Genomic DNA, 109,521 nt, shown 5'->3' with positions numbered 1-109,521 from the left:
CTGATCTGCTGTGGTATGGTTTATTGTGAGGACATGGGAGCGCTGGGAGACCTCACCCTCCCGATTCGGCGGCAGCGTCAGATGTGTATAGGGGACAGGGGCGGCGATGGTGGAGGCGAGCAGGTGCGGCTTCGGAAGCATGGGGGGAAACTCCGGGCTTGGAACGGGATTGCGGTCCGGCCGGGGCGGGGGAGTGGCGGATCCGCCGTGTTGCTGTAGCCCCGCCCCCGGCGCGATGTCAAGTATTCGTTAAAGGTAGAATGCCGTCGCAGGATGCCTCGGCATCTGCTGATTCCCGATTCTTCTTAGCCCCTCCCCACGATGATCTCACTGCGCAATTTCGCCCTGCGCCGCGGCGAACGCCTGCTCCTGTCCAACGTCGACCTGGCCCTGCACGCCGGCTACCGGGTGGGCGTGGTCGGCCGCAACGGCACCGGCAAGTCCAGCCTGTTCGCCGCGATCAAGGGCGAACTGGAAGCCGACAAGGGCGACGTCGACCTGCCCGGCAAGGTCCGGATCGCCTCGGTCGCGCAGGAGACGCCCTCTTTGCCGGACCCGGCGCTGGACTTCGTGCTCGGCGGCGACGAGGTGATCGCGCAGGTCATCCGCGAGGAAGCCGACGCCAACGCCCGCGAGGACTGGGAGGCGGTGGCCGCCGCCCACCAGAAGCTGGCCGAGCTCAACGGCTACGACGCCGAGGCCCGCGCCGGACGGCTGCTGCACGGACTGGGCTTCCCGGCCGAGACCCACCGCCGGCCGGTGTCCTCGTTCTCCGGCGGCTGGCGGGTGCGGCTGAACCTGGCCCGGGCGCTGATGATGCCCAGCGACCTTTTGCTGCTGGACGAACCGACCAACCACCTGGACCTGGACGCGGTCTACTGGCTGGAGCAGTGGCTGCTGAAGTACCCCGGCACCCTGCTGCTGATCTCGCACGACCGCGAGTTCCTGGACAACGTCGCCACCCACACCCTGCACCTGCACGGCGGCGGGGCGAAGCTGTACGTGGGCGGCTACACCGACTTCGAGCGCCAGCGCGCCGAGCACCTGCGCCAACAGCAGATCGCCCACGACAAGGAACAGGCCGAGCGCGCCCACCTGCAGAGCTTCATCGACCGCTTCAAGGCCAAGGCCAGCAAGGCCGCGCAGGCGCAGAGCCGGATCAAGCGCCTGGCCAAGCTGGCCGGCACCGAGGCGGTGCGCGTGGAGCGCGAGTTCCGGATCGAGTTCGCGCCGCCGGCGAAACTGCCGTTCTCGCTGATCCGGCTCAACGACGTGGAGGCCGGCTACGGCCGGGACGCGGTGATCCTGCACCAGGTCGGCTTCGGCCTGGAGGCCGGCGACCGGATCGGCCTGCTCGGCCCCAACGGCGCCGGCAAGACCACCCTGGTGCGGACCCTGGTCGGCGACCTGGCGCCGGTGGCCGGCGAGCGTTCGGCCCACCCGGACCTGCGGATCGGCTACTTCGCCCAGCACACGGTGGAGTCGCTGCACGAAGGGCAGTCGCCGATCGACCACTTCCGCGAGCTCTCGCCGGATTCGCCGACCCAGGCCTTCCGCGACTTCCTCGGCAAGTGGAACTTCCCCGGCGACCGCGCCTTCGAGACCGTGGACGGCTTCTCCGGCGGCGAGCGCGCGCGCCTGGCCCTCGCCCTGATCGCCTGGCAGCAGCCCAACGTTTTGCTGCTGGACGAGCCGACCAACCACCTGGACCTGGAGATGCGCGAGGCCCTGGCCGAGGCGCTATCCGACTTCGATGGCGCGATCGTGATGGTCTCCCACGACCGCCATCTGATCGGCCTGGTCTGCGACACCTTCTGGCGGGTGGCCGACGGCGTGGTCGAGCCGTTCTCCGGCGATCTCGACGACTACGCGTCCTGGCTGCGCAGCCGCCCGGCGGCGCAGGGCACAAAGCAGCGCATGGCCGAGGCCACGCCGGCCGCAGCGGCGCCGATCCCTGCCCCGCCGGCCGCGGCGAAGAAGCCGGTCAACCCGGTCAAGCTGGCCGCGGCCGAGAAGAAGGTCGGCGAGCTGGAGGCCGAGGTGGCCGACCTGGACCGGCAACTGGCCGATCCCAAGCACCTGGCCGACGCCGCGCGCCTGGCCGAACTGGGCCGCGCCCGCGAAGCGGCGGCCCAGCGCCTGGAGCAGGCCGAGCAGGCCTGGCTGGAGATGATGGATGGGGCCTGAGCCGGTCGCCCGCCGCCCTTGAATCGGCCGCCTATGCCCTAAGATTCCCTGCCGCCGGGCCGTCCCGGCGGTCTCCCCGAACATCGCAACGCCACCGCCATGCCGATCTATGCCTTCCAGTGCGCCGAATGCGGCCACAGTTTCGACCGCCTGCAGAAGCTTTCCGACGCCGATCCGGAGACCTGCCCGTCCTGCGGGACGCAGGGCCAGGTCCGCCGCCAGCTGACCGCGCCGTCCTTCCGCCTGGCCGGCGGCGGCTGGTACGAGACCGACTTCAAGAAGGACGGCGACAAGAAACGCAACCTGGCCGACGGCGGCGAAGGCGCGGCCAAGCCGGCCGCCGCCGCCGACAGCGCGCCCAAGGCCGAACCCAAGGCCGAGTCCAAGCCGGCCGCCGCGACGGGCGGCACCGGCAGCTGAGGCGCCTACAGGCTGCCGGCCGCCAATGCCGTAGCCAGCCGCCGCATCGGCGCGGCCAGCTGCAGCCGTGCCAGCCAGGGCAGGGCGCGCAGGGCCGCCTCCGGATCCGGCACCGCCGCCAGCGGGTCGCGCCAGGCGAACACCACCCGGTTGTCCACCCCGGGTTCCTGCAGGGTCTTCAGCCGCGGTCCGAACACCCGGCGCATCCGCCCGAGGTGCGCGCGCACGTCGGTGGCGTAGAGGTTGGAGGCCAACGCCCCGCCCGGCGCCAGCGCCGCGGCGCAGTCGCGATGGAAGCCCACCGCCGACAGCGCCGGCGGGATGCCGTCGACGTCGTAGGCATCGACCAGCAGCAGGTCGTAGCGGCCGGCGCGTTCGCGCAGCCAGGCCGCGCCGTCGCCCAGCTCCACCGCCAGCCGGGCGTCGTCGGCCGGGACCTTGAACGCATCGCGCAGGGCCAGCACCCCCGGGTCGTACTCGATCACCTCGATCCGGCTGTGGCGCAGGTGGCGATGGCAGAACTTGGCCTGGGCGCCGCCGCCGAGGCCGACGATCCCGATCCGCGCCGGCCGCGGTCGCAGCAGCAGCGCGGCCAGCATCGTCCGGGTGTAGCCGACCTGCAGCCAATCCGGCGCCCAGCGCAACATCCGGGTCTGGGCCACGCCGCCGCGGAACTGCAGCTCCAGATAGCGCCAACTGCGGTACAGGTAGGGTGTGCCGGGCGGCCGCGCCGGCCCGGTGGCGCTCATGGGGCCATGTCCCGGGGCGCGGGGGCGCGGGGACCGAATTGGCGGGACGGGGACGGAGGGCGACCGGGCATCGGCCGATTATCCGGCAACGCAGCGCTCCGCCGCGGGGACCAACGGGCGTTGCGGCGGGCGCGACCGCGCCGGTAGGGTGGGGCCATGTTCTCGACCCTTCGCATCCTCCCGCTCGCCGTGCTGCTGCTCGGCGCCTGTACCCCCCAGGCCGAGCCCGCCGCCAGCGCTACTCCCGCCGGGACGGTGGCACCCCCGACGCAGGCCCCGGCCGACGCCTTCCTCGCCGCCATCGCCGGCCACTGCGGCCATGCCTACGCCGGCCGGGTCGTGGCCGACGTGCCGGCGGCCTCCGGCCCGGACCCGTTCGCCGGCAAGGCGCTGGTCGCGCACGTGCGCGGCTGCGAGGCCCCGGAGCGGGAGATCCGGATCCCGTTCCATGTCGGCGAGGACCGTTCCCGTACCTGGGTACTCACCCGCACCGCCGGCGGCCTGCGCCTGAAGCACGACCATCGCCACGTCGACGGCACGCCCGATGCGGTGACCCTGTACGGCGGCGACAGCACGGAGGCCGGCAGCGCCCGGCGCCAGGCGTTCCCGGTGGACGCCGAGTCGGTGGCGATGTTCCGGCGCGAAGGGCTGGCCGCCTCGGTGGACAACACCTGGGCGATGGAGATCGAGCCGGGGCGGCGCCTGGTCTACGAGCTTTCGCGCCCGGGCGGGCGGCTGTTCCGGGTCGAGTTCGACCTGACGGCGCCGGTGCCGCCCCCGCCTGCGCCGTGGGGCGCGCAGGAGGGCTGAGCCTTCCTGCCCGGTGCCGGCGGCGCCTCAGCGCGTCCCGAAGCGCGCCCGGCAGCCGCCGTCGACCCAGATCGTGCCGCTGCCGTCCCAGCCCCAGTTGCGGTTTTCCTGGCAGCGGGTGCTGGAGATGTTCTCGATCACCTGCGGCCGGCCCTGGCGGCGGTCCCAGGCGCAGCTGCGCTGGCGGTTGTCCTCGCTGCTGCAGGTGACCGAATAGCCGGAATTGCCGCCGCCCCAGTTGCCGCCGCCCCAGCCGCCGCGGCCTTCGCCGAACTCGCCGCGGCAGCCGCCGCTGACCCAGATCGCATTGCCGCGCTGGCCCCAGTTGCGGCCCTCCACGCAGGTGGTGCCGGACAGCTGGCGGACCAGCACCGCGCGGCCGCGGAAATTCGTGGCGCAGGTGCGCTCGCGGCGGTTGTCGCTCTCGCAGCGCACGGTCTGGCCGGTGCTGCCGCCGCCCCAGCCGCCGCGGCCCTCGGCGAAGCGCCCGCGGCAGCCGCCGTCCACCCACATCACGCCATTGCCGCCGCCGAAGTTCTGGCCTTCCACGCAGCGGGTGCCGGAGACGTTCTCCACCAGCATCGGGCGGCCGTTGAACGGGGTGCGGCACTCGCGCCGGCGGCGGTCGTTGCTGGAGCAGATCAGGGTCTGGCCGGTCCAGCTGGAGCCGTTCCAGCCGCCCCAGCCCGAGCCCGGCCGGCCGCCCTGGCTGCCGCGCAGGGAGGTGGCGATGTCCTGCTTGATCCGGCTGAAGCCCCATCCCGAATCGATCTGGTCCAGGTAGAACTCGAGCTGGTCGTCGGGGATCTGGCGGCCCCGGGACTGGTCGGCGTATTCGCGCTCGACCACCCGCACCCGGTCGGAGAACGAGAGCTGGCGCAGGTTCTCCGGGGCGTAGGCGCGGGTGGACTGGGCCGCGGCGGGGGCGGGGAGGACGGCGGCCGCGAAGGCCAGGCCGAGGACGAGACAGACGGCGGACAACGGACGGACCATGACCAACTCCCTGGAAGGCGCCTTGCGGGACCGCGGCGTTGGCTGGATTCGGCCATGCGCCGGCTTAATGCCGGCCTACCGCCACACGGCGCCGGCGGGGCGGAAAGAGCGGTATCCGGGGCCGGTTTGCCCGGACCGGTCCCGGGCCGCAAAATATCGCGTTTTCCGGTGCCGCTGGCGCCGGCCCCCTGCGGAGTTCCCATGCGTACCCATTACTGCGGCCTGGTCGACGAGACCCTGATCGGCCAGACCCTCACCCTCGCCGGCTGGACCGACGTGGCCCGCAACCTCGGCGGCGTCTGCTTCATCGACCTGCGCGACCACGAGGGCATCGTCCAGGTGACGGTCGAGCCGGACAATGCCGAAGTGTTCGCGGTGGCCGCCTCGCTGGGCTACGAGGACGTGATCCAGGTCGAAGGCGTGGTCCGCGCCCGACATGCGGTCAACGACAAGATCCGCACCGGCAAGGTCGAGGTGATCGCCACCCGCATCACCATCCTCAACAAGGCCGCGCCGCTACCGTTCCACGCCCACGAGAACCCGGGCGAGGAGACCCGCCTGAAGTACCGCTACCTGGACCTGCGCCGGCCGGAGATGCAGCGCATGCAGCGCACCCGGATCAAGCTGGTGCAGGCGCTGCGCCGGCACCTGGATGCGGACGGCTTCCAGGACATCGAGACCCCGATCCTGACCAAGGCCACGCCCGAGGGCGCGCGCGACTTTCTGGTCCCGGCGCGGATGCACCCGGGCGAGTTCTACGCGCTGCCGCAGTCGCCGCAGCTGTTCAAGCAGATCCTGATGGTGGCCGGCTTCGACCGCTACTACCAGATCGCGCGCTGCTTCCGCGACGAGGCCCTGCGCGCCGACCGCCAGCTGGAGTTCACCCAGCTGGACATGGAGTTCGCCTTCGTCCGCGAGCGCGACGTGCAGGACTACGTCGAAGGCATGATCCGGGCGATCTTCAAGGAAGTGGTCGACGTCGAGCTGGACCCGCAGTTCCCGCGCATGACCTGGGCCGAGGCCATGCGCCGCTACGGCTCGGACAAGCCGGACCTGCGCATCGCGCTGGAGCTGGTGGACGTGGCCGAGCTGGTCAAGGACAGCGGCTTCGCCGTGTTCACCGGTCCGGCCAGCGATCCGGACGGCCGGGTCGCGGCGCTGCGCATTCCCGGCGGCGCGGCGCTGTCGCGCAAGCAGATCGACGAGTACGCCGCGCACGCGGCCAAGTACGGCAGCAAGGGCCTGGCCTACATCAAGATCGACGAGGCCGGTGCGATCAGCTCGCCGATCCAGAAGTTCTTCGGCGAGGAGCAGTTCGCTGCGCTGGTCGCCCACGTGGGCGCCGGAAACGGCGACATCGTGTTCTTCGGCGCCGGTGGCTACAACAAGGTCTCCGACTTCATGGGCGCGGTGCGGCTGAAGGCCGGCAAGGACTTTGGGCTGGTCGCCGAGGGTTGGCGTCCCTTGTGGGTCACCGACTTCCCGATGTTCGAGTGGGACGAGGAGGCGCAGCGCTACGTCGCCCTGCACCATCCGTTCACCGCCCCGGCGGTGGACGACATCGCCGAGCTGCGCGCGCATGCGAAGACTGCGGTCTCGCGCGGCTACGATATGGTCCTCAACGGCAACGAGATCGGCGGCGGCTCGATCCGCATCCACCGCCCGGAGATGCAGAGCGCGGTGTTCGAGCTGCTCGGCATCGGCGCGGAAGAAGCGGCGGCCAAGTTCGGCTTCCTGCTCGACGCGCTCAACTACGGCGCCCCGCCGCACGGCGGCATCGCGTTCGGCATCGACCGCATCGCCGCACTGATGGCCGGCACCGAGTCGATCCGCGACGTGATCCCGTTCCCGAAGACCACCTCGGCCCAGTGCCTGATGACCGGCGCGCCGTCGCCGATCGCCGACGAGCAGTTGGCCGAAGTGCACATAACGGTTCGCGAAGCCTCACTGCCGAGGCAGTGAGGCCTCCCCGGCATTCCGCGGAGCGGAATGCCGGGCCCCGCTCACCTCTTCCACAACCCCCGCGGCTGTCGCCGCGCCCCCCTTGACTCAAGGGGGGCTCTTTGTCTGACGGAGTGCGAGATGACTGGTTCTGCGTTTGCCCTGCAGTGGGAGCGGCTGGACAACGAGGGTTCCGAAGCCGGCCTGGTGACCGAGCGCGCGCGCGTGTTCGGCGGCTGGCTGGTGCGCGTGGGCGGCTCGCCGGCGGCGATGGCCGTGACCTTCGTCCCCGACGGCCAGGGCCGCTGGGACGGCGAGGACTTCGGCGAGGACGACTACGAGTACGACGAGGACGAGGAAGAAGAGGGCGACGAGGACGAAGACGACCTCGACGGGGAAGAGGACGAAGACGAGGACGAATGAGCCTTCGCATCCGCCGCGCCGTGCCCGCCGACGCGGCGACCCTGTCGTCGCTGGCGGCGCGCACCTTCACCGAGACCTTCGGCCACCTGTATCCGGCGCAGGACCTGGACTTCTTCCTGGGCGATGCCTACGCGGTGGAGAAGCAGGCGGTGATCCTCGCCCATCCGGACTATGCGGTGTGGTTGCTGGAGGATGGCGGGACGGCCGTCGGCCACGCCGCCGCCGGCCCCTGCGGGCTGCCGCATCCGGACGTGGCCCGGGGCGATGGCGAGCTCAAGCGCCTGTACGTGCTGGCCAGCCACCAGAACGGTGGCTGGGGCGGCAAGCTGTTCGACGAGGCGCAGCGCTGGTTGCTGCGCGACGGCCCGCGCACGCTGTGGATCGGGGTCTGGTCGCAGAACCTGGGGGCGCAGCGTTTCTACGCCCGCCACGGCTTCACCCAGGTCGGCACCTACGAATTCCCGGTCGGCCGGGTGCGCGACCTGGAGTTCATCCTGCGCCGGCCGGCGGCCTGACGTCCGCGCGGGACGCGGGAGGCCTCCGCTCCTTCCGGCACGACGACGGACGCGGCGGACCTTCCGGCCCGCCGCATCCGCCTCGCCTGCCTCGCGGCCTACCGTGCGGCCGCCTGCGCGGCCTGGTCGACCAGCGCGGCCACGGCCTCCGGCTGCGAGGTCATCACCACGTGCGAGGCGCCCGGGATCACCACCGTGCTGCGCGAGCCGGCGCGGTCGGCCATGTACTGCAGCGCCTGGGCGGGGATGTTCCTGTCGCCGTCGCCGTAGACGAACCACGACGGGACGTCCTTCCAGCGCGGCTGGCCGCTGGCTTCGGTCAGCGCGGCCTTGGCCACCGGGCGCTGGGTCGAGGCCATCACCGCCGCCTCGGCCTCGGGGACGTCGCTGGCGAACTGCTGCCAGAACGCATCCTGGCGGATGTACAGGTCCTCGCCGCCGCCGGCGCGCTGCACCGGCTCGGCCAGGGTGCCGGGCAGGGTGCTGCCGGGGAAACGGCCGGTCAGGTCCAGCACCGTCTCGCCCTGTTCGGGGGCGAAGGCGGCCACGTACACCAGGGCCTTGATCTTCGGATTGGCGCGGACGTTGGAGATCACCGCACCGCCGTAGGAGTGGCCGACCAGGACCACCGGGCCCGGCGCCCGGTCGACCAGGCCATCGACCAGTCCGGCGTCGCCGGCGACGCTGCGCAGCGGATTGGCCGCGGCGACCACGGTATAGCCGCGGGCCGCCAGGCGGGGCACCACGCCGTTCCAGCTGGCCGATTCGGCGAAGGCGCCGTGGACCAGGATGACGGTGGTATTGCGGGCGGCGGCGTCGGCCGCCGAAGCGTCGGCACCGAAGGCGGCGGTGGCGATGGCAGAGGCCAAGGCGATGGACTTGAACGACTTCATGGCGGATCTCCTCGTGGTCTGTAGGGGCTGGCCGGTCGGCCAGTGGGTTCCACGATACGGACCCGCTCCGGACGCCAGGACGCGCGCAGTCCTGGAAACATGATCGTTCGTCCGGATGGCGCGGACCCCCGGAGCCAGGCGCCGTCCTCCCGCCCGTCATCAGCGGACGGCCCCACCCTCCTGTGCCCTGGCGCCGGCGAACGGCGCCCGCGGTGCGCGGCAGGCGATGAACCCGCCGTCGAGCGCGGCGATGGCCGCGTTGACCCGGCGCGGATCCTGCTCCGTGCGCCCGGATGCCGGGGCGATCCCCAGGCGCGCCATCTGCACGTCGTCGAAGTACAGGAAACGGCGGGGCGCCTGCGAGGGGCCGCCGCACAGCGCATCGTCGAGCGATGCCACGTCCAGCCCGTCGAATCCGTGCACGATCCGGGGATCGACCCCGGCCCGGCGGTAGAACGCATCCTGGCGCACCTGCAGCGCGTCCAGCGACTGCCCGATCGCGCGGCGGTTGGCCTCCGGTTCGGGCACCGATGCGCCCTGCGGTCCGGCCACGTGCGCCTCCAGCGCGGCCAGCGCCCGGGCGCGGTTGCCGGCGGAGAAGCCGCCGTGGAAGAGCAGCAGCGACGCCTGCTGGACATGGCGGTCGCGCACGCCGGCATAGAGGTAGCTGGCGCACGCCGACGCGCAGACCCCGACCACGTGCACGCTGGCGCCGCGTTCCTGCAGCTTCTCGGCCAGGCCCAGCGCGGTCTCCGAATCCCCGCCGCGCGAACGCACGACCAGCACCGGCCGCGCGGTCCCGGCGGCGGCATCGATCCAGGCGTGCAGCGCCTCCAGCGCGCCGGCCGCGATGGCCCCGTCGAAACAGGCCGCCCCGGCGGAGACGACCCGGGTCTGCGGATCGTCTTCCTGCGCGCTCCAGGCGCGGCCCTGGATCCATTCGCGGCAGGCCTGGACCGGGTCGGAGGCTTGCGCCGCGTCCTGGGCCGGCGCGGCGGACGCCAGCAGCATCAGCAGGGGGAACAGGGATGGGGGCATCGCACTCGTCCACGGTCGGGGGTGCACAGGATGCGGCCTGTGCCATGCCAGGTCATCCGCCAGGGGGCGGCGTCCGGTGGCGCCTCGCGCGGATCGGTCGAGCCTGTCCCATCGCGGCTGGAACCATGGCTGCCCGGCGATTGCCGGGCTGCTGGCCGGACCTCACCGCACCGCCCGCCCTGTTGGCCGCACCCTTGTGCCGCGGGCGGAAAACCGCCGGCAAGCCGGCGCGGACGGAGGCACAAGGAAACGGCCGCACCTGGGCGCGGCCGTTCCGGTTCGCGGGCGCGGGCCCGCCTACTTGCGCAGGAACGCCAGCAGGTCCTGGTTGACGCGATCCTTGTGGGTGTCGGTCAGGCCGTGCGGCGCGCCCGGGTAGACCAGCAGCTCGGCGCCGTCGACCAGCGCGGCCGAGGCCCTGCCGGAGCTGTCGATCGGCACGATCTGGTCGTCGTCGCCGTGGATCACCAGGGTGGGGACGTCGAACTTCTTCAGGTCCTGGCGGAAGTCGGTGGCCGAGAACGCGGCGATCGAGTCGTAGGTGTTCTTGTGCCCGCCCTGCATGCCCTGCGCCCACCAGCTGTCGATCAGGCCCTGCGAGACCTTGGCGCCGGGGCGGTTGAAGCCGTAGAACGGGCCGGAGGCCAGGTCCAGGTACAGCTGCGAGCGGTTTTCCAGCGAGGCCTTGCGGATGCCGTCGAACACCTCCAGCGGCAGGCCGCCGGGGTTGTCGGCGGTGCGCAGCATCAGCGGCGGCACGGCGCTGACCAGGACCGCCTTCTTCACCCGGCCGGTGCCGTGGCGGCCGATGTAGCGCGCCACTTCGCCGCCGCCGGTGGAGAAGCCGACCAGGGTGACGTCCTTGAGGTCCAGGGCCTGGATCACCGCGGCCAGGTCGTCGGCGTAGTGGTCCATGTCGTTGCCGTCCCACGGCTGGCTGGAGCGGCCGTGGCCGCGGCGGTCGTGGGCGACCACGCGGTAGCCGTGGCCGGCGAGGAAGATCATCTGCGATTCCCAACTGTCCGAACTCAGCGGCCAGCCGTGGCTGAAGGTGACCACCGGGCCGTCCTTCGGGCCCCAGTCCTTGTAGTACAGCCGCACGCCGTCGGCGGTGGCGATGTAGTCGCCCTGCACGGTGGCGCGGGCGGCGGTCCGGGCGGGGGATTCGGCGGCGTGGGCGCCGGTGGCGGCGATGGCCAGCAGGGAGGCGGCGAAGCTGCGGGTGATGGCGTTCATGGTCGGGGTTTCCTTGGCGTGCGGGGAATGGGGGAGGAAGCGGGGAAAGAAGGAGACGGTCAGTCGGCGATCACCAGCGCCACGTCGATGTTGCCGCGGGTGGCGTTGGAGTACGGGCAGACGACGTGGGCCTGTGCGACCAGCGCTTCGAGGGTTTCGCGCGGCACGCCGGGGGCGGCGATCGTCAGTTCGGCCTCGATCCCGAAGCCGGTCGGGATCTGGCCGATGCCGATCCTGGCGCTGACCGTGGCGGTCGTCGGCAGCGCGACCTTCTGCTTGCCGGCGACGAACTTCAGCGCGCCCAGGAAGCAGGCCGAGTAGCCGGCGGCGAACAGCTGCTCCGGGTTGGTGCCCGGGCCGCCGGCGCCGCCCAGCTCGCGCGGGGTGGACAGCTCCAGGTCGAGCACGCGGTCGGAGGTCTGGGCGCGGCCTTCGCGGCCGCCGGTGGCGGTGGCGGTGGCGGCGTAGAGGATCTTCTCGATGGACATGGCGGTTTCCTTGGGTCGGGTGGGTGGTGCCCGGCGGGCAGGAGTTACTTTGCGCGTCCGGCTGCTACGATTCGGTACGCGAAATCCTGAAAACTTGATCGGGAGTACGAAGAGATGGTGGACCGCCTTGCAGCCCTGCTGGAGCGCTTCCCGGTGAGCGCGCAGGTCTTCAATGCCGGCGCTCTGTGCGGGGTCAACCTGCTGGAAGCCGACGACGTGCACGGCCAGCTGCACCTGGTCCGGCGCGGACCGCTGGAGGTGTCCCACGGCGGGGCGCCGGTGCGGATCGAGGCGCCCAGCCTGCTGCTGTACCCGCGCCCCCTGTCGCACCGCTTCAGCAGCGATCCCGAGCGCGGTGCGGACATGGCCTGCGCCAACCTGCGTTTCGAGGGCGGGCCGGGCAATCCGGTGGCCGCGGCCCTGCCGGCGTTCGTGTGCATGCCGCTGACCGCGCTGGAGGGCAGCGGGCCGGTGCTGGAGATGCTGTTCGAGGAAGCCTTCGAGCGGCGCTGCGGGCGCCAGGCCATGATCGACCGGCTGTTCGAGGTGGTGATGATCCAGCTGTTGCGGCAGTTGATGGAACGCGGCGAGGTGACCGGTGGCCTGCTGGCCGGGCTGTCGCATCCGCGGCTGCGGCATGCGCTGGTGGCCATGCACGAGGCGCCGACCCGGGACTGGACGCTGGAGGACCTGGCCGCGGCCTCGGGCATGTCGCGCAGCGTGTTCGCGGCCAGCTTCCGCGAGGCGGTGGGCAGCACGCCCGGCCAGTACCTGCTGGGGTGGCGGGTCGGCCTGGCCCAGCAGGCCCTGCGCCGCGGGCGGCCGCTGAAGGTGGTCGCCAGCGAGGTCGGCTACGGCAGCGAGGCGGCGCTGTCGCGCGCGTTCAAGGCCCATTGCGGGCTTTCGCCGCGGGCATGGAAGCAGCAATACGCGGCCGCCGCGTGAGCCACCGCAGCGGCGGACCGGCCGGAGCGGGCGTGGCATGGCGGACCGCGGCTTGAATCCGCACGACCTCGCCCCTGCGCCCGGCCCGGTCCGCGCCCGCCCGCACGGCTGCAACCGCGTGCTGCTGGTCCACGGCCTGTGGAACGCGGCCTGGTGGCTGGCGCCGCTGGCCTGGCGGCTGCGGCGCCTGGGCTTCGAGGTCGGGACGTTCGGCTACCCGAGCATCGTCGGCGGCCCGGAACCGGCGCTGGAGGCATTGGCCGCGCGCCTGCGCGGCGGACCGCCGCGGCACCTGGTCGGCCACAGCCTCGGTGGCCTGCTGGCGCTGGAGGTGCTGCGCCGCGCGCCGGAGTTGCCGGTGGCGCGGGTGGTCTGCCTGGGTTCGCCCTTGCGCGGCAGCGGCACCGCCCATGCCCTGGCCGCGCATCCGCGCCTGGCCTGGGCGCTGGGACGCAGCAGCGCCCTGCTGCAGGCCGGCTGCGAATCCTGGGACGGGCGGGTGCCGGTGGGCATGGTCGCCGGCGACGTGGCGCGCGGGATCGGCCGCCTGCTGGCGGCGGTGGGCGCCGATTCCGACGGCACCGTGGCCCTGGCCGAGACCCGCCTGCCGGGACTGGCCGCGCATTGCCGGGTGCACGCCAGCCACACCGGCCTGGTGTTCTCGGCCGCGGCCGCGCGCCAGGTCGCCGCGTTCCTGCGCGACGGCGCCTTCCTGGACGCGGACGCCGGACCGGCATAGCCGACCCGGGCGGGCCGGTATAATCGCCGCCTTCGCACACGCAGTCTGGAATTGACCATGGGTCGCGGCCCCTCGATCGAAGCACGCAAGAACGCCACCGACGCCCAGCGCGGCAAGGTCTTCACCAAGCTCATCCGCGAGATCGGCGTGGCCGCGCGCGCCGGCGGCGGCGACCCGGCCAACAACCCGCGCCTGCGCGCGGCGATGGACAAGGCGCTGGCCGCCAACATGTCCAAGGACGTGATGGAACGCGCGGTCAAGAAGGCCACCGGCGAACTGGAAGGCGTGGAGTACGAGGAAGTGCGCTACGAGGGCTACGCCCCCGGCGGCGTCGCGGTGATCGTCGACTGCCTGACCGACAACCGCGTGCGCACCGTGGCCGACGTCCGCCACGCCTTCAGCAAGAACGGCGGCAACATGGGCACCGAAGGCTCGGTGGCCTTCATGTTCAAGCGCCTGGGCGTGCTCAGCTACGAGGGCGGCGACGAAGAGCGGATCACCGAGGCGGCGATCGAGGCCGGCGCCGACGACATCGTGGTCTACCCCGAGGACGGCGCGATCGACGTGGTCGCCGGGCCGGAGAGCTTCGAGGCGGTCAAACAGGCGATGGAGGCCGCCGGCCTGGCCCCGGGCTACGCCGAGGTCACCTACCGCGCCGACAACGACATCGCCGTGTCCGGCGACACCGCCGCGCAGGTGAAGAAGCTACTGGCCATGCTCGAGGACCTGGACGACGTCCAGAACGTCTATTCCAACGCCGACCTGGGCGACGCCGGCTGAGATGTTCCCGTCCGGGGGCGAAGCGGTGGCGGTCGCGGTCCGGGTGCTCCTGCCGGAGGCGAGCGCATGAACGCGCCGCGGCCGGCGCCGGCGGCCACGGTGCGGATCCTGGGCATCGACCCGGGTTCGCAGCGCACCGGCATCGGCATCATCGACGTGGACGCCGGCGGCCGCGTGCGCCACGTCCACCACCAGCCGCTGGTCTTGCTGGGCGAGGGCGAGTTCGCCGACCGGCTCAAGCGCCTGCTGCACGGCCTGGCCGCGCTGATCGAGGAATACCGGCCGCAGGAAGTGGCGATCGAGCAGGTGTTCGTCGGCCGCAGCGCCGACTCGGCGCTCAAGCTCGGCCAGGCCCGCGGCGCGGCGATCAGCGCGGTGGTCCTGCGCGACCTGCCGGTGAGCGAGTACGCCGCGCGCGAGGTCAAGCTGGCCGTGGTCGGCACCGGCGCGGCCGACAAGGCCCAGATCCAGCACATGGTCGCGGCCATGCTCGGCCTGCCCGGCAGGCTGCAGGCCGACGCCGCCGACGCCCTGGCCATCGCCCTGACCCATGCCCACGTGCGCGCCACCGCGCAGAGGCTGGGCGTGAACGCGCGCCTGGCGTGGAGCCGCAAGTGACGAACGCCGGGAGGCAATGATGATTGGACGCCTGCGCGGCATCCTCGCCCTGAAGCAGCCGCCGTGGCTGGTGGTCGACGTCAACGGCGTCGGCTACGAGCTGGAGGCGCCGATGAGCACCTTCTACGACCTGCCCGAGCTGGGCCGCGAGGTCGCGCTGTTCACCCACTACGCGCAGAAGGAGGACAGCGTGTCGCTGTACGGCTTCCTGCGCGAGTCCGAGCGGCGGCTGTTCCGCGACGTGCAGAAGGTCAGCGGGATCGGCGCGAAGATCGCCCTCGCCGTGCTGTCGGGGGTGAGCGTGGACGAGTTCGCGCGGCTGGTGCAGGCCGGCGACGTCACCGCCCTGACCCGGATCCCCGGGATCGGCAAGAAGACCGCCGAGCGCATGGTCGTCGAGCTGCGCGACCGCGCCGCCGACCTGGCCGGCGGCGGCGCCACCGCCGGAATGCCGACCGCGGCCGGCGATCCGCTGGCCGACGCCGCCACCGCCCTGCAGCAGCTGGGCTACAAGCCGGCCGAGGCCGCGCGCATGGCCCGCGACGCCGCCGCGCCCGGCGACGAAGCGGCCGCGATCATCCGCAAGGCGTTGCAGTCGGCCCTGCGCTGACCGCCTCGCACTCCCCTCACGTCCCACGCGCCAACCTCGAGCCGCCATGTCCGCAGCGTCCACCCCCACGCCCGGTTCCGGTCCGCACGGCCAGGACGGCCACGGCCACGGCGGCGCCAGCCGCTTCGCCCTGGTCATCGGCGCGATCGGCGTCGTCTTCGGCGACATCGGCACCAGCCCGCTGTACACGCTCAAGGAGGCGTTCTCGCCGCACTACGGCCTGGACAGCGGCCACGACACCGTCCTGGGCGTGCTGTCGCTGGCGTTCTGGTCGCTGATGATCGTGGTCACGCTCAAGTACGTGACCATCATCATGCGCGCCGACAACGAGGGCGAGGGCGGGATCATGGCGCTGATGGCGCTGGCCCGGCGCACCCTGAGGAACGGCTCGCGTTCGGCCTATGTCGTGGGCATCCTCGGCATCTTCGGCGCCTCGCTGTTCTTCGGCGACGGGGTGATCACCCCGGCGATCTCGGTGCTGGGCGCGATCGAGGGCCTGGAGATCGCCGCGCCCGGCCTGCACCACTTCATCGTCCCGATCACGGTGGCGGTGCTGGTGCTGGTGTTCATGGCCCAGCGCTTCGGCACCGAGAAGGTGGGCAAGGTGTTCGGGCCGATCACCTCGCTGTGGTTCCTGTCGCTGGCCGCGATCGGGGCCTGGAACATCGTCGAGGCGCCGGAGGTGCTGAAGGCGTTCAACCCGTGGTGGGGCGTGCTGTTCTTCATGGAGCACGGCTGGCACGGGGTGTTCATCCTCGGCGCGGTGGTGCTGGCGGTGACCGGCGGCGAGGCCCTGTACGCGGACATGGGCCATTTCGGCGCGCCGCCGATCCGCCACGCCTGGTACTTCTTCGTGCTGCCGTGCCTGGTGCTCAACTACCTCGGCCAGGGCGCGCTGGTGCTGCAGCACCCGGAACTGGTCAGGAACCCGTTCTACGAATCGGTCCCGGACTGGGCCCTGTACCCGATGATCGTGCTGGCCACCCTGGCGGCGGTGATCGCCTCGCAGGCGGTGATCACCGGCGCGTTCTCGGTCTCGCGCCAGGCCATGCAGCTGGGCTACATCCCGCGGATGCGGATCAAGCACACCTCGCACGACACGATCGGCCAGATCTACATCCCCGGGATCAACTGGCTGCTGATGGTGATGGTGCTCGGGCTGGTGCTGGTGTTCCGCAGCTCGACCAACCTGGCGGTGGCCTACGGCATCTCGGTCTCGGCCACGATGCTGATCGACACCCTCCTGCTGGCGCTGGTGGCGCGCGCGCTGTGGCCGCGCTGGCGCAACTGGGTGCTGCCGCTGTGCGTGGTGTTCTTCCTGATCGACCTGGCGTTCGTGGTCGCCAACGGCGCCAAGCTGCTGCAGGGCGCCTGGTTCCCGGTGGTGCTGGGCATCGTCCTGTTCACCCTGATGCGCACCTGGCGCCGCGGCCGCGAGCTGCTGGGCGAGGAGATCCGCAAGGACGGCATCCACACCGACACCTTCCTGCCCGGGCTGATGCTGGCCCCGCCGGTGCGGGTGCCGGGCACCGCGGTGTTCCTGACCGCCGATGCCACCGTGGTCCCGCACGCCCTCCTGCACAACCTCAAGCACAACAAGGTGCTGCACGAGCGCAACGTGTTCCTGACCGTGGAGACCCTGCCGGTGCCGCACGCCCCAGCCGGCCAGCGCCTGCGCATGGACCAGATCGGCGACGACTTCTACCGGCTGGTGGTGCGCTTCGGCTTCATGGAGACCCCGGACGTGCCGCTGGCGCTGATGCGCGCCTGCGACGTGGGCGGGATGTCGTTCGACCCGATGGACACCACCTACTTCGCCAGCCGCGAGACCATCGTCGCCGGCCGCCGCCGCGGCATGCCGATCTGGCGCGACAAGCTGTTCGCGTTCATGCACCGCAACGCGGCCCCGGCCACCGGCTTCTTCCGGATCCCGGGCAACCGGCTGGTGGAGCTGGGGTCGCAGGTGGAGATCTGAGGTCCATAATCGCCCCATGACCGCAGACCGCCTGATCGCTTCCACCTCCACCCGCGAGGACGAGGCCCTGGAAGCCTCGATCCGCCCGAAGCGGCTGGACGAATACCTGGGCCAGCAGCCGGTGCGCGAGCAGCTGGGCATCTACATCGAGGCCGCGCGCGGCCGCGGCGAAGCGCTGGACCACGTGCTGATCTTCGGCCCGCCGGGGCTGGGCAAGACCACGCTCAGCCACGTGATCGCCAACGAGCTGGGGGTGAACCTGCGGGTGACCTCCGGCCCGGTGATCGAGAAGGCCGGCGACCTCGCCGCCCTGCTGACCAACCTGCAGCCGCACGACGTGCTGTTCATCGACGAGATCCACCGGATGTCGCCGGTGGTCGAGGAAGTCCTGTATCCGGCGATGGAGGACTTCCAGATCGACATCATGATCGGCGAGGGCCCGGCCGCGCGCTCGATCAAGCTGGACCTGCCGCCGTTCACCCTGATCGGCGCGACCACCCGCGCCGGCCTGCTGACCGCGCCTTTGCGCGACCGCTTCGGCATCGTCCAGCGGCTGGAGTTCTACACGCCCGAGGAGCTGACCCGGATCGTGCGTCGCTCGGCGCAGATCCTGGGGATCGACTGCGAGGCCGAGGGCGCGGGCGAGATCGCGCGGCGCGCACGCGGCACCCCTCGCATCGCCAACCGCCTGCTGCGGCGGGTGCGCGACTACGCCCAGGTCAGGGCCGGCGGGCGCATCGACAAGGCGGTGGCGGACGCGGCAATGGCGATGCTCAAGGTCGATCCGGAAGGTTTCGACGAGCTGGACCGGCGCATGCTCAACGTCATCATCGGCCACTTCGACGGAGGGCCGGTGGGGGTGGAGTCGCTGGCGGCCTCGCTGTCGGAGGAGCGGGGAACGCTGGAGGACGTGATCGAGCCCTACCTGATCCAGCAGGGCTTCCTGGTCCGCACCGCGCGCGGCCGCATGGCCACCGCCAAGGCCTACCGCCATCTCGGCCTGATCGCCCCCGCGCGCGAGGCCGGCGAGCTGTTCTGAGTCTTCCGCGCTAGAGTTCCGCTCATGCAAACCGACCCGCGTCCGATCGATCGCCTGCTGGCGATCATGGCCCGCCTGCGCGACCCGCAGGGCGGGTGTCCCTGGGACCTGGAGCAGGACTTCTCCAGCATCGCCCCGTACACCATCGAGGAGGCGTACGAAGTCGCCGACGCGATCGACCGCAAGGACCTGGCCGCGCTGAAGGACGAGCTGGGCGACCTGCTGCTGCAGGTGGTGTTCCATGCGCAGATGGCGGCCGAGCAGGGTGCGTTCGGGTTCGACGACGTCGCCAACGCGATCAGCGACAAGATGGTGCGCCGACACCCGCACGTGTTCGGCGAGGCCAGCTTCGCCGATGCCGAGGAGCAGACCCTCAACTGGGAAGCGATCAAGCGCGCCGAACGCGCAGCCGCCGGCGAGCAGGACACCTCCGCCCTGGCCGGCATTTCCCGCGGGCTGCCGGAATGGCAGCGGGCGGTGAAGCTGCAGTCGCGCGCCGCGCGCACCGGCTTCGACTGGCCGGGTCCGGAACCGGTACTGGAAAAGCTGCACGAGGAGATCGCCGAGGTGCGTGCCGAGTTCGCCCGCGGCGACGTGGCTGGAAACCGCGAGCGCCTGGAAGACGAGATCGGCGACCTGCTGTTCGTGGCCGCCAATGTCGCGCGCCACGCCAAGGTCGATCCGGGCGCCGCGCTGCGTCGTGCGAACCACAAGTTCGAACGCCGCTTCCGGGCCATGGAAGCACTCGCCGCCGCACGGGGAACGACGCTGTCCGCGCTGACCCTGGAGCAGCAGGAAACGCTGTGGACCCAGGTGAAGCAGTCGGAGCGCGAGGCCGCGGGGGCGGCGTGACCACCTTCCTGCTGTTCGTGGCCACCGCCATTGCCGAGATCCTCGGCTGCTGGCTGGTGTGGGCATGGCTGCGCAACCACGGCAGCGCCTGGCTGCTGCTGCCGGCGGCCTTGGGCCTGGCGGTGTTCGCCTGGCTGCTGACCCTGCATCCGACCGCCACCGGCCGCGTGTATGCCGCCTACGGCGGCGTCTACATCGCCACCGCGCTGGCCTGGCTGTGGGCGGTGGACGGCGTGCGTCCCACCCGCTGGGACCTGCTCGGCGTGGGCCTGTGTCTGGCCGGGATGGCGGTGATCATGTTCGCGCCCAGGCAGGCCTGAGCGCGTCGCGCGCGGCTCAGTGCGCCGCGGCGCCGGGACCGTCGTAGAACATCAGGAAGGCCGCGCCCACGATCAGGGCGAAGGCCGCGTAGTGGTTCCACTTCAGCGGCTGGCCCAGGTACCAGGCCGAGAAGCCCGCGAACACCACCAGGGTGATGACCTCCTGGATGGTCTTGAGCTGGACCACCGAGTACACCCCGCTGCCCATGCGGTTTGCCGGCACCATCAGGCTGTACTCGAAGAAGGCGATGCCCCAGCTGACCAGGATCGCCATGAACAGCGGCGCGCTCTTGTACTTGAGGTGGCCGTACCAGGCGAAGGTCATGAACACGTTGCTGGCCAGCAGCAACAGCACCGGGACGAGGTAGTTCGACGGGGACAGGGCGGGCATCGTCGGGCCGCAGGTGGGGATGAGGCGCGCAGGATAAGCCACCCCGGGCGAACCGCGCGGCCTCAGGGCACGGGCGCGGCGAAACGGCGGCGGTAGGCCACCGGGCTGGTGCCCAGGTGCTGGCGGAAGTGGTGGCGCAGGGTCATCGCCGTCCCGAAGCCGCTGCGGCTCGCGACCTCGTCCACGCCCAGACCGGTCTGCTCCAGCAGCTGGCAGGCGTGTTCGATCCGGGCCCGGGCGAGCCATTGCCCGGGCGTGGCGCCGGTGGCGGCCTGGAACTTCCGCAGGAAGGTGCGCTCGCTCATGTTCACCCGCGCCGCCAGCGCAGCGACCGTGTGCGGCTGGTCCAGGTGCCTGCGCAGGTGGTCCAGCAGCGGGGACAGTGCATCGCGCCGTTGCGGCGCCACCGGACGCTCCACGTACTGGGCCTGGCCCCCGTCGCGGTGCGGCGGGATGACCAGCCGCCGCGCCACCAGGTTGGCCTTGCCGCTGCCGAAGTCGCGTCGCACCAGGTGCAGGCACAGGTCCAGCCCGGCCGCGCTGCCGGCCGAGGTGAGCACCTGGCCGTTGTCGACGTAGAGCACGTCCGGGTCGACCTCGACCTGCGGATGGCGCTCGCGCAGTGCTGCGGCGTGCCGCCAGTGGGTGGTCGCGCGGCGGCCGTCGAGCAGGCCGGTGGCAGCGAGGACGAATACCCCGGAGCAGATCGACAGCAGCCGGCTGCCACGGCGATGGGCGCTGCGCAGCGCGGCCACCAGCGCGTCCGGGACGGGAGCCTCCGCGCCGCGCCAGCCAGGGACGATGATCGTGCCCGCGGCCTGCAGCAGCTTCAGGTCGCCCTCCGGCTGCATGCGTCCGCCGTACTGGGTGCGCACTGGACGGCCGTCGACCGAGGCGGTGTGGAAGCTGTACCAGCCGGGTCCCGCCTCGGGGCGCTCCAGGCCAAAGACTTCCGCCGCGCATGCGAACTCGAACATGCACAGGCCGTCGTAGAGCAGCACCGCGACCTTGCGGTTGGGGATTGGCGGGATTTGATCGGAGATCGTCATTGCAGCCAATCCTGCACGGGCGGGTGCCCGCACACAATGGCCCTGCCACCACGGAGGACACCATGGGAAATCCCGTCACTGAAACCGCCGCGGCAACGCCCGCGCAGGCGCTGGAGCACTTCGGCGCGCAGTTCGCGTTCGAGACCGATTGCTGGGACGTGCACGAGGCGCTTTCGCGCCCGGATCCCGGATTCGTCCTGCTCGACGTGCGTGGGCCCGAAGCCCATGCCAATGGCCATGTGCCGGGTGCGGTGCACCTGCCACACCGCAAGATCATCGCGTCCACGATCGCGCGCTGGCCGCAGGACACGCTGTTCGTCGTCTACTGCGCCGGGCCGCACTGCAATGGCGCCGCGCGCGCCGCGGTGCGGCTGGCCACGCTTGGACGCCCGGTGAAACTGATGGCGGGCGGCATCACCGGCTGGCTGGACGAGGGCTTCGGACTGGCTACGGGCATGGATGCCAGCTGATGCCGGCGCTTGTCCGCCGCGCCGCACCTGGCGACATGCAGGCGCTGCTGGAGCTTGTCTCCGAGCACGCCGCTTTCGAACAGGCCACGGCACGGCCGGATGCACAGGCCTTGTCGGAAGCCATCTTCGGCCCGCGGCCACGCCTGCTGTGCTGGGTCGCGGCAGTGCAGGGCGCGGTGGCTGGATACATGACCGCAACCTGCGATTTCTCGACCTGGCAGGCGCGCCCGTTCCTGCACATGGATTGCCTGTACCTGCGTGCCACCGCACGCAACCAGGGCCTCGGCGCGCGGCTGCTGGATGCACTGCGCGAGCATGCGCGCGTGTCCGGCATCACCCAGCTGCAGTGGCAGACACCGGAATGGAACCAGGCCGCGGCGCGCTTCTATCGCAGGCAGGGCGCGCGGGAACTCCGCAAGCGACGCTTCGTGCTCGAGCTGGAAGAGGGCGAAGGGTAGGGCCGGGCCGCGCAGGCCCGGCTCCACGCCTCAGGCCTGGCGCAGGGCAAGCATCGGCGGCGTACGCAGGATCGCGCGCGTGCCCGACCATCCAGCCAGCAGGCTCAGCACGATGCCGCCGGCACCACCGGCGAGCAGGGCCGGCCATGGCGGCGACAGCGCCAGTTCGAACAGCTGGCGCGAGACCAGCACGCCAATTACCGCTGCGGCCGATACCGCCAGCGTCGCCGCGACCAGGCCCAGCACGCCGAACTCGACCAGTACCGCGCCACGCAACTGGCCATGGCGCGCGCCCAGGGTGCGCAGTACCGCGCTGTCGTAGCGGCGCTCGCCGGCGGTGGCCTGCAATGCCGCCAGCAGCACCAGCACGCCGGCGGCGAGGCTGAAGCCCATCACCAGCTGCACCGCCTGGGCCACGCGCTCGATCACCTCGCGCACCCGCTCGAGCAGCGCCTCGATCTCCAGTACCGACACGTTCGGGAACTCGCGCACCACCGGTGCCAGCGCCGCGGTATTGCCCGAGGGCAGGTGGAAGCTGGAGATCAGGTTGTACGGCGCGTCGCCCACTGCCCCGGCGTTGAGCAGCACGAAGAAGTTGACCCGGAACGAATCCCAGTCGGCCTTGCGGATGCTGGTGACGGTGAAGCTGCGCTCCTGCTCGCCCAGCTGCAGGGTCACGCTGTCGCCCAGGCCGACGCCGTAGCGTCGCGCCCAGCCTTCCTCGATCGAGGCCTCGGCTGCATCGCTGGCTTCGCTCCAGAACTCGCCCTGCAGCAGGGTGTTGGCGGGCGGGAAGGTATGGCGCCAGGAGAAGTTCAACGGACGGTCGGCGTCGTTGCCGTCGTCCTGGTCGTCCACCGCCATGCGCTGCGGCGGCTCGCCGTTGATCGCCACCAGGCGTCCGGTGCCGAACGGCTGCAGGTCCGGATCGGCCACGCCCATGCCGCGCAGCGCCTGCTCGACGGCCGCGGCCTGGTCGCGCTGCACGTTGAGCAGGAAGTGGTTCGGCGTATCCGGCGGCAGGCGGTCGCGCCACTGGCCGAGCAGGCCGGGGCCGACCACTGCCAGCAGCAACAGCGCGCACAGCGAGAGCGACAGGCCGACCAGCTGCACCACTGCCAGGCCACGGCGACGCGCGAGCGCGGCCAGCCCAAGCCGCCAGGGGCCATGCAGTCGCGCCTGCAGGCGTCCCAGCAGCCACAGCAGGGTGGCGCCCGCGGCGGCCGCGACCAGCGCCAGCACCGCCAGTCCGCCCAGCACCCAGGCGGCCAGCTGCACGTCGCCGGTGGCGTAGACCGCCAGCGCGACGGTGGCGGCCAGCGCCGCGACGTAGCCCAGCAGCGAGGTGGCGGGAAGGGCGGCGAAGCTGCGGTTGAGCACGCGCATCGGCGGCACCCCGCGCAGGCGCAGCAGCGGCGGCAGGCCGAAGCCGAGCAGGATCAGCAGGCCGATACCGGCACCGGCCAGCATCGGCGCGGCCTGGGGCAGCGGCAGGCGTGCCGGCACCAGGCTGCCCAGCGCCTCGACCAGCGCGATCTGGGCCAGCATGCCCAGGCCAATGCCGAGTACGCAGGCGGGGATCGCCAGCAGCACCAGCTGCAGCGCGAGCGAGGCGAGGATGTCGCGTTGGCGCGCGCCGAGGCAGCGCAGGATCGCCACCGTGTCCACCCGGCGCAGGGCGAAGCGGTTGGCGGCCAGCGCGGTGGCCACGCTGGCGAGCAGCACCGCCAACAGCGCGGCCAGGGCGAGGAAGCGGCCGGCACGGTCGAAGGCATTGCGCAGGCCCTGCTGTGCGTCCTCCACGCCGACCAGGCGCTGTCCCGGGGCCAGCCGCGGCTGCAGCCATTCGCGCATGGATTCGATCGCCTGCGGCGGGCCGGCGAACATCATCCGGTAGCCGGCGCGGCTACCCGGGCCGAGCAGGCCCGCGGCTTCGACGTCGTCACGGTGCACCAGCAGCGGCGGCGCCATCTCCATCAGCCCGCCCGAGGCATCGGGCTCGGCCAGCAGCACGCGGGTGATGCGCACCTGGCTGGAACCCAGCTCGATGCTGTCGCCCACGGTCACGCCCAGCCCGGCAAGCACGCGCGGATCGGCATAGGCCTCGCCCGGGGGCGGGCCACCCGCATCGCTGGCCTGCAGCCCGGCGGCATCGCTGGCCACGCGCAGCCGCCCGCGCAGCGGGTGCGCGCCGTCCACGCCCTTGACCGTGGCCATCTGGCTGGATTCGCCGTGGAACAGCACGCTGGGGAAGGTCACCAGCCGCGCCATCGCCAGGCCGCGGTTGCGGGCCTCGTCGGCGAATTCGGCCGGCGGCTCGGCGCGCGCCTGCACGCCAAGGTCGCCGCCGATCACCTCGGCGGCACTGGAGGTCAGGGCCAGGGTCACGCGGTCGACCAGGGTGCCGACCGCGGTCATCGCCGCCACGCCCAGCACCAGCGCGGCGAACAGGGTCAGCAGGTCGCCGGCCAGGAACTCGCGGCGCAGCGAGCGCGCCGCGTGGCGCAGCACGTTCATGCGCCTTCCCCGCCGTCCTCGATCCGCACCAGGCGGCCGCGGTCGAGGCGGTAGACGTGGTGGCAGCGGCGGGCCAGGGCCAGGTCGTGGGTGACCATCACCAGGGTGGTGCCGTTGCTGCGGTTGAGCTCGAACAGCAGCTGGCTGACCTGCTGGCCGGTGGCCTGGTCGAGGTTGCCGGTGGGCTCGTCGGCGAACAGGATCCGCGGCCGGGCGACGAAGGCGCGGGCCAGGGCCACGCGCTGCTGCTCGCCGCCGGACAGTTGGCGCGGATGGTGCCGGCGCCGGTGTTCCAGGCCGACCGCGGCCAGCACCTCGGCGACCCGCGACGGATCCTCGCGCCCGGCCAGCTCCAGCGGCAGGGCCACGTTCTCCTCGGCGGTGAGCGAGGGCAGCAGGTGGAAACTCTGGAACACGAAGCCGACCTCGCGCGCGCGCAGCGCGGCGCGCGCCTCCTCGTCCAACTGCTCTAGGCGCTGGCCGGCCAGGCTGATGCTGCCGGTGGTGGGCAGGTCCAGGCCGGCGAGCAGGCCGAGCAGGGTGGTCTTGCCCGAGCCGGAGGCACCGACAATGGCCACGCTGTCGCCTTCATCCACGGTCAAGTCCACCCCGTCGAGAATCCTGACCTCGCCTTCCGGGCCGGCCGCGGACTTGCCGACGGCGGCCACTTCGATCGCCACCGGGGTGGCTATGCTGGGAGCCGAAGGGTTCGCGGAAGAGGACAGGGCGTCGATGGGAGGCTCCGGAATGCGCGTGGGACGTAAGGGGGACGGCGGAAGGACCGCGGGGCTGGCGCGCTGGCTGGCCGGGATCGTGCTGGCAGCTTCGCTTCTGCTGCCGGCGCTGGCCTGTGCCAAAGGTCCGGTCCTGGTGGTCGGGGACAGCCTCAGCGCCGAACACAACATACCGGCCGGCACGGGCTGGGTCAGCCTGCTGCAAAGGAAGATCGCCCGCGAACTGCCCGGCGGGCCGGCGGTGGTCAACGCCAGCATCAGCGGCGAGACCAGCGCCGGGGCGCTGACCCGGCTGCCCGGCCTGCTGCAGAAGCACCGGCCGGCGGTGCTGGTGATCGAGCTGGGCGGCAATGACGCCCTGCGCGGGCTGACCCCGGCGCAGCTGCGCGCCAACCTGGAGAAGATGGTGGTGCTCGGCCGCCAGTCCGGGGCCAGGGTGCTGCTGCTGGGCATCGACGTGCCGCCCAACTACGGCCCGGCCTACCGCGAGCGCCTGCGCCGGACCTATGCCGAGCTGGCCCGGGCGCAGGACGCGGCCCTGGTGCCGTTCTTCCTCGAGGGCGTGGCCCTGCAGCCGGGGCTGATGCAGGCCGACGGCCTGCACCCGACCGCCGCGGCCCAGCCCAGGCTGCTGGACAACGTCTGGCCGGCGCTGAAGCCGCTGTTGTAGGGCGCCCGGCGCCTTCACATGCCATCCACCCGGCCTCCGGCATGTTTCACAAAGCTGAAAACACCACGGAGCGGGACATGCGTCAAGGCAAAGAGACCTCGGGGCTGGTGCTGGTCGTCGAGGACAACCGCAACATCTCCGAGATGATCGGCGAGTACCTGGAAAGCCGCGGCTTCGAGGTCGACTACGCCGCCGACGGCCTGGACGGCTATCGCCTGGCCGCCGAGAACAGCTACGACGCGGTCGTGCTGGACCTGATGCTGCCGCGCCTGGACGGGATCGAGGTCTGCCGCCGCCTGCGCAGCGACGCCCGCAAGTCCACCCCGGTGCTGATGCTGACCGCGCGCGACACCCTGGACGACAAGCTCACCGGCCTCAGCCACGGCGCCGACGACTACCTGACCAAGCCGTTCGCGATCCAGGAACTGGAGGCGCGCCTGCGCGCCCTGATCCGCCGCGAGCGCCGCCAGGTCGGTTCGGAGGTGCTGACCGTGGCCGACCTGGTGCTGGATCCGGTGAGCATGCGCGTGACCCGCGGCGGCGCCGAGCTGCAGCTCTCGCCGATCGGGCTGAAGCTGCTGACCATCCTGATGCGCGAATCGCCGCGGGTGGTCAGCCGCCAGGAGATCGAGCGCGAGATCTGGGGCAACAGCCTGCCCGATTCCGATACCCTGCGCAGCCACCTGTACAACCTGCGCAAGGTGATCGACAAGCCGTTCGAGCGGCCGCTGCTGCATACCGTGCAGAGCGCCGGCTACCGGGTGGCGGACATCGCCCAGCCGGTCGCCGCATCCTGAGCCAACGGCACCACTTCGGGGGAACGTGCATGGCGGTCTCCGCCGCCGGGGAATCGGGGCAGGGTCGGCGCGCGGTGCTCACGGCACCGCGATGTGCGGCTGTCTACACTCGCCGCCGCTGTCCCCGCTGTCCCCGCTGTCCCCGCTGACCCAGACTGATGCCCCACGGCCTGCCCCGCAAGATCCGGATCGCCTTCATCCTGCAGATGGTGATGGCGAGCCTGGCGATCGTGGTCGCGTTCTACGTGGTCGCCACCCTGTTCAAGTACAGCTTCATCCAGACCACCCTGCAGGAAGAGGCGCAGCACTACTGGCAGCTGCACGAGGCCTCGACGGTGCAGCCGCCGCCCAACACCTACAACCTGCGCGGCTACCTGGTCGAGGCCGGCTATTCCAGCCTGTCCCTGCCGGAGAACCTGCGTACCCTGCAGCCCGGCTTCCATGACCTGGAGGACGCCGGCCAGCTGGTCTGGGTCGACCGCCGCCCGGCCGGCACCCTGTACCTGGTGTTCCTGCGCTCGCAGGCGACCCGGGTCGAGCTGTGGTTCGCGGTGCTGCCGGCGATGCTGGCCCTGTTCGCCATCTACGGCGCGACCTGGCTGACCTACCAGTCGTCCAAGCGCCTGGTCTCGCCGGTGGCCTGGCTGGCGCGCCAGGTCGCGCGCTGGGACCCGCGCCGGCCCGACATCGCCGCCCTGGCGCCCGAGCGCCTGCCGGCCGACGTCCAGGGCGAGGCCCGCCAGTTGGCCGGCGCCCTGCACGCACTGGGCGAGCGGGTCGAGGCGCAGCTGGCGCGCGAGCGCAACTTCACCCGCGACGCCAGCCACGAACTGCGCACGCCGTTGACCGTGATCCGGGTGGCCAGCGACATGGCCTTGGGCGAGGACGGCCTGCCGCCGCGGGTCGGCCGCAGCCTGCAGCGGATCCAGCGCGCGGGCCGCGACCTGGAGGCGGTGGTCGACGCCTTCCTGATCCTGGCGCGCGAGCCGGACGTGTCGCCGCAGAGCGAATGGTTCGAGGTCTGCGAGGTGGTCCACGAAGAGGCCGAGAGTGCGCGCGCCGTGCTCGGCGACAAGCCGGTGACGCTGGAAGTCGAGTGCAGGGCCGAGCCGCGCCTGTTCGCCTCGCCGCGGGTGCTGCACGTGGTCCTCGGCAACCTGCTGCGCAACGCCTGCAGCTACACCGACCGCGGCCAGGTCCGGGTCACCGTCGAGGCCGACCGGGTGGTGGTCAGCGATACCGGCATCGGCATGTCGTCCGAGGCCCTGGGCCGTGCCTTCGACCCGTTCTACCGGGCCACGCCGGAGCGCCCGCAGGGCCTGGGCCTGGGCCTGTCGATCGTGCGCAGGCTGTGCGAGCGCTTCGGCTGGCAAATCCAGCTGGAGAGCACCCTGGATGCCGGAACCACCGCCACCGTGTTCTTCGATGCCGTGGTCCAGGACGCGGATGCGATCGCGCCGCAGGCGGTACCGCTCCGGCCTTAGCCGCGACCGCAGCAGCGAGTCGGGTTTGCCGCCGCTGCACACATCCGATCCGTTGCCGACGTGCCGCGGCATCGCGCGCGACGCGCCGGCCTGTGCTGAATCGTCGCGGCACGGTCGCGGGCGGCGACCTGTCAACCGCTGCGGGGGCCATGCGTTAATGGCCATGAATCCCCCCGCCAGTGCCTCCGCATGAGCCGAACCGCCCGCCCGCCGTCCTCCCCGTTCCGCCGCTGGTTGCCGCGCGTCCTCGCCGCGGTGGCGGTGCTCGTCGTGCTCGGCGGCGGCCTGTGGTACTGGCAGCGGCAGAAGGCCGCCGCGAGCGAAGGCGCCTACCGCACCACCGCGGTCGAACGCGGCAGCATCCGCGTGGCGATCTCCTCCACCGGCACCCTGAGCGCGATCTCCACCGTGACCGTCGGCAGCCAGATCTCCGGCCAGGTGACCGAAATCCTGGTCGACTACAACAGCGAGGTGAAGAAGGGCGACGTGCTGGCGCGGATCGACCCGAAGACCTACGAGGCCCAGATCGAGCAGGGCAACGCCCAGATCGCCAGCGCCCAGGCCAGCCTGCGCCAGGCCCAGGCGACCCTGGCCAACGCCGAGGTCGACTACCGGCGCAAGGCCGCGCTGGTCGAGCGCCAACTGGTCGCGCGCAGCGACGTGGACTTGGCCAGGGCCGCGCTCGACCAGGCCCGGGCCCAGGTCAACTCGGCCCAGGCCAGCATCCGCCAGCAGACCGCCTCCACCCAGACCACCCGGGTCAACCTCGATCGCACCGTGATCCGCTCGCCGGTGGACGGGGTGGTCCTGACCCGCAGCATCGAGCCGGGCCAGACCGTAGCCGCCAGCCTGCAGGCGCCGGAACTGTTCACCATCGCCGAAGACCTGTCGAAGATGAAGATCGAGCTGGCGGTGGACGAGGCCGACATCGGCCAGGTCCGCGAAGGCCAGACGGTGACCTTCACCGCCGACGCCTTCCCCGACCGCCAGTTCCGCGGCGAGGTGGCGCAGGTGCGGCTGTCGGCCACCACCACCAGCAATGTCGTCACCTACCCGGTGGTGGTGAACGTGGACAACGGCGACGGCACCCTGCTGCCGGGCCTGACGGTCAACGCCGAGATCGAGGTCAGCAAGCGCGACGACGTGCTCAAGCTGTCCAACGCCGCCCTGCGCTACAAGCCTTCCAGCGGCGTGCCGGCCGGCGGCTTCGGCGCGCCGCAGGCGCCGGCGGCCAATGCCGGCAGCCAGCCGCGCGCAGGCGGCGGCCTGACCGACGACCTGTCGCGCGCGGTGGCCGGGCTCGGGCTCGATGCCGCCCAGCAGGCGAAGTTCGACGAGGCCCTGGCCGCGCAGCGCCAGCGCCAGGAGGCGCGCCGCAACACCAATACCCAGGCCGGCGGCTTCGGTCCGCCGCCCGGGATGATGGTGGTGGGCGGCGGCAACGCCGCCAACATCGAGTCGCAGGTACGCCAGCGCATGGCACAGCGGATGAAGGAGGACTTCGCCGCCTTCCGCGACAGCCTGTCGGACGCGCAGAAGAAGCAGTGGGACGCGGCCCTGTCGGCCCTGGTCAACGCCAAGCGCAGCACCTTGTACAAGCTGGTGGACGGCAAGCCGCAGCCGGTGATGGTGCGGATCGGCGCCAGCGACGGCAGCTTCACCGAGGTCTCCGGCGGCGGCCTGCAGGAGGGCGACCTGGTGGTCACCGGCGAGCGGGCCCGGGAATGAGCGCCCGCGCCGATGCCGCGCCCGTCCCGGTGATCGAGATCCGGGGGATGAGCAAGATCTACCACCCCGGCAGCGAGGCCGAGGTGGCCGCCTTGAGGAACGTGGACCTGGCGGTGCAGGCGGGCGAGTTCATCGCGATCATGGGGCCGTCCGGCTCGGGTAAGTCCACCCTGATGAACATGATCGGCTGCCTGGACCGGCCGACCACCGGCACCTACCTGTGCGACGGCCAGGACGTGGCGAAGCTGGACGCCGAGGCGCTGGCGCAGCTGCGCCTGGACAAGATCGGCTTCGTCTTCCAGGGCTTCCACCTTTTGCCGCGGATGAACGCGCTGGAGAACGTGGCCATGCCGCTGGGCTACGCCCGGGTGCCGCCGGCCGAGCGGCTGGAACGCGCGCGCCAGGTGCTGGCTGCGGTCGGCTTGGCCGAGCGCGGCACCCACCGGCCCAATGAACTGTCCGGCGGCCAGCAGCAGCGCGTGGCGATCGCCCGGGCGCTGATCAACAACCCGCCGATCCTGCTGGCCGACGAGCCCACCGGCGCGCTGGACAGCCGCACCGGCGAGGAGATCCTGGCCCTGTTCAAGCGCCTGCGCGACGACGGCCACACCGTGGTCCTGATCACTCACGACGCCGACGTGGCCGCGCACGCCGACCGCACCGTGGTCATGCGCGACGGCGAACTGCACGAGGAGGCGGCATGAACTTCTCCGACGTCGTCCGCACCGCGTTCTTCGCCCTGCGCGGCAACTGGATGCGCAGCGCGCTGACCTCGCTGGGCGTGATCATCGGCATCGCCGCGGTGATCGTCATGGTCTCGGTCGGCCAGGGCACCCAGCAGGAGATCGACAAGCTGGTCTCCGGCCTGGGATCGCAAAGGCTGGACATCAGCCCCGGCGGCGGCCGCGGCCCGGGCGGCGGCGGTGCGCGGCAGAGCGCCAGCAGCTTCTTCACCCTCAACGAGGGCGACGCGGCGGCCATCCGCGAGGAGATCCCGGAGGTGCAGTACGTGGCCGGGATGCTCCGCGGCAGCACCCAGGTGGTGTTCGCCGAGAACAACGCCGCCACCAGCTGGCAGGGCGTGCAGCCGGACTTCTTCACCATCAACGGCTGGACGGTCGCCCAGGGCGAAGGCTTCGATGCCCAGGCCTATACCGGCGCCGACAAGGTGGTGATCCTGGGCGAGACGGTGCGCAAGACCCTGTTCGGCGAGGACGACGGCATCGGCCAGACCATCCGCCTGGGGCGGGTGCCGTTCACCGTGGTCGGGACCCTGGCGCCGAAGGGGCAGGGCGGCTTCGGCCAGGACCAGGACGACGTGGTCATGGTCCCGCTGGAGACCGGTCGCCGCCGGCTGCTCGGAGCGATGGGCCTGCCGGCCGGTGCGGTGATGCAGATCGCGCTGACCGTCACCGACGCCCGCGACCTGGACTACGTCCAGGGCGAGGTCGAGTCCCTGCTGCGCCAGCGCCACCGCATCGGCCCCGGTGACAGTGACGATTTCAACGTACGCAACATCAGCGAGATCGTCGCCACCCGCACCGCCACCACCAACCTGATGTCCAAGCTGCTCGGCGCGGTGGCGACCATCTGCCTGGTGATCGGAGGCATCGGCATCATGAACATAATGCTGGTCTCGGTGACCGAGCGGATCAAGGAGATCGGCCTGCGCATGGCGGTGGGCGCCGGCCCCTCGGACGTGCGCCGGCAGTTCCTGGCCGAGGCGATGCTGATCTCCCTGGTCGGCGGCGTGATCGGCATCGCCATCGGCGTGGTCGGCGCCCTGCTGGTCGGGCAGTTCAGCGAGCTGCCGGTGGCGCTCAACGGCAAGGTGGTCGGCCTGGCGGCGGCGTTCTCGATCGCCACCGGCCTGTTCTTCGGCTACTACCCGGCGCGCAAGGCCTCGCAGCTGGATCCGATCGAGGCGCTGCGGCAGTAACGGCAGCGCGGGGCGGATGCTATCCCGGCGTGCGGCGCGGCGCTGGCATGCGCCCGGCGCCGGGTGCTCCCGTATCATCGGCGCATCGCCAGGACGAGCCGCCGCATGACCACGACCCTCCACCTGCTGCAGATGCGGGCCAGCCTGCAGGCCGGCAACCCGGCGCAGGCGCTGCGCGAGGCTGACCTCGGCCTGGCCGCCGAACCGGAGTCGCTGGAGCTGGAGCTGGGTGCGGTGGATAGCCTGATCCTGCTGCAAAGGCACGGCGAGGCGATGGCGCGGCTGGAGCGCCTGCTGCAGACACGGCCGGATTCGGGCGAGGCCTGGTTCCGGCTGGGCATTTGCCGGCTGCGCATGAGCGGCGACGAGCCGGCTCGGGCTGCGTTCGAGCGAAGCACCGAACTGCTGCCGGACGCCTTCCACATCCGCCTGCACCTGGCCGAGGCCCTGCAGGCGCTGGGCCGGCACCCGGAGGCGCTGGTGCAGTTCTTCCGCGCCGTCACCGGCGCCCAGGCCAAGGGCCGCTGGCTGGACGACGGCAGCACCGCGCCGGCGCTGCGCGACCGGGTCAGGCAGGCGATGCGGGTGATCGACGTCGGCCGACCGGAACTGTTCTTCGGCGCGATCGAGCCGCTGATCAAGGAATACGGGCTGGACGAGCTGGTACGGGTGCGCCGCGCGCTGGAGGGCTACCTCGGCCTGGCGCCCTTGCAGAGCCCGGACCCGAGGCAGCGGCCCACCTTCTTCTACGTGCCCGACCTGCAGCCGGAGCCGTACTTCGCCCGCGAACTGTTCCCGTGGTACGAGGCGCTGGAGTCGGCCTTCGATGGCATCCGCGCCGACCTGCAAAGGGTGCTGGGCGAGCGCGAGGGCCTGCAGCCGTTCCTGGATTTCAGCAAGGGCGCGCGCAAGGACGACTACCTCGGCAGTCGCGGCGACCTCGACGCGGCAGCATGGGACGCCTATTTCTTCTACCGCCACGGCCAGGAGTTCGGCGAGCGGCTGCAGGCCTGCCCGGCCACCGCCGCGGCGCTGACGCAGGTGCCGCTGACCCGGATCGACGCGCACGCGCCGGAGGTGCTGTTCTCTCTACTGTCGCCGGGCACGGTGATCAAGCCGCACCACGGCGTGACCAACACCCGGGTGGTGACCCATTTGCCGCTGATCGTGCCGCCGGATTGCGCGCTGGAAGTGGGCGGCGACGTGCACGAATGGCAGGAAGGGCGCTGCGTCACCTTCGACGACTCGTTCCTGCATCAGGCCTGGAACCACAGCGACCGGCTGCGGGTGGTGATGATCCTGGACACCTGGCACCCGCGCCTGCGCCCGGCCGAGGTGCTGGCGATCCGGCGCCTGGTGGAGTCGATCGGCGATTTCAATCGCCAGGCCGGGGTAGACTGAGGCACACCGCCGTGGCCGGCGCGGCGCTCACACGTGCGGGCGGTCCGGATCGGCCTTGCGGTCGAACACCAGGTAGGTCGAGAGGATGTACTTGTCGTTGGACGCAGGTGCGCCGCCCACGTGCTGGAACATCCAGTACGGGGGGAACACCAGCAGCCGGCCGGCCTTGGGCCGTACTTCCACGTCCAGGTCGACGAAGCGGGTGCCGCCGCCCTCGGCCACGTCGTTGAGGTACCACAGGAACACCAGGTAACGGCCGGCGACCTCGTCGATCGAATCGAAGTGCGGCTGGAAGCGGTCGCCGGCGTCCGCGCGATACTTCTTCATCGTCAGCCGGTCGGTACGCGGCCGGAACGGCACCGGGATGGTCAGGCCCAGGCGCTCGTTGTAACGCCCCAGGTACTCCTCGATCCGGGTCAGGAAGAAGCCGAGGAACGCTGGGTCGGCCAGGCGGTTGAGGTTGAGCTCGGTCCAGCGGCTGTCGTCCAGGCCCGGACGGTAGCCGCGGCCGTTAGGCGCCTGGAAACCGCTGGAGCCCTCGAAGCCGTCGATCAGCTTGCGGCAGAAGTCTTCCGGCAGGGCGTCGTCGAAGGTCTGGATGTAGTCGGTCAGGGCTTTCATGGCGCGGGCGGCGAAGACAGGTCGTAGCCCCAATGGTCGGCCACCGGCCGCAGGATCGGCAAGGCCGGTTGCAGCCAGCGCGCATACGGCTGCCAGCGTCCGACCGCGCGGCTGTTGACCGGTTCGACCACCTGCGAGTAGCTGGGCGTGCTGATGTAGCCCTTGGCCGCGGCGTGGCCGCTGAACTCGGCCAGGAATCCGCTGTCGGCGATGCCGAGGAAGTCCGCGATCCTCTGCACCTGGGCCGGGAAGTCGCCGACCGTGTCCTCGTAGCGCAGGACCAGGGTGTCGGGCGCCAGCAGGGCCTGGTGGTGGATCCAGAAGCGCATCGCGTTGACGTAGCTGCGCGCCAGCCGTTCCAGGCTCGAGCACAGCACCATGAACGCCGGCGAGCGGAAGTTCTGCATGTAGCAGCTCAGCAGCACGTCGCAGGGGTGGCGCAGGGCCAGGATGATCTTCGCCCGCGGGAACAGCCGGGCGATCATCGGCAGGCGCAGCATGTTCAGCGGATTCTTGTCGACCAGCACCTGGCCGGGCTGCAACTCGACCACCTTGGCCACCTCGCTCCAGTAGACCTGGCGCAGCTCTTCGACCTGGACGGCGGACAGCGCGTCCAGGCCATACGGGTATTCCACGCCCTGGACCTGCATGCGCTCGATGCAGCGCTGCAGGGTCGCGCGCTCGTCCATCGAGGCGTAGCCGGGATGGGCGTCGAGCATCTGCTCGAGCATGGTGGTGCCCGAGCGCGGGAAGCCGACGATGAACACCGGCGAGCGCTCCGGCCCGGCGTCGGCGGCGAAACCGCACTGGCCCGCTTCCAGCCACTTCGACGCCACCTGCAGGGGCTCGGCATTGGAATGGGCCATCTCCGGCACCACGTCCTCGGCCAGGCGGAACTGGATGGCGTGGGCGCGTTCCAGGTGCGCCATCGCCTTGGCCGGATCCTTCTCCTTGTCGGCGATGGTGGCCAGCATGAACTGGATGTTGGCCTCGGCCTGCACGTGCGGGCGCAGTTCCAGCGCGGCCGTGGCGGAGCGGCGGGCCGCCGCATGATCCTTGGCACGCATGTCCAGGGTGGCCTGCAGCTGCAGCAGGTCGATGCGCAGCTGGCGGTCGGACTCGCCGGCCCGGGCCATGGCCTGTTCGAGCAGGGTCCGCGATTCGCCGGTGCGGTTGGTACGTTCGTACAGCTGGGCCAGATGCAGAAGGCCGGAAGGCGCCTGCTGCATCCCTGGTGCGGCCAGCAGCGACTCGGCCTCTCCGGTGCGGCCGATCTGCATCAGCGCGGTGGCGAGTTCCTCGCGCAAGGCATCGGGCAGTTGCGGCCAGGCGGCAGGCGGAGGAATCAGCGCGGCGGCACGCTGGGCGTCGCCGCACTCGAAGCAGGCCAGCGAGGCGTGGATCCGCGCCTCGAGCGCGCCTGGATCCAGGTCGACCGCGTCGAGGAAGCGGTGGCGGGCGTCGGCGATCCTGCCCATGTCCATCAGCAACAGGCCATAGTCGGTGAGGAAGCCGGTATTGCTTGGCTCCAGCGCCAGCGCCTGGCGGTAGGCGTGCTCGGCCTGGGCGAACTCGCCCAGACGGCGGCGGGACAGGGCAAGGTTGGCCCAGTGGCCGGCGATGGCGGGACGCAGCCGCACGATCGCCTCGTACAGCGAGGCCGCCTCGGCTTCCTGACCCTGCGCCTGCAGCGACATCGCCAGCAGCAGGGTCAGGCTCTCCTCTCCCGGAGCTTCTTGCAGCGCCTGGCGGCAGACCTGCTCGGCCTGCGGGTAACGGCCGGACTGGAACAGCGAGAAGGCGTGCGGGATGGCGTCGGGATTCATTCGATGTCGGACTGGGCGGTGACAGGTGCGCCGGCGGCGCCCGGCGGGGCGCGCATGGGGAATGGCAAGTATCGCCGAACGGCGGCGCGAACCATTGGCCCTGTCCGGAAAAAAAGAAAGGCCGCGCGGGAAACCCGCGCGGCCAAGATACTGCAGTTATCGCGTGTAGCTTAGAAGTTGAAGGTGTAACGCGCCCACAGGTAACGGCCGACCGTATCGAAGGTCTGCACGTCGGTGTTGGCGTTCAGCACGTTGTTCTGGAACAGGATCTGCGGCTGCTTGTCGAAGGCGTTGTCCAGGCCCAGCTCGATCTTCGAGTTGAACCAGGGCAGCGCATAGGCGGCGCTGAAGCTGTGGACCAGGTAATCGTCGAAGCGCTGCTCGTAGCAGTAGGCGTCGTCGTACTGGCAGCCGGCGTCGGCGCTGACGCCCTGGGTCGGGTCGTCACTGCCGATTTCGAAGCCGCTGACGTAGCGCGCACGCCAGTTCAGCGACAGGTCGCCCTTGTTCCAGTTGATGAACACGCGGCCGCGGGTACGCGCGTACATGCCGTACGAGCTGTTGTACGTGCCGGCGATGTGCTTGACCGCATCTTCTTCGCTGAGCGGGTTCACGTCGTTGTCGTACTGGCTGATGTAGGTGGCGTCCAGGCCGAACATCCAGTTGCCCCAGGCGGTGTCGGGCAGGCGGTAGCGCAGCGCCATGTCCCAGCCCTGGGTATCCAGGCGGCCCAGGTTCACCATCGGCTCGCGGATGAAGTCGACCTGGCCGTCCGCGTAGCGGTTGATGAAGTCACAGAACGGGTGGCTGTCATCGGCGTAGCAGGTGTCGACCACGATCTGGGCGTCGGCGCGGGTGATGGTGTCGTTCAGGTACAGGCGCCAGTAGTCGACGCTGACCGACAGGCCCGGGACGAACTCGGGGTCGTAGACGAAGCCGTACGAGAACGACTTGCCCGATTCCGGCTTGAGGTCGAAGCCGGCGGCGACCGAACCGGACCACACGCCGTTGGACTGGCTGGTGGCGGCCGGCGCGATGCCGGTGGTCGGGATCGCGGTGGCACCCGCACCCGCACCGCAGGCGTTCTCGTGGTCGCGCGGGGTACCGGCGGCACCGTAGCCGGTGCACTTGTCCTGCAGCTGCGGGGCGTCGCCCTGCGGGCCGTCATACAGGTTGCCGATGGTCGGGGCGCGGAACACTTCGGCCACCGTGCCGCGCAGCAGCAGGTTGTCGATCGGGCGCCACTCCAGCTGGATCTTGCTGTTGGTGGTGTCGCCGAAGGTGCTGTAGTCGGAGTAGCGCGAGCCGACGGTCAGCGACAGCAGCTGGGCGAACGGCATGTCGGCCAGCAGGGGCACGTACAGTTCGCCGTACACCTCGGACACGTCGTACTTGCCGCCGACCGGCGAGGAGCAGGCTTCCTGCGAGATCATGCAGCGGCCGGACTCGTCGGCGATCGCGATGTAGTCGACCTTGCTGTTCTGGTACTCCTCGCGCCAGGACGCGCCGAACGCGGCCTGGACCGCGCCGGCCGGCAGGCTGAACAGCTCGCCCGAGGCGTTGGCCTCGAAGCTGCGGGTCTGGTACATGGTCGAGTAGACCGGCCGGGCCTCGGCCGCGCTCATGATCTCGATCGAGGTCGGGTCGAAGATGTTGAAGATGTTCAGCGGGGTGCAGCCGGCGATCACGTTGCCGGCGGTGCCGCACTTGACCACGCCATCGGTGTCCATGAACGACGGGCCCAGCGCGTCGGCCAGGCTGTTGTAGTCCACGTAGCCGTAGCTGGTGTTCTCGCTGTAGTAATGGCCGTAGTTGTAGGCCGCGTCCCACTTCCAGGTGTCGCCGACGAAGCCTTCCAGGCCCACGACCACCTGCGAGGTGGTGGTGTCGTAGTAGGAGCGGCGCTGGCCCAGCGAGGTCCAGCGGGTCAGGAAGTTCTGCGGCGTGCCGACTGCAACCGGGCCGAAATCCTGGCCGAACGGGTTGTAGTAGTTGTCGGCGGAGATCGAAACGCCGTCGTTGTTGGCGTCGAACGGCAGCGCGGCGATGGCGAAGTTCGAGGAGGTCTTGTTGTGGTAGACCTCGGCGAACGCGTTCAGGCGGTCGTTGATCTGGTAGTTGGCCAGGAAGAACGCGTTGGTGCGCTCCTGCGGCGTCATGATCAGGTTGGCGGCCTGGTAGTTGTACGAATCGGTGGCGCCGTTGTAGCAGCGGTAGTCGCTCTGCGAGCCGCCGGAGGCGCCCGGGGTCAGAGTCACCGAAGTACAGCCGTACTGGGTGGCCAGCGCACTGCCGGCCGGGAAGTAGATGCGGCCGTTCGGGTTGCGGCTGGAGCCGAACACGGTGACCGCACCGCTGTACAGGTAGGTCGCGTCCTTGGAGTAGTCGCGGTCGGCCGAGGAGATGCCGTCGAACTGGTTGTAGTTCAGGCCGACCATGACGTTGCCGCGGTCGCCCGCCTGGCCGAAGGTCACCGAGCCGCCGGTGCGCTGGCCGTCCTGCTTGCTCGGGGTCATGCCGACGTCGATCGAGCCGGTCAGGCCCTCGAAGTCGCGGCGCAGGATGAAGTTGACCACGCCGGCGACCGCATCCGAGCCGTACACGGCCGAAGCGCCGCTGGTCAGGATTTCGATGCGCTGCACGGCCGAGGCCGGAATCGAGTTGACGTCGCTGTTGACGACGCGGCGGCCATTGACCAGCAGCAGGGTACGCTCGGAGCCGAGGCCGCGCAGGTCGATGGTCGAGGAGCCGTCGCCGCCACCGTTGTTGACCTGCGGGTTGGTCGGGGCGCCGGACATGGCCGGCATTTCCTGGATCAGGTCGCCCAGGGTCAGCTTGCCGGTCTGCTCGATGGCGGCGCGGTCGATGACCACGACCGGGCTGGCCGTTTCGGTTTCGACACGGGCCACGCGCGAACCGGTCACCTGCACGGCGTCCAGGCTCCTCACTTCGCTGTTGGTGTCCTGCGCGAACGCATTGCCTGCCACGCCGATGACACCCGCTGCGAGTGCCAGGCCGATCGCCTCGCGCAGCTTGTTGGTCTTGTGCTTCATTCTCTTCTCCAGGTTGTTCTGGGGACGGTTGAGTCCTTGGATGCCCTGTAGGCACGGCCGGTGCGAGGCCACTGCCCATCTGGGGTGGGCCGATAATAGTTGCGCTTGCCCGGGAATTAAAGTGTTGTTAATTCCTGCCGGCGCAAGTGGAGGAAGAGCGGCCCCACCGAAGTGCTGAATGCGCTGTTTTGGCGCGGCTTTGCATCCTTATGGTGCGCCGCGACATTATCTGAATAGGGAAACTATTTCCCTTGAAACCTTCTCCTGCCAATCCGAGCATTCCCGGTTGAATGCCGCAAACCGGCCGATTGGGTTCGGTAGTGCAAATGTGCATCGGTGGGCCAGGGTGCGATCCGCATCGGCGCGGGGCAGGGCCATCACGCAGCGCGCGCGCTGCCGATCCATCCGGATCCAGCGTGTGATCGATCAGGAAAAAGGGCCGGGGCCGTGCGAAGCGGCACCGCTGCCGGGGTGCTGGCTCTACAGCCCCTGCTCGTACCGCACGTAAGGCACGGTGCCTTCGTCGCCCTCGCCATTGGTCGGCGGTGCGAAGGGATTGCGGCCGCGGGTCACCACGTTCTCGGCACCGACGGTGAGCTGGCCGCTCCACGGCGTGCGCCAGGTCAGGCCCAGGCCCAGGCCTTCCCACTTGCTGGGCTGGCCCGGCACGTCGACCACGCGGCCGATGATGTTGGCGCTGAACGGACCGTAGCCGCCGCCGACGCTCAGGCTCTTGCTGTCCCAGCGCTCGACCAGGCCGGGCGCGGCCTCGGCCAGCGGGACCAGGCGCGCACGGGCGTAGGTGCCGGCGATGGAGACGTAGGCTTCGGTGCCGATGGCGCGCTGGCCGAAGACCTGCAGGTCGTGCTGCTCGATCCGGCCATTGCCGGCGGCCAGTGCGGTGCCGCCTTCGGTGTTGAGCCAGCTCGGCAGGGCGGTGCCCTGGGTAGTGCCGGCACTGAAACCGAAGCGGCCGTTCTGGCGGCTGATGGAGGTGGTTGCGGCCAGGCGCCGACCATTGGCTTCGCCGCGGTCGTCGCCGAGGCTGGCGAGCAGGCAGCGGCTGGCCAGGCTGCTGATGCTGGCGCCGCTGGTGCTGCTGCACAGCAGGCCCAGCGAGTCGCCGGCATCCAGGCCGAAAGCGGCGTCCAGCGAATGGTTGCCGAAGCGCCAGCGCGCGCCGGGGCTGGCTTCGCCGGTGGGTTCCAGCAGCAGCACGGCCTCGACCTTGCCGCTGCCCTTGTTCCACACCGGAAGCACGGTCTGGCCCTGGTTGCCGCCGGCCTTGCTTTGGGCGTGCGCACCCGTGGCCGCGAGCATCGCGGTCAGCAGGCAGGCCAGCAGTGGCAGGCGGCGCAAGGACATGGGCGGGGGTTCAGACCGTCGGGCAGCAGGACAGTTCCCGCCAGGGCGGGAAAGCGATGCTAGGCGATTTACATTTGGTTAACAAGTCGCCGCCCCTCCCCGGAACCGTCGAGCCCGTTACTGATGGAACCGTTTTATTGCAGCCTTTCGGGCGCTTCCGCGTTCGCCGATGGCTGCCCGAACAATACGCCGATCCCGGCCAAAGGGAAGTGATACTCGCGGCCGCAGAACTCGCAGCGGACCTCGACAGCGCCGGTCGCCTCGGCGGCCGCGCGCGCCTCCTCCTCGCCGAGGCTGCGCAGCATCGCCTCGACCCGCTCGCGTGAGCAGGAACAGCCGAAGCGGACCGGCTTCTCCCCCAGCAGGGCCGGCTGCTCCTGGTGGAACAGCCGATGCACCAGCACCTGCGGATCGGTGGCCAGCAGTTCGGCTTCGCCGAGGGTGTCGAACAGGGCGCCGGCGCGGTCCCAGCCGTCGGCATCGCCTTCCTCGCCCGGCAGCTTCTGCAGCATCAGCCCGGCGGCGGTGTCGCCGTCGGCGGCCAGCAGCAGCCGGGTCGGCAACTGTTCGGACTGGCGGAAGTAATCCTCGAAGGCCTGCGCCAGCGAGCCGGCGTCGCCCAGCGCGACCAGGCTCTGGTAGCGCTGCGGCTCGCGCGGGTCCAGGCCCGGGTTCTCGATGGTCACCGCCAGCAGGGCGTCCTCGCCCAGGGCAGAGGGCGCGCGCGGGGTGTCTGTGCCCTCGTCGAGCTGGACGATGCCGCGCACGGTGCCGGCGGCGGTGCACTCGGCGAACAGCGAACGCAGGGGCCCGCCGGCGCGGACCTGCACCGACAGCCGGCCTTCGACCTTGGTGTGGCCGGTGAACAGGGTCGCCGCCGCCAATGCCTCGCCGAGCAGGGCGGTCGCGCCGGGCGGGTAGTGCGCGTGCGAGAGCAGCTCGCGCCAGCTGCCGCGGAGGCGCACGTAGACGCCGCGCACGCCGGCTTCGGGCAGCAGGAAGCGCCCGCAGCGGTCGTCGCCGTCGGCTGCGGTGGCGGGAGAGAGGGAGGCGTTTTCGTTGTCCATGGCCAGCACAATGCGGGCGTCCGCCCGGCTTTCCAAGTGAAGGCGGCCAGCCGCTACCATTCGTCCGCTTGTCCGCCATCCCGGCCGGGCACCGACCGAGGCCCGCGCCATCGACACCGCTCCCGACGCCGTCCGCGCCGTCCCGCTGCCGCGCCGCCGCCGCCACTGGCTGCGGCGGCTGCTGTGGCTGCCGGTCCTGTTCGTCGGCATCACCGCGCTGCAGGTGGCGGTGTTGCGCTTCCTCGATCCGCCGACCTCGGCCTTCATGCTGGCCCGCCAGGCCGAGGCCTGGGGCCAGGGCGAGTGGGGCTTCCGGGTGGTCTACGACTGGCGCGACCTGGAGGCGATCGCACCCTCTCTGCCGCTGTCGGTGATCGCGGCCGAGGACCAGAACTTCGCCACCCATTCCGGCTTCGACCTGGCGGCGATCGAGAAGGCTTTGGACCACAACGCCAAGGGCAAGCGCCTGCGCGGTGGCAGCACCCTCAGCCAGCAGGTGGCCAAGAACCTGTTCCTCTGGCAGGGCCGCAGCTGGCTGCGCAAGGGCCTGGAGGCGTGGTACACGCTGCTGATCGAGGCGATGTGGCCCAAGCGCCGGATCCTGGAGATACACGTCAATGTGGCCGAGTTCGGCGACGGCATCTACGGCGCCCAGGCCGCGGCGCGCAGCTACTGGCGCAAGGACGCCTCGCGCCTGGCCGCGGGCGAGAGCGCGCGCCTGGCCGCGGTGCTGCCGGCGCCGCGCCGCTACAGCGCCGCCCGCCCGGGGCCCTACGTGCAGAAGCGCGCGGCCTGGATCCAGCGCCAGGTGCGCCAGATCGGCGGACAGGACTACCTGCGGCAGCTGGAGTAGCGCGGCCGCTGTCCGCCGCCGTGCGCGCTTGCGTACCATCGGCGCATGGATGTCCGTTCCGACGACCTGCTGACCGTGGTGGTGGCCGCCTGCAACGAGGCCGCGTCGCTGCCCCTGCTGCATCCGCGCCTGCGCGCCGCACTCGACCGCGTGGACGGCGTGCGGACCCGGGTGCTGTACGTGGACGATGGCAGCGCCGACGCGACCTGGGAGGTGCTACAGGCGATCGCCGCCGCCGATCCGGAGGTGGCCCTGCTGCGGCTGTCGCGCAATTTCGGCAAGGAGGCGGCGCTGACCGCCGGCCTGGACCTGGTCGAGCAGGGCGCGGCGATGATCCTCGACGCCGACGGCCAGGACCCACCGGAGCTGATCGGCGAGTTCGTGGCGCTCTGGCGCCAGGGCTACGACGACGTCTACGGCACCCGGATCGCGCGCGAGGGCGAGGGCTGGATCCGGCGCGCCGCCGCGGCCGCGTTCTACCGGCTGATCGGGCGGTTGTCGCGCACTCCGGTGCCGGCCGATACCGGCGACTACCGCCTGCTGTCGCCGCGCGCGCTGGCCGCCTTGCGCCAGTTGCGCGAGCGCCACCGCTTCATGAAAGGACTGTTCGGCTGGGTCGGCTTCCGCCGCATCGCCCTGCCGTACCGGCGCCAGCCGCGCCTGGCCGGGCGCAGCAACTTCGGCCTGTGGCGGCTGTGGAACTTCGCCCTGGAAGGCATCACCAGCTTTTCCACCGCGCCCCTGCGGATCGCGACCTACCTGGGCCTGGCCAGCGCCCTGCTGGCGTTCGCCGGCATGGGCGTGGTCCTGGCCAAGACCCTGCTGTGGGGCGATCCGGTGGCCGGCTGGCCGACGATGATGGTCGTGATCATGTTCCTGGGCGGCGTGCAGCTGATCGCGCTGGGGCTGATCGGCGAATACCTCGGCCGGCTGTACGAGGAAGCCAAGCAGCGCCCCTTGTACCTGGTCGAGACGTGGCAACCCGACGCGGCAGGAGTATCCTCGCCGCCAAGGTTCGCGAACGGAGGTGCTGCCCATGCGCACGGTACGTCAGCTGCTGGCCGACAAGCCGGCTGAGGTGTTCGCGGTGGCGCCCGGGGCGCCGGTGCTGGAGGCCGTCCGGCTGATGGCGCAGAAGTCCGTGGGCGCGGTGCTCGTGCTGCGCGGCGAGGAACTGGCCGGGATCCTGTCCGAGCGCGACTACGCCCGCAAGGTGGTCCTGCAGGGCCGCTCCTCGGCCGACACCCCGGCCAGCGCGATCATGACCGCGCAGGTGGTCACGGTGGAGCCCGATACCTCGGTGCCGGTGTGCATGCAGCTGATGACCGAGCGCCGGATCCGCCACCTGCCGGTGCTGGAGCAGGGCCGCGTGGTCGGCGTCATCTCCATCGGCGACCTGGTCAAGGCGGTGATCGCCGACCAGCAGCTGGAACTGGAGCAGCTGCAGCGCTACATCGCCGGCTGAGCGGCCTCAGCGCGCGTACCGCCCGCCGCAGTCGCTGTCCTCGCCCGGACCGGTCTCGAAGGTCGCCAGCAGGGCCGCCGGCGGGGTGATGCTGCCCAGGGCCAGGGCGATCGCGCCGCGCACGCCCAGGGCGGCCATGTCCGGACGGAACGAAGGATCCTTGAACGTACCGCTCACCCGCAGCGGCGAGCGCAGGGAGAGGATGCTGCGGTCCTTGGGCCTGGGTCGCAGCAGCAGGTCCAGGCTCTCGTCCTTCAGGTTGATCGTGCCCTCGCCGACGATGATGGTGTCGGTGCTGTCGAAGGCCAGCGCGCGCGATGTCATCAGACCGTCGCGCACGCCGAAGTCGGCGAAGGCGCAGCGGATCGGTACCTGCCGATCCTTGGTGATCAGGAATTTCAGCGCCTCGGCGATGTCCAGCCCCGCCAGTTCCATGATCAGGTTGCTGATCCGGCCGCGGCCCATGCCCAGGGCGATGTCGCCATCAGCGCTGCCGAGGATCGCGGCGATCGAGTTGCCGCGCCCGTGCACGACGATGTCGCCGCCGATCCGGCCGGCCGCCCCCTGCGCCAGCTCGGCCTGGGTGAACAGCCTGGGCAGTTCCACCCTGCGCACCGCGATCTGCGCCCGGGTGTCGATCGGCGCCTTGCGCGCGTCCATGCGGATGGTCGAGCGCACGTCGCCGCCGGCCACGCCGAAGTTCAGCGGCTCCAGCCGCAGCAGGCCGCCCTGCAACAAAAGGTGCGCATCCATGTCCTCGATCATCGGCAGCTTCGGGGCGTGGATCTTCTGCGCGCGCCAGCGCACGTCCGCATCCATCGCGTTGAGCTTTTCCAGGTCGTAGGGCGTGTCCGGCAGCAGCCGCGGGCTGGCGGCGCGGCGCGCGGCCAGCGCCTTCTGCTCGGCGTTGGCGGTCTCGTCGCCGCCGGTGGACGGCGGCGCGCCGAGGAAGCCGGCCAGGTCGTCGAAATCGAGCCGGCGCGAAAGCAGCGTGGCGGTGAACACCGGGCGTGCGCCGGACACGTCCACCTGCACGTCGCCGGACAGGTCGCTGTCGCCGACCTCGCCCTGGAAGCCGTCGTAGCGCCACAGGTCGCCATTGCGGCGCAGGCGTCCGTCCAGCGCATAGGGCGGCGAGGGCGGCAGGGCCAGGCCGAGCAGCGGGTACAGGTCCTCCAGGTCCTGCCCGGACAGCTTCATGCGCAGGTCGAAGGTCTGGAAGCGGAACGGATTGGTCAGGGTGCCGGTGGCGCTGGCACGGGTGGCGCCGGCGCGCGCGTCCAGATCGATCCGGTAGGGGGTGTCGCTGTCGGCCAGGTCCAGCGGCGAGGCCGCCTGGCCCTGCAGCCGGAACGCCGCGCCGCGCCAGTGGCCGGTGCCGGTCACCGCCACCGGCGATCCGGCCTGGCGCTCCTGCGGGTTGGCCGGGGCGACGCTGGACAGGGCGATGTCGACGTCGGTCTTTTCCGGAGCGTCGGTGAAGCGCAGCCGCCCGTCCTTGATCCACAGCCGGTCCAGGCGCCAGCGCGGCTCGCCGGACTGCGGCTCGCGCTCGCCGAACTCCCAGTTGCCGCCGCCCTCCGGCGCGGTCTCCAGCCAGATGTCCGGCCGGGTCGCACGGACTTCCTTCATCCGCAGGCGCAAGGCCAGCAGGGGCCAGGGCGCGATGTCGATCTCCACCCGGTCGGCTTGGCCCATCCGCGCCTGCTTCGACCAGTCGGCGTTGGCCAGGCGCAGGCCTTCGGCCGAGACGGTGATGGTGCGGCCCAGGTCCACGTCCAGGTCGCCGTCGATCCGGAACTCGCGGCCGGTGGCGCCGCTCACCGCGCGCTCCAGCGGGCCCTTGAACCAGTTCCAGTCCCACAGCAGCCACAGTGCCAGCAGGGCCGCGGCGATCGCGCCCAGGACGGTGCCGGTGCGGCGCGATGGCCGCGAAGGCCGCCAGCGGCGGAGCCTTGACAGGCGGGAGGGCGATGCGGAGGAGGTCGCATTCATGCGGCCAGTATCGGCAGGCCGCGTGCACGGCATGCGAAACGCGGGCCGCGCAGGTGAACAGGAGTGAAGAGGAGGTTGCGGCTCAGGCCGCGTGCTGCAGCCGCGGCATCAACACCTGGGCGGTGACGGCGACGAAATGGCAGACGCTGCCGGCGATCACGAACATGTGCCAGATCGCGTGCGAGTAGCGGATCGACTCGCGGTGGTAGAAGTAGGTGCCCAGGGTGTAGAAAACGCCACCTGCCAGCAGCCAGCCCAGGGTCCAGCCGTCGAGCGAGACCAGCAGCGGCTTGATCGCCACGACCACCAGCCAGCCCATGGCGATGTAGATCGCGGTGGACAGCAGCTTGAAGCGGCCGGTGTAGAACAGCTTGAACACCACCCCGGCCACGGCCAGGGTCCAGATCGCGGCAAACAGCCCCCAGCCCCATGGGCCGCGCAGACCGATCAGGGTGAACGGGGTGTAGGTGCCGGCGATCAGCAGGTAGATCGCGCAGTGGTCGAACACCTTCAGCCGGCCCTTGGCGACCGGGTGCTGGATGGCGTGGTACAGGGTGGAGGCGAGGTACAGCAGCAGCAGGGCCACGCCGAACACGATCGCGCCAGCCAGCTGCCAGCCGTCGCCGTAGATCGCCGCCAGGGTGATCAGGACCGCACCGCCGGCCAGCGCCAGCACCGCGCCCAGGCCGTGGGTCAGGGCGCTGGCGATCTCGTCGCGGATGTCCAGCAGGTGGTCGGCCCGCTTGCGGGCGCGCAGGGTCTGCAGCCGGGGGGTGTGGATCATGCGGCTAAATTACCGCAACGCAGCAAGGCTCGCACCGTGCCCGCGCCGTCCGTTCAGTCGCCGGCGCGGGCCTCGATACGCAGGGCGGTCGAATCGTCTGGAAGCCGCGTGCGGCCGCCGCAATCGGCCGGGCTTCAGGTCACCGCCACGCTGTGGGCGTGCTCGCGGGTGGCGCTGAAGCGCACGTCGGGCGCGCGCTCCTGGGCCAGCTGCAGGTTGACCCGGGTCGGGGCCAGGTAGACCAGCTCGCCGGCGGCGTCGATCGCCAGGTTCATCGCGTTCTTCTCGCGGAACTCCTCCAGCTTCCTGGCGTCGGCGCAATGGATCCAGCGCGCGGTGGCCACCCCGACCGGCTCGAAGCTGGCGTCCACCCCGTACTCGTCCTTGAGCCGGTAGGCGACCACGTCGAACTGCAACACGCCGACCGCGCCCAGGATCAGGTCGTTGCTCATCAACGGCCGGAAGAACTGGGTCGCGCCTTCCTCCGACAACTGGGCCAGGCCCTTCTGCAGCTGCTTGAGCTTGAGCGGGTCGCGCAGGCGCGCGCGGCGGAACAGTTCCGGGGCGAAGTTGGGGATGCCGGTGAAGCTGAGCGACTCGCCCTCGGTGAAGGTGTCGCCGATGGAGATGGTGCCGTGGTTGTGGATGCCGATCACGTCGCCGGGGAAGGCCTCGGCGGCGATCTCGCGGTCGGAGGCCATGAAGGTCAGCGCATTGGCCAGCTTCACCTCCTTGCCGGTGCGCACGTGGAAGGCCTTCATCCCGGCGGCGAACTGGCCCGAGCACACGCGCATGAAGGCCACCCGGTCGCGGTGCTGCGGATCCATGTTGGCCTGGATCTTGAACACGAAGCCGGTCAGCCTGTTCTCCTGCGGCGCCACCTCGCGCCCGGTGGTGGCGCGCGCCTGCGGCGGCGGTGCGTGCTCGACGAAGAAGTCCAGCAAAGGCTGCACGCCGAAGTTGTTCACGCCCGAGCCGAAGAACACCGGGGTCTGCTCGCCGCGCAGGTAGGCGTCCTTGTCGAACGGGTGGCTGGCGCCCTGCACCAGTTCGAGCTCGTCGCGCAGCTGGGCCAGCATCTGCGTGCCGACCACCTCCTCCAGCCCGGGCGCGTCCAGGGACGGGAAGATGGTGGAGTCCTGGCGGGTGAAGTTGCGGCCCGGCTCGTACAGGTGGACCTCGCCGGTCACCAGGTGGACCACGCCCTTGAGCCGCTGGCCCATGCCGATCGGCCAGGTCACCGGCGCGCACTGGATCCCGAGCACGGTCTCGACCTCGTCGAGCAGGTCGATCGGGTCCTTGCCCTCGCGGTCGAGCTTGTTGACGAAGGTCATGATCGGGGTGTCGCGCAGGCGGCACACCTCCATCAGCTTGATCGTGCGCTCCTCCACGCCCTTGGCCACGTCGATCACCATCAGCGCACTGTCCACCGCGGTGAGCACCCGGTAGGTGTCCTCGCCGAAGTCGGCGTGGCCGGGGGTGTCGAGCAGGTTGACGATCCGGCCCTCGTACGGGAACTGCATCACCGAGGAGGTCACCGAGATGCCGCGCTCCTTCTCCAGCGCCATCCAGTCGGAGGTGGCATGGCGCGCGGCCTTGCGGCCCTTGACCGAGCCGGCCATCTGGATCGCGCCCCCGAACAGCAGCAGCTTCTCGGTCAGGGTGGTCTTGCCGGCGTCGGGGTGCGAGATGATCGCGAACGTGCGCCGGCGCGCGGCTTCGGTGGAGACTTCGGACATGGGGTCGGGCGCCGGAAGGCGCTTGCTCGGAGCGGAAAGCCGGCAATTATACGGGGCAGGCCGACGCTAGTTCTGCAGCCAGGGATGCGGGAGCGCCCGCAGCCGCGCCAGCGCCGCGCCCTGCAGGAGCACCCCCGCGATCAGGACCAGGCTCCAGGCCGTGTGCAGCCAGGACGGCGGGTCGCCGCGCATCGTGGCCAGCATGGTCGCCATCAACCCCAGGATGAGCGCCACCACCAGCGCCGCGCAGGCCCAGCGCCCCGGCCGCGAGCGCAGGGACAGCAGGGTCGCCCCGGACATCAGGAACAGGCTGCCGGCGCAGGTCCACATCAGCATCAGGTAGTACCCGCGCGGCGCGTCCACCGCCAGGCCGAAGCCGGCCATCACCGCCAGCGCCGGCAGGCTGCGCACGATCGCCTGCCGGCCGAGCTGGGCGGCCAGCGACGGCGCCGGACGCGCGGGCAGGCCGGGCAGCAGCGCCAGTTCGTGCAGGCCCAGCGCCGGGCGCCAGAACAGCGTCTGCAGGCGGATCATGGGGGCGAAGGCGGTACTGAGCACCATCAGCGGCGCGAAGGCCAGGCCGATGTGGCCGCGGCCGCCGGTGGTGTTGCCGAGCAGCAGCCAGAACAGCGCCACCGCGACGATCGGGCCCTGGGTGGCCAGCACGTTGCGCAGGGTGCCGCGGCCGAAGCCGGGGCCCAGGGCGATGGCCAGCGCCTGCTGCGGCTCGCGGTGCAGGGCGCTGCCGATCGGCGTGTCCAGCGCGAACAGTGGCGAGTTCCAGTTCGCCTGCTGCGCCTGTTCCAGCGAACCGCGGCCATCGGCCGGCAGCGCCAGGGCCATCGGCGTGGACCAGGTGCCCTGCGGCCGCGGTCGGCGCGCGATCCACCACCAGCAGGACGCGCTGGCGGCGAACAGGAGCGCCGCCAACGCGGCGATGAACAGGGGAGAGCCGAGCCAGGCCCGCGCGGTAGCGTCGTCGAGGCTACCGGGCAGCCAGCGCGCGGCCACGCCCGAAGCGATCAGCACCCACATCATCCACGGCGGCATGCTCACCCAGAACAGGCCCAGCGCGGTGGCGGCCGCCAGCGCGGCCGCGGCCAGGGCGAATCCGCCCCCGGTCGCCATCGTCATGATCAGGGCCGGCACCAGCACGACCAGGACCGCCGCGGCCAGGCCGCATAGCAGGGCCTGGCGGCCGGTGTGGGGCAGCCGCAGCCGCGCGGCGTGTACGGTCAGCGCGATCAGCCGTGCGCCGGCCAGCATGGCCCAGAACATGGTGAACACGGCGGACAGCATCAGTCCGAGATTGGATGCCGTGTCGGGCTGCAAGCCGATCAGCACCAGCAGCGGGCCAGGCCCCATCCCCAGCAGGATCAGCGCATTGGCCCAGCCGCCGGCGGCCAGGATGGTGCGCAGGGGCGCGAGCGACGGATACGACAGGCGTGGACGCTCAGCGATGGCGTTCATCCGGCCACCTCGATGAACAGGTCTTCCAGGCCCAGCCGGTCCACCCGCACGCCCTCGACCAGCAGCAGGTCCTGCCAGCCCTCGCGGCCCGCCAGGACCAGGCTCGCGGTGCCGTCGTCGAGGGCGCGACGCGCCAGTTCGCCGGGGAATGCAGCCGGCAGGCGCGCGGCCGCCGCGGCCGGCACGACGACCCGGACCACGCCGTCCTTCACCTCGTCCAGGGCGCGGTCCAGCAGCAGGCGGCCGTCGTGCAGGAACGCCACCCGCGAGGCCACCCGCTCCAGGTCGCTGACGATGTGGCTGGAGAACAGCACCGTGGTCCCGGTGTCCATGGCCTGTTCGACCAGCTCGCGCAGCAGTTCGCGCCGGGCCACCGGGTCCAGGGCCGAGGCCGGCTCGTCCAGCACCAGCAAAGCCGGCCGCGGCGCCAGCGCGCGGGCCATGGCCAGGCGCTGGGCTTCGCCGGGGGAGAGCTTGCCGATCGCGCGCGCCGGATCGATCTCCCAGCGCCGCAAAAGCGCGGCCGCATGCGCCGGGTCCCAGCCCGGATACAGCTGGCCCAGGTACTGGAACAGCTGGCCGACCTTCATCCAGCCGAAGGCCTGCGGCTGCTGCGGCACGTAGCCGAGCCGGGCCTTGCGCGCGTCGTCCAGGGCCAGGGCCGGCGCGCCCATCAAGCGCGCCTGCCCGCCCTGCGGCCGCAGCAGGCCGAGCAGGCAGCCGATCAGGCTGCTCTTGCCGGCGCCGTTGCGGCCGATCAGGCCCAGTACTTCGCCGCGCGGGACCTCCAGGTCGATGCCGCGCAGCACCTCGCGGCGGCCGTAGGCCAGGCGCAGGCCGGTGGCGGCCAAGGGCAGGTCCAGGTCCAGGTCGTGCCGTGCGACGGCGGTGGCCAGTGCGTTCATGCGTCCTCCTCCTCGAGCAGTTGCCGCAGCCGCGCGAGCACGCGGTCCACGGGAAGTTCCAGTTCGCGGCCGTGGCGCGCGGCCTCGCGCAGCGCCGGTTCCAGCTGCTGCATGCGCGCGGCCACGCTGTCGCTGCGCTGGCGCCGCGCGGCCACCGCCATGCCCTTGCCGCGCAGCCGTTCCAGCACGCCCTCGGCCTCCAGCTGGCTGTAGGCGCGCGACACGGTCATCGGGTTGATCGCGTGCGCGGCGGCGACCTCGCGCACCGACGGCAGGGCGTCGCCGGGGCGCAGCTGGCCGGCGCTGACCAGGCGCCGCAGCTGCTCGGCGATCTGGCGGTAGATCGGCTCGGGCAGCGCAGGGTTGACGTGCAGCAGGCGTGCATCCATGTGTATCAATACAACAATACACTTGGGGCGAAGTCAAGCGCCGGCGTGGTCCGCGGTGGGCTTCAGCGCGAAGGAGTCCCGGTGTCGCGGGCGAACTTCAGCTCGCCCAGGGCGCCGAACATCCGGATCGGGATCGCCTCCAGGCGCATCCCGCGGTTGACCTGGACCACGAAGTGCAGGTGCGGGGCGGTGCTGAAGCCGGTGTTGCCCGACAGGGCGATGCGCTGGCCCTGGCGCACGCGCTGGCCGGGGCGGACCAGCACGCCTTCGGGCTTGAGGTGGGCGTACAGGGCCATGCTGCCGTCCGGATGCAGGATCCGCACGTAGTTGGCGCGGCCGCCATAGCGCTCGCGGTCCAGGCCGGCGCGGGCGAAGTCCGATTCCACCTGCAGCACGGTGCCCTCGCGCGCGGCCAGCACCGGGGTGCCCTCGGGCACGGCGAAATCGATGGCGTAGCGGTTCTGCGCGTCGTTGTGGCTGAAACTGCCACCGAAGCCCTGATCGACCCGGACCAGGGCGTAGTCGAACGGCAGCCGGTAGTCGAAATCCAGCGGCCGCGCGCGCGGGTCGCCGGGCAGATAGTCCAGGGTCAGGTCGAAGTTGCTGGCCAGGCGCGGATCGGACGGATAGACCCGGGCGACCAGGCCCTGGCCGTTGGCCGGCACGGTGGTGCGGGCCGGCAGGTTCGGGGCCAGGGTGACGTTCTCGCCCTGGCGCAGGTTCAGCTGCACCTGCATCGGTCCGGGCAGGCGGTTGTCGGCCCAGGCCTCGTAGTGGCTGCCCTTGTTCACCAGGCGCAGGCTGGCCCCGCTGCCGCTACCGCGCTGGAAGCTGAGGCTTTCGGCCGGCTCGGCGGTGGAACCGGGCGGCGGGGTGTCGCCGTAGTGGGTCACGCCGTTGGCGTCGCGCCAGCGCCAGAAGCGGGCCGCGCCCGCGTCCGCGGGCAGCAGCAGGGCCAGGCCCAAGGCTGCGAGCAGGAAGCGAAACCCGGTACCGCGGTTCATCGCGGGCAGTGCGCGGACAGTCGCAGGGCGCGGGCGATCTCGCGCAGGTCGAACGCGGCCAGGGCGCGGTCCTCGTCCAGCGCGAACAGGGCGCCGCCGGGGAAGCGCGCGCTGGGCGCGGCGAACAGGGCGATGCCGTCGGTCAGCGCGGTGCGCTGGCCGGTGAAGCTGCCGGCCGCCGCCAGGCTGCCGCGCGCATACAGGTGGAAGCGGGTCGGGCGCAGCTGCTCGGCGGCGATCCAGTAGCCGTCGCCGTCGCCGCATTCCCACAAGGCCACGCCCTCGGCATCGCCCTCGAACGGCGGCAGGCTGCGCCCGCGGTAGCGGCCGTCGAGCGCGTACTCGCGCAGGGTGGGGCCGACCCGGTGGTCCTCCTCGGCGATCATCAGCCGCCGGCCCGCGGCATCGCCGGCGATCGATTCGACCATCTGCAGGGCGCCATCGCCGGTATCGCCGAAGGACCCGGCGTAGTCGGCGTGCACGCCGCCGGCATCGACCCGGACCCGGAAGCGCTTGACCCGCTCGGCCAACTGCTCGCGCGGCGGCGGCACGCCCTTGGCGAAGTCCTGCATGAAGCTGTCGGTGACCAGCACCTCCCATCCGCCCGCGTCAGCCGGGTGGACCCACAGGCCGTAGGGCACGCGCAGCTGCTCGCCGCCGAAGCTGCCGAGCGGTTCCAGCGCCGGCAAGGACAGCACCTGCACCCGGTGGTTGTCGCGCTCGACCACGAACAGCAGGTCGCCGCCGATGGCGATCCCGTTGGGCCGGGCGAAGCGGCCGGGCGCGGTGCCCGGCCCCCCGGTCTCGCGCACGCGCTCGCCGTCGGCGGCGTCGAACACCACGATCTTGTCGCTGCGCTTGGCGGTGGCGAACAGCCACAGGCGGCCGGCGCGGTCCTGCCAGGGCGCCAGCGAGTCGAGTTCGTCGTCTTCCACCGCGGGCGAGGTCCAGGCCTCGGCGACGACCGCAGGGGCTGGCAGCGCGGGATCGACCGACAGCGCGACCGGTGGCGGCGGCGCCGGCTCGACCGCGACGAGGGTGGGCCGGGGCGCGGCGGCGCAGGCGGCCAGGCCCAGCAGGCTGGCAGCCAGGACGGTACGGGGCAGGGAGGCGAAGGCAGGCATCGAGGGATTATCGGCAGCGACCCGGGCGGACGGGAAGGGCCGGGGTCGCGATTGTTTCATCGCTGCATCCGGATGGAGCGATTGACAGGCCGCCGGGGCGCTGGCACTCTGTGCCGGCCATCGAGACCGGCGGAGGGACAGGCCCTTTGATGCCGGGGCAGCCCGCGAATCGCGCAAGCGTTCGCGTAGGTGCCAAATCCTGCGGGGGACCACGCGTCCGCCGGAAGATGGTTCGTCGCGTGCGGCATGCACGGCGAACGCGGGCCCCGCGAAGGCTCGATGGCGGTTTTCCCCGGAACCCGCCATGAGCCTCGTGAACACCGCCCCGCATCCCGACTCCGTCGAGCCTTCCTGTAGCGAGCCGCACGCCGGCCGCGCCGCGCCGTCCGCGCAGCGCGGCGAAATCGCGGTGGCCTTGCCGATGCGCCACGCCGGCGTGCGCCAGGTGGTGCTGCGCTACGAACTGCAGGGCCAGGGCGACGGCCCGGTGGTGTTCATCGCCGGCGGCATCTCCGCCCATCGGCACGCCTCGGCCAGCGCGACGTTCCCGGAATCGGGCTGGGCCAATGCCCTGGTCGCCGCCGGCCGCGCGCTGGACCCGGCCGTGGTGCGGGTGCTGGCGTTCGACTACGTCGGCGCCGATGGCCGCCTGGATGCGCCGATCGACACCGCCGACCAGGCCGACGCGATCGCCCTGCTGCTCGATGCACTGGAAATCGAACGGCTGCAGGCCTTCGTCGGCTATTCCTACGGTTCTATGGTCGGCCTGCAGTTCGCCGCCCGCCACCCGGGAAGGCTGCAGAGGCTGGTCGCGGTCAGCGGCGTGCACCGTCCGCATCCCTACGCCAGCGCCTGGCGCGCGCTGCAAAGGCGTGCGGTCGCGCTGGGCCAGATGCAGTGCGCCGACGTGCCGGGCCTGGCCCTGGCGCGGCAGTTCGCGATGCTCAGCTACCGCACCCCGGAGGAGTTCGGCGAACGCTTCGACGCCGCCCCGGAGATCGTCAACGGCCGAGTGCGCTGCGCCGCCGAGGACTACCTGGACGCGGCCGGCGCGCAGTACGTGGCGCGCACCCCGGTCACCGCCTTCCTGCGCCTGTCCGAATCCATCGACCTGCACCGCCTGGACCCGGCCAGCGTGCCGGTGCCGGTGACCGTGGTCGCGGTGGAGGGCGACCGCCTGGTGCCGCTGTCCGACTCGGTGTCGCTGGTGGAGGGCCTGGCCGGGCGCGGCCAGCTGCGCGTGCTGCGCTCACCCTACGGCCATGACGCCTTCCTGAAAGAAACCGACCGCATCGACCTCATTCTCGCCGCCGTCCTGCGCGGCCAAGGAACCGCCGCATGAGCCAGAACGACCCCAAGACCTGCCGCCCCGCCACCGCCGCCGTGCGCGCCGGGATCGACCACGACACCGCATACGGCGCGGTCACCCCGCCGATCGTGCTGTCGAGCAACTTCAGCTTCGACGGCTTCGGCAACAAGCGCCAGTACGACTACACCCGCAGCGGCAACCCGACCCGCGACCTGCTGGGCGAGGCGCTGGCCGAACTGGAAGGGGGCGCCGGCGGCGTGGTCACCGCCACCGGCATGGGCGCGATCAACCTGGTGCTCAACGCCCTGCTGCAGCCGGGCGAGCGCCTGGTGGTGCCGCACGACGCCTACGGCGGCAGCTGGCGGCTGTTCAACGCGCTGGCGGCCAAGGGCCACTTCGAGCTGATCACCGCCGACCTGACCGACCCGCGCTCGCTGGCCGACGCCCTGGGCCGTTCGCCCAAGCTGGTGCTGGTGGAAACCCCGTCCAACCCCCTGCTGCGGGTGACCGACCTGCGCGCGGTGATCGACGCGGCGCACCGCGCCGGTGCGCTGGTGGTGGTGGACAACACCTTCCTGTCGCCGGCCCTGCAGAAGCCGCTGGCGTTCGGCGCCGACCTGGTGGTGCATTCGACCACCAAGTACGTCAACGGCCACAGTGACGTGGTCGGCGGCGCGGTGGTCGCGCGCGACCCGGAGCTGCACCAGCAGCTGACCTGGTGGGCGAACGCGCTGGGCCTGACCGGCTCGCCGTTCGACAGCTTCCTGACCCTGCGCGGCCTGCGCACCCTGGACGCGCGCATGCGCGTGCACCAGGAGAACGCGGCCGCGATCGCCGCCCTGCTCGACGGCCACGCGGCGGTGGAGAAGGTCTACTTCCCCGGCCTGGCCTCGCACCCCGGGCATGCCCTGGCGGCCAGCCAGCAGTCCGGCTTCGGCGCGATGCTCAGCTTCGAGCTCAAGGGCGGGCTGGCGGCGGTGCGCGCCTTCGTCGATACGCTGCGCTGGTTCACCCTGGCCGAGTCGCTGGGCGGGGTGGAGAGCCTGGTCGCGCATCCGGCGACCATGACCCACGCGGCGATGAGTCCGGAGGCGCGGGCCAAGGCCGGCATTTCCGACGGCCTGTTGCGGCTGTCGATCGGGATCGAGGCCAGCGAGGACCTGATCGCCGACGTCGCCGGCGCCCTGCTGGCGGCCGAGCGCGCCGCGGCCGCCGCACCGGAACGGGTGGAGGCGTGAGCGCGGTCGCCGGCTCCGGTCCGCTGGCCGGCCGGCCGCGCATCGAGCGGCCGCGCGCCGCCGGCGCGCGCAAGGCCGGCAATCCGGTGGCGGCGCGGCGGCTGGCCCTGCTGGGCACCGGCACGGTCGGCGCGGCCTTTCTGGCCCGCTACCGGATGCTGCAGGAACGCGGCGTGGCCCTGCCGCGGATCGTGTGGCTGGCCAATTCGCGCACGGTGCTGGGCGACGTGGCCGATCCGCAGGCGGCGCTGGCGCGGGCCAATGCCGCGCCGCGGCGCGAGGCCGAGCTGCAGGGCTGGGCCGAGGCCGAGGCGCTGCGCGCCGGCGGGATCGTAGTCGACGCCACCGCCAGCGAGCTGGTCGCCAACTGGCACCCGGAATGGCTGGCGCGCGGGGTGAACGTGGTGACCGCCAACAAGCTCGGCCATGGCGGGCTGCTGGCACGCTCGCAGGCGATCTGCGAGGCGCAGGCCGACACCGGGGCGCAGTACGGCGACGCCGCCACGGTCGGCGCCGGCCTGCCGGTGCTGCGCAGCCTGCGTGCGCTGGTCGCCGGCGGCGACCGGATCGAGGCGGTGGAAGGCGTGCTCTCCGGTTCGCTGGCCTGGCTGTTCAACCATTACGACGGGGCGCGGCCGTTCTCGGCGCTGGTGGCGCAGGCGCTCGACGCCGGCTACACCGAGCCGGACCCGTGCATCGACCTGTCCGGCGAGGACGTGCGGCGCAAGCTGCTGATCCTGGCGCGGGCGGCGGGCCTGGCCCTGGACGGGCGCCAGGTGCGGGTGGATTCGCTGGTGCCGGAGGCGCTGGCGGCGGCCTCGGCCGGCGCGGTGCGCGAGGCGTTGCCGTTGCTGGATGCGCCGCTGGCGACGCGCCTGGCGGAGGCGCGCGCGGTGGGCGGCAGCCTGCGTTTCGTCGGCCGTTTCGATCCGCAGGGCGCGGAGGTCGGGCTGCGGGTGCTGCCGGCGGGGCATGCGCTCTGCGGTGGCGCAGGCACCGACAACCGGGTGGCGATCCGCAGCGACCGCTACCGTGCGCAGCCGTTGCTGATCCAAGGGCCGGGCGCGGGCGCGGAAGTCACCGCGGCGGCTTTGCTGGACGACGTGCTGAGGATCGCGGCGGGCTGAGTCTGGCGCTGTCCGGTCATTTCGACGGCGGACTCCCTCCGAAGCCGGCGCAACCTCATGCTTTTGCGGTTGCGGCTGTCAGATCGGCTCCTACGAAGCGACGTCCACCGCCCCATCGCGCCCGAACATCTCCAGGCTGCCGCTTTCCACCAGCCACCAGGGGTCGCCATCGAGGACCGGCGCATCGGGTGCGGGTTCGCAGCCAGGGACCGGGCGGTAGGCGAACCAGGCGTTGCGGCCGGAGGCCTTGGCCCGGTACAGGGCGCGGTCGGCGAGGGTGACCAGTTGCTCCCAGCCCAGCAGGTGCGGGGTCCGGCGGAAGACCGGGCATTCGATCAGCCCGATGGAGACGGTCAGGCGGTGGCTCATGCCGTTGCCCAGGTCGAAGGCGTGCGCGGCGATCCGCTCGCACAGGCGCTGTCCGATCGCGGCCAGACCGTTCCGCGGGCAAGGGCGGAACACCAGCAGGAACTCCTCGCCGCCCCAGCGGGCGACGTAATCGCCCTTGCGCACCAGCTCGCCCAGCACCTCGCCGAACTGTTCCAGCACGCGGTCGCCGGCGGCATGGCCGTAGGTGTCGTTGATCGCCTTGAAGTGGTCCACGTCGAGCAGCGCGAACACCACCGCTTCGTCGCCGGCGCGGAAGGCCGGATCGCGCTCGTAGAAGGACAGGTCGGCGGGGACCTGGCGGGCGAGGTAGCGGCGGTTGTGCAGGCCGGTCAGCGGGTCTGTGAAGCTGATCGCCTCCAGCCGGGCGTTGGCGGCCTGCAGGTCGCGGGTGCGCTCCTGCACCAGGCGTTCGAGCCGGTTGCGCTGGCGGGCGTGGCGGCTCTGCAGCCAAAGATAGCCCAGCCAGGGCACGCCGCCGGCCAGGATCAGCAGGAGCAGGCGGAAGCCGGGGGTTTCGTGCAGGCGCGGCGGGATCTCGAGTTCGACCCGGGCGGCGCTGGCCAGAGGCTTGGCGCGGGCGAAGTCGGCCACTTCGAAGGCGTAGCGGCCCGGCGGCAGGTTGGTATAGGTGGCGGTGCGCAGGGCCGGGTCGTCGAGTTCGCGCCAGCCCTGCTCGTAGCCGGTCAGGCGGTAGCGCAGCTGCGGCGCGCGCAGGGGCTGGAAGGCCGGCACGGTGAAGTCGAACTTCAGGTCGCGCGCGCCTAGCGGCACCTGCAGCGGGGCGTCGCGGCGCGGGACCATCCAGCGGCCCTGGGCCTGCAGGCGTTCGATCCGAACATCCGGTGCCGGCGCGGTGGTGTCCGGCAGGGTGGTGTCCACCAGCAGGGCGCCGTCGCGCGTGGGCAGCCACAGCCGGCCGTCGCGCAGCAGGCCTCGGCTGTTGCCGGCGCCGTTGCAGCACTTGTCTAGCTGGCCGCCGGGGCGGTCGGCGCCGGAGTTGATCACCATCGCCGCGGCCACGCGGTGGGAAGGGTCGGCCAGGACCCGGTCCAGCTCGGCCATCGGCAGGCGGTAGACCCCGCGCATGCCGGCCACCCACAGCTCGCCCCCGGTCTGGGCCAGGAAGAAGGCCACGTTCGCCGGCAGGTCCTGGGTGCGGCCGATGCGGTGCCAGCGCTGGCCGTCGTACACGCGCAGGTCCTCGCCGCTGGTGCTGCCGGCCACCCAGCGGCCGTCGTCCAGCTCCAGGAAGGCGCTGATCATGGTGTCGTCGGCCAGGCCGGTCTGCCGGCCCAGGGGCAGGATGCGGCCGTCGCGCCATTCGTACAGGCCGCGGTAGGTGCCCAGTAGCAGGCGGCCGTCGCGGGTCTGGTGGACCAGGCGCACACGCGGATCGGCCAGGCCTTCCCGCTCGGCGTAGCGCACCAGCCCGCCGCTGGGCGGCAGCATGAACAGCCCGGCGGTGGTGGCGAACCACAGCCGTCCCTCGCGGTCGCGGACGATGCCGTTGACCTGGGCCTCGCGCAGCGGGGCGAGGACTTCCGGGATCTCCACCCGGCCCTGGCGCAGCACCGCCACCCCGGAGCGGGTGCCGATCCAGGCCTGGCCGGCTTCGACCAGCAGGCTGTAGGCCTCCGGGTGCGGCAGTTCGGCGCCGCCGACGCGGCGCTGGAAGCGGTCGCCGCTCCAGGCATCGACCCCGTCGCTGCCGCCGACCCAGATGCTGCCGTCCGGCGCCGGGGCGATCGACCACAGCAGCGGATTGCCCAGCCCTTCTGCCTGGCCGAGGCGGCGGGTCCAGCCGTTCCATAGGCGGGTGACGCCGTCGACCATGCTGCCCAGCCACAGGCTGCCGTCGCGGTCCTCGAAGATCGCGCGGATCGCGTTGCTGCCCGGCGCGCCCTGGATGCGCTCGGCCGGCCGGCCCGGGCGCAGGCGTTCGAGGTGCTGCGGGGTGGCCACCCACAGGTTGCCGTCGCGGTCGGCACGCAGGGCCTCGACCGGTGCGCCGGCATCGGGACCGGAACCCGCCATCCGCCATCCGCCGCCTTCACGGTGGAACAGGCCCTGGCTGCTGCCGGCCCACAGGCCGTCGCCGCGTGCGGCCAGGGCGGTGACCTGGGCGGACTCGGCACCGGCCGGCAAGGGGTGGGCGTCCACGCCGGCGGCGCCGGCCCGGAATACCCGGCCGACGCTGCCGATCCACAGGCCATCGGCACGCGGCAACAGGCTCAGGGCGGGGCCGGGCAGCGGATGCAGCGGCCGCAGCCGTCCGCCCTCGGCGACGTACACGCCGTCCGGGCCGGCCGCCAGGATCCGCCCCGCATCCAGGGCCAGGGCGCGGATCGGGAAACCCGCGGCCTGCGCATCGGCGGTGGCGGCCGGCAGGACCCGCTGGAAGCGGCCGTTCTCCAACACCAGCAGGCCCTGCGAGGTGCCCACCCAGAGCCGCCCGGTCGCATCGGTCAGCAGGGCCTGGACATGGCTGCCCAGCTCGCTGGCGTCGTTCTGGGTATAGCGGAAGAAGCGCGCGCCATCGAACCGCGCCAGCCCACCCTGGGTGCCGAACCAGAGGTAGCCGGCCGGGTCCTGGGTGATCGACAGCACGCTGATCTGCGGCAGGCCCTGCTCCACGCCCCAGCTGTCGGCCACGTAGTCGCGGAACGGCTTGTCCGCATCCAGGGCGTGCGCGCCCGGCGCCAGGCCGGCCAGTGCGGCCAGCAGCACGAGGGCCGCGCGTCGTGCGGCACGGCGGATGCCTGGGCCCGCGGCCTCCTGCCGGCGGCGGATGGCGGACGGAGCGTCGATCGAGATCCCCCCGGTTCCCGTTGGTTCTTGCTGAAACCTTCAAGACCGGTAACGGCGGCCGCGGCAGCGACTTGAGCCGGGCAGCCCGGCCTTCAGCACTCGATGACGTTGACGGCCAGTCCTCCGCGGGAGGTTTCCTTGTACTTGTCCTGCATGTCGCGGCCGGTGTCGCGCATGGTGCGGATGACCTTGTCCAGGGAGACCTTGTGCTGTCCGTCGCCGCGCAGGGCCATGCGCACGGCGTTGATGGCCTTGACCGCGCCCATGGCGTTGCGCTCGATGCAGGGGATCTGGACCAGGCCGCCGATGGGATCGCAGGTCAGGCCCAGGTTGTGCTCCATGCCGATCTCGGCGGCGTTCTCGACCTGGGCGGGGGTGCCGCCCAGGGCGGCGGCCAGGCCGGCGGCGGCCATCGAGCAGGCCACCCCGACCTCGCCCTGGCAGCCGACCTCGGCCCCGGAGATGGAGGCGTTCTCCTTGTAGAGGATGCCGATGGCCGCGGCGGTGAGCAGGAAGTCGTGGACGCCGCGTGGGGTGCTGCCGGGGCAGAAGCGGTCGTAGTAGTGCAGGACGGCCGGGATGATCCCGGCCGCGCCGTTGGTGGGGGCGGTGACCACCCGGCCGCCGGCGGCGTTCTCCTCGTTGACGGCCAGGGCGTAGAGGTTGACCCAGTCCAGGGTGGTAAGGGGATCGCGCATGGCCGCCTCGGGCTTGGCGGCCAGCTCGCGGTGCAGGGCCGGGGCGCGCCGGACCACGCGCAGACCGCCGGGCAGGGTGCCGTCGGCGCCGATGCCGCGGGCCACGCAGGCCTGCATGGCGGCCCAGATCCGGTCCAGGCCGGCGTCGATCTCCTCCGGGGTGCGCCAGGCCTGCTCGTTGGCGCGCATGACCTGGGCGATGGACAGGCCGGTGTCCTGGCAGCGGGCCAGCAGTTGCGCGCCGGAGGCGAACGGATGCGGCAAAGGGGTCTGGTCGGGGACGATGCGATCGCCGGCGGCCTCGTCGGTGTTGACCACGAAGCCGCCGCCGACGGAGTAGTAGTCGCGGGTGGCGAGGACCTGGCCTTGGGCATCGAAGGCGGTGAAGCGCATGCCGTTGGTATGGAAGGGCAGCTTCTGGCGCTTGTTCATGGCCAGGTCGTGCTTCTCGTCGAAGGCCACCGTATGGCCGGGGGCCAGCTGCAGGGTCTTCTCGGCGCGGATGCGGGCCAGCCGGGCGGGGATGGCGTCGGGGTCGACGGTGTCGGGCTGGTGGCCTTCCAGGCCCAGGAGCAGGGCGGTGTCGGTGCCGTGGCCGCGCCCGGTCAGGGCCAGGGAGCCGAAGACCTCGGCGCGGACCCGATCCACCTGGGCCAGGCGCCCGGGCTCGATCAGCCAGCGCTGGACGAAGCGGGCGGCCGCGCGCATCGGCCCGACGGTGTGCGAGGAGCTGGGACCGATGCCGATCTTGAACAGGTCGAACGTGCTGACGGGCATCGGCGGTGTTGCGGGGCGGGTGTGCGCGCGATTGTATTGGTTGCGTGCGCAACCGCGCATGACGCGCTGCGGGGCGGGTGTTCGCCGCCGGCGACGGCCGGGCTGCGCGATCGGCGCCCCATGGGCTACCTTCCCGCCGTCCGAAGAATCCCGGGAAACCCGCATGCCGCGATACCTCCTCTACCAGCGCGACGACTGCCACCTCTGCGACCTGGCCCTGGAAGTGCTGGCGCAGGCGCGCCTGCCGGAGCCGGAAAGCGTGTTCATCGACGACGATGCGGCGTTGGAGGCGCGCTACGGCGTGCGCGTGCCGGTGCTGCGCGATGTCCGCAGCGGCGAAGAGCTGGACTGGCCGTTCGCGGCCGAGGCGGTGCGCCAGTGGCTGGCGCGCAGGGAGCCGGCATGAACGGGATCGGCGTGGGTGCCGGCTGGCCTCTGCTGGCGGCGCTGGGCGGCTGGGTCGCCGGGCCTGCCGCTGCCGCGGGCGACGTCGACCTGGCCAAGGCGACGTCGGCCAACGCCGGGCCCGCCTGGGTCGGGCGCACGGTGGGCGAAGTGCTGGACGCGGCCGCGATCGAGCGGGTGGTGCTGCTCAAGGCCTTGACCAGCACCACCGCCGACCGCGACCTGGCCAACATCCGCCGGATCCTGGCCGCGGCGGCGGGCGAGGCCTTCCTCGACGAACCGCCGCCGCCGACGCTGCTGCGCCTGGGTCATGCCGACAGCACCTGGGAGGCGGTGATCGTGGCCGCGGACGGCGCGGTCTTCGGCTTCACCGCCGGGGGCGAGCGCGCCTGCCTGCGCGCCTCCGACGGGCGGACGGGCTGCTTCGTCCTGCCACGCCCGTCGCTGTAGCCAGCCTTGCTTACAGCGGCTTCAGCACCACCCGGGTGCTGATGTTCACCGCGTCCGGAATGGTGTCGGTGTCGGCCCAGTCGCCGCCGCCGACGCCGAAGTCCAGGCGCTTGACCACCGCCTTGCCGGCCAGCACCGGCTGGGCGCCGTCGGTCCAGCTGAAGGTCAGGGTCACCGGCTTGCGCACGCCACGCAGCTCCAGGGTGCCGTCGGCCGCGTACTGGCCGTCGGCCAGCTTGCGGAAACCCTTGGCGCTGTAGCGCGCCTGGGCGTACTTGCCGATGTCGAAGAAGTCGGCGGTCTTCAGGGTCGAGTCGCGGTCGGCATTGCCGGTGACGGCGCTGGCCAGGCCGATGGTCACGTCCAGGGTGCCGGCTTCCGGCTTGGCCGGGTCGAAGCTGAGCCTGGTGTCGAAGCGGTCGAAGCGGCCGGTGAACAGCTCGCCGTCGTAGCGGCTGGCGAAGGCCAGGGTCGAGCCGGCGGCCTGGGCGTAGTCGGCGGCGGCCGCCGGCGCGGCGGTCGCGAGCAAAGCGGCCAGGGAGGCGGCGACGGCCGCGGGCGTGGTCAGCTTGATCGTCACGGGGAATCCTCACGGGGGGAAGGGGACAGCCAGCCGCGCGGCAGCATGCGTGCCAGGGTCGCGTCGCGCTGGACGAAGTGGTGGTAGAGCGCGGCGCCGGCGTGCGCCAGCACCAGCGCGATCAGCAGCCAGAACAGCCATTCGTGGGCGCCGTGGGCGGCGCCGGCGATCGCCTCGTCCGGCGCGGCGAGCTTGGGCACCTCGGCCAGGCCGAACCAGCGGAACGGGCGCAGGCCGCTGGCCGAGTCGTACAGCCAGCCCGACAGCGGCATGGCCAGGATCAGCAGGTAGATCGCGCCGTGGGTGAGCGCGGCGATCCGCTCCTGCCAGCGCGGCGTGCCCGGCACCGGCCGCGGCGCGCCGGCGTACAGGCGCCAGCCGATCCGCACCAGCACCAGCGCCAGCACGGTCAGCCCCAGCGACTTGTGCGCGGTGTAGACCCAGAAGTATTTCGGCGAGCGCGGCAGTTCGCCCATCACCAGGCCGACCGCGCCGATGGACAGGATCAGGGCCGCGATGGTCCAGTGCAGCAGCTGGCTGACGCCGCCCCAGCGGTCGGCGGGATTCTTCAGGCTCATGGCGGGGTGGACTCCTGGCGGTCGGGCTGGGATGCGGGCGTGGATGCGGGATCGGGGATGGCCGCCGCTTCTGGGTCGGCTTCGCCCGGATCCGGGAAATCGTCGTGGGTGCGCACCGCCTCGGCCTCGATCCGCAGCTCGACCTGGTCGCCGATCACCGACGGCCAGGCGTCGATGCCAAAGTCCCGGCGGCTGAGGCTGGCGGTGGCCGAGAACCCGGCGGTGCGCCGGAACGGCGGCAGCGGATGCCGGCGCAGGGCATTGAAGGTCACCTCCAGCGGCAGCTCGCGGGTGATGCCATGCAGGCTCAGCCGGCCATGGACGATGAAGCGGTCCTGGCCCAGCGGTTCGATCCGGCTGGAGACAAAGCGCGCCTGCGGCCAGCGCTCGCCGTCGAGCAGGTTGCGCGCCAGCGCGGCGCGGTTCCAGTCCGCGTCGCCCAGGTCCAGGCGCTGCAGGGGCACGCTCACGTCCAGGCGCGCACCGCTCCAGTCCTGCGGGTCGAACTCCAGGATCCCGGTGCTGCCCGATACCGTGCCCAGCGCCTGCGAATAGCCGGCATGCGAGATCGCGAACAGCACCCGGGTGTGGACCGGGTCGAGTTCGTAGCGCGCCGGTGCGGCGGCCAGCGGCGCCGACGCCAGCAGCGCGGCCAGCACGGCGGGCGCCATCCGCCGGCGCATGCGCGCGGGAGCGGGGGCGGAGCGGGCGGGCGCGGTCGGCATGGCCGGCATTCTAGGCACAGTGCCCGCGGGGCCGCGGCTTGCGCATGCAACGAAGCGTTGCGACGATTCCGGCGGGGAATATCGATAGCGGGGATCGCGATGCGGCGGTGGCTGTGCCTGGGGTTGGCCCTGCTGGTGGCCGGCATGGCCCGTGCGGCGGTGCCGGAGCTGCCGCGCTTCCGCCTGCTCGGGCCGGGCGAAGGCCTGCCGGCGACGACCGTGCCGGCGGTCGCGCGCGACCGCGACGGCTACCTGTGGGCCGCCACCTGGGACGGCCTGGCGCGCTACGACGGCACCGGCTTCCGGGTCTGGCGCCACGATCCGGCCGATCCGGCCTCGCTGGCCGGCAACGTGCTGCAGGCGCTGTACGTGGACCACCGCAACCGGGTCTGGGCCGCGGCCGAGGGCGGCGGCGTCAGCGTGATGGACGCCGGCCGGCGCGGTTTCCGCCACTTCCGCAAGGCCGACCACGCGCAGATGGAAAGCGACGAGGTTTTCGCCATCGCCGGTCGCGGCGAGGAGGTCTGGCTGGGCACCTATGGCGGCGGCCTGTACCGGGTCGACGCCCAGGACCGGGTCGAGCGCCTGCGCGCGCGCGATCCGGAAGTGGATGCGGTGCTGGACAAGGCGATCTTCGCCCTGTCCCTGGACGAGCATGGCGGGGTGCTGGTGGCCACCGTCCAGGGGCTGGTCCACTGCACCGGCGGCGGCGGCCGGGTCCAGCGCCTGCCGTTGCCGGGCGGGCATCCCTGGGCGGCGGTGGCGATGCTCTGGCGCGACGGCGATGCGACCTGGATCGGCAGTGCGCGCGGACTGTTCCGCCTGCGCGACGACGGCCGCTGGGACGCCCCGTCCTGGGGCGGCGGCTTCGCTGCCAACCAGATGGTCACCGCGATGAGCGTGGACGGCGAGGGCGGCTACTGGATCGCCACCCGCAGCGGCCTGTGGCATGCGCCCGAAAGCGGTGAGCCGGTGCAGGTACTGCACGAATCCAAGGCCCTGGGCGTCAGCAACGTGGTCCAGGCCCTGCTGCGCCAGGACGACGGCGGGCTCTGGGTCGGCCTGCCGACGCGCGGCCTGGGCTACCTGCGCCCGGACTGGCGGCGGACCGCGGTGCTGGGCGAGGCTCAGGGCCTGGCCGGCGGCCTGTACCGCGGCGTCGCCCCGGCCCGCCGCGGAGGCGTGTGGCTGGGCGGCAGTTCCGGCACGGTCGAACACCTGGACAGCGCCACCGGCGCGGTGACCGTGCACGAGGCGGCGAGCGCGGCGGTCGCCGGCAGCCGCGTGCGCGCGGTCCTGGAGGACAGCCGCGGCCAGCTGTGGCTGGCTCATCCCAGCGCCCTGCTGCGGGTCGATCCCGACGGCCGCGAGCACCGCTGGGCACGCAACGCCGGCGAGGACCGGATCCTGGACAACGGCACCCTCGACTGGCTGCTCGAGTCGCCCGACGGTTCGCTGTGGGTGGCGTTCGGCGGCGCCGGCCTGCAGCGCCGCGACCTGGCCAGCGGCAAGGTGCTGGAGACCCTGCTGCCGGGCGAAGTGCCCGGCCTGGCCTCGGCCGATTTCTCGACCCTGCGGATCGGTCCGGACGGCGCGCCCTGGCTGGCCGAGGGCGAATGGCTGCTGCGCTGGGATCCGGTCACCCGTGCCTTCGTGCCCTTGCCCGGCATGCGCGCGGCCGGCGCGCCGATCCAGTCGTTCGCGTTCGACGGTCCGCGGCGGCTGTGGCTGCAGTGGCTGGCGGGCATGGAGCTGTGGGAGGAGCGGGACGGGGCCTGGGTCCGGCGCGCGCACCTGGGCACGGCCGACGGCATCCCGGCGACCGAGGGCACCGGCCTGGTGGTCGATCCGCAGCACCGGGCCTGGCTGGCCACCCGCCGCGGCCTGTACCGGGTCGATCCGGGCGACGGCCAGGGGCCGCCGCGGGTGCGCGCCTTCGACGTGCGCGAAGGCCTGCCCAGCCAGGAATTCGTCGCCCGCGCGCTGGCGCTGGACGCCGGCGGCGTGCTGGTGGCCAGCACCGGCGACGGCGCGGTGTTGCTGCTCGATACCCGCCTGCCCGACCCGGTGCGGCCGGTGCCGCGGCTGGTGGTCGACGCGGTGCGCGTGCGCCGCGGCGAGCAGAGGGTGGAGCTGCCGGCCGAAGGCGCCTTCGAACTCGGGCCCGACGACCACGACCTGCAGGTGGTGACCCGTCTGCTGGCGTTCGACGACCCCGGTTCCAACCGCTACCGCAGCCGCCTGCTGGGGTTCGATCCGGACTGGACCTTCTCCCACGACGGCGAACGGGTGTTCTCCCAGCTGCCGCCGGGCGACTACCGGCTGCAGCTGCAGGCCGCCGCATCCGGCGAAGGTTGGAGCCAGGTGCGCGAGCTGGCGTTCCGGGTGCCGCCGCCGTGGTGGCGCAGCGGCTGGGGGCTGGCCGCGTTCGCCGCGCTCGGCCTGCTGCTGCTGGGCGCCGGCGCCTGGGCCTACCGCCGGCGCCTGCGCCGCCGCAGCCAGTGGCAGCTGGCCATGCACAAGCGCGAGCTGGCCGAGCAGGCCTCGCTGGCCAAGAGCCGCTTCCTGGCCACCCTCGGCCACGAGGTGCGCACGCCGATGACCGGCGTGCTGGGCATGAGCGAACTGCTGCTGGACACGACGCTGGACCCGCGCCAGCGCAGCTACATCGAATCCATCCGCCGTGCCGGCGAGCACCTGCTGCGGCTGGTCAACGACGCCCTGGACCTGGCCCGGATCGAGGCCGGCAAGCTGGAGCTGGACGACCAGCCGTTCGAGCTGCGCGCACTGGTGCGCGAGGTCGCCGCGCTGATGGCGCCGGTGGCCGAGCAGCGCGGCCTGGCCTTCCACGTGCGGGTGGCGGCCGACGCGCCCGACGGCCTGCGCGGCGATCCGGTGCGGATTCGCCAGATCCTGCTCAACCTGCTCGGCAACGCGGTCAAGTTCACCGACCGCGGCGAAGTGGCCCTGGACGCGGCCGCCGGCGCGGCGGGCGGGGGAGTGTTCATCGTCCGCGACACCGGCCCGGGCCTGAACGAGGAGCAGAAGCTGCGCCTGTTCCGCCGCTTCGAACAGGCCGACGGCGCGCGCACCACCGCCCGCTACGGCGGCAGCGGCCTGGGCCTGGCGATCTGCCAGGAGCTGGCGGTGGCGATGGGCGGCCACGTCGAGGTCGACAGCCTGCCCGGCCGCGGCACCGCGTTCCGGGTGGAGCTGCCGCTGGCGCCGGCCGCCGCGGTGGCCGCCGTCCCGCCGCGCGACGCGGCCCCGGGCGCGCGCCACCTGGACCTGCTGCTGGTCGAGGACGACCCGACCGTGGCCGAGGTCATCGCCAGCCTGCTGCGCGCCCAGGGCCATCGCGTCGCCCATGCCCCGCACGGCCTGGCCGCGCTCGGCGACGTGGCCGTGGCGCACTTCGACCTGGCCCTGCTCGACCTCGACCTGCCCGGCATGGACGGCCTGGCCCTGGCCCGGCAGCTGCGCCTGCAGGGCTTCGACCCGCCCCTGCTGGCGGTGACCGCGCGCGCCGATGCCGACGCCGAGCAGCAGGCGCGCGCGGCCGGTTTCGACGGCTTCCTGCGCAAGCCGGTCACCGGCGCGATGCTGGCCGCGGCGATCGCCTCGGTGCTGCCCGAACCGGTGACCGAATGAGCGTGCGCCGGGCGACGATGTGCCGCGTGCGCTGCCTCCTCGCGTGTTTGGCGGTTGCGGCCATGCCGGCCGCGGCAGCGGAAGCGACGCCGGAGGTAGGAGCCGTGCCTCCGGTGATCGATGCCGGCACGGATGTGGAACCGGCGCCGTTCCTCGGCGGCGTGCTGAGCCAGTCGCGGATCCTGTATCCGCTGCAGGTGGGACCGTGGACCGCGGTGTCCGAGGAGCGCTACCGGCAACAGGAGGCGGGCGTCTCGGTGCGCTACGCCGACCGCCGCCGGCAGCGCTGGCTCGACCTGTTCTTCTACCCACTGCCGGTGCGCGGCGAGCAGGCGCTGGCGGCGTTGGCCATCAGCGAACGCGAAGGCATCGCGGCCAGCGCACGCCAGAGGGGCGAGAATCTGGACCTGGGCGCGCTGGCGCCGCTGTCCCTGTCCATCGATGGCGGCACGCTGCCGGCCTGGGAGCTGGGCATGCGTTATCGCGGCGGCAACCGCAGCTCGGCGATGCTGCTGTTCGCGCGCGACCTGTACGTGGTCAAGGCGCGGGCCAGCGCCATGCCCGGCGAGCTGCGCAAGACCGCCGAGGACGTGGACAGCCTGCTGGGCGCGTTGCGCGTGTTCATGCAGGAGGTAGCGGCGCGGATGCGGATCGCCAGCACCGGCGGCTGCTGGCTGCCGGCGCGTCCGGTGCCGGCGTTGCCGCCGCCGGATGCGGACGAGGTGCTGGCCAGCCGTACCGCGGCGGGAGGCGCCGTGCTGGCGGTGGCCCTGCGCGACCGGGTGCTGGTCGACGAGACGGAGTCGGCGCGTGCGGCGGCGCTGGCCGCCGAGCTCAGCGCCGCGCTGTATCCGGGCTGCGTGGCGCCGGAAGCGATCGAGCCGGAGGTACCCGAATCCCTGCGCGAACTGCGGATCGAATACCGGGCACCCGATGCCCTCGACCAACCTTTGCGGGGCCCGCCGGTGGGCCGGCCACGGGTGCCCATGTCGGGAACGGGCTGAGCGGAAACCGGACGGGAGCCGGCGACGCGACGCCGCCTCAGGGCAGGCGGACGACTTCGGTCACGCCCAGGAACGGGTCGTAGTAGAACCAGTCGCTGGCGTGGTCGGCGATCCAGTCGATCTTCGCCCGGGCGGTGCCATCGACCACGCACAGCACGCCCTCGCCGTAGTCGTCACCGGTGGTGGACGCGGGCTTGCCGGCCGGCGCTTCGCCGAGCAGGTCGTCCAGGGAAGGCGGGCGCTCGCCCCAGCTCAGGCAGCGCGCCTGCGCCGCGGTGGCGGCCGGCCACTGCATCCGCTCCCAGAAGCGGGTGCGGCCGCTGGCCGACAGTTCGTGCGCGGCCACGGTCTCGCCGTCGCCCTCGCGCACGACCTGCCAGGCCTCGCCCTGCGCCCGTACCGTCCAGACCGCTTCGCCGGGCGCGGCGGTCATGTCATGGCCGTAGCGTCCGGCGAAGCCGTCGGCGGCGAGGGCGGCCGCGGGCGCCAGCGCCAGCAGGGCGGCGGCGAACATGGCGCGGGCAGGGGTGCGGTCCATCGCGGATTCCTTCGGATCGGGGCGTTGCGCGTGGGCGGAAGCCGGCGTCAGCGCGCGCTGTGCCGGTGCACCGCCTCGACCAGCGCGGCGACGTGCTCGGGGTTCATGTCCGGCGACATGCCGTGGCCGAGGTTGAACACGTGGCCCTCGCGCGAGCCGCCGTTGCCGGCGGCGTAGTCGTCCAGCACCCGCGCGGCCTCGGCGGCGATCTTCTCCGGGCCGGCGTACAGGGTGGCCGGGTCGAGGTTGCCCTGCAAAGCGACCTTGCCGCCGGTGCGGCGCGCGGCCTCGCCCAGGCCGACCAGCCAGTCCACCCCGACCGCGTCGGTGCCGCTGGCGGCCAGCTCTTCCAGGTACGGCGCATTGCCCTTGCCGAACAGGATCAAGGGTGCGCGCGCATCGCCTTGGCCACGGTCCAGTTCGCGGGCGATGCGCTGCAGATAGGGCAGCGAGAACTCGCGGTACAGCGCCGGCGACAGCACCCCGCCCCAGGTGTCGAACACCTGCAGCGCCTGCGCGCCGGCGGCGCGCTGCGCGGCCAGGTAGGCGATCACCGCGTCGGTGACCGTGCCGAGCATGCGGTGCAGCAGCTCGGGACGGTCGAAGGCCATTGCCTTGATCCGGCCGTAGTTGTCGCTGCCGCCGCCCTCGACCATGTAGCAGGCCAGGGTCCAGGGGCTGCCGGAGAAACCGATCAGCGGCACTTGGCCGCCCAGCTCGCGGCGGATCGTGCGCACCGCATCCATCACGTAGCGCAGCTCGGTCTCCATGTCCGGCACCGCCAGCCGGGCCACGTCGGCCTCGTCGCGCACCGGGCGCTCGAACTTCGGGCCCTCGCCCTCGGCGAAGTACAGGCCCAGGCCCATCGCGTCGGGCACGGTGAGGATGTCGGAGAACAGGATTGCCGCGTCCAGCGGAAACCGGCGCAGGGGCTGCAGGGTGACCTCGCAGGCCAGCTCGGGGTTCTTGGCCATCGCCAGGAAGCTGCCGGCGGCGGCGCGGCTGGCGCGGTACTCGGGCAGGTAGCGGCCGGCCTGGCGCATCAGCCAGACGGGGGTGCGGTCCACGGGCTGCCGGCGCAGGGCGCGCAGCAGGCGGTCGTTGGCGAGGGTCTCGGACACGGGAAGCCTGTAACGGGAGGAAGAAGGAGCGCGCGGCGGTCAGGCCGGCTTCGGCGCCTCGGCGCCGCTGACGAACATCACCTGGAAGCCACGCTTGAGCTGGCCGTCGCGGGCCTTCTCGAAAGCGGCGACGGCCTCGGCCTGGAGCAGGTACTGCTCGCGCCGCAGCTGCGACTTGCCGCCGACCTGGCCGCTCTCGCGCAGCAGCTCCCAGCCGCCGAACAGGTCCGGCTGCAGGGTCAGCTGCAGGTAGCGGATGGGCTCGCCGGCGGCCGGCGGCTGCTGCAGGAAGATGCGCATGGGGCGCGATTGTACCGGGCTGTCGTAGCGGCCGGCCGCGGCGCTCAGCCGCGGAAGCTGCGCCGGTAGGCCGAGGGCGACAGCCCGAGCGCGGCCTGGAAGCGCTGGCGCAGCGACACCGCGGTCCCGAACCCGGCGCGGGCGGCGATCTGCTCCAGCGGCGCGTCGCCTTCCTCCAGCAGCCTTTGCGCGCGCACCAGGCGCTGGTGCGCCAGCCATTGCGCCGGGCTGGAACCCGTGGCGTCGCGAAAGCGGCGGGTGAAGGTGCGCCGGCTCATCAGCGCGCGCGCGGCCAGCGCGTCCAGGTCCAGGGGCCGGTCCAGCCGCGCCAGCGCCCAGGCCAGGACCTCGCCCAGGCGCGCATCGCCGGCATCGGCCGGCAGCGGCTGCTCCACGTACTGGGCCTGGCCGCCGCGGCGGTGCGGCGCCACCACCAGGCTGCGGGCGATGCGGTTGGCCACCGCCGCGCCGTGTCCTTGCCGGACCACGTGCAGGCAGCAGTCGATCCCGGCGGCGGTCCCGGCCGAGGTCAGCACGTCGCCGTCGTCCACGTAGAGCACGTCTTGGCGCAAGGCCACGTCCGGGTAGCGCCGGGCGAAGGCTTCCATCGCCGCCCAGTGGGTGGTGGCCGGGCGGCCGTCGAGCAGGCCGGCCTCGGCCAGGACGAAGCTGCCCAGGCACAGGCCCACGATCCGCGCGCCGCGGCCGTGGGCCCGGCGCAGGGCCGCGCACAGGTCCGCGGGCACCGGGTCTTCCTCGTGCCAGGACGGCACGACCACGATGCCGGCCGTTTCCAGCGCCTCCAGGCCGCGGTCGACGTGCAGGCCGAAGCCGGCATCGCTGCGCAGCGGACCGGGCACGGGGGCGCAGACCGCCACCTCGAACAGGCGCTCCCGGCGCGCCGCCGGCCCGTCGAACACCGCGCAGGGCACCGACAGGTGGAACGGGCTGATGCCGTCGAAGGCGACCACGGCGATGCGTTCGAGGTTCATGGCCCGATTCTAGCGGTTGTTGTCCTTCGGGCCACTCGTGGCGGCGGCCGTGGCCGCCAACAATCCCTGCACCTTCCACGGAGAACTGCCATGCCCCGCCGCGCCCTGCTGGTGATCGACGTCCAGAACGAGTATTTCGACGGCAAGCTGCCGATCGAGCATCCGCCGGTGGCGGAGTCGCTGCCGCGCATCCTCCAGGCGATGGACGCCGCCCAGGCCGCCGGGGTGCCGGTGGTCGTGGTCCGGCACCTGGGCCCGGAAGGCGCGCCGGTGTTCGCCGCCGGCAGCCACGGCGCCGCCCTGCATCCGCAGGTCGCCGCGCGCCCGCACGCGCTTTCGCTGGAAAAGCGCCAGGCCAGCGCCTTCGCCGGCACCGGCCTGCGCGCCTGGCTGGCGGAGCAGGGCATCGACACCCTGGCCATCGCCGGCTACATGAGCCACAACTGCGATGTCTCCACGGCGCTGGACGCGCGCCAGGCCGGGCTGAAGGTGGAGTTCCTGGCCGACGCCGCCGGCTCGCTGCCCTACGCCAACGCCGCCGGCCAGGCCAGCGCCGAGGAGATCCACCGGGTCATCGGCGTGGTCCTGCACAGCAACTTCGCCGCGGTGACCGGTGCCGCAGGGTGGATCGACGCGCTCGAGGGCGACACCGCGCTGGAGCCGGACAACGTCCTCCTCTCCAGCCTGCGCGCGCGGCAGGCGCGGGGCGAATCGAAGGCATGAACGCTCCTTGAGCGTAGCCGATGGCCTCCTGGCAGGCCCTGAGTGGCGCGCCCCAACACAACCGGTCCGCTACGTCTCCTGCGCACGGTGGGTTCGGGACTCCTATGGCCGTCGTCCCGGCGAACGCCGGGACCCAGCGCCTTTGCCTTGTTCCACCCTGTAGGAGCCGGTCTTGCCGGCGACCGTGGAGGCGGACGCACCCATGGCAGCCGGTTTCACGCAGACGCATCCACCATGGCGGTCGCCGGCAAGACCGGCTCCTACAAGGGAAGCAAAGACACGGGGTCCCGGCGTTCGCCGGGACGACGGTGGTGAGGAAGGTGCAGCAGAAGCTGGAAGAGCGGAAGCACCCGAAGCGGTGAACTCCAGGTTCGCAGAGGCCGCCGTGCCTTGGGTCTGCGGGGCAAGTGGCACAGGGATGTGCCACGGCCGCGAGTTGCGGGCAGGATGCCCGCCCGAGCGGTGCACCGCAGACCCAAGGCACGGCGGCCCCGGCCGAAGCCAGCGCTTTTCACTCCGACCCGAAGCCGGCGCGCTTATCCCGCCTTTGCAGCCACGGTGGCCCTGCCCCAAGCCCAGTGCAGGCCTCAGCCCGCCAGCACCTCGAGCACCCGGGCCTCGTCCACGTCCGGGACCACCTCGGCCTTGCCGATGCCGCGCCACAGGACCAGGCGCAGGCGCCCGGCCAGGTTCTTTTTGTCCAGGCGCATGCGTTCCAGCAAGGCCTGCGGCGCCAGTCCCGCGGGCACGTCCACCGGCAGCCCGTAGGCCAGCAGCAACGCGCGCAGGCGTTCGGTGTCGGCCTCCGGCGCCATCCCCAGCATCGCCGACAGCCGCGCTGCCAGGACCATGCCCACCGCCACCGCCTCGCCGTGCACCAGCGCGTCGCGGCCGGCGCCCGAATAGCCCTGCTCGGCCTCGATCGCGTGGCCGAAGGTATGGCCCAGGTTGAGCAGGGCGCGCTCGCCCTTCTCCAGCGGATCGCGCTCCACGATCCCGGCCTTGTGCTCGCAGCTGCGGGCGATCGCCTCGGTCAGGGCGCGGTCGTCGCCGGCCAGCAGGGCCTCGCGCTCGGCTTCCAGCCACTGGAAGAACAGCGGGTCGCGGATCGCCCCGTACTTGATCACCTCGGCCAGGCCCGCGCGCAGCTCGCGCGCCGGCAGGGTGCGCAGGGCCGCGGTGTCGGCTATCACCGCGCGCGGCGGATGGAACGCGCCGACCAGGTTCTTGCCCTGCGGGATGTCGACCGCGGTCTTGCCGCCGACCGAGGAGTCGACCATCGACAGCAGGGTGGTCGGCAGCTGCACGCAATCGACGCCGCGCATCCAGCAGGCCGCGGCGAAGCCGGCCAGGTCGCCGACCACGCCGCCGCCGAGCGCGTACACGGTGGCGTCGCGGGTCGCGCCCAGCGCCGCCAGCGACTCGATCACCTCACCGAAGCTGGCCAGGGTCTTGTGCGCCTCGCCGGCCGGCATGACGTGGGTGGCGATCTTCAGCTCCGGGCGCGCCGCGCGCAGGGCCGCCTCCACCCGCGCCGCGTACAGCGGGGCGACGTGGCTGTCGCTGAGCAGCAGGACGTGGCGGCCGCGGGCGTGGGCGGCCAGGGCCGCGCCGTCCTCCAGCAGGTCCGGGCCGATGTCGATCCGGTAAGGCGTCGCGCCGCCGACCGCGACCGTGCGCAGGGCGCTCATGCCGCCGCTCCCGTCAGCTGCCAGCGCTCGGCCAGCTGGGTGCCCAGGCGGACCGCGGCCTCGGCCGCGGTGCAGCCGTCGGTATCCATCGACAGGTCGGCGACCTCGCAATAGAGCGGCTCGCGGAACGCGGCCATCTCGCGCAGCACCTGCTCGCGGTCCTCGCGCTGCAGCAGCGGCCGGGTGCGGTCGCGGCCGAGCCGGCGCAGCTGCGACTCGAGCCCGGCGCGCAGGTAGACCACGAAGCCGCGCTCGCGCATCAGCCGGCGGTTGCCGGCGTCCAGCACCGCGCCGCCGCCGGTGGCCAGCAGCTGGCCCTCGCCGGCCAGCAGCTCTGCCAGGGCGCCACGCTCGCGCTCGCGGAAGCCGGCCTCGCCGACGTGCTCGAAGATCGAGGCGATGGTCGCGCCGCTGCGCTGTTCGATGAAGTGGTCGGCGTCGACGAAGGCCAGGCCGAAGCGTTCGGCCACGCGGCGTCCGATCGAGGTCTTGCCGGCGCCCATCGGGCCGACCAGCACGAGGTTGGGGGCGGGATTCATGGCCCGAATGCTAGCACCGGCGCTTTCGTCACCGCTGCAACGAAGCGCCTTGCGCGTGCCTCCGCGGGCGGCCGTGCCGCGGCGTTAACGCGTGCCGGTTCAGGCTGGCGCTCCCGGCGCGCGCCGCCATCCCCAGCAGGAGCATTCCCATGTCGATCGCCAAAGTCATCGAGGTCAGCTCGTCCTCCAAGACCAGCGTCGAGGACGCGGTCCGGTCCGGGCTGAAGAAGGTCGCCGAGACGGTCAAGGGGATCCAGGGCGCCTGGATCAGCGAGACCAAGGTGGAGACCGACGAGCAGGGCAACATCCAGGAGTGGCGGGTCAACCTGCGGGTGACCTTCGTCGTCCAGTAGCGCTTCCGGCGGAGCCTCAGTCCGGCTCGCCGGACAGCTGCTGCAGTTCCAGCGAGATCATCAGGTGCAGTTCGTCCAGGGTGCGCTCGGGACGGCGGCTGCAGTGGTGCAGGTGGATGTCCATCAGGGTGGCGACCAGGTCGCACATCACCTCCGGGTCGCGGCTCCAGGCCATCACCACCGCCTCGTGGGTCAGGCGGTGCCAGGTGTCGGCATCCGCCGGGCGCGGCCCATGCCCTGTCGCCTCGTCCGTGGCGGGCGACGCATGCCCGGGGATCGGCATTGCAAGCATCGTGTCCATGGGCTCGATGCTCGCGCGTGCGCGTGCCCGGCTCCATCGGAATCGTCTGAAAAGCGCCGTTCCTTGACGCGGCGCGCATCGCTTCCGTGGCGGCATGCGCTCAGGGCAGCAGGCCGTGGCGGTGGGCGTAGGCGTAGACCTCCAGGTCGCTGTGCAGGCCGAGCTTGGCCATGGCGTCCATCTTCTGCCGGCTGATGGTCTTGACGCTGCGGCTCAGGCGCCGCGCGATCTCCGACACGGTCAGGCCGGAGGCGAACAGGCGCAGCACCTCGGTCTCGCGCCGCGACAGCGCCTCGCCGGGGCGCAGGCCGCCGGCTTCGGTGGCCGCGCTGTGCAGCAGCTGGCGGATGCCGGTGCCCAGGTAGGAACGCCGGTGCGAGACCGCGGACACCGCCAGGGTCAGTTCGGTCAGCGCGTCGGACTTGTTGAGCAGGCCGAGCACGCCGGTGGCCAGGATCGAGCGCAGCACGTCGGCGTTGGCGGCCACGGTCAGCACCAGCAAGGGCAGCTCCGGCCAGCGCAGGTGCAGGCGGCCGAGCATGCTCAGGCCGTCGGCGGCATCGCCGCCGGGCATGCTGAAGTCGGTGAGCACCAGATCGGCCGGTTCGCGCGCCAGCGCGGCGAACAGCTCGTCGGCGCTGGCGGCTTCGGCCACGACCCGGGCGCGGCCGCTGTATTCCAGCAAGGAGCGCACGCCGCTGCGCACGACCGGATGGTCGTCGGCGAGGATGATCCGCAGTGGCGTGTCCTGGGGCATCAGGGTTCCTTCCCGTGGGTCCGGCCGGCGCGGGGCCGCGCCAGCGTCTGTGCGATCGCGTCCAGCTGCCGCGCCAGGGCGTGGCGGCGCTCGCGGTTGCCGGCGGTGGGCGGGACGTCGTCGCCCTCCCAGCCCAGCACCCGCAGGGCGCCGTCGATCCGGTGCAGCAGTTCGCGCTGGCGGGCGTGGTCGCCGGCGTCCAGGGCACGGTCCAGCAGGTCCAGGTCCCGGCGGCCGGCGGAGAGCAGTTGCCGCAGGGCCCGGCGGGCACGCCGCGCCGAGCCGAAGGCTGTCGCCAGGGCGTCCAGGCGCGCGCTGGAGGCGCTGTCGCCGCCGGCCGCGACGCCGTCCACCGTCATGTCGTGCCGCGGGCCGGCATCGTCGTTGCCGGCCGGGCCGAGGTGGCGCGCCAGCTCGCGCTGCAGGTCGGCCAGGCGCACCGGCTTGCCGAGGAAGCCGTCCATCCCGGATTCGCCGCACTGGCGCACGGGATCGGCGCTGGCGCTCGCCGACAGCGCGACGATCGGCAGGTGCGCATACCCGCCGCGCTCTCCGGCGCGGATCCGGCGGGCCAGGGCGTAGCCGTCGAGCAGGGGCATGTGGCAGTCGGTGAGCAGCAGGTCGTAGTGCCCGTGCGCCAGGGCCTGCAGGGCCTGCTCGCCGTTTTCCACCAGGGCGTGGCGGTAGCCGAGCCGGTGCAGCTGGCGGGAGATCACCGCGCGGTTGATCGGGTGGTCCTCGGCGACCAGGATGCGGCCGGCAGGCGTCCCGACGTGGCTGGCGGTCGCCGGTGGCCGCCGCACTCCGGGGCGCTGCCGCCGGGCGCGCATGCGCCGGGCCAGGATCGCGGCCAGGATCGCCAGCGCCACGCCGGCGAGCAGCCAGTCCACGTCCACCGGCATGGCCGGAATGGCCGCGACCGCCAGCGCGTGCCCGCCTTCCGGCCAGCCCGGCGCGGCGACCGCGCACGGGGATGCGCGCAGGGGCCGCGGCGGCGGATGGGGCGGGTGAACTTGCATGACGGCGGCTCCGGATCATGTCGGACAGGTCACGGCTGTCATGAGACTTCCGTTGCAAAAAGCGCGCCAAGCCCGGCCGGGGCGGGAACCCGGCCGGGCTTGGCGCGCGGAATGACGTCCGGGCACGAAGGCCCGGACGGGCCGCAGCCGTGCATTGCCGGGGGAACGGGGTGGCACGGCGTGGAACGGCCAGGGAGGTGGGTGGACACATGCCTGGCGCGGCCGGAGCGGACAGGCCGGTCGTGCATCTGCAGGCAATGCGTATCCCCCATGGCCGGCACTCTGGGCGGCGGGCGGCGGAGGCGCCAATCAGACCCGTCTGAAAAAATCCGGCGCGCGGCTGACCGGTTTAGCCCCGGCGGTCGCGTGCGATCGGCGCGTGCACCCTGCGCCCGGCATCGAGAGGGACGGTGGCATCGGCCAGGCCCGGCAGGGTGCGCAGGGCCTGGCGGCTGACCCGCTCGTAGTGCTGGACGAAGCGCTCCAGCTGGCCGCGGTCCATGCCGCGGCGGCCGGGTTCGGCGGCCCGTAGCGCCTGTTCCTGCTGCCAGCGCCAGTCGACCACCACCTCGAAGCCCGGCGGCTGCAGGAACCAGAGCACGTCCACCCGCGACCACAAGAGCGGGTAGTCGTGGTCGAGCGCGGCGTTGCACCAGCGCCGCCAGGTACCGTCCGGATCCTCTTCGCGCTCGAGCCGGTTGAGCGGCGCATGCAGCGCTTCGGCCGGTTCGGCCGGAACGCACAGGCACCAGCCTTCCAGCACCAGCAGGTCCAAGGGCCGCGCCGGCCGCGGCCAGTGTTCGCGCGGCAGGCGATCGTCGCCGAGCTTGTCGAAGCGCGGCAAGGGCGGCAGGCCTCCGGCGCGCAGCGCGTCGAGGGTGTCGATCGCCAGCGCCACGTCGTGGGTACCCGGCGGTCCGCGCGTGGCCAGCAAGGGATGCACCTGGCCGGCCAGCGCCCGGCGCTGCGCGGCGGTGAGATAGAAGTCGTCCAGCGACACGCAGGCCGCCGCCAGTCCCGCGGCCTGCGCGGCGGCCACCAACTGCGCGGCCAGGGTGCTCTTGCCGCTGCCTTGCAGGCCGGAGACGCCGAGCACGCGCAGCCCGGCGCCGGCGCGCGCACCGCTCGCGTCCAGGGCCCGGGCGACGAGGGCATCGGGGAAGCCGGTGGGCGGTGGCGCGGGCATCGGTCCACAATACGTCCTCGCCCCTGCCCGTGGAGCCCGCGACATGACCGACCCGCTGTACGCCGAAGCGCTGGACACCTTCGGCCGCCTGCTGCAGGAGGCCACCGCCAGCGGCGTGGTCGATCCGAATGCGATGACCGTGGCCACCGCCGACGCCGGCGGGCGGCCTTCGGCGCGCACGGTCCTGCTGAAGGAGTTCGACCCGCGCGGGTTCGTGTTCTACACCCACCTGGACAGCCCCAAGGGCCGCGACCTGCGCGCGAACCCGCACGCGGCCCTGCTGTTCCTGTGGCGCGGCCTGCGCGAGGCGGGGGTGCAGGCGCGGATCGCCGGCGGCGTGGCCCAGGTGGCCGATGCCGAGGCCGACGCCTATTTCGCCAGCCGGCCGCGGATGAGCCAGATCGGGGCCTGGGCCTCGAGGCAGTCGGCCACCCTGGATTCGCGCGAGGCGTTCGAGCGGGCGATCGCCGAGGCCGAGGCGCGGTTCGCCGGCGGCGAGGTGCCGCGGCCGGCGGGCTGGAGCGGGTTCCGGGTGGTGCCGGACTCGTTCGAGTTCTGGTACGGCGCCGGCTTCCGCCTGCACGAGCGCTGGTGCTACGAGCGCGGCGACGGCGGGCGCTGGTCGAAGCGGATGCTGTATCCGTGAGCGCGCGGGCTGTCTGAGGCATGGGACCGCGCCGGATCGTCTGCCTGACCGAGGAACCGACCGAGACCCTGTACGCACTCGGCGAGCAGGACCGGATCGTCGGCATCAGCGGGTTCACGGTGCGTCCGCCGCAGGCGCGGCGGGACAAGCCGAAGGTCAGCGCGTTCACCAGCGCCAAGACCCAGGCGATCCTGGCGCTGGCGCCGGACCTGGCGATCGGCTTCTCCGACATCCAGGCCGAGATCGCCGCCGAGCTGGTGCGGCGCGGGGTGGAGGTGTGGATCGCCAACCACCGCAGCGTGGAGGGGATCCTGGACTACGTGCGCAGGCTCGGGGCGCTGGTCGGCGCCGGCGCGCGCGCGCAGGCCTACGCCGATGCTTTGCGGCGTGGCCTGGACGCGGCCCAGGCGCGGGCGGCGCGACTGCCGGCGCGGCCGAAGGTGTACTTCGAGGAATGGGACGAGCCGCTCATCACCGGCATCCAGTGGGTGGCCGAGCTGGTGCGGATCGCCGGCGGCGAGGACGTTTTCCCGGAACTGTCGGGCGAACCTTTGGCGCGGGCGCGGATCCTGGCCGACGGCGCGGCGGTGGTGGCGCGGGCGCCGGACATCGTCCTCGGTTCGTGGTGCGGCAAGAAGTTCCGTCCGGAGCAGGTGGCAGCGCGTCCGGGCTGGGACGCGATCCCGGCGGTGCGCGACGGCGAGCTGCACGAGATCAAGTCGCCGCTGATCCTGCAGCCGGGCCCGGCGGCGCTGACCGATGGCGTGGCGGCGATCGAGCGCATCATCCAGGCCTGGTCGCAGCGCCGCACGCTCCTGTAGGAGCCGGTTAGCGCTAGGCGCGCTCCAGCGCCGCGGCGCTGCCGGCCAGCGCCGGGCCGAGCCAGCAGTGCGAGCCGATTGCGGCGAAGCCCTCCGCTTCCAGCCGGCGTCGGTACCACGCCGCCTTGCGCGGCTGGAAGCCGACCGTGTCGCCCTCGAATTCGTCCTCGGCGGCGAAGGTCTCCAGGAAGGCCACGCCGCCGCACAGTTCGGCCAGGCCGGGCAGCCCCCGGGACAGTTCGCGGCTGGGCAGGTAGTGCAGCACGTCGGCGCAGACCAGCAGGTCCACCGGCGCGCAGGGGCGCAGCCAGGCGAAATCGCCGAAGCGGGCGAGGTGCAGGTCGCGCCGGGCGCCGTGGCGGGCGATGGCGTATTCGCTGCTGTCGAAGCCGAGGTAGCGCGCCCTGGGCCGCAGCTTCAGCAAGGGCGCGCGCCAGGCGCCTTCGCCGCAGCCGATGTCGAGCACGCTGCGGACAGGCCGCTCCAGGTAGTACTCGGCGGTGGCCACCGCCAGCGCGACCTTGCGCGCGAGCCGGCGCGGATCCTGGATGTTCTGGCCGCGGTACCAGTGCTCGAAGTAGGCGTGGTCGTAGGTCTTGGTCATCGGGTCGATATCGCCGAGAATCCGCACATCCTAGCCGCAGGCCGCCGCGCATGTACGCCACGTATCTCTGGGTGAAGTCGTTCCACCTGCTGTTCGTCGTCGCCTGGATGTCGAGCGTGTTCTACCTGCCGCGGATCCTGGTCAACCTGGCCGAGGCCGGCGAGGAACCGGCGGTGCGGGCGCGGCTGGCGCTGATGGGGCGGCGGCTGTACCGGTTCGGCCACACCATGTTCGGGTTGGCGGCGTTGCTGGGCGTGGTGCTGTGGCTGGGCTACCGGGTGGTCGACGGGTTCCCGACCATGGTCGGTTCGCCGGCCGGTTGGCTGCACGCCAAGCTCGCCCTGGTGGCGTTGCTGCTGGCGCACTTCATAGTCGCCGGCCGCTGGGTGAAGGGCCTGGACAAGGGCCGCGGCCTGCCTTCGTCGAAGGCGCTGCGGATCTTCAACGAACTGCCGGTGCTGGCCCTGCTGGCGATCGTCTGGCTGGTGCTGGCCAAGCCGTTCTGAGGGCCCGACCGTCGTCCCGGCGAACGCCGGGACCCAGCGCCTTTGCCTTGCTCCACATCTGTAGGAGCCGGGAGACCGGACATTCGTCCGTGGAGAAGCGCCGGCGACCGTGGAGGCGGACGGATCACTGGCACCCGGTTTCACGCAGACGCATCCACCATGGCGGTCGCCGGCAAGACCGGCTCCTACAAGGGAAGCAAAGACACTGGGTCCCGGCGTTCGCCGGGACGACGGGAGTGGGGAAGGCGCACAGAAGCCTGAAGAGCAGAAGCACCAGAAGCGGTGAACTCCAAGTCCGCAGAGGCCGTCGTGCCTTGGGTCTGCGGGGCAAGTGGCACAGGGACGTGCCACGGCCGCGAGTTGCGGGCAGGAGGCCCGCCCGAGCGGTGCACCGCAGGCCCCAGGCACGGCGGCCCAGTCCGAAGCCAGCGCTTTTGCTTCCAACCAACAGAAGCACGCCAGCCCCACCCGAAGCCAGCGCTCCTACTCCAGACACCGGCTCCCGCCTGAGGGTGCGACGATGCTCCCTCAACGCTCCTGCTGGAACTCCACCGGCTGCGGCAGTTCCACCGGCACGCCATTGGTGTCGCAGGTACCGGCCGCGCACAGCCGCGCGCGCAACCGGGGCGTGGCCTGGACGATGAAGTGGTAGATCGTGTTCTGCTCGACCGTGCCGCGCACCGCCTCGCTGCCGGGGCCGCGGGCCCAGATGCCCACGTCCTCGCCGCCGTGCGATTCGGACTTCAGCGGCACCAGGGCTTCCTGCAGGTAATCTGGCGCCTCGGTATCCACGTCGATCAGGTCGGGGCGGCCTTCGGCAGCCTCGGCGCTGCTCGGTGCGTGCAGGTGGCGCTTGGGGCCGGCCGGCTGGCGGTTGCTGGCGCCGGTGTGGCCCGGGCCGTTGGCGTAGCTGAGGGTGGTGTAGGGCAGGCCGGTCAGGTCGCGGGCGTAGTCGGGGCTGCCGCCATCCTCGCCGGCACCGCGGACCTTGCCCAGGATGGGGTTGCCGCGCACCGGGTAGCCGACGAAGTTGAGCGTGTGCGAATGGTCGGCGGTGACCAGGATCAGGGTGTCGTCGGCCGAAGTCATCTCCGCCGCGGTGCGCACCGCCTCGGACAGGGCGATGGTCTCGTCCAGGGCGCGGAAGGCGTTGCCCTCGTGGTTGGCATGGTCGATCCGCCCGCCCTCGACCATCAGCACGAAGCCGTCGGGATCGCGCGACAGGCGCCGGATCGCCTCGGCGGTGAGCTCGGCCAGCGAGGGCTCGGCGGCGTGGTCGCGGTCGTGGTCGTATTGCATGTGGTCGGGCTCGAACAGGCCGAACACCGCCGGCGCATCCTTGGCCGCCTGCAGCTGCTCGCGATTCCAGACGTAGGCGCCGCCGGGATGGGCGGCCTTCCATTCGGCCACCAGGTCATGGCCGTCCAGGCGCTGGCCGACCTTGTCGTCGTATTCCGGGTCGCGCGCTTCCACCGGGGTGAACTCGCCGCGGCCGCCGCCCAGCAGCACCTGCGGGCCGCGGCCGTAGGGCGTGGCCACCATCTGCCGGGCGATGTCGGTGCAGCCGGCAGCCACTGCCTCGGGCGGCAGGTCGGTGTCGTTCTCCCAGTTGCGGTCGGGCGAGTGCGCCCAGGTGGCGGCCGGAGTGGCGTGGGTCAGGCGCGCGGTGCTGACGATGCCGGTGGCCAGGCCGGCGCTGTCGGCCAGCTGCAGCCAGGTCAGGCGCGCCTTGCCGAGGCTGTCGGCGCAGTCGTGGCGGTCGCCGGCCGAGACCCCGATCGCGCCCATGTGGCTCTTCACCCCGGTGGTGATGGCGGTCATGGTGCCGGCCGAGTCGGGAGTCTGCGAATCGGTGTTGTAGGTCTTGCTGAAGGCGGTGGCGGGGAAGCGCTCCCAGCTCAGCAGATTCTCCTCGCCCGGGCCGCCGCGGCGCTGGCCGTCGAGGATGCGCGCGGAGGCCACGGTGGTCAGGCTCATGCCGTCGCCGAGGAACAGGATCACGTTCTTCGCCTTGCCGGCCATCGCGCCGTTGCCGGCGGCCCGGGCCGCACCCTGGCGGTACCACCACTGCGGGGTCTCGCCGCCAGGATGGGCCACGGCCGGGACCGGGACGGCGATCGCAGCGGGTGCGGCCGCAGGTGCGGTGGCGGAAGTGGCGCAGCCGCCGAGCAGGGCGGTGCAGAAGGCGCCGAGGGACAGGACGAGCGGAGTGCGGTTCGGCAGGACGCGGGAACGGGACATCGTGGATCCGGCAGGAGCGCGTGCCGGGCAGCTGCGGGCGCGGAGGCGCCGCGGGCCTGCCTGCGGCCGGCGCGGTGGAGGAAGGCCGGTATTATGCCGTCGCGGCAATGTCGTGCCGATGACACGGGCGCGTTCCAGCGGCGTCGTCGCCAGCGCCGGCGCGCCGGAGTATGGTGCCGGCTCCACGCAACCGCGGATCGACGATGAACCTGGTCAAGGCCTGGCTGGCCATCCCCTTCTGGCAGCGCGTGCTCGCCGGCTTCGTGCTCGGCGCGCTGGCCGGCTGGCTGCTGGGGCCGGCGGCGCAGACCTGGTTCGGGCCCTTGGGCACGGTCTACGTGACCCTGATCCGGATGATCGCGGTGCCGCTGGTGCTGTTCGCGGTGATCCATGCGGTGGCTTCCCTGCACGGACAGAAGTCGGTGGCGGCGCTGGGCGGGCGCACCTTCCTGTGGTTCGCGGCGACCGCCGCGCTGGCGGTGTGCGTGGGCCTGGCGGTGGGCCTGGTGCTCAAGCCCGGCCACGGCCTGAGCGGATTGGAGATGGCCGCCGACTACCAGGTGCGCGAGGTGCCCACGCCGGTGCAGGTGCTGCTGGACGTGGTCCCGTCCAATCCGTTCAAGGCCCTGGCCGAGGGCAAGATCCTGCAGGTGATCTTCTTCGCCGGCCTGCTCGGCTTCGCCCTGGTCAAGCTGGGCGAGCGCACCGCGAAGCTGCGCGCCCTGGCCGGCGAGGCCAGCGAGGCGATGGTCCAGGTCACCCGCTTCGTGCTGGAGATGACCCCCCTGGGCACCTTCGGCCTGATCGCCGGGCTGGTCGGCAGCTACGGCTTCGAGAAGCTGTTGCCGCTGGGCAGCTTCGTGTTCGCCCTGTACCTGGCCTGCGCCCTGCACATCGTGCTGACCTACGGCGGCCTTCTGCTCGCGCACGGGCTGAACCCGCTGAAGTTCTTCCGCGGCGCCGCGCCGGGCATGCAGGTGGCGTTCGTCAGTTCGTCGAGCTTCGCCTCGATGCCGGTGGCCCTGCGCAGCGTCACCCACAACCTGGGCGTGGACCGGGACTACGCCGCGTTCGCCGTGCCGCTGGGCGCGAGCATCAAGATGGACGGCTGCGGCGCGATCTACCCGGCGCTGACCAGCGTGTTCGTGGCCCAGTATTTCGGCCTGGACCTGTCGGTGAACCAGTACTTCGTGATCCTGCTGGCCTCGGTGCTGGGCAGCTTCGGCACCGCCGGGGTGCCGGGCACGGCGATCGTGATGGTAACCCTGGTGCTGAGCGCGGCCGGGCTGCCGCTGGAAGGCATCGGCTATCTGGTCGCGATCGACCGGGTCCTCGACATGATGCGGACCATGACCAACGTCACCGGGCAGATGCTGGTGCCGGTGCTGGTGGCCAAGGAGACCGGCCTGCTCGACCGCGCGACCTACGACCGTGCCTCGAGCAACGTCGGCATCGAGCAGGACGAAGGCGGCGACCCGCAGGCCGGCCGCGCCCGCTCCTGATCCCGGCCGCCCTGATCCCGGCGCGCGCCGCCGCCTTCACTCCGCGCGCTGGCGGCCGGCCTCGAACTCCGCCCGCGGATGGCGCACGCCGCGCTTGACCGTGGCGGTGACGCTGCGCAGCTGGCCGATGTCGCGCGAAGGATCCCCGGCCAGGACCACGAAGTCGGCGAGCTTGCCCGGCTCCAGCGTGCCGCGCTCGGCCTGCTGGCCCAGGGCGCGGGCGGCGGTCGCGGTGGCGGCGCGGATCACCTCCAGCGGCGGCATCCCGACCGGGCCGGCCAGCAGCTCCAGTTCGTCGTGCAGCGAAGGGAACGGCGCTTCGGGCGGGTTGTCGCCGTCGGTGCCGCTGGAGATCGCCACGCCCTGGCGGAAGGCCTGCGCGGTCAGGCGCAAGGTGAGCTTGGCGCTGCAGCGCGGCGGTGGGCCCTGGCGGTCGCGGGCGTACTCTTCGACGTGGCGCAGGTACACCAGGTTGGTGGCGTCGAGGATGATCCCGCGCTCGGCCATCCGCGCGAACAACTCGACCATCTGTGCCGGCATCGCCCCGGCGAACGCCGATTCGTCCACCGGGGTGCGCTCGTGGTAGGTCGCCGGCTTGCGCGGCGAGGCCTGGTAGGCCAGCGGGCAGCTGTGCGAGATCACGTCGACCCCGGCGTCCACGTCGTCGGCCGGCATCGCCGGGAACACCGCCGCGTGCGCCCACACCGGGATGCCCTGGCGGTGGGCCTCGGCGGTGATCGCCGCCAGCCGCGGCCCGGGCATGTCGGCATAGAGCTTGATCCCGCTGGCCGAGGTGCCGCGGGCCAGGGCCACGGCCTGGACCAGGTCGGTGTCGGCGTCGATGGCCTGCATCCACGGTGTCCGGCCGGGCACCCGGCCGCGGGTGACGGCGATCGTGCGCGGATCCTCGAAGAACCCCGGCCCGGCCATCAGCGCGGCGTAGTGGATGTCCGGCGCGGGGATCTCGCCGACCAGCGCCTGCCGCGCCAGCTCGCCGACGTTGCGCACGTCGTCGGCCATGCTGCGCACCGCGGTGACCCCGGAATAGAGCTGTCGCCGCAGCGAAGCCGTGGCCTGGGCGGTATCGGGCGGGGTGGCCAGGTGGACGTGGGTGTCGATCAGGCCGGGGATCACGTACTGGCCGTGCAGGTCGACCACTTCCACGCCGTCGGCCACCGGCGCGGTGTCGGCCTGGATGGCGACGATCCGCTCGCCTTCGACCAGCAGGCCGGTGCCCGGCCGCGCCGGCGCTCCGGTGCCGTCGATCAGGACGGCGTTGCGGTAGAGGGTGCGGTGCGGCGGCGGTGGATCCGCGGCATCGGCCCGTGCCTGGACGGCGGTGGAGGAAAGCAGCAGGCAGCAGGACAGCAGCAGGCGATGGCGCATGGCGGCGATGACAGCGGGGAAGCCGGCAGCATCGCCGGCCCGCCGCGTTCGCGCCAGCCTTCGCCACCCACGGAAAGCGCGAAGGCCGCCCGGAGGCGGCCTTCGTCGGCAGGCGTCGCGGCGGGTGCCGTTACATCGCGACCCGGCGCGCCTGCATGAAGCGGTTGCTCCAGTAGCCGCTGGCCAGGCTGTCCACGCGCACGTCCTTGCCGCGGCTGGGCGCGTGCAGGAACTGGCCGTCGCCGACGTAGATGCCGACGTGGTTGACCCGGCCGCGCAGGCCGAAGAACACCAGGTCGCCCGGGGTGAGCTGGTCGCGGTCGCGGATCAGTTCGGCATCGGCCTTGGCCGCCATCTCGCGCGACACCCGCGGCAGCTCGATGCCCAGCGCGTTGCGGAACACGTAGCCGACCAGGCCGCTGCAGTCGAAGCCGTCGGTCGAGGTGCCGCCCCAGCGGTAGGGGGTGCCGATCAGGGCCGTGGCCGCCTTCAGCACCTGCTGCACGCGGCCCTCGCCGGCGGCGGCCGTGGCCTGCGCCGGCACGCCCTGGGTGAGGTCGTAGGCCGCCAGCAGGCGGCTGATGTCGCCGGCGAACATGGCCGAGCGGTCCAGCAGCGGCAGGCTGTCGCTACCGGCCAGGTGCGGCAGCAAGGCGGCCAGGGTGGCGTTGGCGGCGGCATCGGCCTTCTGGCGCAGGCCGGAGGCGGCCGGTGCGGGGCCAGGCGCGGCGGCACGGGCGGCGACCGTGGGACGGGCGGAAGCGGAAGCCGGTGGTGCCGGCAGGGCGATCACCGCGGCCGGTTCCGGCGACGGGTCGGCGGCCAGCGGCGCGGCGGCGATGGTTTCCGGAACGACCGGGGCCGGTTCGGGCGCGGGGGCGGCCAGCAGTGGCGCCGCCGGCGCGGCCAGCGCCAGGAGAAGGAGGGAGCGCAGCGCCCGGGGCGGGCGGGCTGGGGTGGCGGCAGGCAGGCCTGGGTGCAGGTCTTCGGTCGTCACGCGGCAGTCACAAAAAAAACGATCGGGCGATCATGCCCACTTCACGCTGTCTTGATGTTCAGAAAAAGTTATTTTTTCGTGAATTCAAATGTGAGGCCTGTCCCACTTTCAGCGCAGGACGCGTTTGGCGCCGCTGTAGTGGTCCTTCCAGTAGGCCCCATCCAGGCGGTCCAGGCGGACCGTGCCGCCGCTGCTCGGGGCATGCACGAAACGCCCCTCGCCGACGTAGATCCCGACGTGGCTGACCTCGCCGCGGCTGCCGAAGAACACCAGGTCGCCGCTGGCCAGCCGGTCCGGCCCCAGCTTCGCTCCCTGCACCGCGGCCAGCTCGCGCGAGCTGCGCGGCAGGCGCAGGTCGAGCATGTCCCGGTACACATAATTGACCAGCCCGCTGCAGTCGAAGCCAGAGTCCGGGGTATTGCCGCCGTAGCGGTAGGGGGTGCCGACCAGGCTCAGGGCGCGCAGGGTGACCGCGTTGGCGGCGGCCGGGTCGGCCGGGGCCACCTGCGGCCAGGTCCGGGCGGACGCGGCGGCCGGCCGCACCGCCTCGCGGCCGCAGCCGGCCAGGGCGATCGCCGCCAGCAGGGCCGCCGCGGCGCGGGTGGGCACGGCTGGCATGGCCGGGGGCGGGGCGGGATAATGCCGGTCCGTACTCATGGCGGCCATCATGGCCGCGTCCCCTCGCGGCCGACAAGCCGCCCCTCCGCCGTCCTTCGCTGGCGGCCCGTACCGAGTTGCGCATGAAGATCGAAAAAGACCGCGTCGTCCGTTTCCACTACACCGTCTCCGAAGTCGGCCAGGAGCCGCTGGAGAGCTCCAAGGACCGCGAGCCGATCGCGATCCTGGTCGGCCACGGCAACATCATCCCGGGCCTGGAGGCGGCGATGCAGGACAAGGCCGCCGGCGATAGCTTCAGCGTCGACGTGGCCGCGGCCGAGGCCTACGGCGAGCGCCGCGAGGGCCTGGAGCAGCGCATCCCCAAGAAGCACTTCGGCAACACGAAGCTGCAGCCGGGCATGCAGGTGGTGCTGCAGACCAACTTCGGCCCGCGCGCGGTGACCGTGGTCAAGGTCGGCCACAGCGTGGTCGACGTCGACCTCAACCACCCGATGGCCGGCAAGGACCTGCACTTCGACGTGGAGATCGTCGAGGTCCGCGAGGCCGCGGCCGAGGAGCTGGAGCACGGCCACGTCCACGGCGACGGCGGCCACCACCACTGAGGCCGGCGCACGCGCCGCGCCGCGAAGGCCCGCTCCGGCGGGCCTTCGTCTTTTCCGGGCCGGGAGCGGTGCGGCCGGCCATTGCTTCAGGCATTCCGGCCATACCGTACGGTCTTGCTAGAATCGGGCCGCGACCCGGTCCGCGCGCATGCCGCGGCCAGGACCCCTCACCTCGGAGCTTTCATGGTCTGGAATACCCCCGGCAAGGGCGGCGACTCCCCCGACAACAACCGGCGCAACCCCTGGCCGCCGCGCCGGCCCTCGGGTGGCGGCGGTGGCCTGGGCGGCCTGCCGGACCGCCTGCGCGACCTGTTCGGCGGCAATGGCGGCGGTGGCGGCATCGGCCGCTGGGTGCTGCTGGGCGTGGCCCTACTGGTGGTCCTGACCAGCTTCCAGCTGGTCGGCGAGCAGCAGCGCGGCGTGGTCCTGCGCTTCGGCCAGTTCGCCCGGGTGATGCAGCCCGGCCCGAACCTGAAGTGGCCGTGGCCGATCGAGCGGGTGGTCAAGGTCAACGCCACCCAGATCAAGACTTTCAGCAACACCGTGCCGGTCCTGACCCGCGACGAGAACATCGTCAACGTGGCCATGAACGTGCAGTACCGGGTCGGCGACCCGCGGCTGTACCTGTTCGGCTCGCGCGACGCCGACCGGGTGCTGGAGCAGGTGGCCCAGAGCGTGGTCCGCGAGCAGGTCGGCCGGGCCACCCTGGACACCGTGCTCGGCGCCCGCGGCCCGCTGTCGGTCAGCGCCTCCGAGCAGCTGCAGGCCTCGCTGGACGCCTACCGCACCGGCCTGGTGGTGACCGAGCTGAACCTGCAGGACGCGCGCCCGCCCGAGGAGGTCAAGCCGGCCTTCGACGAGGTCAACAGCGCCCAGCAGATCAAGGACCAGCTGATCAACGAGGCCCGCGCCTACGCGGCCAAGGTCGTGCCCGAGTCGCGCGGCGAGGCGGCCCGCCGCCGGACCGTGGCCGAGGGCTACAAGGCGGCCAAGATCGCGCAGGCCGAGGGCGACGTGGCCCGCTTCGGCCTGCTGCGCGAGCAGTACGCCGCCGCGCCTGAGGTGACCCGCAAGCGCCTGTGGCTGGAGACCGTGCAGGACGTGCTGGCCCGCAACCGCAAGGTGGTCGGCGGCGACAGCCGCCAGCTGATCTACGTGCCGATGGCCGGCGCAAGCAGCGCCGCTCCGGTGCCCGCCGCCCCCGCGGCGGTGGCCGAGTCCCTGCTGCCGGCGATCGAGAGCAGCCCGGAGCCGCTGCGCAGCGGTACCCGTGATCCGCAGCGCACCGGCCGCGAGGAGGCGTCCCGATGAAATATCCCCTCTGGATCGCCCTGGCGGTCACCGCCCTGCTGGGCCTGCTCGGCTCGGTCTACGTGGTCCGCGAGGACCAGGTCGGCCTGGTCCTCAACCTGGGCCGGGTGGCCCGCACCGACATCGGCCCGGGCCTGCACTTCAAGTGGCCGCTGGTGGAGACGGCGCGGGTGTTCGACCGCCGCTTCAGCCTGGTCGACTTCTCGCCCGAGCGCTACCTGACCTCGGAGCGCAAGGACGTCAGCGTGGACTTCGTGGCGATCGGCTACATCGACGACGTGCGCGCGTTCTACCGCGCCACCGGCGGCGACGAGAGCGCGGCCGGCGACCGCCTGGCGCCGATCATCAAGGACTCCCTGCGCAACGAGATCAACGCCCGCACCCTGACCCAGCTGGTGTCCGGCGACCGCAGCGAGGTGATCGCCAAGCAGCTGGAGAGCATCAACCGCGGCGCGATCACCCTGGGCATGCGGATCGTCGACATCCGCCTCAAGCAGATCGACCTGCCGACCGACAGCGACGTGATCAAGCAGGTCTACGACCGCATGCGCGCCGAGCGCAAGCAGGTGGCCAGCGCGCTGCGTGCCGAGGGCGAGGAGCAGGCGCGCACCGTACGGGCGCAGGCCGACCGCGACCAGGCGGTGATCGTGGCCGAGGCCGAGCGCGACGCGCAGCGCCTGCGCGGCGAGGGCGATGCGCAGGCGGCGCGGCTGTACGCGCAGGCCGCGGGCGCGGACCCGGGGTTCTACGCGTTCTACCGCAGCCTGGAGGCCTACCGCGCCTCGTTCGCCGACGGCCAGGGCGTGGTGGTGCTGGACAAGGACGATCCGTTCCTTCAGTACCTGAAGAACGACCGCTGACGCCCGCCGAGCGGGTCCGAGCCCGGTGCCGGGTTACGGCCAGTCGATCTGGCCGCGGACCACGCTGACCACCTGGCCGCCGGACCAGACCTCGCCGTCGGCATCCACGCGCATGTCCAGGCGCGCGTCGTGGCCGACCTCGCGCCCCTGGCTGACCCGGTAGCGGCCGTCGCGGCCGGGCAGGGCACCGCGCAGGGCCAGCCAGGCGGCCAGGGTCGCGTTGGCCGCGCCGGAGGCGGCGTCCTCGAAGATGGCCGGGCCGCCGACGAAGGCGCGCGCGGCGACCTGGTAGTCGCTGCCGTGGCAGCGGGCGAAGGCGAGCACGCCCATGCTCTCGGTCGCGCGGGCCAGCGCGGCGATCGCATCCCAGTCCGGCTGGGCGTTGCGCAGGCTCGCCTCGTCGCGGGCCTCGGCGATCCACCAGCGGCGGCCGCCGTCCATCAGCGCCGGCGGCAGTTCGCCGGTCGGCAGCCAGTCCAGGGCCTCGGCCATGCGCGCGCCGCGGGCGTCGGCGGTCTCGACCAGCTGCGCGCGCGGGGTGCGGATCGCGATCCGGCGCACGCCGCCGGCAGCGTCCACCCGCAGAGGCAGCAGGCCGGCGATGCCTTCCTGCAAAAGGAGGCCGTCGCGCGGCTCGGCCAGGCCGGCCTCGAGTACCACGTGCGCGGTGCCGACGCTGGGGTGGCCGGCGAACGGCACTTCCTTCTTCGGACTGAACATGCGGATGCCATAGCTGGCGCCAGGCCGCGTCGGCGGGAACACGAAGGTGGTCTCCGGCAGCCGGGTCCAGCGCGCGATCGCCTGCATCGCCGCCTCGTCCAGGCCGCGGGCGTCGGGCAGCACCGCCAGCGGATTGCCGGCGCCGGGGCGATCGGCGAACACGTCCACCTGGACGAACGGGCGCAGGGCCATGGCGTGGAATCCTGGTCGGGGGAGGTGGGCGAGGGTACCAGCCCGAAGTGACGGGGATCGTCGCAGCGCGGTGTGCCGGCCTTCGCCAATGGTTGCCGATGTGACCCTCCGCGCGGCGTTCCCCTGCACCGCTTCGGCCTCGCGATTGCGCTTAGAATCGCCGGTTCATGCCCGGTGGTCGGGCGGTCCCCACAACACTCCATGTCCGCAGTTTCGCCTTTGCACAACGCCGCTTCGGGCGGCTGGATCGTCCTCAAGTTCGGCGGCACCTCGGTGTCGCGCCGCCACCGCTGGGACACGATCGGCAAACTGGCCAAACAGCGTGCCGAGCAGACCGGCGGGCGGGTGCTGGTGGTGGTCTCGGCGCTGTCCGGGGTGACCAACGAACTGACCGCGATCGCCGACGGCGCCGCCGACAGTGCCGCGCGTGTGGCCGCGCTCGAGGCGCGCCACCGCGAATTCCTGGCCGAGCTCGAACTGGACGCCGACGCGGTCCTGGGCGAACGCCTGGCCGCCCTGCACGGCCTGCTCGCCGATCCGCGCGCGGCCGCGCGGCCGCTCGACTGGCAGGCCGAAGTGCTGGGCCAGGGCGAACTGCTGTCCTCCACCCTCGGCGCGGCCTACCTGCACGCCTGCGGCCTGGATTTCGGCTGGATGGATGCGCGCGACTGGCTCGACGCGTTGCCGCCGCAGGCCAGCCAGAGCGAGTGGACGCGGCGGCTGTCGGTGAACTGCCAGTGGCAGGCCGACGACGCCTGGCGCGCGCGCTTCGCCGCCCAGCCCGCGCGCATGCTGATCACCCAGGGCTTCATCTCGCGCCACCAGGACGGCGGCACCGCGATCCTCGGCCGCGGCGGCTCGGACACCTCGGCCGCCTACTTCGGCGCCCTGCTGGGCGCCTCGAAGGTGGAGATCTGGACCGACGTGCCGGGCATGTTCAGCGCCAACCCGCGTGAGGTGCCCGACGCGCGCCTGCTCAGCCGCCTGGGCTACGCCGAGGCCCAGGAGATCACCACCACCGGCGCCAAGGTGCTGCACCCGCGCTCGATCAAGCCCTGCCGCGACTCCGGCGTGCCGATGGCGATCCTGGACACCGAGCGTCCCGAGCTGCCGGGCACCACCATCGACCGCAGCGCGGCGACCGTGCCCGGGGTGAAGGCGATCAGTCGCCGCAACGGCGTGGTCCTGGTGTCCGTGGAGGACATCGGCATGTGGCAGCAGGTCGGCTACCTGGCCGACGTGTTCGGGCTGTTCCGCAAGCACGGGCTGTCGGTGGACATGATCGGCACCTCGCAGACCAACGTCACCGTGTCGCTGGACCCGAACGAGAACCTGCTCAGCGAGAACGTGCTGGCGGCCCTGGCCGGCGACCTGGAGAAGATCGGCCGGGTCAAGGTGATCGTGCCCTGCGCGGCGATCACCCTGGTCGGGCGCGGCATGCGCTCGCTGCTGCACAAGCTCTCGGAGGTGTTCTCGAGCTTCGGCCATGAACGCGTCCACATGATCTCGCAGTCGTCCAACGACCTGAACCTGACCTTCGTGATCGACGAGGCCGACGCCGACGGCCTGCTGCCGCAGCTGCACGCGGCGCTGATCGACAGCGGCGCGATGCCGGTGCTGGAGACCGAGGTGTTCGGCCCGCGCTGGCGCGAGCTCAACGGCGCGGTGCGGCCGCGGCCGCAGCCGTGGTGGCAGCACGAGCGCGAGCGCCTGCTGCAGCTGGCCCAGGCCGGCACCCCGCGCTACGTCTACCACCTGCCGACGGTGCGCGGGCGCGCCCGCCAGCTCAAGGCGGTGGCGGCGGTCGACCGCCGCTACTACGCGATCAAGGCCAACCCGCACCCGGCGATCCTGACGGCGCTGGTGGAGGAAGGCTTCGGCCTGGAGTGCGTGTCGCTGGGCGAACTGCGGCACGTGTTCGCCACCCTGCCGCGGCTGGATCCGGCGCGGGTGCTGTTCACCCCCAGCTTCGCTCCGCGCGAGGAATACGAGCAGGCCTTCGCCCTGGGCGTGACCGTCACCATCGACAACGTCGAGCTGCTGCGGAACTGGCCGGAGACCTTCCGCGGCCGCTCGGTCTGGCTGCGGATCGACCTGGGCCACGGCGACGGCCACCATCAGAAGGTCAACACCGGCGGCAAGGACGCCAAGTTCGGCCTGGCGGCGGCGCGGGTGGACGAGTTCACCGACGCCGCACGCGCGCTGGGGGTGACCGTCACCGGCCTGCACGCGCACCTGGGCAGCGGGGTGGACAACATCGGCCACTGGCGGCTGATGTGCGACGAGCTGGCCGGCTTCGCCCGCCGGATCGGCACCGTGGCCACGCTCGACCTCGGCGGCGGCCTGCCGATCCCGTACAGCGCCGACGACGAGCCGTTCGACCTCGAGGCCTGGGCCGCGGGCCTGGCCGAGGTCAGGCAGGTGCATCCGGCGTTCGGGCTGGTGATCGAGCCGGGCCGCTTCCTGGTCGCCGAGGCCGGCGTCCTGCTGGCCCGCTGTACCCAGGTGGTGGAGAAGGACGGCGTGCGCCGGGTCGGCCTGGACGCGGGCATGAACGCGCTGGTGCGCCCGGCCATGTACGACGCCTGGCACGACATCGCCAACCTGCAGCGGCTGGACGCGCCGGCCGGCGGCGTGTTCGATGTGGTCGGCCCGATTTGCGAGTCCAGCGACCTGTTCGGCAAGCACCGCCGCCTGCCGGCGGCCACCGCGCCGGGCGACGTGATGCTGATCGCCGACGCTGGTGCCTACGGTCATTCCATGGCCAGCGGCTACAACCTGCGCGCCCTGCCGGTCGAGGACGTGCTGGACCATGCCGATGGGGCCGCGGGCTGAGCTGTCGCTGGCCGCGGTCCTGTCAGGGGCGGCGGTGACCGTACTCGGACACCTGGCGGCCTCGGCGCTGGTGCTGGACGGCGATCTGCACGCCGGCAACCTGCGCACGGCGCTGGTCTGGAGTCCGAGCGGAGCCCTGGCCGCCGCTGGTGCGGCCTGGCTGCTGGCCGCCTGGCATCGCCGCGCCGCCGCCGCGGGCCGGCGCTGGCGGCCGGCGGGGATGGCCGCGCGCGCGACCGTCCTGGCGCTGGCGCTGTACCCGCTGGCGGTGGCCCTGTGGCTGCCGGCCAGCGCCGGCATCGACCGCTGGCTGGACGCCACCCCGGCCATGTCCTGGCGCGAACTCTGGCGGTGGCTGCCTTCGGTCGTGCTTGGCGCTACGCTGGCGGCCCTGATCGCCGGCAGCGTGCCGGCCTATGCCTCCGCTCTCCCGATCTGCCGCCGCTACCTGCGCCGGCAGGCCTGTTCCACCACGGATCCTGCATGACCTTTTTCGACCGACACGCCATCCAGACCTTCCGCTTCGTCCGCTGCGGCTTCGATCCCGCCACCGGCGTGGCCGAGCTGGCCTACGCCTTCGACGACGGCCCCGAACTGGTGGAGACGGTGACCGTGCCCGGCGCGCCCTTCGCCCTGGAGGGCGTGCGCGCGGCGGCGGTGGGGCGGGCCCTGCGCCTGCTGCACCTGATCGCCGGCGTCAGCTACTACAAGGCCGCGGTGCCGCCGCGGATCCGGATCGACGGCTACGCCATCGACGCGGCCACCGCGCGGCTGCTGGAGCAGGTCTACCTCAACGGCCTGGGCGAGTTCGCCTACCGCAACGGCCTGGACCTGCACGGGCGGATCCGGTTCCCAAGCGAGGGCGGCGAAGGTCTGGCCGCCGCACCGGCGCTGGGGCTGGCGCCGCGCGCGATGGTGGCGATCGGCGGCGGCAAGGATTCGCTGGTCAGCATCGAGGCGCTGCGCGCGGCGGGCGTGGACCAGACCGTGGCCTGGGTCGGCGGCTCGCAGCTGATCCGCACCTGCGCTGAGCGCACCGGCCTGCCGACCCTCAACATCGGCCGCGCGTTGGCGCCGGCGCTGTTCGAGATCAACCGCCAGGGCGCGTACAACGGCCACATCCCGGTGACCGCGGTGAACTCGGCGATCCTGGTCCTGGCCGCGCTGCTCACCGGCGCCGGCCAGGTGGCGTTCTCCAACGAGCGCTCGGCCAGCTACGGCAGCCTGATTCCCGGTACGGGCGAAGTGAACCACCAGTGGTCCAAGGGCTGGGCGTTCGAGCAGGCCTTCGGCGAACACGTCGAGCGCGCGGTAGCGGCCGACCTGCACTACTACTCGCTGCTGCGGCCCTTGTCGGAACTGGCGGTGGCCCGGCAGTTCGCAAAGAACGACCACTACGACGCCCACTTCTCCAGCTGCAACCGCAACTTCCACATCCTCGGCGAGAAGCCGGCGCAACGCTGGTGCGGGCTGTGCCCGAAGTGCCACTTCGTGTTCCTGGCGCTGGCGCCGTTCATGCCCAAGACCCGGCTGGTGCGGATCTTCGGCCGCAACCTGCTCGACGACGCCGGCCAGGCGCCGGGGTTCGACGCCCTGCTGGAGTTCCAGGACCACAAGCCGTTCGAGTGCGTGGGCGAGGGCCGCGAGTCGCGCGCGGCGATGGCGCAGCTGGCCGAGCGCGCCGAGTGGCGCGAGGACGCGCTGGTGGCCCGCTTCGCGCGCGAGATCCGGCCGCAGCTGGACCCGGCGGAACTGGCGCTGGAGCCCCTGCTGGCGCTGGAAGGCGAGCACCGCGTCCCGGCGGCCGTGTGGGAGCGGGTGCGTGCGAATTTCGCAGCTTGAGGGCAGGCGGGTCGCGCTGTGGGGCTGGGGGCGCGAGGGCCGCGCGGCCTGGCGCGCGATCCGCGCGGCGTTGCCGGCGCTGCCGCTGACCCTGTTCTGCAGCCAGGCCGAGGCCGCCGAGGCGGCGACGCTGGGCGATCCGCTGCTGGCCACGCGCACCGTGGCCGATGCCGAGGCGCTGGCCGGCTTCGAGGTGGTGGTGAAGTCGCCGGGCATCAGCCCGTACCGGCCCGAAGCGCAGGCCGCGGCCGCGCGCGGGACGGTGTTCCTGGGCGGCACCGCGCTGTGGTTCGCCGGGCATCCGCAGGCGCGCACGGTGTGCGTCACCGGGACCAAGGGCAAGAGCACCACGACCTCGCTGCTGGCCCACCTGCTGCGCGCAGGCGGCCACCGCACCGCGCTGGCCGGCAACATCGGCCTGCCCCTGCTGGACGTGCCCGAAGCGGCGGCGGACGGCAAGGCGCCGGAGTTCTGGGCGATCGAGCTGTCCAGCTACCAGACCGGCGACGTGGCCGCCGGCGGCGTGCGCCCGGAAGTGGCGGTGGTGCTCAACCTGTTCCCCGAGCACCTGGACTGGCATGGCAGCGAGCAGCGCTACGCCGAGGACAAGCTGGCGCTGGTGACCGCGGCGCGCCCGCGCACGGCGGTGCTCAATGCGGCCGATCCGCGCCTGGCGGCTTTGCGGCTGCCCGACAGCCGGATCGTGTGGTTCAACCGCGCCGACGGCTGGCACCTGCGCGGGGATGCGCTGTACCGCGGCGATGCCCTCGTGTTCGACACCGCCGCGGTGCCCCTGCCGGGACGGCACAACCGCGGCAACCTGTGCGCGGTGCTGGCGGCGATCGAGGCGCTGGGCCTGGACGCGGCGCCGCTGGCGCCGGCGGCGCTGGATTTCCGGCCCCTGCCGCACCGGCTGCAGTGGCTGGGCGAGCGCGACGGGATCGCCTGGGTCAACGATTCGATCAGCACCACGCCGCATGCGAGTCTGGCGGCACTGGACTGCCATCGCGGGTCGCGGGTGGCGATCCTGCTCGGCGGCCACGACCGCGGGCTGGACTGGACGGAGTTCGCGGCGCGGCTGGATGCACGCGACGAGGCGCCTGCGGCGGTGGTGACGATGGGCGGCAACGGGCCGCGGATCCACGCGCTGCTGGCGCCGTTGGCGGCGCAGGGACGGTTCGCGCTGGAGGCGGCGTCCGACCTGGCCGATGCGGTGGCGCGCGCGCGCGGATTGCTGGATGGACAGGGTGTGGTCCTGCTGTCGCCGGGCGCGCCGAGCTTCGGCGCCTACCGCGACTACACCGAGCGCGGCCGCCATTTCGCGACGCTGGCCGGCTTCGATCCGGACGCGATCAGCACGATCCCGGGCCTGGGCATCCTGTAGCAGCCGCCAGACCGGGCAACCGTCCGCGGAAGGGCGCCGGTCCGTGGAAGCGGACGCGGGGTCGGTCCCCGGTTGCACGCAGGCGCATCCACCATGGCGGTCGCCGCCAGGACCGGCGCCTGCCGGTGAGGGCGGCCAGCGAGGTCTAGTGCGTGCGCTCGACCGCGTAGCGGGCCAGGCCGCGCAGTGCGGCCAGCGCCGGCGATTGTGGCAAGCCGGCCAGCGCGGCCTCGGCGGCGGCGGCGTAGTCGATTGCCCGCTGGCGGCTGTATTCCAGCCCGCCGGTGGCGTGGATCGCGGCCAGCACCTCGGGCATGGCCTCATCGTCGCCGTGCTCGACGATCGCGCGCAGACGCTGGCGGACGGCCTCGCCGGAATGGGCGATGGCGTGGATCAGCGGCAGGGTGGCCTTGCCCTCGGCCAGGTCGTCGCCGAGGTTCTTGCCCAGGTCGGCGGCGTCGGCGGTGTAGTCGAGCACGTCGTCGGCGATCTGGAAGGCGTAGCCCAGGGCCATGCCGTAGTCGTACAGCGCCTGCTGGGCGGCCGCATCGGCGCCGGAGGCCAGCGCGCCCAGGCGGGTGCCGGCGGCGAACAGCACCGCGGTCTTGCGCTCGATCACCCGCAGGTAGGCGGCCTCGTCGGTGTCCGGGTTGCGCACGTGCAGCAGCTGCAGCACCTCGCCCTCGGCGATCCGGTTGGTGGTGTCGGCCAGTACCTGCATCACCTCCATCCGGTCCAGCTCGACCATCAGCTGGAAGCTGCGCGAGTACAGGAAGTCGCCGACCAGCACGCTGGCGGCGTTGCCCCAGATCGCGTTGGCGGTGCTGCGGCCGCGGCGCAGGTCGGATTCATCGACCACGTCGTCGTGCAGCAGGGTGGAGGTGTGGATGAACTCGACGATCGCCGCCAGCTGGTGGCGGTCGGCGCCGGGCCCGGCGGCGCCGGCGGCGGCCTGCGCGGCCAGCACCACCAGCATCGGCCGCAGGCGCTTGCCGCCGGCCGAGACGATGTGCTCGGCGATCTGGTTGATCAGCACCACGTCCGAGGCCAGGCGGGTGCGGATCAGGGCATCGACCGCGGCCATGTCGGCGGCCGCGAGGGCCTGGATCTGCGGCAGGGTGGCGTGGGGAAGGACGCTGGAGTGATCTGGCATGCGGGCCGCCTGGAAATGTGGGCGGAATTATAGGGGGCGGCGGCCGGCAAGCTATTCCAGATGAAGATATATATCTGGGAATATTTCATTTGTTTGGAATTGGTGCGCTTCCTACCCTCCTGATCGACGCTGCATCGGCCGGTCATTGTGGACGCGGCCGGAAAAACGGGATCGCGCGGGGGAGAACGCGGCGATCGCCGGGCAACGCCGCCGGCCCTGGATGCCGACCCTCCGCACCGCGACGCCGGTGCGCCGGCGCCGGGGACGGACGCACACCACAACCAATCCGGTTCACGTGTCCCTGGGAGGGAACAAGTCATGCCGTCGAATCACAACCGCCATCCGGCCGGCCGGGTGGGGCCCGGTCCGTCTGTCCGCAACCTGCTCTCCGCCTCGATCGCCCTGGTCCTGCTGGCGCCGCTGGCCGCGGCCGCGCAGGACGCCGCCCCGGCCGCCCAGGACGAGTCCGGCACCACCACCCTGGACAGCGTGGTCGTCACCGGCACCCGCGCCTCGATGCAGAAGTCGATCAACGTCAAGCAGGCCGACGACCACATCGTCGAGGTGATCGCTGCCGACAACATGGGCCAGCTGCCCACGGTGACCATCGCCGAGGCGCTGGTGCGCCTGCCCGGCGTCAACGGCACCCGCGACCGCGGCAACGCCAGCCTGGCCACCGTGCGCGGCCTCGGCCCGCGGATGACCATGGGCACGGTCAACGGCCGCGAGATCGCCTCCTCCGAGCCGACCCGCGCGGTGCGCTGGGAGGTGTTCCCGACCGAGGTCGTGTCCCAGGTGAAGGTCTACAAGACCCAGTCGGCCGACCTGATCGCCGGCGGCATCGCCGCCACCGTGGACGTGGCCACGGTCGATCCGCTCGACTACCGCGGCCCGCAGTTCGTCGGCACCGCCGGCGCGGTCTACTACGACCAAGGCAAGGACGTGGAAGGCTACAGCCCCTGGGGCAACCGCTTCGGCGCCAGCTGGATCCACAAGGTCAACGACAACCTGGCCGTGGCCCTGGGCGCGACCTACCAGAAGCAGAAGAACGCCAACTCGCTGGTCGGCAGCTGGGGCTACACCGACGACAGCAACGCCATGGACGTGGACGGCGACGGCGACCTGGACTACACGCCCTGGGGCGCGGCCGACCAGCTCAAGCTGATCGACCAGACCCGCACCGGCGCGATGGGCGCCCTGCAGTGGAAGTCCGGCGACTTCGAGCTCAAGCTCGACGGCCTGTACTCGCGGATCGAGATCGACGAGCAGCAGGCGCAGAGCTGGTTCAACGACTGGGCCTACAGCATCTGGTCCGGCGCCAACCCGTACACCACGCCGGGCTCCTCGTACACGATCGTCGACAACGACGTGGTCGCCGGCACCCTGGCCAACTCCGGGCTCACCGTGAACCACGTCATGGCCAACTACGGTGAGGTCAAGACCCTGGCCGCCACCGGCCTGAAGACCCGCTGGAGCGGCGAGGACTGGACCGTCACCGGCGACCTGTCCTGGTCGCAGGCCAAGCGCGACAACACCTGGCGCGCGGTGTGGTTCGGCAGCAACCCGGACACGGTGTCCTGGGACTTGCGCAAGGGCGTGGACCCGTACATTGCCATCAGCTCGAACGCGCCGGCCTGGGGCGTGCAGGGCCAGCTGGAACCGGGCAGCCTGCGCGACGAGATCGCCGCCCTGGCCCTGGCCGCCAGCCGCGCGTTCGACGACTCGCCGTTCGCCTCGCTGGACTTCGGCGTGCGGGTGGCCTCGCGGGAGAAGCAGAACCGGCACTTCCTGGGCAGCTACGAGGGCTGGGACCAGGCGATCGGCGCGTACGACGGCCTCTACCGCCCGGTGTCGATGCCGGGCCTGAACGTGCCGGGCCTGTACACCGGCGACATCGGCGCGATCGCCGACCTGGCCTTCGGCGGCTTCGGCGCCACCGCCGAGCAGCTGCTCGACCACTGGAACGTGAAGGAGGACGTGCGCGAGGCCTTCGTCAAGGCGCCGTACTACCTGGGCGACCGCGCCAGCGGCGACATCGGCGTGCGCGTGGTCAAGGTCGACACCACCAGCACCGGCTACGACTCGGTCGGCGGCGCCGTCGTGCCCAGCCGCGCCAGCGAGTCCTACACCGACGTGCTGCCGAGCGCGACCCTGAACTTCCGCCTGGCCGACGACCACATGCTGCGCCTGGCCGCGGCCAAGGTCGTGGCCCGCCCGCCGCTGGACGAGCTGCGCACCGGCCGCGCCCTGGACGACCCCAACACCACCGTCGGCCAGCTCACCGGCAGCGGCGGCAACCCGCACCTGGAGCCGTTCCGCGCCACCCAGCTCGACGCCTCGTACGAGTGGTACTTCCACGAGGAGTCGATGGCGGCGGTGTCGGTGTACCGCAAGTGGGTGGACTCGACCATCGGCTACAAGGTCGGGCACGAGACCATCGACGGCAACGACTACCTCATCAGCGGCCCGTTCAACGGCGGCGGCGGCCATGTCAACGGCGTCGAGCTGACCTTCCAGACCCCGTTCTACTTCATCCCGGGGCTGGAGAACTTCGGCGTGTACTCCAACTACTCGTACGTGGACTCGAACCTGCACGAGTTCTCGCCGGAGAACGACCCGCTGCCGCTCAGCGGCCTGGCCCGCAACACCGGCACCTTCGACCTGTGGTACAGCAACGGCACCTTCGAGGCGCGGCTGGGCTACAAGTACCACAGCCCCTACACGGTGATTTACGGCTGGAACGGCTCGCACCTGACCCGCCTGGAGAGCGAGGACTCGATCGACCTGAGCCTGGCCTGGCAGGCGACCGAGCGCTGGGGCTTCAAGCTGCAGGCCGGCAACCTGACCGACGAGCCGATGCGGGTGTACCTGGACAACAAGGAGAACCGCCTGGCCAACCAGGACGACGGCGGCTACCAGCTGTTCGGCCGGCGCGTGGCGCTGGAGGCGACCTTCAGGTTCTGAAGCGACATCGGCGGGCCCCTCCCCCGGCGGGAGGGGGGGGCGCAAGCCGCAAAAAACACAGGAGCTCCCATGCCCCACCGATCCACGATCCGGCGCGGCGCGCTGGCCTTGGCCCTGGCCCTGCCGGCCGTGGGCGCCTGCGCCGCCGGCCCGTCGCGCGAGCACTTCTACTTCGGCGCCGACCTGTCCTACGTCAACGAGATGGAGGACTGCGGCGTGGTCTACCGCGAAGGCGGCCAGCCGAAGGATCCGTACGCGATCTTCAAAGAGCACGGCGCCAACCTGGTGCGCGTGCGGCTGTGGAACGACGCCCGCTGGACCCGCTACAGCGACCTGGCCGACGTCAAGGAAACCATCCGCCGCGCCCGCGCCCAGGGCATGCAGGTGCTGCTGGACTTCCACTATTCCGACGACTGGGCCGACGGCGACAAGCAGATCGTGCCCAAGGCCTGGGCCGGGATCGCCGACACCGAGGACCTGGCCCGCACCCTGTACAACTACACCTACGACGTGCTGCTCGCGCTCGACCGCGCCGGGCTGATGCCCGAGCAGGTCCAGGTCGGCAACGAGAGCAACTCGGACCTGGCCAGCACCGTGCACTGGGACAAGAAGGCGCCGATCGACTGGGAACGCAACGCGGCGCTGTTCGACGCCGGCATCCGCGCCGTGCGCGACGCCGGCCGCGCCACCGGCACCGCGCCGAAGGTGATGCTGCACATCGCCCAGCCGGAGAACGTGCCCAAGTGGTTCGCCGACGCGGCCGCGCACGGGGTCGTGGACTACGACCTGATCGGCATCAGCTACTACCGCAAGTGGTCGACCCGGACCGAGCAGGGCCTGGCCGACACCATCGCGCTGATGCGCCGCACCTACCCGCAGGCCGAGGTGGTGGTGGTCGAGACCGCCTACCCGTGGACCCGCGATTCGGCCGACAGCCACCACAACCTGCTCGGCGAGGACGCCCTGGTGCCGGGCTATCCGGCCACGCCCGAAGGCCAGCTGCGCTACCTGGTCGACCTGACCCAGACCATCATCGACGCCGGCGGCAGCGGCATCGTCTACTGGGAACCGGCCTGGACCACCAGCGCCTGCAAGACCCGCTGGGGCCAGGGCTCGGCCTGGGAGAACGCGACCTTCTTCGACTTCCGCCGCGGCAACGAACTGCTGCCGGGGATCGGCTACATGCGCCACGACTACCGCTGGCCGCAGCCGTGAGGCCGCGGCGGCGCCCGCACCCGGAGCCACGCCCATGACCGACGCCACCCGCCGCGACCTGCTGCGCGCCATGCTCGCCGGCAGCATCCGCGCCGCCCTGCCGGCCGGTGCGCTGGCCACCAGCCTGCGGGTCGAGGCCGCCCACGCCGATGCCGGGGACGGAGTGGAAGCGCCTTCCGCCACCGCTCCCGCCGCCGGCGGCCCGCGCGAACGCCTGCTGATGGACGCCGGCTGGCGCTTCCACCTCGGCCATGCTGCCGACCCGGCCCGGGACTTCGACTTCGGCACCTACCAGCGCACGTATGCCAAGGCCGGCCACAACACCGCCGCCGCGGCCAGGCTGGACTTCGACGACAGCGGCTGGCGCCTGCTCGACCTGCCGCACGACTGGGCGGTGGAACTGCCGTTCGTGGACAACCCGCTGGCGCCGGCGCATGGCGAGGACCCGGCCGCCGCCCACGGCTACCGCAAGCTCGGCCGCGAACACCCGGAGACCAGCGTGGGCTGGTACCGGCGCGCGCTGGACGTGCCGGCCGGCGACCTCGGCCGGCGGATCGTGCTGGAGTTCGACGGCGCCTTCCGCGACTGCCTGGTGTTCTGCAACGGCCACCTCGTCGCCCGCAACGAGAGCGGCTACTGCGGCTTCGAGGTGGACCTCAGCGACGTGCTCGACTACGGCGCCCGCAACCAGATCGCGGTGCGGGTCGACGCCAGCCTGGGCGAGGGCTGGTTCTACGAGGGCGCGGGCCTGTACCGGCATGTCTGGCTGCGCAAGAGCGATCCGCTGCACGTGCCCGCCGGCGGCCTGTACGTGCGCAGCGAGCTGCGCGACGGCCGCGCCCTTGCCACCGTCGGCACCGAGATCCGCAACGACGGCGCGCGGCCGCGCCGCTGCGCGGTGGTGTCCACGCTGTTCGCCCCGGACGGGCGCCAGGTCGCGCGCGACACCGCGGCGGCGATCGAGGTCGCGCCGGGCGAGGTGCGGGTGGTCGAGCGCGCGCTGGAGATCGCCCGCCCGGCGCTGTGGTCGCTGGACAGCCCGCAGCTTTACCGGGCGACGGTCGAGCTGCGCGAGGAAGGCCGGGTGGCGGACGCGGTCGAGACCGCGTTCGGTCTGCGCACGGTCGCCTTCGACGCCGCGCGCGGCTTCCTGCTCAACGGCGTGCCGGTCAAGCTGCACGGCACCTGCAACCACCAGGACCACGCCGGGGTCGGCGCGGCCATCCCCGACGCGCTGAACGAGTGGCGGATCGTCCAGCTCAAGGCGATGGGCTGCAATGCCTACCGCAGCGCCCACAACCCGGCCACTCCGGAGCTGCTGGAGGCCTGCGACCGCCTGGGCATGCTGGTGATCGAGGAGACCCGGCGGATGGGCTCGGACGCTCAGTCGCTGGACGAACTGGCGCGGATGATCCGCCGCGACCGCAACCATCCCAGCATCGTGCTGTGGTCGCTGGGCAACGAGGAGCCGCAGATGGTGACCGCGCGCGGCGCGCGGATCGTCTCCAGCATGCAGCGCCTGGCGCGGCGCCTGGACCCGACCCGGCCCAGCACCTTCGCCATGGACAAGGGCTGGGACCGGCCCGAGGGCGTGGGCCGGGTGGTGGATGTGGTCGGCTTCAACTACCGCACCAACCAGATGGACGAATTCCACGCCCGCTTCCCGGACGTCCCGGTGTACGGGAGCGAGACCGCGTCCTCGGTCTCGGTGCGCGGCCACTACCTGCGCGATCCGGCCAGCGGCTACACCAGCGGCTACGACGGCAACTACCCGTGGTGGGCGTCCTCGTCCGAGTCGTGGTGGGCGTTCGTGGCCGAGCGGCCATGGGTGGCCGGGGGCTTCATCTGGACCGGCTTCGACTACCGCGGCGAGCCCACGCCCTACAACCGCTGGCCGAACGTGGCCTCGCAGTTCGGCGTGCTCGACAGCTGCGGTTTCCCCAAGGACAACTACTGGTACTACCGCGCGCAGTGGACCGCCGAGCCGGTGCTGCACCTGTTCCCGCACTGGAACGGCGAGGCCCTGGTCGGCCCCGACGACAACGGCATGGTCGATGTGTGGTGCCACAGCAACCTCGATGAGGTCGAGCTGTTCGTCAACGGCGCCAGCCAGGGCCGGCAGCGGGTGCCGCGCCACGGGCATGCCGAGTGGCGGGTGCGCTGGGCGCCCGGCGCGATCGAGGCCCACGGCTACCGCGACGGCGAGCGGATCCTGGTGCAACGGCGCGAGACGGCGGGCGCGGCCGCGGCGATCGTGCTGCGCAGCGACAGCCCCGGGCTGAAGGCCGATGGCGAGGACGTGGCGGTCGTGGCGGTGGAGATCGTCGACGCCCAGGGCCGGCCGGTGCCGACCGCCGACCACCGGGTAGCGTTCGAGGTCCTGGGCCCGGGCCGGCTGATCGGCGTGGGCAACGGCGACCCGCGCAGCCACGAACCCGACCAGGCCGACCACCGCAAGGCCTTCAACGGCCTGTGCATGGCACTGGTCCAGGCCGGCCGCCAGGCCGGCACGGTCCGGGTCGAGGCCAGCAGCCCGGGCCTGCGCGGCGCGGTGCTGGAGATCGCCGCCGCCGCCGCGCCGCAGCGCGCCCGGGTGGCCTGAGGCGGGGTCCGCCGGAGGAGATGCGCGGAGCCGGCGCGCCGCCCCGGCTTCCCGTGCGGACCGCCATTCAGCCCGCTCCGATCGGCCCCGCGCCGCCGCGAATCCGGCGGTCGGCCGGGGCGATTCCTTCGCCGCAGGCAATTCCCACACGTGCACGGGCGATTCAGCGCTTGCGCAGGGGCCCGGCTTATACTCCCCTACCTTTCCCCGGGCCCGGTCGTGGCCTGAACACGGAATCCAAGACTATGGCGCGCGGCATCAACAAGGTCATCCTGGTCGGCAACCTCGGCAACGACCCCGACACCAAGTACACCCAGGGCGGCATGGCGGTCACCCGCATCAGCCTGGCCACCACCAGCGTGCGCAAGGACCGCGAGGGCAACAGCCAGGAGCGCACCGAATGGCACCGGGTGGTGTTCTTCGGCAAGCTCGGCGAGATCGCCGGCGAGTACCTGCGCAAGGGCTCCCAGGTCTATGTCGAGGGCGAGATCCGCTACGACAAGTTCACCGGCCAGGACGGCGTGGAGAAGTACACCACCGACATCGTCGCCAACGAGATGCAGATGCTCGGCGGCCGTGGCGGCGGCGAGGGCGGTGGCGGCTATGCCGACCGCGGCGAGCGCCCGCAGCGCAGCGCCCCGCCGCGCCGCGATTTCGGCGGTGGCGGCCAGCCGCCGCGCAATGCGCCGGCGCCCGCCGCGGCCGCCCCGGCGGCCGGCGGCTTCGACGAATTCGCCGACGACGACATCCCGTTCTGATACCACGGCGCAACCGTCCCTTTCCCGTATTGCTGAGGAGCGACACGTGCCGACCTGGCTCGTCACCGGCGGCGCCGGTTTCATTGGTGGCAACTTCGTGCTGGAGGCGGTCGCGCGCGGCGTGCGCGTGGTCAACCTCGATGCCCTGACCTACGCGGGCAACCTCGACACCCTGGCCTCGCTCGACGGCAACCCGGACCACGTGTTCGTCCACGGCGACATCGGCGACCGCGCCCTGGTGTCGCGGCTGCTGGCCGAGCACCGCCCGGACGCGGTGCTCAACTTCGCCGCCGAAAGCCACGTCGACCGCTCGATCGACGGCCCGGCCGCGTTCGTGCAGACGAATGTGGTGGGCACCCTGGGCCTGCTGGAGGCGGTGCGCGACCACTGGAAGTCCCTCGATGGCGCCGCCAGGGAGGCATTCCGCTTCCTGCACGTGTCCACCGACGAGGTCTACGGCACCCTGGGCGAGACCGGCAAGTTCACCGAGACCACGCCCTACGCTCCCAACTCCCCGTACTCGGCGAGCAAGGCCGCGTCCGACCACCTGGTCCGCGCCTTCCACCACACCTACGGGCTGCCGGTGCTGACCACCAACTGCTCCAACAACTACGGTCCGTACCACTTCCCCGAGAAGCTGATCCCGCTGGTGATCGCCAAGGCCCTGGCCGGCGAACCCCTGCCGGTCTACGGCGACGGCAGGCAGGTGCGCGACTGGCTGTTCGTGGCCGACCACTGCGAGGCGATCCGCACCGTGCTGGCCAAGGGCCGCCCGGGCGAGACCTACAACGTCGGCGGCAACTCGGAGAAGCAGAACATCGAGGTGGTCAAGGCGATCTGCGCCCTGCTGGACCAGCGCCGCCCGCGCGCCGACGGCCAGCCGCGCGAGAGCCAGATCGCCTTCGTCGCCGACCGACCCGGGCACGACCGCCGCTACGCGATCGACGCCTCCAAGCTGAAGGACGAGCTGGGCTGGGAGCCGAAGTACAGCTTCGAGCAGGGCATCGCCACCACCGTGGACTGGTACCTGGAGCACCAGGACTGGGTGAACCGGGTGCTGGACGGCAGCTACCGGCTCGAACGCATCGGCACGGCGTAAAGGCGGTTCCCCCGCAAGAGCCCGCCCATCCGTGCGCGGACTCCCCAAGGAAAAGCGATGACGACACGCAAGGGCATCATCCTCGCCGGCGGTTCCGGCACCCGGCTCTATCCGATCACCCAGGGCGTCAGCAAGCAGCTGCTGCCGGTGTACGACAAGCCGATGATCTACTACCCGCTCAGCGTGCTGATGCTGGCCGGGATCCGCGAGGTGCTGATCATCAACACCCCGCACGAGCAGGCGCTGTTCCAGAACCTGCTCGGCGACGGCTCGCAGTGGGGCATGGACATCCGCTACGCGGTCCAGCCCAGCCCCGACGGCCTGGCCCAGGCCTACCTGATCGGCCGCGATTTCGTCGCCGGCGGGCCCAGCTGCCTGGTGCTGGGCGACAACATCTTCCACGGCCACGGCCTGACCGACACCCTGCAGCGCGCCGGTGCGCGGACCGAGGGCGCGACCGTGTTCGGCTACTGGGTCAACGACCCGGAGCGCTACGGCGTGGCCGAGTTCGACGCTGGCGGCAAGGTGGTCGGAATCGAGGAGAAGCCGGCGCAGCCGCGCTCGCACTACGCGGTCACCGGCCTGTACTTCTACGACGGCCGGGCCAGCGACTACGCCGCGCAGCTCAAGCCCTCGCCGCGCGGCGAGCTGGAGATCACCGACCTCAACAAGCGCTACCTCCAGGACGGGCAGCTGTACCTGGAGCAGCTGGGCCGCGGCTACGCCTGGCTGGACACCGGCACCCACCAGTCGCTGCACGAGGCGGCCAACTTCATCGAGACGATCCAGGCGCGGCAGGGGCTGCAGGTCAGCTGCCCGGAGGAGATCGCCTACGGCCAGGGCTGGATCGACGCCGCGCAGCTGGAGAAGCTGGCCGCGCCGCTAGCCAAGAACGGCTACGGCCAGTACCTGCTGGGCCTGGTCGCGCGCGGGGTGGTGCGTTGAAGATCATCCAGACCTCGCTGCCGGGTTGCGTGGCGATCGAGCCGGCGGTGTTCGGCGACGAGCGCGGGGTGTTCTTCGAGACCTGGAACGCCGAGCGCTTCGGCCAGCACGGGCTGCCGACGAAATTCGTGCAGAGCAACGTCTCCACCTCGGTCAAGGGCGTGCTGCGCGGCCTGCATTACCAGTGGCCGCGGCCACAGGGCAAGCTGGTCAGCGTGCTGGAAGGCGAGGTCTACGACGTGGCGGTGGACATCCGCCGCGGCTCGCCGACCTTCGGCCGCTGGGAGGCGGTGCTGCTGAGCGCGGAGAACCGGCGCCAGTTCTGGATCCCGGAGGGCTTCGCCCACGGTTTCGCGGTGCTGTCCGAGCGCGCGGTGTTCAGCTACCTGTGCACCGACGTCTACGTGAAGGAAGCCGACGCCGGCGTGCGCTGGAACGACGGCGACATCGGCGTGGACTGGCCGATCTCCGATCCGGTGCTGTCGGCCAAGGACCAAGCCGCGCCGTTCCTGGCCGACATCGCGCAGGACCGGCTGCCGGTATTCGTGCCGTGACCCGGCTGCTGGTGGTCGGCGGCAACGGCCAGGTCGGGCGCGAACTGCGCCGCAGCCTGCAGCCGCTGGGCGAGGTGGTCGTCGCCACCCGCGACGGGCGGCTGGACGCGCTGGCCGCGGGCGATGCGCCCGGCGAAGGCGTCGTCGCCGACCTCGCCGATCCTGAAGGTCTGGCCGCGCTGGTCCGCGAACTGGCGCCGGCGGCGGTGCTCAACGCCGCCGCGTACACCGCCGTCGACAAGGCCGAGACCGAGCCGGAGGCCGCGTTCCGGATCAATGCCGACGCCCCCGGCGCGCTGGCCCGCGCCTGCGCCGCGGCCGGCATCCCGTTCGTGCACTACTCGACCGACTACGTGTTCGACGGCCAGGGCACGCGTCCCTACCGCGAGGACGACCCTACGGCGCCACTGGGCGCGTACGGCGCCAGCAAGCTGGCTGGCGAGCAGGCGGTGCATGCCGCCGGCGGCCAGGCGCTGGTGTTCCGCACCGCCTGGGTCTACGCCGCGCATGGCCACAATTTCCTGCGCACCATGCTGCGTCTGGGTGCCGAGCGCGAGGAGCTGCGGGTGGTCGCCGACCAGACCGGTACACCGACCCCGGCGGCGCTGATCGCCGACGTCACCGCGCTCGCGCTGGGCAAGGCCCTGGCCGACGCCGCGGTCGCCGGCACCTGGCACCTGGTCGCCGCCGGGCAGACCAGCTGGCACGGCTTCGCCGAGGCGATCTTCGCCGAGGCGGTGGCCGCCGGCCTTTTGCCGCGCGCGCCGCGGGTGCTGCCGATCGCGACCGCCGACTACCCGACCCCGGCGCAGCGGCCGGCTTACTCATGCCTGGACACCGCGTGTCTGCGCCGCGATTTCGCTCCGGTCCTGCCGGACTGGCGCCAGGGCCTGCACGCGGTGGTCGGGGACATCGCCCGCACGGTCTGAAACTCCGCTAGTCTCCGCCCCGGGGTGCCCGTGGGGGCCAGGGAAGGAGTCGCACATGCAGTGCAGCAGGGTGGTGGTGGCGTGGGTGCTGGGGGCGGTGCTGGCG

At 72.2% G+C, this 109,521-nt stretch carries 100 protein-coding genes and 1 riboswitch; of the genes, 55 read left to right on the top strand and 45 right to left on the bottom strand.

Going from position 1 to position 109,521, the window contains the following annotated elements; translation table 11 throughout:
* Positions 1–321: 321 nt before the first annotated feature.
* Together CSC62_RS10410 and CSC62_RS10405 are read left to right on the top strand one after the other, a co-directional pair.
* Positions 322–2,187 (top strand): ABC-F family ATP-binding cassette domain-containing protein, encoded by a 1,866-nt coding sequence (locus CSC62_RS10410; protein WP_162406117.1) that lies wholly within the window; start codon positions 322–324, stop codon positions 2,185–2,187.
* 99 nt (positions 2,188–2,286) lie between these two features.
* A complete protein-coding gene (locus CSC62_RS10405; protein ID WP_162406116.1) occupies positions 2,287–2,607 on the top strand; it encodes an FmdB family zinc ribbon protein in 321 nt (106 codons plus the stop codon).
* A gap of 5 nt (positions 2,608–2,612) precedes the next feature.
* Here CSC62_RS10405 and CSC62_RS10400 read toward each other — a convergent pair whose 3' ends face one another.
* The gene (locus CSC62_RS10400) at positions 2,613–3,356 is read right to left on the bottom strand and encodes a class I SAM-dependent methyltransferase (protein WP_162406115.1); all 744 of its coding nucleotides are present in this window, start codon (positions 3,354–3,356) and stop codon (positions 2,613–2,615) included.
* Between the two features lie 156 nt (positions 3,357–3,512).
* Between CSC62_RS10400 and CSC62_RS10395 the strand changes: the two genes are divergently transcribed.
* Entirely contained in the window at positions 3,513–4,166 is a 654-nt protein-coding gene (locus CSC62_RS10395; protein ID WP_211368973.1) for a hypothetical protein, read from the top strand.
* Between the two features lie 27 nt (positions 4,167–4,193).
* Here CSC62_RS10395 and CSC62_RS10390 read toward each other — a convergent pair whose 3' ends face one another.
* On the bottom strand, positions 4,194–4,886 hold the full coding sequence (locus CSC62_RS10390) for a DUF3011 domain-containing protein (protein ID WP_425502014.1): 693 nt from the start codon (positions 4,884–4,886) through the stop codon (positions 4,194–4,196).
* Positions 4,887–5,360: 474 nt separating this feature from the next.
* On the opposite strand from CSC62_RS10390, the gene aspS reads away from it, so the two are divergent.
* The 3 genes from aspS to CSC62_RS10375 all read left to right on the top strand — a co-directional run bounded on the left by aspS (position 5,361) and on the right by CSC62_RS10375 (position 8,038).
* Complete coding sequence (aspS, locus tag CSC62_RS10385) at positions 5,361–7,121, top strand: aspartate--tRNA ligase (protein WP_162406113.1); 1,761 nt, start codon at positions 5,361–5,363, stop codon at positions 7,119–7,121.
* Between the two features lie 120 nt (positions 7,122–7,241).
* Positions 7,242–7,523, top strand: coding sequence for a DNA primase (locus CSC62_RS10380; RefSeq protein WP_162406112.1), 282 nt, complete (start codon positions 7,242–7,244; stop codon positions 7,521–7,523).
* Entirely contained in the window at positions 7,520–8,038 is a 519-nt protein-coding gene (locus tag CSC62_RS10375) for a GNAT family N-acetyltransferase (RefSeq protein WP_162406111.1), read from the top strand. The genes CSC62_RS10380 and CSC62_RS10375 overlap by 4 nt, the downstream gene beginning before the upstream one ends.
* Before the next feature lie 98 nt (positions 8,039–8,136).
* On the opposite strand, the gene CSC62_RS10370 is transcribed toward CSC62_RS10375, so the two are convergent.
* From CSC62_RS10370 to CSC62_RS10355, 4 genes are all read right to left on the bottom strand, one after another.
* Complete coding sequence (locus CSC62_RS10370; RefSeq protein ID WP_162406110.1) at positions 8,137–8,931, bottom strand: alpha/beta fold hydrolase; 795 nt, start codon at positions 8,929–8,931, stop codon at positions 8,137–8,139.
* A gap of 159 nt (positions 8,932–9,090) precedes the next feature.
* Positions 9,091–9,969 carry a hypothetical protein gene (locus tag CSC62_RS10365; RefSeq protein ID WP_162406109.1) on the bottom strand — a complete coding sequence of 293 codons (879 nt, stop codon included), beginning with the start codon at positions 9,967–9,969 and terminating at the stop codon, positions 9,091–9,093.
* A 297-nt stretch (positions 9,970–10,266) separates the two neighbouring features.
* A complete protein-coding gene (locus tag CSC62_RS10360; RefSeq protein ID WP_162406108.1) occupies positions 10,267–11,205 on the bottom strand; it encodes an alpha/beta fold hydrolase in 939 nt (312 codons plus the stop codon).
* A 59-nt stretch (positions 11,206–11,264) separates the two neighbouring features.
* Positions 11,265–11,693 (bottom strand): organic hydroperoxide resistance protein, encoded by a 429-nt coding sequence (locus CSC62_RS10355; protein ID WP_162406107.1) that lies wholly within the window; start codon positions 11,691–11,693, stop codon positions 11,265–11,267.
* A gap of 114 nt (positions 11,694–11,807) precedes the next feature.
* Between CSC62_RS10355 and CSC62_RS10350 the strand changes: the two genes are divergently transcribed.
* The 9 genes from CSC62_RS10350 (at position 11,808) to CSC62_RS10310 (ending at position 19,571) form a co-directional block, all read left to right on the top strand.
* On the top strand, positions 11,808–12,638 hold the full coding sequence (locus CSC62_RS10350; RefSeq protein WP_162406106.1) for an AraC family transcriptional regulator: 831 nt from the start codon (positions 11,808–11,810) through the stop codon (positions 12,636–12,638).
* Positions 12,639–12,759: 121 nt separating this feature from the next.
* On the top strand, positions 12,760–13,377 hold the full coding sequence (locus tag CSC62_RS10345) for an esterase/lipase family protein (RefSeq protein WP_246194346.1): 618 nt from the start codon (positions 12,760–12,762) through the stop codon (positions 13,375–13,377).
* A gap of 57 nt (positions 13,378–13,434) precedes the next feature.
* Entirely contained in the window at positions 13,435–14,157 is a 723-nt protein-coding gene (locus CSC62_RS10340) for a YebC/PmpR family DNA-binding transcriptional regulator (RefSeq protein ID WP_162406104.1), read from the top strand.
* Positions 14,158–14,223: 66 nt separating this feature from the next.
* A complete protein-coding gene (gene ruvC, locus CSC62_RS10335; RefSeq protein WP_162406103.1) occupies positions 14,224–14,775 on the top strand; it encodes a crossover junction endodeoxyribonuclease RuvC in 552 nt (183 codons plus the stop codon).
* 19 nt (positions 14,776–14,794) lie between these two features.
* Positions 14,795–15,385 (top strand): Holliday junction branch migration protein RuvA, encoded by a 591-nt coding sequence (gene ruvA / locus CSC62_RS10330; protein ID WP_162406102.1) that lies wholly within the window; start codon positions 14,795–14,797, stop codon positions 15,383–15,385.
* A 46-nt stretch (positions 15,386–15,431) separates the two neighbouring features.
* Entirely contained in the window at positions 15,432–17,360 is a 1,929-nt protein-coding gene (locus CSC62_RS10325) for a potassium transporter Kup (RefSeq protein ID WP_162406101.1), read from the top strand.
* Between the two features lie 16 nt (positions 17,361–17,376).
* Complete coding sequence (gene ruvB, locus CSC62_RS10320) at positions 17,377–18,399, top strand: Holliday junction branch migration DNA helicase RuvB (RefSeq protein ID WP_162406100.1); 1,023 nt, start codon at positions 17,377–17,379, stop codon at positions 18,397–18,399.
* Positions 18,400–18,423: 24 nt separating this feature from the next.
* A complete protein-coding gene (mazG, locus tag CSC62_RS10315) occupies positions 18,424–19,251 on the top strand; it encodes a nucleoside triphosphate pyrophosphohydrolase (RefSeq protein WP_162406099.1) in 828 nt (275 codons plus the stop codon).
* Positions 19,248–19,571: a YnfA family protein gene (locus CSC62_RS10310; protein WP_162406098.1), complete on the top strand. Its 324-nt coding sequence runs from the start codon at positions 19,248–19,250 to the stop codon at positions 19,569–19,571. The genes mazG and CSC62_RS10310 overlap by 4 nt, the downstream gene beginning before the upstream one ends.
* A gap of 16 nt (positions 19,572–19,587) precedes the next feature.
* Here the strand turns inward: CSC62_RS10310 and CSC62_RS10305 are convergent, their stop codons facing one another.
* Positions 19,588–19,962, bottom strand: coding sequence for a DMT family protein (locus tag CSC62_RS10305; protein ID WP_162406097.1), 375 nt, complete (start codon positions 19,960–19,962; stop codon positions 19,588–19,590).
* Between the two features lie 62 nt (positions 19,963–20,024).
* Positions 20,025–21,011, bottom strand: coding sequence for a transcriptional regulator FtrA (ftrA, locus tag CSC62_RS10300; protein ID WP_162406096.1), 987 nt, complete (start codon positions 21,009–21,011; stop codon positions 20,025–20,027).
* A gap of 62 nt (positions 21,012–21,073) precedes the next feature.
* Here ftrA and CSC62_RS10295 point away from each other — a divergent pair, with 62 nt between their 5' ends.
* Both CSC62_RS10295 and CSC62_RS10290 read left to right on the top strand, forming a co-directional pair.
* Positions 21,074–21,481, top strand: coding sequence for a rhodanese-like domain-containing protein (locus CSC62_RS10295; RefSeq protein WP_162406095.1), 408 nt, complete (start codon positions 21,074–21,076; stop codon positions 21,479–21,481).
* Between the two features lie 35 nt (positions 21,482–21,516).
* Positions 21,517–21,939 carry a GNAT family N-acetyltransferase gene (locus CSC62_RS10290; RefSeq protein ID WP_211368972.1) on the top strand — a complete coding sequence of 141 codons (423 nt, stop codon included), beginning with the start codon at positions 21,517–21,519 and terminating at the stop codon, positions 21,937–21,939.
* Between the two features lie 30 nt (positions 21,940–21,969).
* Here the strand turns inward: CSC62_RS10290 and CSC62_RS10285 are convergent, their stop codons facing one another.
* A complete protein-coding gene (locus tag CSC62_RS10285) occupies positions 21,970–24,456 on the bottom strand; it encodes an ABC transporter permease (RefSeq protein WP_162406093.1) in 2,487 nt (828 codons plus the stop codon).
* Entirely contained in the window at positions 24,453–25,136 is a 684-nt protein-coding gene (locus tag CSC62_RS10280) for an ABC transporter ATP-binding protein (protein WP_343039607.1), read from the bottom strand. The genes CSC62_RS10285 and CSC62_RS10280 overlap by 4 nt, the downstream gene beginning before the upstream one ends.
* A gap of 73 nt (positions 25,137–25,209) precedes the next feature.
* Here CSC62_RS10280 and CSC62_RS10275 point away from each other — a divergent pair, with 73 nt between their 5' ends.
* From CSC62_RS10275 to CSC62_RS10245, 7 genes are all read left to right on the top strand, one after another.
* Positions 25,210–25,860, top strand: a complete 651-nt coding sequence (locus CSC62_RS10275) for an arylesterase (RefSeq protein ID WP_425502012.1) — start codon at positions 25,210–25,212, stop codon at positions 25,858–25,860.
* A 77-nt stretch (positions 25,861–25,937) separates the two neighbouring features.
* Positions 25,938–26,657, top strand: a complete 720-nt coding sequence (locus CSC62_RS10270) for a response regulator transcription factor (protein ID WP_162406091.1) — start codon at positions 25,938–25,940, stop codon at positions 26,655–26,657.
* Positions 26,658–26,815: 158 nt separating this feature from the next.
* Positions 26,816–28,141, top strand: a complete 1,326-nt coding sequence (locus tag CSC62_RS10265; protein ID WP_162406090.1) for a sensor histidine kinase — start codon at positions 26,816–26,818, stop codon at positions 28,139–28,141.
* Between the two features lie 189 nt (positions 28,142–28,330).
* Positions 28,331–29,869, top strand: coding sequence for an efflux RND transporter periplasmic adaptor subunit (locus tag CSC62_RS10260; protein ID WP_162406089.1), 1,539 nt, complete (start codon positions 28,331–28,333; stop codon positions 29,867–29,869).
* A complete protein-coding gene (locus CSC62_RS10255) occupies positions 29,866–30,573 on the top strand; it encodes an ABC transporter ATP-binding protein (protein ID WP_162406088.1) in 708 nt (235 codons plus the stop codon). Before CSC62_RS10260 ends, CSC62_RS10255 begins: the two co-directional genes overlap by 4 nt.
* Positions 30,570–31,808, top strand: a complete 1,239-nt coding sequence (locus CSC62_RS10250; protein ID WP_162406087.1) for an ABC transporter permease — start codon at positions 30,570–30,572, stop codon at positions 31,806–31,808. The genes CSC62_RS10255 and CSC62_RS10250 overlap by 4 nt, the downstream gene beginning before the upstream one ends.
* 105 nt (positions 31,809–31,913) lie before the next feature.
* Positions 31,914–33,209: an aspartyl/asparaginyl beta-hydroxylase domain-containing protein gene (locus CSC62_RS10245; RefSeq protein ID WP_162406086.1), complete on the top strand. Its 1,296-nt coding sequence runs from the start codon at positions 31,914–31,916 to the stop codon at positions 33,207–33,209.
* Between the two features lie 27 nt (positions 33,210–33,236).
* Here CSC62_RS10245 and CSC62_RS10240 read toward each other — a convergent pair whose 3' ends face one another.
* The 5 genes from CSC62_RS10240 to hslO form a co-directional block, all read right to left on the bottom strand.
* Entirely contained in the window at positions 33,237–33,830 is a 594-nt protein-coding gene (locus tag CSC62_RS10240) for a 2OG-Fe(II) oxygenase (protein ID WP_162406085.1), read from the bottom strand.
* Positions 33,827–35,656, bottom strand: a complete 1,830-nt coding sequence (locus tag CSC62_RS10235) for a tetratricopeptide repeat-containing sulfotransferase family protein (RefSeq protein WP_162406084.1) — start codon at positions 35,654–35,656, stop codon at positions 33,827–33,829. Before CSC62_RS10235 ends, CSC62_RS10240 begins: the two co-directional genes overlap by 4 nt.
* 170 nt (positions 35,657–35,826) lie before the next feature.
* Positions 35,827–38,709, bottom strand: a complete 2,883-nt coding sequence (locus tag CSC62_RS10230) for a TonB-dependent receptor plug domain-containing protein (protein WP_162406083.1) — start codon at positions 38,707–38,709, stop codon at positions 35,827–35,829.
* Between the two features lie 480 nt (positions 38,710–39,189).
* Entirely contained in the window at positions 39,190–40,038 is an 849-nt protein-coding gene (locus CSC62_RS10225) for an XOO1806 family protein (RefSeq protein WP_211368975.1), read from the bottom strand.
* 170 nt (positions 40,039–40,208) lie between these two features.
* Positions 40,209–41,141 carry an Hsp33 family molecular chaperone HslO gene (gene hslO / locus CSC62_RS10220; protein WP_162406081.1) on the bottom strand — a complete coding sequence of 311 codons (933 nt, stop codon included), beginning with the start codon at positions 41,139–41,141 and terminating at the stop codon, positions 40,209–40,211.
* 145 nt (positions 41,142–41,286) lie between these two features.
* On the opposite strand from hslO, the gene mtgA reads away from it, so the two are divergent.
* The 3 genes from mtgA to CSC62_RS10205 are packed head-to-tail and all read left to right on the top strand — an operon-like array spanning position 41,287 to position 43,459.
* Positions 41,287–41,994: a monofunctional biosynthetic peptidoglycan transglycosylase gene (mtgA, locus tag CSC62_RS10215; protein ID WP_246194344.1), complete on the top strand. Its 708-nt coding sequence runs from the start codon at positions 41,287–41,289 to the stop codon at positions 41,992–41,994.
* Between the two features lie 45 nt (positions 41,995–42,039).
* Positions 42,040–43,071, top strand: a complete 1,032-nt coding sequence (locus CSC62_RS10210; RefSeq protein WP_162406080.1) for a glycosyltransferase family 2 protein — start codon at positions 42,040–42,042, stop codon at positions 43,069–43,071.
* Positions 43,031–43,459, top strand: a complete 429-nt coding sequence (locus CSC62_RS10205; protein WP_162406079.1) for a CBS domain-containing protein — start codon at positions 43,031–43,033, stop codon at positions 43,457–43,459. Before CSC62_RS10210 ends, CSC62_RS10205 begins: the two co-directional genes overlap by 41 nt.
* 6 nt (positions 43,460–43,465) lie before the next feature.
* Here the strand turns inward: CSC62_RS10205 and CSC62_RS10200 are convergent, their stop codons facing one another.
* The 8 genes from CSC62_RS10200 to CSC62_RS10165 form a co-directional block, all read right to left on the bottom strand.
* Entirely contained in the window at positions 43,466–45,454 is a 1,989-nt protein-coding gene (locus tag CSC62_RS10200) for an AsmA family protein (protein ID WP_162406078.1), read from the bottom strand.
* An 82-nt stretch (positions 45,455–45,536) separates the two neighbouring features.
* Complete coding sequence (trhA, locus tag CSC62_RS10195; protein WP_246194336.1) at positions 45,537–46,238, bottom strand: PAQR family membrane homeostasis protein TrhA; 702 nt, start codon at positions 46,236–46,238, stop codon at positions 45,537–45,539.
* 134 nt (positions 46,239–46,372) lie between these two features.
* Positions 46,373–47,977, bottom strand: coding sequence for a peptide chain release factor 3 (locus CSC62_RS10190; RefSeq protein ID WP_162406077.1), 1,605 nt, complete (start codon positions 47,975–47,977; stop codon positions 46,373–46,375).
* 66 nt (positions 47,978–48,043) lie between these two features.
* A complete protein-coding gene (locus CSC62_RS10185) occupies positions 48,044–49,447 on the bottom strand; it encodes a hypothetical protein (protein WP_162406076.1) in 1,404 nt (467 codons plus the stop codon).
* Positions 49,444–50,352: an ABC transporter ATP-binding protein gene (locus tag CSC62_RS10180; protein ID WP_162406075.1), complete on the bottom strand. Its 909-nt coding sequence runs from the start codon at positions 50,350–50,352 to the stop codon at positions 49,444–49,446. The genes CSC62_RS10185 and CSC62_RS10180 overlap by 4 nt, the downstream gene beginning before the upstream one ends.
* Positions 50,349–50,741: a GntR family transcriptional regulator gene (locus CSC62_RS10175; RefSeq protein ID WP_028916347.1), complete on the bottom strand. Its 393-nt coding sequence runs from the start codon at positions 50,739–50,741 to the stop codon at positions 50,349–50,351. The genes CSC62_RS10180 and CSC62_RS10175 overlap by 4 nt, the downstream gene beginning before the upstream one ends.
* 62 nt (positions 50,742–50,803) lie before the next feature.
* Positions 50,804–51,745 (bottom strand): peptidoglycan DD-metalloendopeptidase family protein, encoded by a 942-nt coding sequence (locus CSC62_RS10170; protein WP_162406074.1) that lies wholly within the window; start codon positions 51,743–51,745, stop codon positions 50,804–50,806.
* A complete protein-coding gene (locus CSC62_RS10165; protein WP_162406073.1) occupies positions 51,742–52,869 on the bottom strand; it encodes an NHL repeat-containing protein in 1,128 nt (375 codons plus the stop codon). Before CSC62_RS10165 ends, CSC62_RS10170 begins: the two co-directional genes overlap by 4 nt.
* Positions 52,870–52,983: 114 nt before the next feature.
* Positions 52,984–53,103, top strand: a riboswitch (SAM riboswitch).
* A gap of 70 nt (positions 53,104–53,173) precedes the next feature.
* Between CSC62_RS10165 and metX the strand changes: the two genes are divergently transcribed.
* The 3 genes from metX to CSC62_RS10150 are packed head-to-tail and all read left to right on the top strand — an operon-like array spanning position 53,174 to position 56,543.
* A complete protein-coding gene (gene metX / locus CSC62_RS10160) occupies positions 53,174–54,211 on the top strand; it encodes a homoserine O-succinyltransferase MetX (protein WP_162406072.1) in 1,038 nt (345 codons plus the stop codon).
* Complete coding sequence (locus CSC62_RS10155; protein WP_162406071.1) at positions 54,208–55,416, top strand: O-succinylhomoserine (thiol)-lyase; 1,209 nt, start codon at positions 54,208–54,210, stop codon at positions 55,414–55,416. The genes metX and CSC62_RS10155 overlap by 4 nt, the downstream gene beginning before the upstream one ends.
* Before the next feature lie 41 nt (positions 55,417–55,457).
* On the top strand, positions 55,458–56,543 hold the full coding sequence (locus CSC62_RS10150; RefSeq protein WP_162406120.1) for a homoserine dehydrogenase family protein: 1,086 nt from the start codon (positions 55,458–55,460) through the stop codon (positions 56,541–56,543).
* A 90-nt stretch (positions 56,544–56,633) separates the two neighbouring features.
* On the opposite strand, the gene CSC62_RS10145 is transcribed toward CSC62_RS10150, so the two are convergent.
* Both CSC62_RS10145 and CSC62_RS10140 read right to left on the bottom strand, forming a co-directional pair.
* A complete protein-coding gene (locus CSC62_RS10145; protein WP_162406070.1) occupies positions 56,634–59,660 on the bottom strand; it encodes a ligand-binding sensor domain-containing diguanylate cyclase in 3,027 nt (1,008 codons plus the stop codon).
* A 173-nt stretch (positions 59,661–59,833) separates the two neighbouring features.
* Positions 59,834–61,216, bottom strand: a complete 1,383-nt coding sequence (locus CSC62_RS10140; protein ID WP_162406069.1) for an L-serine ammonia-lyase — start codon at positions 61,214–61,216, stop codon at positions 59,834–59,836.
* Between the two features lie 163 nt (positions 61,217–61,379).
* Here CSC62_RS10140 and CSC62_RS10135 point away from each other — a divergent pair, with 163 nt between their 5' ends.
* Both CSC62_RS10135 and CSC62_RS10130 read left to right on the top strand, forming a co-directional pair.
* Entirely contained in the window at positions 61,380–61,622 is a 243-nt protein-coding gene (locus tag CSC62_RS10135; RefSeq protein ID WP_162406068.1) for a glutaredoxin family protein, read from the top strand.
* Positions 61,619–62,071: a hypothetical protein gene (locus CSC62_RS10130; RefSeq protein ID WP_162406067.1), complete on the top strand. Its 453-nt coding sequence runs from the start codon at positions 61,619–61,621 to the stop codon at positions 62,069–62,071. Before CSC62_RS10135 ends, CSC62_RS10130 begins: the two co-directional genes overlap by 4 nt.
* A 10-nt stretch (positions 62,072–62,081) precedes the next feature.
* Here the strand turns inward: CSC62_RS10130 and CSC62_RS10125 are convergent, their stop codons facing one another.
* From CSC62_RS10125 to CSC62_RS10115, 3 genes are read right to left on the bottom strand one after another with little or no spacing between them, the layout of a single operon-like run.
* Positions 62,082–62,651, bottom strand: a complete 570-nt coding sequence (locus tag CSC62_RS10125) for a YceI family protein (RefSeq protein ID WP_162406066.1) — start codon at positions 62,649–62,651, stop codon at positions 62,082–62,084.
* Positions 62,648–63,229, bottom strand: a complete 582-nt coding sequence (locus CSC62_RS10120) for a cytochrome b (protein WP_162406065.1) — start codon at positions 63,227–63,229, stop codon at positions 62,648–62,650. Before CSC62_RS10120 ends, CSC62_RS10125 begins: the two co-directional genes overlap by 4 nt.
* Positions 63,226–63,900 carry a YceI family protein gene (locus CSC62_RS10115; protein WP_425502013.1) on the bottom strand — a complete coding sequence of 225 codons (675 nt, stop codon included), beginning with the start codon at positions 63,898–63,900 and terminating at the stop codon, positions 63,226–63,228. The genes CSC62_RS10120 and CSC62_RS10115 overlap by 4 nt, the downstream gene beginning before the upstream one ends.
* A gap of 153 nt (positions 63,901–64,053) precedes the next feature.
* On the opposite strand from CSC62_RS10115, the gene CSC62_RS10110 reads away from it, so the two are divergent.
* On the top strand, positions 64,054–67,605 hold the full coding sequence (locus tag CSC62_RS10110; protein ID WP_162406064.1) for a hybrid sensor histidine kinase/response regulator: 3,552 nt from the start codon (positions 64,054–64,056) through the stop codon (positions 67,603–67,605).
* Positions 67,606–67,709: 104 nt separating this feature from the next.
* The gene (locus CSC62_RS10105) at positions 67,710–68,609 is read left to right on the top strand and encodes a hypothetical protein (protein WP_162406063.1); all 900 of its coding nucleotides are present in this window, start codon (positions 67,710–67,712) and stop codon (positions 68,607–68,609) included.
* Between the two features lie 37 nt (positions 68,610–68,646).
* Here the strand turns inward: CSC62_RS10105 and CSC62_RS10100 are convergent, their stop codons facing one another.
* From CSC62_RS10100 to CSC62_RS10085, 4 genes are read right to left on the bottom strand one after another with little or no spacing between them, the layout of a single operon-like run.
* Positions 68,647–69,147: a hypothetical protein gene (locus CSC62_RS10100; protein ID WP_162406062.1), complete on the bottom strand. Its 501-nt coding sequence runs from the start codon at positions 69,145–69,147 to the stop codon at positions 68,647–68,649.
* A gap of 47 nt (positions 69,148–69,194) precedes the next feature.
* Positions 69,195–70,268, bottom strand: coding sequence for a uroporphyrinogen decarboxylase (gene hemE, locus CSC62_RS10095; protein WP_162406061.1), 1,074 nt, complete (start codon positions 70,266–70,268; stop codon positions 69,195–69,197).
* 39 nt (positions 70,269–70,307) lie between these two features.
* Positions 70,308–70,568, bottom strand: a complete 261-nt coding sequence (locus CSC62_RS10090; protein ID WP_162406060.1) for a WGR domain-containing protein — start codon at positions 70,566–70,568, stop codon at positions 70,308–70,310.
* 44 nt (positions 70,569–70,612) lie between these two features.
* Positions 70,613–71,560 carry a GlxA family transcriptional regulator gene (locus tag CSC62_RS10085; RefSeq protein WP_162406059.1) on the bottom strand — a complete coding sequence of 316 codons (948 nt, stop codon included), beginning with the start codon at positions 71,558–71,560 and terminating at the stop codon, positions 70,613–70,615.
* A 90-nt stretch (positions 71,561–71,650) separates the two neighbouring features.
* Between CSC62_RS10085 and CSC62_RS10080 the strand changes: the two genes are divergently transcribed.
* Positions 71,651–72,283: a cysteine hydrolase family protein gene (locus CSC62_RS10080; protein ID WP_162406058.1), complete on the top strand. Its 633-nt coding sequence runs from the start codon at positions 71,651–71,653 to the stop codon at positions 72,281–72,283.
* A gap of 587 nt (positions 72,284–72,870) precedes the next feature.
* On the opposite strand, the gene aroB is transcribed toward CSC62_RS10080, so the two are convergent.
* Positions 72,871–73,974, bottom strand: coding sequence for a 3-dehydroquinate synthase (aroB, locus tag CSC62_RS10075; RefSeq protein WP_162406057.1), 1,104 nt, complete (start codon positions 73,972–73,974; stop codon positions 72,871–72,873).
* Positions 73,971–74,513 carry a shikimate kinase gene (locus tag CSC62_RS10070; protein ID WP_162406056.1) on the bottom strand — a complete coding sequence of 181 codons (543 nt, stop codon included), beginning with the start codon at positions 74,511–74,513 and terminating at the stop codon, positions 73,971–73,973. Before CSC62_RS10070 ends, aroB begins: the two co-directional genes overlap by 4 nt.
* A 149-nt stretch (positions 74,514–74,662) precedes the next feature.
* Between CSC62_RS10070 and CSC62_RS10065 the strand changes: the two genes are divergently transcribed.
* Positions 74,663–74,866 (top strand): dodecin family protein, encoded by a 204-nt coding sequence (locus tag CSC62_RS10065; protein ID WP_162406055.1) that lies wholly within the window; start codon positions 74,663–74,665, stop codon positions 74,864–74,866.
* Between the two features lie 16 nt (positions 74,867–74,882).
* Here the strand turns inward: CSC62_RS10065 and CSC62_RS10060 are convergent, their stop codons facing one another.
* The 4 genes from CSC62_RS10060 to CSC62_RS10045 all read right to left on the bottom strand — a co-directional run bounded on the left by CSC62_RS10060 (position 74,883) and on the right by CSC62_RS10045 (position 78,129).
* Positions 74,883–75,167 (bottom strand): hypothetical protein, encoded by a 285-nt coding sequence (locus CSC62_RS10060; RefSeq protein WP_162406054.1) that lies wholly within the window; start codon positions 75,165–75,167, stop codon positions 74,883–74,885.
* Between the two features lie 100 nt (positions 75,168–75,267).
* Positions 75,268–75,924 carry a response regulator gene (locus CSC62_RS10055; protein ID WP_162406053.1) on the bottom strand — a complete coding sequence of 219 codons (657 nt, stop codon included), beginning with the start codon at positions 75,922–75,924 and terminating at the stop codon, positions 75,268–75,270.
* Positions 75,924–76,943 (bottom strand): response regulator, encoded by a 1,020-nt coding sequence (locus CSC62_RS10050; protein ID WP_162406052.1) that lies wholly within the window; start codon positions 76,941–76,943, stop codon positions 75,924–75,926. Before CSC62_RS10050 ends, CSC62_RS10055 begins: the two co-directional genes overlap by 1 nt.
* Before the next feature lie 349 nt (positions 76,944–77,292).
* On the bottom strand, positions 77,293–78,129 hold the full coding sequence (locus CSC62_RS10045; protein ID WP_162406051.1) for a kinase: 837 nt from the start codon (positions 78,127–78,129) through the stop codon (positions 77,293–77,295).
* Positions 78,130–78,172: 43 nt separating this feature from the next.
* Here CSC62_RS10045 and pdxH point away from each other — a divergent pair, with 43 nt between their 5' ends.
* Together pdxH and CSC62_RS10035 are read left to right on the top strand one after the other, a co-directional pair.
* Complete coding sequence (gene pdxH, locus CSC62_RS10040) at positions 78,173–78,775, top strand: pyridoxamine 5'-phosphate oxidase (protein WP_162406050.1); 603 nt, start codon at positions 78,173–78,175, stop codon at positions 78,773–78,775.
* A 20-nt stretch (positions 78,776–78,795) separates the two neighbouring features.
* Positions 78,796–79,596, top strand: coding sequence for a cobalamin-binding protein (locus CSC62_RS10035; RefSeq protein ID WP_162406049.1), 801 nt, complete (start codon positions 78,796–78,798; stop codon positions 79,594–79,596).
* Between the two features lie 13 nt (positions 79,597–79,609).
* Here the strand turns inward: CSC62_RS10035 and CSC62_RS10030 are convergent, their stop codons facing one another.
* On the bottom strand, positions 79,610–80,200 hold the full coding sequence (locus CSC62_RS10030; RefSeq protein WP_162406048.1) for a class I SAM-dependent DNA methyltransferase: 591 nt from the start codon (positions 80,198–80,200) through the stop codon (positions 79,610–79,612).
* 50 nt (positions 80,201–80,250) lie between these two features.
* Here CSC62_RS10030 and CSC62_RS10025 point away from each other — a divergent pair, with 50 nt between their 5' ends.
* Positions 80,251–80,706 (top strand): CopD family protein, encoded by a 456-nt coding sequence (locus CSC62_RS10025; protein ID WP_162406047.1) that lies wholly within the window; start codon positions 80,251–80,253, stop codon positions 80,704–80,706.
* A 528-nt stretch (positions 80,707–81,234) separates the two neighbouring features.
* Here the strand turns inward: CSC62_RS10025 and CSC62_RS10020 are convergent.
* On the bottom strand, positions 81,235–82,947 hold the full coding sequence (locus CSC62_RS10020; RefSeq protein WP_162406046.1) for an alkaline phosphatase family protein: 1,713 nt from the start codon (positions 82,945–82,947) through the stop codon (positions 81,235–81,237).
* A 203-nt stretch (positions 82,948–83,150) separates the two neighbouring features.
* On the opposite strand from CSC62_RS10020, the gene CSC62_RS10015 reads away from it, so the two are divergent.
* The gene (locus CSC62_RS10015; RefSeq protein ID WP_162406045.1) at positions 83,151–84,449 is read left to right on the top strand and encodes a dicarboxylate/amino acid:cation symporter; all 1,299 of its coding nucleotides are present in this window, start codon (positions 83,151–83,153) and stop codon (positions 84,447–84,449) included.
* Positions 84,450–84,485: 36 nt separating this feature from the next.
* Here CSC62_RS10015 and CSC62_RS10010 read toward each other — a convergent pair whose 3' ends face one another.
* From CSC62_RS10010 to CSC62_RS10000, 3 genes are all read right to left on the bottom strand, one after another.
* The gene (locus CSC62_RS10010) at positions 84,486–85,835 is read right to left on the bottom strand and encodes an amidohydrolase family protein (protein WP_162406044.1); all 1,350 of its coding nucleotides are present in this window, start codon (positions 85,833–85,835) and stop codon (positions 84,486–84,488) included.
* A 130-nt stretch (positions 85,836–85,965) separates the two neighbouring features.
* Positions 85,966–86,832 carry a C40 family peptidase gene (locus CSC62_RS10005; RefSeq protein WP_425502011.1) on the bottom strand — a complete coding sequence of 289 codons (867 nt, stop codon included), beginning with the start codon at positions 86,830–86,832 and terminating at the stop codon, positions 85,966–85,968.
* Positions 86,833–86,940: 108 nt separating this feature from the next.
* The gene (locus CSC62_RS10000) at positions 86,941–87,450 is read right to left on the bottom strand and encodes a C40 family peptidase (RefSeq protein ID WP_162406043.1); all 510 of its coding nucleotides are present in this window, start codon (positions 87,448–87,450) and stop codon (positions 86,941–86,943) included.
* 122 nt (positions 87,451–87,572) lie between these two features.
* Here CSC62_RS10000 and CSC62_RS09995 point away from each other — a divergent pair, with 122 nt between their 5' ends.
* From CSC62_RS09995 to hflC, 3 genes are all read left to right on the top strand, one after another.
* A complete protein-coding gene (locus CSC62_RS09995) occupies positions 87,573–88,052 on the top strand; it encodes an FKBP-type peptidyl-prolyl cis-trans isomerase (RefSeq protein WP_162406042.1) in 480 nt (159 codons plus the stop codon).
* 183 nt (positions 88,053–88,235) lie between these two features.
* Positions 88,236–89,363 (top strand): FtsH protease activity modulator HflK, encoded by a 1,128-nt coding sequence (gene hflK, locus CSC62_RS09990; RefSeq protein ID WP_162406041.1) that lies wholly within the window; start codon positions 88,236–88,238, stop codon positions 89,361–89,363.
* Positions 89,360–90,223, top strand: coding sequence for a protease modulator HflC (gene hflC / locus CSC62_RS09985; RefSeq protein ID WP_162406040.1), 864 nt, complete (start codon positions 89,360–89,362; stop codon positions 90,221–90,223). Before hflK ends, hflC begins: the two co-directional genes overlap by 4 nt.
* 33 nt (positions 90,224–90,256) lie before the next feature.
* On the opposite strand, the gene CSC62_RS09980 is transcribed toward hflC, so the two are convergent.
* The gene (locus CSC62_RS09980; RefSeq protein WP_162406039.1) at positions 90,257–91,135 is read right to left on the bottom strand and encodes a PhzF family phenazine biosynthesis protein; all 879 of its coding nucleotides are present in this window, start codon (positions 91,133–91,135) and stop codon (positions 90,257–90,259) included.
* A 201-nt stretch (positions 91,136–91,336) separates the two neighbouring features.
* Between CSC62_RS09980 and CSC62_RS09975 the strand changes: the two genes are divergently transcribed.
* Genes CSC62_RS09975 through murD form a run of 4 tightly spaced genes read left to right on the top strand, consistent with a single transcriptional unit; the run spans position 91,337 to position 97,196 of the window.
* On the top strand, positions 91,337–93,970 hold the full coding sequence (locus tag CSC62_RS09975) for a bifunctional aspartate kinase/diaminopimelate decarboxylase (RefSeq protein WP_162406038.1): 2,634 nt from the start codon (positions 91,337–91,339) through the stop codon (positions 93,968–93,970).
* Complete coding sequence (locus CSC62_RS09970; protein ID WP_162406037.1) at positions 93,954–94,457, top strand: hypothetical protein; 504 nt, start codon at positions 93,954–93,956, stop codon at positions 94,455–94,457. Before CSC62_RS09975 ends, CSC62_RS09970 begins: the two co-directional genes overlap by 17 nt.
* A complete protein-coding gene (murL, locus tag CSC62_RS09965) occupies positions 94,454–95,812 on the top strand; it encodes a UDP-N-acetyl-alpha-D-muramoyl-L-alanyl-L-glutamate epimerase (protein ID WP_162406036.1) in 1,359 nt (452 codons plus the stop codon). Before CSC62_RS09970 ends, murL begins: the two co-directional genes overlap by 4 nt.
* On the top strand, positions 95,793–97,196 hold the full coding sequence (murD, locus tag CSC62_RS09960; RefSeq protein WP_162406035.1) for a UDP-N-acetylmuramoyl-L-alanine--D-glutamate ligase: 1,404 nt from the start codon (positions 95,793–95,795) through the stop codon (positions 97,194–97,196). The genes murL and murD overlap by 20 nt, the downstream gene beginning before the upstream one ends.
* Before the next feature lie 145 nt (positions 97,197–97,341).
* On the opposite strand, the gene CSC62_RS09955 is transcribed toward murD, so the two are convergent.
* Positions 97,342–98,349: a polyprenyl synthetase family protein gene (locus CSC62_RS09955; RefSeq protein ID WP_162406034.1), complete on the bottom strand. Its 1,008-nt coding sequence runs from the start codon at positions 98,347–98,349 to the stop codon at positions 97,342–97,344.
* Positions 98,350–98,667: 318 nt separating this feature from the next.
* Between CSC62_RS09955 and CSC62_RS09950 the strand changes: the two genes are divergently transcribed.
* The 8 genes from CSC62_RS09950 (at position 98,668) to rfbD (ending at position 109,415) form a co-directional block, all read left to right on the top strand.
* Positions 98,668–101,313: a TonB-dependent receptor gene (locus CSC62_RS09950; protein WP_162406033.1), complete on the top strand. Its 2,646-nt coding sequence runs from the start codon at positions 98,668–98,670 to the stop codon at positions 101,311–101,313.
* Positions 101,314–101,382: 69 nt separating this feature from the next.
* Positions 101,383–102,528 carry a glycoside hydrolase family 53 protein gene (locus tag CSC62_RS09945; RefSeq protein ID WP_162406032.1) on the top strand — a complete coding sequence of 382 codons (1,146 nt, stop codon included), beginning with the start codon at positions 101,383–101,385 and terminating at the stop codon, positions 102,526–102,528.
* Between the two features lie 34 nt (positions 102,529–102,562).
* The gene (gene galA / locus CSC62_RS09940) at positions 102,563–105,130 is read left to right on the top strand and encodes a beta-galactosidase GalA (RefSeq protein WP_162406031.1); all 2,568 of its coding nucleotides are present in this window, start codon (positions 102,563–102,565) and stop codon (positions 105,128–105,130) included.
* 245 nt (positions 105,131–105,375) lie between these two features.
* Positions 105,376–105,888 (top strand): single-stranded DNA-binding protein, encoded by a 513-nt coding sequence (locus CSC62_RS09935; RefSeq protein ID WP_162406030.1) that lies wholly within the window; start codon positions 105,376–105,378, stop codon positions 105,886–105,888.
* Between the two features lie 46 nt (positions 105,889–105,934).
* Positions 105,935–106,987 (top strand): dTDP-glucose 4,6-dehydratase, encoded by a 1,053-nt coding sequence (gene rfbB / locus CSC62_RS09930; protein WP_162406029.1) that lies wholly within the window; start codon positions 105,935–105,937, stop codon positions 106,985–106,987.
* A gap of 57 nt (positions 106,988–107,044) precedes the next feature.
* A complete protein-coding gene (gene rfbA / locus CSC62_RS09925) occupies positions 107,045–107,932 on the top strand; it encodes a glucose-1-phosphate thymidylyltransferase RfbA (RefSeq protein WP_162406028.1) in 888 nt (295 codons plus the stop codon).
* Positions 107,929–108,486: a dTDP-4-dehydrorhamnose 3,5-epimerase gene (gene rfbC, locus CSC62_RS09920; RefSeq protein WP_162406027.1), complete on the top strand. Its 558-nt coding sequence runs from the start codon at positions 107,929–107,931 to the stop codon at positions 108,484–108,486. The genes rfbA and rfbC overlap by 4 nt, the downstream gene beginning before the upstream one ends.
* A complete protein-coding gene (rfbD, locus tag CSC62_RS09915) occupies positions 108,483–109,415 on the top strand; it encodes a dTDP-4-dehydrorhamnose reductase (RefSeq protein WP_162406026.1) in 933 nt (310 codons plus the stop codon). Before rfbC ends, rfbD begins: the two co-directional genes overlap by 4 nt.
* The last annotated feature ends 106 nt before the right edge of the window (positions 109,416–109,521 follow it).

It is taken from the genome of Pseudoxanthomonas jiangsuensis, from assembly GCF_010093185.1.
Classification (GTDB): domain Bacteria; phylum Pseudomonadota; class Gammaproteobacteria; order Xanthomonadales; family Xanthomonadaceae; genus Pseudoxanthomonas; species Pseudoxanthomonas jiangsuensis.
This window is presented reverse-complemented; position numbering and strand designations above follow the sequence as displayed.

What these genes read in the sequence shown, in the direction of transcription:
- CSC62_RS10270 (WP_162406091.1), top strand. Translation starts at nt 25,938, where the DNA reads ATGCGTCAAGGCAAAGAGACCTCGGGGCTGGTGCTGGTCGTCGAGGAC.
- mazG (WP_162406099.1), top strand. Translation starts at nt 18,424, where the DNA reads ATGCAAACCGACCCGCGTCCGATCGATCGCCTGCTGGCGATCATGGCC.
- CSC62_RS09935 (WP_162406030.1), top strand. Translation starts at nt 105,376, where the DNA reads ATGGCGCGCGGCATCAACAAGGTCATCCTGGTCGGCAACCTCGGCAAC.
- CSC62_RS10400 (WP_162406115.1), bottom strand. Translation starts at nt 3,356, where the DNA reads ATGAGCGCCACCGGGCCGGCGCGGCCGCCCGGCACACCCTACCTGTAC.
- aspS (WP_162406113.1), top strand. Translation starts at nt 5,361, where the DNA reads ATGCGTACCCATTACTGCGGCCTGGTCGACGAGACCCTGATCGGCCAG.
- CSC62_RS10205 (WP_162406079.1), top strand. Translation starts at nt 43,031, where the DNA reads ATGCGCACGGTACGTCAGCTGCTGGCCGACAAGCCGGCTGAGGTGTTC.
- CSC62_RS10155 (WP_162406071.1), top strand. Translation starts at nt 54,208, where the DNA reads ATGAGCCAGAACGACCCCAAGACCTGCCGCCCCGCCACCGCCGCCGTG.
- CSC62_RS10130 (WP_162406067.1), top strand. Translation starts at nt 61,619, where the DNA reads ATGAACGGGATCGGCGTGGGTGCCGGCTGGCCTCTGCTGGCGGCGCTG.
- CSC62_RS10085 (WP_162406059.1), bottom strand. Translation starts at nt 71,560, where the DNA reads ATGAACCTCGAACGCATCGCCGTGGTCGCCTTCGACGGCATCAGCCCG.
- CSC62_RS10025 (WP_162406047.1), top strand. Translation starts at nt 80,251, where the DNA reads ATGTACGCCACGTATCTCTGGGTGAAGTCGTTCCACCTGCTGTTCGTC.
- CSC62_RS10405 (WP_162406116.1), top strand. Translation starts at nt 2,287, where the DNA reads ATGCCGATCTATGCCTTCCAGTGCGCCGAATGCGGCCACAGTTTCGAC.
- CSC62_RS10230 (WP_162406083.1), bottom strand. Translation starts at nt 38,709, where the DNA reads ATGAAGCACAAGACCAACAAGCTGCGCGAGGCGATCGGCCTGGCACTC.
- CSC62_RS10290 (WP_211368972.1), top strand. Translation starts at nt 21,517, where the DNA reads ATGCAGGCGCTGCTGGAGCTTGTCTCCGAGCACGCCGCTTTCGAACAG.
- CSC62_RS10255 (WP_162406088.1), top strand. Translation starts at nt 29,866, where the DNA reads ATGAGCGCCCGCGCCGATGCCGCGCCCGTCCCGGTGATCGAGATCCGG.
- CSC62_RS09945 (WP_162406032.1), top strand. Translation starts at nt 101,383, where the DNA reads ATGCCCCACCGATCCACGATCCGGCGCGGCGCGCTGGCCTTGGCCCTG.
- CSC62_RS10245 (WP_162406086.1), top strand. Translation starts at nt 31,914, where the DNA reads ATGACCACGACCCTCCACCTGCTGCAGATGCGGGCCAGCCTGCAGGCC.
- trhA (WP_246194336.1), bottom strand. Translation starts at nt 46,238, where the DNA reads ATGATCCACACCCCCCGGCTGCAGACCCTGCGCGCCCGCAAGCGGGCC.
- CSC62_RS10185 (WP_162406076.1), bottom strand. Translation starts at nt 49,447, where the DNA reads ATGAACGCCATCGCTGAGCGTCCACGCCTGTCGTATCCGTCGCTCGCG.
- CSC62_RS09980 (WP_162406039.1), bottom strand. Translation starts at nt 91,135, where the DNA reads ATGGCCCTGCGCCCGTTCGTCCAGGTGGACGTGTTCGCCGATCGCCCC.
- CSC62_RS10015 (WP_162406045.1), top strand. Translation starts at nt 83,151, where the DNA reads ATGAACCTGGTCAAGGCCTGGCTGGCCATCCCCTTCTGGCAGCGCGTG.
- CSC62_RS10250 (WP_162406087.1), top strand. Translation starts at nt 30,570, where the DNA reads ATGAACTTCTCCGACGTCGTCCGCACCGCGTTCTTCGCCCTGCGCGGC.
- CSC62_RS09975 (WP_162406038.1), top strand. Translation starts at nt 91,337, where the DNA reads ATGTCCGCAGTTTCGCCTTTGCACAACGCCGCTTCGGGCGGCTGGATC.
- CSC62_RS10135 (WP_162406068.1), top strand. Translation starts at nt 61,380, where the DNA reads ATGCCGCGATACCTCCTCTACCAGCGCGACGACTGCCACCTCTGCGAC.
- CSC62_RS10055 (WP_162406053.1), bottom strand. Translation starts at nt 75,924, where the DNA reads ATGCCCCAGGACACGCCACTGCGGATCATCCTCGCCGACGACCATCCG.
- CSC62_RS10340 (WP_162406104.1), top strand. Translation starts at nt 13,435, where the DNA reads ATGGGTCGCGGCCCCTCGATCGAAGCACGCAAGAACGCCACCGACGCC.
- galA (WP_162406031.1), top strand. Translation starts at nt 102,563, where the DNA reads ATGACCGACGCCACCCGCCGCGACCTGCTGCGCGCCATGCTCGCCGGC.
- ftrA (WP_162406096.1), bottom strand. Translation starts at nt 21,011, where the DNA reads ATGACGATCTCCGATCAAATCCCGCCAATCCCCAACCGCAAGGTCGCG.
- metX (WP_162406072.1), top strand. Translation starts at nt 53,174, where the DNA reads ATGAGCCTCGTGAACACCGCCCCGCATCCCGACTCCGTCGAGCCTTCC.
- CSC62_RS10030 (WP_162406048.1), bottom strand. Translation starts at nt 80,200, where the DNA reads ATGACCAAGACCTACGACCACGCCTACTTCGAGCACTGGTACCGCGGC.
- rfbA (WP_162406028.1), top strand. Translation starts at nt 107,045, where the DNA reads ATGACGACACGCAAGGGCATCATCCTCGCCGGCGGTTCCGGCACCCGG.
- CSC62_RS09995 (WP_162406042.1), top strand. Translation starts at nt 87,573, where the DNA reads ATGAAGATCGAAAAAGACCGCGTCGTCCGTTTCCACTACACCGTCTCC.
- CSC62_RS10060 (WP_162406054.1), bottom strand. Translation starts at nt 75,167, where the DNA reads ATGGACACGATGCTTGCAATGCCGATCCCCGGGCATGCGTCGCCCGCC.
- CSC62_RS10370 (WP_162406110.1), bottom strand. Translation starts at nt 8,931, where the DNA reads ATGAAGTCGTTCAAGTCCATCGCCTTGGCCTCTGCCATCGCCACCGCC.
- CSC62_RS10200 (WP_162406078.1), bottom strand. Translation starts at nt 45,454, where the DNA reads ATGAATGCGACCTCCTCCGCATCGCCCTCCCGCCTGTCAAGGCTCCGC.
- CSC62_RS10140 (WP_162406069.1), bottom strand. Translation starts at nt 61,216, where the DNA reads ATGCCCGTCAGCACGTTCGACCTGTTCAAGATCGGCATCGGTCCCAGC.
- CSC62_RS10235 (WP_162406084.1), bottom strand. Translation starts at nt 35,656, where the DNA reads ATGAATCCCGACGCCATCCCGCACGCCTTCTCGCTGTTCCAGTCCGGC.
- CSC62_RS10170 (WP_162406074.1), bottom strand. Translation starts at nt 51,745, where the DNA reads ATGAACCGCGGTACCGGGTTTCGCTTCCTGCTCGCAGCCTTGGGCCTG.
- CSC62_RS10410 (WP_162406117.1), top strand. Translation starts at nt 322, where the DNA reads ATGATCTCACTGCGCAATTTCGCCCTGCGCCGCGGCGAACGCCTGCTC.
- hslO (WP_162406081.1), bottom strand. Translation starts at nt 41,141, where the DNA reads ATGGACAACGAAAACGCCTCCCTCTCTCCCGCCACCGCAGCCGACGGC.
- aroB (WP_162406057.1), bottom strand. Translation starts at nt 73,974, where the DNA reads ATGAGCGCCCTGCGCACGGTCGCGGTCGGCGGCGCGACGCCTTACCGG.
- CSC62_RS10035 (WP_162406049.1), top strand. Translation starts at nt 78,796, where the DNA reads ATGGGACCGCGCCGGATCGTCTGCCTGACCGAGGAACCGACCGAGACC.
- CSC62_RS10175 (WP_028916347.1), bottom strand. Translation starts at nt 50,741, where the DNA reads ATGGATGCACGCCTGCTGCACGTCAACCCTGCGCTGCCCGAGCCGATC.
- CSC62_RS10325 (WP_162406101.1), top strand. Translation starts at nt 15,432, where the DNA reads ATGTCCGCAGCGTCCACCCCCACGCCCGGTTCCGGTCCGCACGGCCAG.
- CSC62_RS10360 (WP_162406108.1), bottom strand. Translation starts at nt 11,205, where the DNA reads ATGAACGCCATCACCCGCAGCTTCGCCGCCTCCCTGCTGGCCATCGCC.
- ruvC (WP_162406103.1), top strand. Translation starts at nt 14,224, where the DNA reads ATGAACGCGCCGCGGCCGGCGCCGGCGGCCACGGTGCGGATCCTGGGC.
- CSC62_RS10240 (WP_162406085.1), bottom strand. Translation starts at nt 33,830, where the DNA reads ATGAAAGCCCTGACCGACTACATCCAGACCTTCGACGACGCCCTGCCG.
- CSC62_RS10285 (WP_162406093.1), bottom strand. Translation starts at nt 24,456, where the DNA reads ATGAACGTGCTGCGCCACGCGGCGCGCTCGCTGCGCCGCGAGTTCCTG.
- CSC62_RS10065 (WP_162406055.1), top strand. Translation starts at nt 74,663, where the DNA reads ATGTCGATCGCCAAAGTCATCGAGGTCAGCTCGTCCTCCAAGACCAGC.
- CSC62_RS10080 (WP_162406058.1), top strand. Translation starts at nt 71,651, where the DNA reads ATGCCCCGCCGCGCCCTGCTGGTGATCGACGTCCAGAACGAGTATTTC.
- ruvB (WP_162406100.1), top strand. Translation starts at nt 17,377, where the DNA reads ATGACCGCAGACCGCCTGATCGCTTCCACCTCCACCCGCGAGGACGAG.
- CSC62_RS10070 (WP_162406056.1), bottom strand. Translation starts at nt 74,513, where the DNA reads ATGAATCCCGCCCCCAACCTCGTGCTGGTCGGCCCGATGGGCGCCGGC.
- CSC62_RS10020 (WP_162406046.1), bottom strand. Translation starts at nt 82,947, where the DNA reads ATGTCCCGTTCCCGCGTCCTGCCGAACCGCACTCCGCTCGTCCTGTCC.
- CSC62_RS10010 (WP_162406044.1), bottom strand. Translation starts at nt 85,835, where the DNA reads ATGCGCCATCGCCTGCTGCTGTCCTGCTGCCTGCTGCTTTCCTCCACC.
- CSC62_RS10120 (WP_162406065.1), bottom strand. Translation starts at nt 63,229, where the DNA reads ATGAGCCTGAAGAATCCCGCCGACCGCTGGGGCGGCGTCAGCCAGCTG.
- CSC62_RS10090 (WP_162406060.1), bottom strand. Translation starts at nt 70,568, where the DNA reads ATGCGCATCTTCCTGCAGCAGCCGCCGGCCGCCGGCGAGCCCATCCGC.
- CSC62_RS10375 (WP_162406111.1), top strand. Translation starts at nt 7,520, where the DNA reads ATGAGCCTTCGCATCCGCCGCGCCGTGCCCGCCGACGCGGCGACCCTG.
- CSC62_RS10305 (WP_162406097.1), bottom strand. Translation starts at nt 19,962, where the DNA reads ATGCCCGCCCTGTCCCCGTCGAACTACCTCGTCCCGGTGCTGTTGCTG.
- CSC62_RS10295 (WP_162406095.1), top strand. Translation starts at nt 21,074, where the DNA reads ATGGGAAATCCCGTCACTGAAACCGCCGCGGCAACGCCCGCGCAGGCG.
- CSC62_RS09955 (WP_162406034.1), bottom strand. Translation starts at nt 98,349, where the DNA reads ATGCCAGATCACTCCAGCGTCCTTCCCCACGCCACCCTGCCGCAGATC.
- pdxH (WP_162406050.1), top strand. Translation starts at nt 78,173, where the DNA reads ATGACCGACCCGCTGTACGCCGAAGCGCTGGACACCTTCGGCCGCCTG.
- hflK (WP_162406041.1), top strand. Translation starts at nt 88,236, where the DNA reads ATGGTCTGGAATACCCCCGGCAAGGGCGGCGACTCCCCCGACAACAAC.
- murL (WP_162406036.1), top strand. Translation starts at nt 94,454, where the DNA reads ATGACCTTTTTCGACCGACACGCCATCCAGACCTTCCGCTTCGTCCGC.
- CSC62_RS10050 (WP_162406052.1), bottom strand. Translation starts at nt 76,943, where the DNA reads ATGCAAGTTCACCCGCCCCATCCGCCGCCGCGGCCCCTGCGCGCATCC.
- CSC62_RS09950 (WP_162406033.1), top strand. Translation starts at nt 98,668, where the DNA reads ATGCCGTCGAATCACAACCGCCATCCGGCCGGCCGGGTGGGGCCCGGT.
- CSC62_RS10355 (WP_162406107.1), bottom strand. Translation starts at nt 11,693, where the DNA reads ATGTCCATCGAGAAGATCCTCTACGCCGCCACCGCCACCGCCACCGGC.
- CSC62_RS10110 (WP_162406064.1), top strand. Translation starts at nt 64,054, where the DNA reads ATGCGGCGGTGGCTGTGCCTGGGGTTGGCCCTGCTGGTGGCCGGCATG.
- CSC62_RS10265 (WP_162406090.1), top strand. Translation starts at nt 26,816, where the DNA reads ATGCCCCACGGCCTGCCCCGCAAGATCCGGATCGCCTTCATCCTGCAG.
- CSC62_RS10395 (WP_211368973.1), top strand. Translation starts at nt 3,513, where the DNA reads ATGTTCTCGACCCTTCGCATCCTCCCGCTCGCCGTGCTGCTGCTCGGC.
- CSC62_RS10380 (WP_162406112.1), top strand. Translation starts at nt 7,242, where the DNA reads ATGACTGGTTCTGCGTTTGCCCTGCAGTGGGAGCGGCTGGACAACGAG.
- CSC62_RS10045 (WP_162406051.1), bottom strand. Translation starts at nt 78,129, where the DNA reads ATGCCCGCGCCACCGCCCACCGGCTTCCCCGATGCCCTCGTCGCCCGG.
- CSC62_RS09970 (WP_162406037.1), top strand. Translation starts at nt 93,954, where the DNA reads ATGGGGCCGCGGGCTGAGCTGTCGCTGGCCGCGGTCCTGTCAGGGGCG.
- CSC62_RS10180 (WP_162406075.1), bottom strand. Translation starts at nt 50,352, where the DNA reads ATGAACGCACTGGCCACCGCCGTCGCACGGCACGACCTGGACCTGGAC.
- CSC62_RS10100 (WP_162406062.1), bottom strand. Translation starts at nt 69,147, where the DNA reads ATGGACCGCACCCCTGCCCGCGCCATGTTCGCCGCCGCCCTGCTGGCG.
- CSC62_RS10210 (WP_162406080.1), top strand. Translation starts at nt 42,040, where the DNA reads ATGGATGTCCGTTCCGACGACCTGCTGACCGTGGTGGTGGCCGCCTGC.
- CSC62_RS10165 (WP_162406073.1), bottom strand. Translation starts at nt 52,869, where the DNA reads ATGCCTGCCTTCGCCTCCCTGCCCCGTACCGTCCTGGCTGCCAGCCTG.
- CSC62_RS10000 (WP_162406043.1), bottom strand. Translation starts at nt 87,450, where the DNA reads ATGCCAGCCGTGCCCACCCGCGCCGCGGCGGCCCTGCTGGCGGCGATC.
- hflC (WP_162406040.1), top strand. Translation starts at nt 89,360, where the DNA reads ATGAAATATCCCCTCTGGATCGCCCTGGCGGTCACCGCCCTGCTGGGC.
- ruvA (WP_162406102.1), top strand. Translation starts at nt 14,795, where the DNA reads ATGATTGGACGCCTGCGCGGCATCCTCGCCCTGAAGCAGCCGCCGTGG.
- CSC62_RS10365 (WP_162406109.1), bottom strand. Translation starts at nt 9,969, where the DNA reads ATGCCCCCATCCCTGTTCCCCCTGCTGATGCTGCTGGCGTCCGCCGCG.
- CSC62_RS10115 (WP_425502013.1), bottom strand. Translation starts at nt 63,900, where the DNA reads ATGGCGCCCGCCGTGCTGGCCGCGCTGCTGGCGTCGGCGCCGCTGGCC.
- CSC62_RS10260 (WP_162406089.1), top strand. Translation starts at nt 28,331, where the DNA reads ATGAGCCGAACCGCCCGCCCGCCGTCCTCCCCGTTCCGCCGCTGGTTG.
- CSC62_RS10190 (WP_162406077.1), bottom strand. Translation starts at nt 47,977, where the DNA reads ATGTCCGAAGTCTCCACCGAAGCCGCGCGCCGGCGCACGTTCGCGATC.
- CSC62_RS10350 (WP_162406106.1), top strand. Translation starts at nt 11,808, where the DNA reads ATGGTGGACCGCCTTGCAGCCCTGCTGGAGCGCTTCCCGGTGAGCGCG.